The sequence below is a fragment of the Aeromonas sp. 75A genome (assembly GCF_051919425.1).
Classification (GTDB): Bacteria; Pseudomonadota; Gammaproteobacteria; order Enterobacterales; family Aeromonadaceae; genus Aeromonas; species Aeromonas veronii.
In genome coordinates, this window is the sequence record NZ_JBQBES010000002.1 from 2,917,501 (window position 1) to 3,032,843 (window position 115,343).

Consider the following 115,343-nt stretch of genomic DNA (forward strand, 5'->3'; position numbering starts at 1 on the left):
ACCGCCGGCTAAGGTCCCAAAGTTCTGGTTAAGTGGGAAACGATGTGGGAAGGCTCAGACAGCTAGGATGTTGGCTTAGAAGCAGCCATCATTTAAAGAAAGCGTAATAGCTCACTAGTCGAGTCGGCCTGCGCGGAAGATGTAACGGGGCTCAAACCAGGCACCGAAGCCGCGGATTCACACTTATGTGTGAGTGGTAGGGGAGCGTTCTGTAAGTCTGCGAAGGTGTATCGAGAGGTATGCTGGAGATATCAGAAGTGCGAATGCTGACGTAAGTAACGATAAAGGGGGTGAAAAGCCTCCTCGCCGGAAGACCAAGGGTTCCTGTCCAACGTTAATCGGGGCAGGGTGAGTCGACCCCTAAGGCGAGGCCGAAAGGCGTAGTCGATGGGAAGCAGGTTAATATTCCTGCACGACTTGTAATTGCGATGGGGGGACGGAGAAGGCTAGGTGGGCCAGGCGACGGTTGTCCTGGTGAAAGTGCGTAGGTGGTGTTTCCAGGCAAATCCGGAGACACAACACTGAGACACGAGACGAACGCACTACGGTGCGGAAGCCATTGATGCCCTGCTTCCAGGAAAAGCCTCTAAGCTTCAGATTACAAGTCATCGTACCCCAAACCGACACAGGTGGTCGGGTAGAGAATACCAAGGCGCTTGAGAGAACTCGGGTGAAGGAACTAGGCAAAATAGAACCGTAACTTCGGGAGAAGGTTCGCTCTTGACAGTGAAGTCCCTTGCGGATGGAGCAGTTGGGAGTCGCAGTGACCAGATGGCTGGGACTGTTTATCAAAAACACAGCACTCTGCAAACACGAAAGTGGACGTATAGGGTGTGACACCTGCCCGGTGCCGGAAGGTTAATTGATGGGGTTAGCGCAAGCGAAGCTCTTGATCGAAGCCCCGGTAAACGGCGGCCGTAACTATAACGGTCCTAAGGTAGCGAAATTCCTTGTCGGGTAAGTTCCGACCTGCACGAATGGTGTAACCATGGCCATGCTGTCTCCACCCGAGACTCAGTGAAATCGAATTCGCCGTGAAGATGCGGTGTACCCGCGGCTAGACGGAAAGACCCCGTGAACCTTTACTACAGCTTGGCACTGAACATTGAACCTACATGTGTAGGATAGGTGGGAGGCTTTGAAGGCGTGACGCCAGTTGCGCTGGAGCCGTCCTTGAAATACCACCCTTGTATGTTTGATGTTCTAACGCAGGGCCCTGAATCGGGCTCGCGGACAGTGCCTGGTGGGTAGTTTGACTGGGGCGGTCTCCTCCCAAAGAGTAACGGAGGAGCACGAAGGTTGGCTAATCCTGGTCGGACATCAGGAGGTTAGTGCAATGGCATAAGCCAGCTTAACTGCGAGACGGACAGGTCGAGCAGGTACGAAAGTAGGTCATAGTGATCCGGTGGTTCTGAATGGAAGGGCCATCGCTCAACGGATAAAAGGTACTCCGGGGATAACAGGCTGATACCGCCCAAGAGTTCATATCGACGGCGGTGTTTGGCACCTCGATGTCGGCTCATCACATCCTGGGGCTGAAGTCGGTCCCAAGGGTATGGCTGTTCGCCATTTAAAGTGGTACGCGAGCTGGGTTCAGAACGTCGTGAGACAGTTCGGTCCCTATCTGCCGTGGGCGTTGGATGATTGAAGGGAGTTGCTCCTAGTACGAGAGGACCGGAGTGAACGAACCTCTGGTGTTCGGGTTGTCACGCCAGTGGCACTGCCCGGTAGCTAAGTTCGGAATCGATAACCGCTGAAAGCATCTAAGCGGGAAGCGAGCCCTGAGATGAGTCATCCCTGACCCCTTGAGGGTCCTAAAGGGCCGTTGGAGACCACAACGTTGATAGGTGGGGTGTGTAAGCGCGGTGACGTGTTGAGCTAACCCATACTAATTACCCGTGAGGCTTAACCATACAACACCCAAGAAGTGTTCTAAGGCTTGTAGCAAATACCAAGTGAACTACTCAAATTCAGTGATAGCGACCAGTCGTTATTCACGTCAGCTTTCTCAGATTGAAGAATTTGCCTGGCGGCAATAGCGCCGTGGAACCACCTGATCCCATGCCGAACTCAGAAGTGAAACGCGGTAGCGCCGATGGTAGTGTGGCATTCGCCATGCGAGAGTAGGACACTGCCAGGCACCCAATACAAGAAACCCCGCTCATCGAGCGGGGTTTTTTATTGCCTGAAAATCAGAAAATAGTCTGATAATTGCTCCGTTTTATTCCTCTCCCTTTGAATTCCTAGTCTTCCCCGTCGGTTTTACTCATAAAAAATGGTCGCAACAGCGTAAAATGGCGCTTTATTTGGTCGGAGATAGCCCATGTTTTGTCCAAAATGCGGCGGGCAAACCCTGCAGAGCGTCAGCCCCAAAGAGTTTCGCTGTGGCTGCGGTTTTCATTTTTTCCAGAATGTAGCGACGGCTGTGATGGTGGCGCTTTGCTGGCAGGACGAGGTGCTGGTTGCGGTGCGTGCCCGCAATCCGGGCAAGGGGTTGCTGGATCTGCCAGGAGGATTTGTTGATCCCGGCGAGTCGCTGGAGGCGGCGCTGGTGCGCGAGTTGCAGGAGGAGCTGGGGCTCGATGTTAGCGCTCATCCTTGCACCTATCTTGGCTCATTCCCCAATATCTATCCCTACGATGGCATCACCTATCACACCTGTGACACCTTCTTTGCCATCGTGCTGAGCGAAAAACCTGTCATCCAGCCGGCTGACGATGTGGCCGCCTGTCAGTGGCTGAAGATCAGCGATATCCCCTTGCCCCGTTTTGCTTTCGAGTCGACGCGCTCCGCGATGGCGCGGTTGCAGCAATCCCCTTTGCAAGCCTGATCCCTGCTGATGACGATGGGGATTGGCAGCGACCATCCCTGTCTCATCCTTGTCCGCTTTTGTCCCGCAGACGCCATTCGTCAGACGGTGAGTGGTATAGTCAGCAGTGGATCCGGATTCAAGGAGCATATCGTGAAGAAGATAGTTCTCATCTTGCTCGGCATCGCCGTGGCGGCCTTGCTGGCCATAGTGACGCTGATAAGCCTTATCGACCCCAATCAATTCAAGCCTCAACTGGCTGAACAGGTGCGCAAGAGCACGGGCCGGGAGCTGGTGATGGCGGGGGAGATTGACTGGCGTTTCTGGCCGAGTCTCGGCCTCTCGCTGGAGAAGGTGGCTCTGCGCAATCCGGCCGGTTTTGCCGAGCCGGATTTGGTTCGTTTCGAGCAGGGCGAGGCCTCGGTGGCCCTGTTGCCGCTGCTCTCCCATCGTCTGGAGATCGGCAAGGTGACCCTGAGTGGCGCCCATCTCTTTATCCAGACCAAGGCGGATGGCAGCTCCAATCTGAGCGGACTGATCAAAGATGCCACTGCTGATGCAAGCGAACCGGTCGTCCCCGCAACCCCTGCGCCAACCACTGATAACAAGCCCTGGCAGATCAGCTTGCAGGGTGTCGCGCTCTCCCAGGCCAGTGCGCTGGTACAGGATGATCGCAGCGGCACGTCGCTGCGACTGGATCGCCTCGATCTCGATATGGGGCAGCTGGCCACCGGTCAGTGGGTACCCGTGATGCTGGCTGCCAAGGGGAGTGCCGACAAGCTCGCTTTCGATGTTAAAGGGCAGACCCAGATCAAGCTGGCGCAGGAGGTGATGGCGAGTGAACTGAAAGACTTGAGCCTCAGTGGCAGCCTGAGTGATCCGTCCCTGCGACTCGACAGTTTCTCCATCAAGGGAGACCGACTGGCCTTGGGTGAGTGGAGCAACCTCACGTTGGCGCTGAAGGGTGCCAAGGTAGAGGGGCAGCAAGCTTTACTGGCTGGTTCGCTGGAAGGAACATTCAAGGGACGGCTCGATAAAGAGATGAAGCTGGCCGAGCTCTCCGATGTGCTGCTGACCGCAGCGCTGGAAGGTGATGCGCTGCCACACCCGCAGATGAAGCTGAAACTGGCCGGGTTTGCCCGTGCCGAGCTCGACAAGCAGTTGATTACCCTGAGCAAGCTGGTGATGAGTGCCGATGAGGCGCTGCTGAGTGGTGATGGAACCGTGCAGCTTGGCGCTGTTCCCGCAATCAGCTTCGATCTCAAGGGGGAGAAGCTGGATCTCGACAAATGGCTCGCCAAATCGGTACCGACCACACCTGCGCAGGCGAAAGAGGACAAACCGGCGGCCGGTGTTGCCAGCACAGCTGCAAGTGGCAATAAAGCGGTCACCGGCAAGAGCGAAGCCCTCTCCGCGGTCGAACCGGATCTGGGCGCGCTCAAGGGGATGGATCTGGATGGTCGGCTGCAACTCGGCAGCCTGCGCCTGAAAGGGCTGGATCTCGGTGCTGTCAATCTGCAGGTGGCTCTGGCCAAGGGGTTGCTGACGCTCAAGCAGTTCAGCGCGACCGTGGCTGGCGGTCAGGTAAGCGCGAACGGGGTACTCGACGCGCGCCAGCAACCCGCCACCTACAAGGTGCACAAGCAGGTGGCCGGAGTGAACATTCGTCCTTTGTTGCAGACTCTGGCTAAGAGTGATCTGCTGGAGGGCAAGGGCGATCTCGATGTGCAGGTGCAGGGGCGTGGTCTCTCTGAGTTGGCACTGCGCAACGGGATGCAGGGCAAGGTTACCTTGAAACTGAGCGACGGTGCCCTGCATGGCATCAACCTGCCGGAGATGATCCGCGAGGCGCGGGCTACCCTCACCGGCAAGGGGGCCGAGCAGGTGAAGGAGGCGCGCAAGACTGACTTCAGCGCCCTGACCGCCAGTTTCCAGATTGCCGATGGCATCGCCCGCAGCAACGACATCCAGCTCTTTGCCCCGGCCCTGAGGGTCAAGGGCGAGGGGCAGACGGCGCTGGTGCCGGAGAGCCTCGACTTCCTGTTCCTCACCTCTATCGTCGAGAGCAGCAAGGGACAGGGGGGCAAGGATGTGGATGAGCTCAAAGAGATCACCATTCCGGTGCGGATCGGCGGCCACTGGCAGGCGCCCAGCTACCAGCTCGACGTGAAGGCGCTGCTCAGCAACAACAAGTTGCTGGAGGATAAGGCGCGCAAGGAGGCCGAACGCGGCCTCAAGAAGCTGCTGGGGGACAAGGCCGACAACGAGGCCGTCAAAGGGGTGGCCGATCAGTTGCTCAAGGGGCTGTTCAAATAGATGACGGTTCACATGGGCTGGCGGGAGCTGCGCCAATGCCGTTAGCGGTTGACCGGATGTCAGCGCCATTGAAAAATGGCGCTGACATTTTTTATGGCGCAGTGACCTGCTGCGCCTTGACCCGGAGTCATCTCGAGTTGAACCCATGCGCCTGATCCTGCTGCTCTGCTCCCTGATCTGCTACGGCATGGCGTATCCCGTGCTGGCCGGGCCGCTGGCAGATCGTCTGGCGGGCGCGCTGGCCGAGCAGGCTCCCGAACAGGCGCTGCCTCTTGACGAGGTGCAGCGGCTCGATCGTCGCCTGATCGCTCCTGACTCCCTCTATCCCGCCTGGCAGCGCTATCCGCTGCGTCAGCTGCAGGCCATCTATCGCTATCAGCAGGAGTGCGGGACAGAGAATGAGTTGCCCGTCGAGTGGCTGCCACTGCTGCAGGCGCTTTGTGGCCAAGAGGCTGCGCCCTCGACCCGCTGGTTTGCCGCTCACCCCGTCTATCCGCTGGGCGGCTCCAGCGCTGCCCGCTGGCTGGCAGGTCATCCGGCGGCCGGGCTCGACGCTCTGCTCCATGTGCGGGAGCGGCGAGATCGGTTGGGGCAGCTCGGTGAGCTCGGCGATGACAACCTCGACGCCCTGCTGCGGGGGGAGCGCTGGCTGCTGCAAGCGGGTCAGCTCTGGCTGCTTGCCGATGGGCAGTGGCGCCGTTATGGCGCGGGGCAGTGGCAGCCGCTGGCCGATCGGCTTGGCGTGACGCTGGATAGCCGAGTCGATGGCCCCTGTCAGGAGCGGGTCGGCGCACTCTGCATCAACGAGCGCCCAACGTTGCATTGGCAGTGGCTGGCGCTGGCCAGCTCTCTCGGTTTCATCCTGCTGCTGGGGTGGGCCAGCTGGCAGCGCTGGCGCCTGCTGCGGGAGCGGCGTGTCGCATTGCAGATGCTGACCCACGAGCTGCGCACCCCCATCATGGCGCTCTCCGGCATCAGCGAGGAGCTGCGCCACGATTTCGACCGGCTGCCCGCTTCCGCCCAACAGAGCGTGGGGCAACTGCTGGGCAGTGTCGCCCGCCTGCATCAACTGGCGCAGGCCAGTCGCCACTATCTGGCGGCAGAGACCCTCGAGGATGAGCGGGTGGCGGTTAGTCTGGCCGAGTGGCTCACGCTGGCTTGCGAGCGCCATGGCGCCATCTTCTGCCTTGAGCGGGAGATGACTCTGGCGCTCCCCTTCTACTGGCTCGATCTCGCCCTCGACAACCTGCTGCGCAATGCCAGCCAGCATGGCCGCGCGCCGGTTCGGATCTGTGCCCGCTGGCAGGCGGGGCGCTTGATTCTCGCCATTAGCGATGGCGGCGAGCTGCCGAGTTACCGGCTCGTCACCCTGCTGCGCCGCGGTGCCCGAGCCGATGGCTTGGGGCTGGGGCTTGCCATCGTGCGCCATCTGCTGCGCCGTCTTGGCGGGCGCCTCGCCCTATCCGGCCCACCGACTACCTTCACCCTGACGCTGCCCTGCCAACTCTGGAGCGACACCGAATCATGAAGACCATCTTGCTTGTCGAAGACGAGGCGCTATTGGCGGAGAACCTGCAACGCTATCTGACCCGCGAAGGATATCGCTGCCTCTGGTGCGACACTCTGGCTGCGGCAGAGCAGCAGTGGCTGGCGGCGGATCTGGTGCTGCTGGATCGCACCATGCCTGAGGGGGATGCCCTCGACTGGCTGCCTCAGTGGCTGGCGCGCAAGGCGCTGCCGGTGATCGTACTCACCGCAAGGGTGGAGGTGAGCGATCGGGTGGCCGGGCTCGATGCGGGGGCGCGCGACTACCTGACCAAGCCCTTCTCCCACGATGAGCTGCTGGCGCGGATCCGGGCCCAGCTGCGTCAGCTGGGGGATGGCACTCAGGCGGTGGGCGGCTTGCAGCTCTATCCCGCCCGAATGCAGGCGAGTTGGCAGGATGCGGAGGTGAGTTTTACCCCCACCGAGTTTGCCCTGCTCACCCTGCTGGTGCGAATGGCGGGGCGGGTGCTGAGCCGGGAGGAGATCCTCAACCGGGTGTGGGGCTATCAGGCGTTTCCCTCCACCCGCACCGTTGATACCCATATTCTGCAACTGCGCCAGAAGCTGCCCGGGCTGGCCATCGAGACGGTGCGCGGCATCGGCTACCGGCTGGAGGTGACAGCGTGAAGCGCGCAACGCTGGCTGGGCTGCTGTTGGCTCTAAGCGTCGGTCTTCTGAAGGTAAGCAGCGTGATGGCAACCGATCGCCCAGACCCGCTGCAACCGGCCACCCTGGCGCTGTTGCAGGGGGATAACCGGCACGCCTGGCAATCTTTGCAGCAGGCGTGGCCTGCCCTTAACAGCGAAGCCGAGCGCCGTAGCTGGCAGGGGATGCTGGCTGCGCTGAGTGTCCAGCACTGCGGCAAGGATTTCCCGCTCACTCTGCCTGATGGGGTGAGCGAGCTGCGCCTTGAGCTGATCCAGCGCGATGCGCCGCTGCTGCGGGACTATCGGGTGCAACTGACCGGGGAGGGGCCCATCACCGCCGCTGAACTCATCGATCCCGCTGGTCGCAACCGGTTGGAAGGTGCCCAGTGGGAGGCGGAAGAGAACTCCGGAGTCAGGGTTGTCGGGGCCGATCTGCCGACCCCCTTGCCAGCCGGACTCTATCAGCTGCGGCTGGCGGTGGCGGGCAAGGAGTGGCTGGTGGAGCTGCCGCTGCCTGCGGTGCAGGATCTGGACTGGCTCTCCCGCTCGCCGCAGGCGGTAGCCAATCTCCCCGTCAATCCCGCTGCCTGTACGCCGCTCTGGCTCGATCAGGCGGTGCTGGCTCGCCCGCAATACTCCCTGCTCTGGTGGCACAGGATTGCGCCCGATGAGCCGGTGAACTGGCCAACCGCTACGCCCGACAGCTGGCGTACCCTTTCGCTGGTGCAGACCAGCCAGCGCGGCCAGCTGGTGTTGCAGCTAAGCCACAGTCAGGCTGGGCCGGTTGAGTAATGGTCGTCGTGATGGTCAGTTGCACGCAATCCTGACATTGGCCTGACAATCGCAGGCGGCCAATCTGCTGAAATGGCGATTCCCGTGTGTTATCAGGAATCACCGACCATGACTCTTCTTCCCGTGCTAACGAGCCGGATCCGCCCGCTGCTGCTGTTGGCGCCGCTGTTCTCCCTGCCTGCCGAGGCGCTGACCCTTGCCAACGATCAGTGGCGCATCGAGCTGGATCCCGCCACCCTGGCGGCCGAGGCTGTGCTGCCATCGGGCAAGCACCTTCTCATCTCTTCTCCCGGCCCGCGTCAGCCGGTCACCGCTCTGCAGCAGGAGGGGGAGCGCGCCAGCTGGCTGACCCGTGCCGATGGCGAGGTGCGGGCCTCGGCCCGCCTTGAAGGCAACCGTCTGATCCTCAGCTTGAGTCGTGCGAGTGCTGGCGAGCTAGTGTGGCCACGGGTGCCGGCAGGGGCGCAGGCGCTGATGCTGCCGATCCACGAGGGCTTTCGCATCCCGGTTGATCATCCCGAGTGGCGCAAGGCATTGGCGCAGGAGTATCAGGGGATCAACACCACCGAGGATCTCACCCTGCCGCTGGTCGGGCTGGATCTCGGTGATCAGCAGCTGGCGATCTTCTTTGCCAACCCCTTCAACAACCGGCTCACCTTTGCGCCCAGGAAAGATGGTATTGCCCTGACGGCGACCCATCGCGTCAATCGCCTCAATCTTGCTGTCCCCTATGAGGTGGCGGTGTCGCTGCAACCGGGCAACGACTGGCTGGCGGCGGGCAAGGCCTATCGCAACTGGCTGCAGGAGCGGGGCGAGCTGGTCTCGCTCGAGAGCAAGCTGGCGGCAGTACCGGATGGCAAGCGGCTGATCGGCGCCTCTCACCTCTATCTCTGGGGCGAGCGACTGCTGGTGCCACAGGATGTGAAGAGTTGGCCTGCGTTGCGCCGCCTGATCCCTGTTGACTGGCTCAAGGGGGAGAGTAAAACGGCGCTGCAAGCACCCGATCTTGAGCGCAACCGCTACCTGCAAAATCTTGTGCTGACCGGAGTTGAGCAGGCGCTTGCGCTGCGCCATCCGGGTCAGCAACCTGCTGATTTCGCTGCCCGGCGCACGCTGGCTGCCACGCAACTGGGGGCTGCGCTCAACGAGCCGCATAGTTGGGGTGATGGCAGCTCCGCCAAGATGATCGCTGCTCTCAAGCAGGCTGGACTACCCAAACTCTGGCTGGGTCTGCCCCAGTGGACCGCCGCTTTTGCTGCGCCAGAGGGGATTGAACTTGCCAAAGCGGCGGGCTATCTCATCGCTCCTTACGACTCTTACGATACCGCGCTGCCGGAGGGGAATCGCCAGCAGAGCTGGCTCACCGCCCAGATGGGGCAGGATATCTACCTGCGCTGCGGCATCATGCTGGAGAACGGACGGCGCAAGAGCGGCTTTCAAAACAGCGGCGTCTACACCAATCAGGCCTGCGTGCGCTCGGTGATGGAACAGCGAGTGCCCAAATTGCAGCAGGCAAGCCACTACAACAGCTGGTTCCTCGATGTGGCGGCAACCGGCATGGTGTTTGACGACTTCGACCCGGCCAAGCCGACCAGTCAGGCGCAGGATGCGCAAAACCGGATGGTCGGGATGGCGTGGATTGCCAGGAGTCAGGGGGTGCTGGTGGGCTCCGAGGAGGGCGGCGCGGTAGCCAACCGCACCGCGGCCTTTGCCCACGGCCCCCAGACCAGCGGCTTTGGTTGGCAGGATCCCGATATGCGCCGCAACAAGCGCTCTCCCTACTATCTGGGAGCCTGGTATCCCGACTATCAGCCCGCGTTCTTCTTTCGCCAGAGCCACCTCAAGCCCGAGTATCAGGGGCTCTACTTCGATCCGGCGCTCCGGTTGCCGCTGTTCCAGAGCGTCTTTCACGACAGCATAGTGACCACCCATCACTGGACGATGGATAGCCTCAAATTCAGGGAGAGCCGTCAGGTGACCGAACTGTTGCAGCAGCTCTACAACGTGCCGCCGCTGCTCAACCTCAGTCTGGATAGTGCCAGCGTGCGCATTCCCTATCTCAAGGGACTCGATGCCTTCTTCCGCCCGCTGCATGAGCGGCTCTACAACCAGCCGCTCACCGGTTTTCGCTGGCTCGATAAACGAGGTGTGGTGCAGCAGAGCGAGTTTGCTGATGGCACTCGACTGATTGCCAACTTCGGCCCGGCCACCGAGCAGGCGGGGATAAAACTGGCAGCTCAAAGCGTGTTGGCGCTGTTGCCCGATGGCAGTCAGCAGCAGTTTGTCTCGCAACCGGATGGCGCCCGCTAATCTGGCGTTCTGGCTTTTATTTCATCAGAGGATGCTGTGGCAGAACTTTTCATGTATAGATGAACGTTCTGCAAAATAAACGAGAGGCAGTTCTGATGATTGAGAGTGAAGTGATTAGAGAGGTAAACCATCCGGCGTGGCCGCTGGTCTGGCAGATCTATGGCGAGAGTTTTCCCCGCTACGAGCAGCGCCAGTCACAGCATCAGCCCCAGAAGATGCGGGATCCTCGCTATCACTGCCAAATCTTTTATCAGGACGGCCTGCTGCTCGGTTTTATCTTCTGGTGGGCGTGTGGCGAGCAGATCTATATCGAACATCTGGCCATCAATCCTGCGCTGCGCGGCCGAAACTATGGCAGCCGCCTGCTGGCCGAATTTTGCGAGCGGGCAGGCAAAACCGTCATTCTCGAGATCGATCCGCCAGAAGATGAGATTGCCATTCGCCGTCTGCGCTTCTATCAGGGGCTGGGTTTTTGTCTCAACGACTATGCGCATGTCCACCCGCCCTATCATCCTGATTATCAAGGACATGCGCTGAGGGTGTTGAGCTATCCGGGGCTTCTTGAGGAAGAGGCCTATCAGCGTTTCAACCAGATGCTGGTGGAGACGGTGATGGATCACGGCTGAGCAACCGTAAGGAGATAAGAGAGGGGCCCGCCTGAAGCAATTCAGGCGGGCCCTTTTTCATTGCCGCTGGCGGGAATTACTCCCCCAGCAGCTTGTGCCAGACGGCGAGCACATGGCTGCGTTCGTGTTGCAGCTGATCGTCGCTCACCTTGCGGGAGATCTCCGAGAGGTTGAGGCGATGGCCGAGGTTGCGGATCTCCAGATAGGCCTGCTTCAGCCCCTCCGCCTGCTCCAGGGTCAGCACCCCCGCCATCACGCACTCATCGAAGATGCGCACGTTATCGGACCAGCGGGTGAGGGCATCGGGCTCGCCGCAGGCGTGGGCCAGCACCAGATACTGGGCGATAAACTCGATATCCACCATGCCGCCGGGGGACTGCTTGAGGTCGAACTCGCCAGCCCCCGCTTTCAGCAGGTGATCCCGCATCTTGTGGCGCATCTCGCGCACCTCGCGGGCCAGGGTCGGCAGCTCCCGCTCCTTGGCCAGCACATCGCGGCGGATACGGGCAAACTCGGCAACGATGGCATCATCGCCATAGATGGGGCGGGCCCGCACCAGCGCCTGATGCTCCCAGGTCCACGCCTCGTTTTGCTGGTACTGCTCGTAGGCCGAGAGGGACGAGACCAGCAGGCCGGAGTCGCCGGAGGGGCGTAGCCGCATGTCGATCTCGTAGAGAATGCCGGAGGGGGTGCGGGTGCTGAACAGGTGCAGGATCCGCTGGGCGAGACGCAGGTAGAACTGGCGGCTGTCGATGGGCTTGCGCCCGTCGGTGTAGCTATTGGGGTCGCCGCCGTGCAGGAACACCAGATCGAGATCCGAGCCGTAGCCGAGCTCGATGCCGCCCAGCTTGCCATAGGCCACCACCGCAAAGCCGCGCTGGCCGCTCACCGCCACCTCGGGCGGTACCCCGTAGCGCTCGCTCATCTGGGCCCAGGCCTGATTGACCACCTCTTCGGTGATCGCCTCCGCCAGCCAGGTGAGGTGGTCGCTCACCTTCATCAGCGGCAGGGCGCCGGCGATGTCGGCCGCCACGATGCGCAGCAGCTGCACCTGCTTGAACTGACGCAGCGCATCCATCTGCTGCTCCACGTCCTCTTCGGGGATGCGCAGCAGGAACTGGCGCAGCTGGGGCTTGTACTGATCGAGCGGGGTGGGGTGGTAGAGGTGCTGGGGATCGAGCAGCTCGTCAAGAAGGATGGGGTAGCGGGCCAGCTGCTCGCTCACCAGATGGCTGGCGTCGCACAGCCGCACCAGCTGGCGCAGGGCGCCCGGGTTTTCCGCCAGCAGCTGCAGATAGGCGCTGCGGGTGAAGATGCGGGTCAGCAGCTCACAGACCCGCTCGAACAGGCGGGCGGGCTGCTCACTGGCCACCACCAGCCGCAGCAGCTCCGGCATCAGCCAGTCCAGCGCGATGCGCCCCTGCGGGCCGACCTGACGGCGCTTGTACTCCTCCTTGAAACGCAGCAGGGCGGCGCAGAGCGGGGCAGGCTCGGCCACCCCCTGCGCGGTCAGCAGTTTTTCCAGCTCGGCGGCGTCGAGCTCAGTGCGCCACAGATCGAGCCAGAGCTGCTCCAGATGGGCGGGTGCCTCTTTCTCTTCCCCCACCACGGCGGCGAACTCCTGATGGACGGCGGCCATCTCCTCATCCAGATAAGCCATAAAGGCGCCCCAGTCGGCAAAACCCAGAGCCGCGATCAGCCGCTGGCGATCCCGCTCCTCGGTGGGCAGGGTCTGGGTCTGCTGATCGCCGATCTCCTGCAAGATGTTTTCGACCCGGCGCAGGAAGCGATAGGCCGTCAGCAAGCGGTCGCAATGGGCGGACTCGAGGGCGCCACATTGGGCGATGGCGGCCAGCGCTTCGGGTAGGTGGCGCACCCGCAGCGCCGGTTCACGCCCACCGCGAATAAGTTGCAGCGCCTGGGCGATAAACTCCACTTCGCGAATGCCGCCAGCCCCCAGCTTGATGTTGCCCTCCAGCCCCTTGCGGCGCACCTCGGCGGCGATCATCGCCTTCATCTGGCGCAGACCGTCGATAACGCCAAAGTCGATATAGCGGCGAAACACGAAGGGGCGCAGCATCTCGGCCAGCTCCACTGCGTGTTCGCACTGGGGCCCCAGTACCCGCGCCTTGACCATGGCGTAGCGCTCCCAGTTGCGGCCGTGGTGCTGGTAGTAATCCTCCATGGCGGCGAAGGAGATGGCGAGCGGCCCCGCATCGCCAAAGGGGCGCAGTCGCATATCGACCCGGAACACCTGACCATCCTGGGTGGGCTGGTGGAGGGCGTTGATGATGCGCTGGCCCAGCTTGATAAAGAACTGCTGGTTGGCGAGCTCGCGCCGTCCGCCGACCGTGTAGCCGTTCTCGGGGAAGGTGAAGATAAGGTCGATATCCGAGGAGAAGTTGAGCTCGCCGCCCCCGAGCTTGCCCATGCCAAGGATAAGCAGCGGCTGCGGGTTGCCATTGCCGTCCATCGGGGTGCCCAGCTCGCCGCACTGTTTGGCGTAGAGCCAGTCGCGGGCAGAGCAGATCAGGGCATCCGCCAGCTTGGTGAGATGGATAAAGCTCTCTTCCACTTCGGCGTGCCCCAGCAGCTCGCGCCAGGCGATCACCAGCATACGGCTGCGGCGGAACTGGCGCAGGATGCGCTTGAGCGCCTCTTCATCACTCACCGCGGCGAGCAGGGCGGTCAGATCGCTCTGGTAGGCGGGCCAGCGCTCGGCCTGATCCAGATCCCCGGAGGTGAGCAGTTCGGTCAGCAACTCCGGCTGTTTGAAGAGGGAGTCGGCGACAAAATCGGAGAGGCCAAGCAGGGTCAGCAGGGGCTGGCGAACGGGCTCGGGCTGGTTGCCATAGTCGGGGGCCAGTTCGATCAGCCGTTGCCATTGGCGCTCGGCCTGTTCTTGCAGCAGGGGGGAGAGGGCGGAGAAAGAGGGAGAATGCTGGGCCACGGTTGCCGTCCTTGTGGTTCACGACAGCTGGTTAACGACACGAGGTTAACAACGCTGTCGGTTCAAAATGGTGGTTGCCAATCTAGCACTGTCAGGCTCCCGCGTCACAGCGCTGGGACGAGAAGCATGATCCGGTGGGAATTATTGGCCGCCAGTCAATCAGGTGCGCTGGTAGATGGCAGGGTTGTAGATCTCCATCAGGCTGTCTGGACTTGCTGGGGGCGCAAAGCCAAAACCGGCATAGAGGCCGTGAGCATCAGAGGTGGCGAGAGCGAGACGCCGTAATCCCTGCAACTCGGGATGGTCGACAATGGTTGCCACCAGTGCCTTGCTGTAACCCCGGCCGCGGTACTCAGGCAGCACGAAGACATCGGCCAGATAGCCAAAGGTGGCCTTGTCGGTGATGACCCGGGCGAAGGCAACCTGCTGACCATCGACATAGCCGCCAACGCAGAGGGAGTGGTTGATGGCCCGCACCACAGTGCTGTGGGGAATACCACGGCACCAGTAAGCCTCTTGGGAGAGAAAACGGTGGATCAGCGGCACATCGAGCCGCCCCTTGTCGTCACTGAGCTCGAGTGGTGGGTGCGTTGCATTCTGCTGCATATTGGCTCCTTGCCGTGCGCTGGAAATGAGAAAGGCCCCCTCAAGGGGCCTTCCAGTCTAACCGGATTGGGGCATGAAAACAGTCAGACGAGTTTGAAGGACTGGATCTGGCTGTCGAGCTCCTTGCTGTGCTGCTCGACCAGCTCGGAGGCCTCTTGCAGCTCGCGCAGCACCACGACGGAGCCTTCGGCGATCTGCTTGACCTGCTCCAGATTGCCGCGCATCTCTTCGGCGACCGAGCTCTGCTGCTCGGATGCCGCGGCGATGTGGCGGTTCATGTCGGCGACACCCTGTACCCGCAGCACTATGGTGGCGAGCTGGGTACCGGCCTGGGTCACCTGTTCCACCCCCTTGTCGGCCTGCTGTACGCTTTGGGCCATCAGCTCGCCAGCCTGATGGGCATTGCCCTGCAGCTGTTCGATCATCTTCTGGATCTCGACGGTGGCGGCCTGAGCCCGGTTGGCCAGCTCACGCACTTCGGAGGCCACCACGGCAAAGCCACGACCCGCTTCACCGGCGCGAGCCGCTTCGATTGCCGCGTTAAGTGCCAGCAGGTTGGTCTGTTCCGAGATGCCGCGAATGGTGTCGACCACAGAGCCAATGCGCTCGACTCCCTGCTCCACCTCGTTGACCACGGTGGCGGAGCGCTGGATGTTGCCGGAGAGGGTATCGATGGTGCTGACGGTGTCGGCGACGCAGCGGCTCCCCTCTTCCGCCAGCTGGCTGGTTTCGGCGGTGGCGTGAGAGGCCTGATCCGCATGGGCGGCCACTTCGCGAATGGCACCGACCATCTGGCTCATGGCGCTGGCCAGCTGTTCGATCTGGGTGAACTCTTCGTTGATCGCTTCGTTGGCCTCTTCCATGCAAAGGGTCACCTGGGAGGCGATGTCGTTGAGCTCCTTGCAGGCGGCGCGCTGGTTGCCAAACACCTCTTTGAGGTTCTCCTGCGAGTGTGAGACCGCCTTGGCGATGTCACCGAATTCGTCACGAGACTTGAGCAGTACCTTGTGGCTGAGGTCCCGCTTGGCGAAGCGCTCCAGCAGGCCCACCAGATAGTGCACCTGCTTGACCATCAGGCGGGAGCCGGTGAGCAGCAGGATCACGAACAGCAGCCCCATGATGGCGGTCTCCATCAGACCGGTCCAGAGCAGGCGATTGGAGATCGCATCCGCCTTGGCGGGATCGAGCCCTTCGCTGAGCAGGGTCGCTTCCAGATTGTTGGCGTCAAACCAGAGTTTTGTCAGTAGCAGGAGGGTACTGAACACCATCAGCAGCACCACTTTGGGTACCAACCGGATGTTGCTCATTCTTTTCTCCAGCAGGTTCAGCTGCATTGTCATTCTCCTTTTAAAAGCCGTTTTTTCCTTTGCCCTCAGGACTATCGGCATTATCTTCTCTTTTATTAATTTGCACTGTGCTTAAAGTTGGAAAATGTATGCGACATCACTTAACTCATCTGCGGGCGATGGATCTGCTGATGGCATTTCTGTCGATTATCTCGGTTGTGCTGGTGACGGCCCGCTGGTGGGGCCATGAGAGCCTGACACCACAGACCCTGCAGCTCTTCTATGACCTCGACAGTCTGATCTGCTACTTCTTCCTCGCGCACTTTGCTTATGGCTGGATCCGGGCCTCCGATCGCAAGGCCTATTTCAAGGCCAACTGGATCTATCTGCCGGGTAGCCTGCCGATGGCGGAGCAGTTGCGCTGGGCGCGGTTGATCCAGCTTTGGCGGGTCTATCAGCTGTTCAAGGAGCACCCGGATCTCTGGGCCATGTTCCGTCGCGAGCGCAACGAGACCACTCTTTCCGGCATCCTGTTCCTCTTCTTCCTGCTGCTGGGGGTGGGTTCCGGCGTCATGTACTGGATTGAGTCAGGCCAGCCCGGCAGCCAGATTGAGACACCCTATGACGCATTCTGGTGGACGCTGGTGACCCTCTCGACAGTGGGTTACGGGGATCTGGTGCCCAAGACAGAGGAGGGACGGTTTGTCGCCAGCCTGCTGATCCTGTTCGGAGTGGGTCTGTTCGGTGCCATCAGCGGTTTTATGGCCAGCCTGTTTTTGCAGCCCAACAAGGGGGATGGCGAGACCGACAAGTGGCGTCATCACTACAACAACCAACAAGAGGAGCTGCTGCGGGAGATCCGCGCCCTGCGCAGCGAGGTGCAGGAGCTGAAAAACAAGTGAGACCGCAGACGGGCAAGTTGCGAGGTGACTCGCAACTCTGCGCTCTTTATCTGGGGGGAGGTGCTTTTTCTTTGCTTGTCCTTTAACCTGCTGGCGGCTTAACATTCAACCTCTTGTCCAAACCTGAAAAAGAGAACCGATCGACCATGCGCGCCCTTCTCGGGATTTTGATCTGCTTGTGTGCCCAACAGGCACTGGCCGATACCCGTTATGTTTCAGACAACATCTTTACCTATATCCACAATGGCCCGGGTACCCAGTACCGGATCCTTGGCAGCGTCAAGGCTGGTGAACCGCTGGAGGTAAAGGCGGTGAACAGCGAGGCCGGTTTCACCCAGGTGGTGGACGGTCGTGGCCGCGAGGGGTGGATCAAGAACAGCGAACTGCAGAGCCAGATCAGCCTGCGCGAGCGTCTGCCCCAGGTGGAAAAAGAGCGCGATGAGCTTAAAGATCGCCTGCAGAACCTCAACGGTGACAACGAGAAACGCTTCACCGAGAAGGATGGTCAAATCGCTGCCCAGAGCAAGGAGATCGCCGCCCTCAAGGCTCAGCTGGTCAGTCAGGGTGAGGAGATGAGCAATCTCAAAGAGCAGAATGATGCCCTGACCCAGAGCTACGACAACCAGGAGCACGACATGCAGATGGACTGGTTTATTCGTGGTGGTGCCATGGTGGGTGCCGGTATCCTGCTTGGTATCCTGCTGCCCATGCTGCCCCGTCGTCGCAGCCGTGGCGATCGCTGGATGAACTGACAGCATCTGGCTGAATGAATTGCTGAGAAGGGTCGCCGTGGCGGCCCTTCTTTTTTTGGGGCGCATTGACGACATCCGCTATTGGGCGGAATGCGTGGCTGCTTTGCGACAGGGCGGGCGGTGGCAGATCGTATACAAAATGAAGTCAGATGACCCTCACGCTTGCTGACGTATTGGCTTCAAAAGGGAATTCATGGGGGGAATGAGCGATCTTTGTTAAAGAGTGGCAACAAATTCATTTCATATAGGGTGCAACATTGTATACATTATCGGCGTTTCGGCGGCACGTCCGCCTTTGTCGATATCAGCCCTAGGGCGTACAGGAAGACCCCATATGTTCAAAGCTACTCAAGTGCTTGCCGCTGACTATATCCCCTCTGATCTGGCCGCCCTGCGCGAAGCCATTACCCAGAACTACGTGGTGGATGAAAATGCCTATCTGGCCGAACTGTCGGCCATGTTGCCGGGGGATGGCGCCTCGCTGGAGCAGGTGACCCAGCGTGCCCGTACCCTGGTGACCAAGGTGCGCAAGGAGAGCGGCTCCGGTGACGGTATCGACGCCTTCTTGCAGGAGTACAGTCTGGATACCCAGGAGGGGATCATCCTGATGTGTCTGGCCGAGGCGCTGCTGCGCATTCCCGATGCCGAGACCGCCGATGCCCTGATCAAGGACAAGCTCTCCGGCGCCAACTGGTCTTCCCATTTCCGCAAGAGCGACTCTACTCTGGTCAACGCCTCCACCTGGGGGCTGATGCTGACCGGCAAGATCATCAAGCTGGATAAAAAGCTCGACGGCAACCCGGCCAACCTGCTGGGGCGGATGGTCAACAAGCTGGGGGAGCCGGTGGTGCGTTCCGCCATGTACGCCGCCATGAAGATCATGGGCAAGCAGTTCGTGCTGGGTCGCGACATGAAAGAGGCGCTCAAGGCGAGCCGCAAATCCCGCGAGCTGGGTTACACCCACACCTACGACATGCTGGGCGAATCGGCACTGACCATGCAGGATGCCGACAAGTATCTGGCCGATTACCGCAACGCCATCGAGGCGGTGGGCAACGAGCGGATCAGCGACGGCGGCCCGGCCCCCTCCATCTCCATCAAACTCTCGGCGCTCCATCCGCGCTATGACGTGGCGAACCGCGAACGGGTGCTTGGCGAGATGTGCGAGCGGCTGGTGGGGCTGGTGCGGCTGGCTCGCGACAAGGATGTGGCCATCAGCATCGACGCCGAGGAGATGGACCGCCTCGAGCTGTCGCTGGATCTGTTTGAGCAGCTCTACCGCTCCGACGCCAACCGTGGCTGGGGCAAGCTCGGCATGGTGGTGCAGGCTTACTCCAAACGCGCCCTGCCGGTACTCTGCTGGCTCACCGCACTGGCCCGCGAACAGGGTGACCTCATTCCGGTTCGCTTGGTAAAAGGCGCTTACTGGGACAGCGAACTGAAATATGCCCAGCAGGCGGGCCTGCCCGGCTACCCGCTGTTTACCCGCAAGGCGGGCACCGATATCTCCTACCTCGCCTGCGCCCGCTACCTGCTGAGCGAGCCGACTCGCGGCTTTATCGCTCCCCAGTTCGCCACCCACAACGCCAATACCGTGGTCAGCATTCTGGAGATGGCTGGCGATCGCCAGTTCGAGTTCCAGCGTCTGCACGGCATGGGGGAGGAGCTGCACAATGCGGTGCTGAACGACAATCCCGGCCTGCACTGCCGCATCTATGCGCCGGTCGGCGCCCACAAGGATCTGCTGCCCTATCTGGTGCGCCGCCTGCTGGAGAACGGGGCTAATACCTCCTTCGTTCACAAGCTGGTGGACCCCAACACCCCGGTGGACTCGCTGGCCGAGCACCCGCTGCGCACCCTCAAGCGCTACTCCGGCTTTGCCAACGACCGTATTCCCCAGCCGGTGAACCTCTTCAGCGACCGCAAAAACTCCAGCGGCGTCAACATGAACATCCTCTCCATCCAGCGCCCCTTCTTCGCCCGCTTGAAAGAGCTGGAGAGCAAGCAGTGGCTGGCGGGCCCCATCGTCGATGGCGAGACCCTCAAGCGTAGCGAGGCACGCACCGTGCTGAGCCCGCAGGATGTGAGCCTTACCGTCGGCAAGATCCACTGGGCCGACGAGCAGGCGGTGGAGCAGGCCTTGGCATCTGCCCACGCTGCCTTCCCGCGCTGGCGTGAAACCCCGGTGAGCGAGCGTGCTGCCGCGCTGGATAAGCTGGCGGATCTGCTGGAAGCGAACCGCGAGCAGTTTGTCTCCCTCTGTACCCGCGAAGCGGGCAAGCTGCTGCAAGATGGCATCGACGAGGTGCGTGAAGCGGTGGATTTCTGCCGCTACTACGCGGTACAGGCCCGCGGCCTGATGGGGCAGGCGACCCTGCTGCCCGGTTACACCGGCGAGCAGAACGAGCTGTTCCTGCAGGGGCGCGGCGTCTTTGTCTGCATCAGCCCGTGGAACTTCCCGCTGGCGATCTTCCTCGGCCAAATCGCTGCGGCGCTGGCCACTGGCAACACCGTCATCGCCAAACCGGCGGAGCAGACCGGTCTTATCGCCCATCTGGCGGTGACTCTGGCCCATCAGGCCGGTATTCCGGGCGACGTGCTGCAGCTGCTGCCCGGTGATGGTGCCACCGTCGGTGCCAAGTTGACGGCGGATCTGCGCATCGGCGGCGTCTGCTTCACCGGCTCCACCGAGACCGCCAAGCTCATCAACATGACTCTGGCCCAGCGCGATGGCGCCATCCTGCCGCTCATCGCCGAGACCGGCGGCCAGAACGCCATGATTGTCGACTCCACCGCGCTGCCGGAGCAGGTGGTGCGCGACGTGGTGAGCGCCGCCTTCCAGAGCGCCGGTCAGCGCTGCTCGGCCCTGCGGGTGCTCTACCTGCAGGAGGAGATCGCCGAGCGGGTGCTGGAGATCCTCACCGGCGCCATGCAGGAGCTGAAAGTGGGCAACCCGGCCGAGCACAACACCGACGTCGGCCCGGTGATCGATGCCGATGCCAAGGCGGGGCTGGATGCCCATTTGGCCCGGATGATCCCGCGAGCTCGCCTGATTGCCCAGGCGCCGATGCCCGCCGCGACCATGGAGGGACACTTCGTTCAGCCGACCGCACTGGAGATCGGCTCCATCCGCGAGCTGGTCAAGGAGCAGTTCGGCCCCATCCTGCACGTGGTGCGCTACGCCACCCGGGATCTGGACAAGGTGATCAGCGACATCAACGGCACCGGCTACGGTCTGACGCTGGGGATCCACAGCCGCAACGAATCCCACGCCGAAGAGCTGGCGAGCCGCATCAATGTGGGCAACGTCTACATCAACCGCAACCAGATCGGCGCCATGGTCGGGGTGCAGCCGTTCGGCGGCCAGGGGCTCTCCGGCACCGGTCCCAAGGCGGGCGGTCCACACTACTTAAGCCGCTTCGTCACCGAGAAGACCCGCACCATCAACACCACGGCGGTGGGCGGCAACGCCTCCCTGCTGGCGATGGGCGATGCCTGATCCGCGTCGATAGAGGCCGGATACGGGATGCCGGATAACAACGGGCCGCCTTCGGGCGGCCTCTTTATTTGCACCATCCGTTTTTTACGAATGGGACAATCGGCCATGGTGGGGTCGTCAGCGACCCGTGCTGGTCGTAAGATGGGAGCCATTCGCGCGGCGTTTGCCCCTTGCTCGGCCAGCCGTGGTCAGGGTTCTGTTTTAACGAGAGTGTTTATCTGATGTCATTAACCGAACAAGCCCGCTGGTTCGTGCTGGGGGGCGATCATCTGGTACTGCTCGATCAGCAGGGAGAGGTGCCACAAGGAAGTAAAGCGTGCCTGCCCGCAGCGCTGGCCGGTGCCCGTTTCGAGCGTTTTGATGAGTGGCAGGGGCTGCCCTGCTATCTGCTCGATCTGGGTGATGAGGCCGACACGAGCGCTATGAGCCCGCTGCGCCAGCTGATGGTGGCGGGAGACGAAGAGGGCTTTCGCCTCGCAGGTCGTGCCTGGCAGCTCGTTACCTTCCGCCGCACCCACCGTTTCTGCGGCGAGTGCGGCGCCCCCATGACCCCGAAGGCGGGGGAGTGGGCGCAGGTGTGCCACCTCGGCCACACGGCCTATCCGCGTATATCCCCCTGCATTATCGTGGCGGTGCGCAAGGGGCCGGAGATCCTCTTGGCGGCCCATCGCCGTCACTATCAGGCGGACGATCCCATGTATACCGTGCTGGCCGGCTTTGTGGAGGCGGGGGAGAACCTTGAGCAGTGCGTGGCGCGGGAGGTGTTCGAGGAGAGCGGCATCCGGGTGCGCAATGTGCGCTATGTGGCGAGCCAGCCCTGGCCCTTCCCCCACAGCCTGATGATGGGCTTTACCGCCGACTACGAGAGCGGTGAAATCCGAGTGCAGGATGACGAACTGGTCGCTGCCGATTTCTTTACCGCCGACCGCTTGCCGCGCTTGCCGCCCCACGGCACCATCGCTCGACGCTTGATTGAGCGTTCGCTGGCGGGCGAGGGGTAACGAGGCGCTTATCTTTTCGCCGATCTTTTCGCACCTTTTTTTGTAAACAGGGCGCTCTGGTTTGCGCCCCTTCACATCTTTGCAACCGCGCGTCCATTTGCCACGTTTTGGGCAGTCCGCTCCGGTGGGCAAAGTGGTATTATGGCCGCCATTTTATGCGTGATACGAACTCAGGAACTGGGATGAAAGAGCTGAAGAACGATCGATACCTGCGCGCCCTGCTGCGCCAGGACGTGGATATGACCCCGGTATGGATGATGCGCCAGGCTGGCCGCTATCTGCCGGAATACAAGGCGACTCGCGCCCAGGCGGGGGATTTCATGTCCCTGTGCCGCAACGCCGAACTGGCCTGTGAAGTCACCCTGCAGCCGCTGCGCCGCTACCCGCTCGATGCCGCCATCCTCTTCTCCGACATCCTCACTGTGCCCGATGCCATGGGGCTCGGTCTCTACTTCGAGCAGGGGGAAGGCCCGCGCTTCGAGCGTCCGATCACCTCCATGGCCGACGTGCAGGCGCTGCCTATTCCGGATCCGGAAGATGAGCTGGGCTACGTGATGAACGCGGTGCGCACCATCCGCCGTGAGCTGAAGGGCGAAGTGCCGCTCATCGGCTTCTCCGGCAGTCCATGGACCCTGGCCACCTACATGGTGGAGGGGGGCAGCTCCAAGGCGTTCACCAAGATCAAGCAGATGATGTACGCAGAGCCGCAAACCCTGCACCTGCTGCTCGACAAGCTGGCCGACAGCGTGATTGCTTACCTCAACGCCCAGATCAAGGCGGGTGCGCAGGCTGTCATGGTGTTCGACACCTGGGGCGGCGTGCTCACCCCGCGCGATTACCGCGACTTCTCCCTGCAGTACATGCACAAGATTGTCGATGGCCTGATCCGTGAGCACGACGGTCGCCGTGTGCCGGTCACCCTGTTCACCAAGAACGGCGGTCAGTGGCTGGAGCAGATCGCCGCCACCGGTTGCGATGCGCTGGGTCTGGACTGGACCACCGACATTGCCGACGCCAAGCGTCGGGTCGGCGACAAGGTGGCGCTGCAGGGCAACATGGACCCCTCCATGCTCTACGCCACTCCGGCCCGTATCCGTGAAGAGGTCGCCTCCATTCTGGCCGGTTTCGGCCACGGCAACGGCCACGTCTTCAACCTCGGCCACGGCATCCATCAGGATGTGAACCCGGAGCACGCCGGCGTGTTCGTCAACGCGGTACACGAGCTCTCCGCCCAGTACCACGGCCGCTAAGGCCGGGGCGAGCGAAGAGAAACTGATTGAAATCCGGGGCCGTCAGGCCCCGTTTTACATTGAAATAGGCGCTGCAACGACGAGAGCGTGGCGCCAGTGCAGGAGGCAAGATGAGCAGCAAGTCACTGGATTGGGGTATCGATCTTGGCGGTACCAAGTGTGAATGCGTGGTGCTGGATGGCGACGAGGTGCTGCTGCGCCACCGCATCCCCACCGAGCGTGCCGGCGGTTATGACCACATGATCGGCCAGATCGCCAAGCTGGTGGCAGAGTGCGCCGAGAAGATTGGCCAGCGCCCGGCCGTCATCGGCATGGGCACGCCGGGGGCGCGGGATCCGCAGACCGGCCTGATGAAGAACTGCAATACCACCGAGCTCAACGGCAAGCCGTTCAAGGAGGATCTGGAGCGCAAGCTGGGCGTGCCGGTGCTGATCGCCAACGACGCCAACTGCTTCGCGCTGGCAGAAACCCATCTCGGTGCAGTGCGCCAGCACCATCCCGATGCGAAAGTGGTGTTCGGCATCATCATGGGCACCGGGGTCGGCTCCGGCATCGTCATCAACGGCCAGATCCTCAACGGCCATCACGGCATCGCCGGTGAGTGGGGCCATAACGTGCTTTCCCCTGATGGCCCCGAGTGCTACTGCGGCAAGCGTGGCTGCGTCGAGACCCTGATCAGCGGTCCGGCGCTGGAGGCTTGGTACGAAGCCAAGGCCAAGCGCCACCTCTCGCTTGCCCAAATCGCGGCCGCCACGGCTCACGATCATGTGGCCAAGCTCACCATCGACCGGCTGCACCTGCTGTTTGGTCAGGCGCTGGCCAACGTGGTCAACATTCTCGACCCGGATGTGATCGTCATCGGCGGTGGGGTGGGCAATGTGCAGAGCCTCTACAGCGTGGGACGGCAGACAATTTTGCCCTTCCTCTTTAATCCCCGCTTCAGAGCCCCCATTATTGCTCCTGCCCTTGGCGACAGTGCCGGGGTATTCGGGGCCGCACTGCTGGCCCGCGGTGAATTCAAGGAGGCCCTGCTGTCGTAGCCGGGGCTCCCGGGCGGCCGGTGCGCCGTCCTGTTGCTGGTTCAAGGAAACGGATTCTCGATGATCAAGATTGCCATCAATGGTTACGGGCGGATCGGTCGCAACGTGTTGCGAGCCCTTTATGAAAGCGGGCGCGACAAGACCATCAAGATCGTCGCCATCAACGAGCTGGCGGCTCCCGAGGCCATGGTGCACCTGACCCGTTACGATACCAGTCACGGTCGCTTCCACCATCCGGTGCAACTGGCGGGCAACAGCATGCTGGTGGGGGAGGATCTCATCTCCCTGTTTGCCGAGCGGGATCCGTCAAAGCTGCCGTGGCGGGCGCTGGGGGTGGACGTGGTGCTCGATTGCACCGGGGTATTCGGCTCGCGGGCCGATGCCGAGCTACATCTGGCGGCGGGGGCGGGCAAGGTGCTCTTCTCCCACCCGGCGGATGCCGATGTGGATGCCACCGTGGTCTACGGGGTCAACCATCATACCCTCACCGGAGCGGAGCGGATCGTCTCCAACGCCTCCTGTACCACCAACTGCGTGGTGCCGGTGATTGAAACATTGCATCGAGAATTCGAGATAAATTGTGGTACTATTACGACAATTCATTCGGCCATGCATGATCAGCAAGTCATCGATGCCTACCACAGTGACTTGCGCCGAACCCGCGCTGCCAGTCAGTCCATCATTCCGGTGGACACCAAGCTGGCAAAGGGGCTGGAGCGTATCCTGCCCCACTTCGCCGGCAAGTTCGAGGCGATTGCGGTGCGGGTGCCGACCATCAATGTAACAGCGATGGATCTCAGTATTACTGTTCGTAAAAAAGTGACAGTTACTGACGTAAATCAAGCCCTGCAACGGGCATCCAGAGGTACATTACACGGTATTCTGGATTACACGGAAGAACCGCTGGTCTCCGTAGACTTCAATCATGATGCACACTCCTGCATCATTGATGGTACCCAGACCCGGGTGAGCGATGCCAACCTCGTCAAGATGTTGATGTGGTGCGATAACGAATGGGGCTTCGCAAACCGGATGCTGGATACCACCCGGGCCATGATGGCCGCAGGCTGAGCCTGCCCCGGGCGAAAGGTTACTGTTTTTAACATTACCTGGAAAATATAGAGGACTGAATATGTCTGTTATCAAGATGACTGACCTGGATCTGGCGGGTAAACGCGTTCTGATCCGTGCTGACCTGAACGTACCGGTAAAAGACGGCAAGGTCACCTCCGATGCACGTATCGTTGCGACTCTGCCGACCATCAAGCTGGCTCTGGAAAAGGGCGCCAAGCTGATGATCACCTCCCACCTGGGTCGTCCGACCGAGGGTGAATACAACGAAGAATTCTCCCTGGCTCCGGTTGTCAACTATCTGAAAGACGCTCTGTCCTGCCCGGTTCGCCTGGCCAAGGATTACCTGGATGGCGTAGAAGTCGCTGCCGGTGAGCTGGTTGTGCTGGAAAACTGCCGCTTCAACAAAGGCGAGAAGAAGAACACCGAAGAGCTGGCCAAAAAATACGCCGCCCTGTGTGACGTCTTTGTAATGGATGCGTTCGGTACTGCTCACCGCGCCGAAGGTTCCACCTATGGTGTTGCACAGTTCGCTCCGGTCGCTTGTGCCGGTCCGCTGCTGGCGGGTGAACTGGAAGCCCTGGGCAAAGCCATGCTGAAGCCCGAGCGCCCGATGGTTGCCATCGTTGGCGGCTCCAAGGTCTCCACCAAGCTGACCGTTCTGGAATCCCTCTCCAAAATCGCTGACCAGCTGGTTGTCGGTGGTGGCATCGCCAACACCTTCATCGCTGCTGCCGGTCACAACGTCGGCAAGTCCCTGTGCGAGCACGACCTGATCGACACCGCCAAGAAACTGGCTGCTGAGACCAACATTCCTGTGACCACCGACGTGGTTGTAGGTGCCGAGTTCTCCGAGTCCACTCCGGCCACCATCAAGTCCGTCTCTGACGTGACCGACGGCGACATGATCTTCGACATCGGCCCGGATTCTGCCAAGGCCCTGGCTGACATCATCATGAACGCCAAGACCATCCTGTGGAACGGTCCGGTTGGTGTGTTCGAGTTCGACCAGTTCGCTGAAGGCACCAAGGTTATCGCTGAAGCCATCGCTGCTTCTCCGGCCTTCTCCATCGCTGGCGGTGGTGACACCCTGGCTGCCATCGACAAGTTCGGCATCGCTGACAAAGTCTCCTACATCTCCACTGGCGGCGGCGCCTTCCTGGAGTTCGTAGAAGGCAAGGTACTGCCGGCTGTTGCGATTCTGGAACAGCGCGCCAAAGCCTAATTGACCCGGAACGGGGGGCAAAAGCCTCCCGTTTCGTTTATCATGTGCCCGCTGTGCCGGTTCATGATGAACCCCCCATTTTTTATTAACGGCATACGAGACAGGACGATTAAACATGTCTAAGAAAATTTTCGACTTCGTAAAACCCGGCGTGATCACTGGTGATGACGTTCAGAAAGTGTTCGCCATCGCTAAAGAGAACGGCTTTGCTCTGCCGGCCGTAAACTGCGTTGGTACCGACTCCGTGAACGCCGTACTGGAAGCTGCCGCCAAGGTTAAAGCGCCGGTTATCGTTCAGTTCTCCAACGGTGGTGCCGTGTTCACCGCCGGTAAGGGTCTGAAGCTGGAAGGTCAGAAAGCTGCCATCCTGGGTGCCATCTCTGGTGCCAAGCACGTTCACGCTGTTGCCGAAGCTTACGGCGTGCCGGTAATCCTGCACACCGACCACGCTGCCAAGAAGCTGCTGCCGTGGATCGACGGTCTGCTGGAAGCGGGCGAGAAGCACTTTGCTGAAACCGGCAAGCCGCTGTTCTCCTCCCACATGCTGGATCTGTCCGAAGAGTCTCTGGAAGAGAACATCGACATCTGCTGCGAGTACCTGACCCGCATGGCCAAGATGAACATGACTCTGGAGCTGGAACTGGGTTGCACCGGTGGCGAAGAAGACGGCGTCGACAACAGCCACATGGATCAGTCCGCTCTGTACACCCAGCCGGAAGATGTTGCCTACGCTTACGAGCGTCTGTCCAAGATCAGCCCGCGTTTCACCATCGCTGCCTCCTTCGGCAATGTACACGGTGTATACAAGCCGGGTAACGTCAAACTGACCCCGTCCATCCTGGACGCTTCCCAGAAGTACGTTTCCGAGAAGTTCGGCATCCCTGCCAAGTCTCTGGACTTCGTATTCCACGGTGGTTCAGGTTCCACTCTGGAAGAGATCCGCGAGTCCATCTCTTACGGCGTAGTGAAGATGAACATCGACACCGACACCCAGTGGGCAACCTGGGAAGGTCTGCTGAACTTCTACAAGAAGAACGAAGCTTACCTGCAAGGCCAGCTGGGCAACCCGGAAGGCGCCGACAAGCCGAACAAGAAGTACTACGATCCGCGCGTATGGCTGCGTGAAGGTCAGACTTCCATGATCGCTCGTCTGGAGAAAGCATTCTCCGACCTGAACGCCATCGACGTACTGTAATTCGTTACAGCACCTTGATTGCATGAAAAGGCGCCCTTCGGGGCGCCTTTTGCATTTCTGTGATCCGCACCGGTTGGTGAGTGGAGGAGGAACTGGGTATTATCGAAACAACTTTGCTTATTTTATTAAACAATTTGCAACCAAGGCAGGATGCTGAGTATGCAGGCAGGAAAGCACAACGGATATCAGGAGCACGTCGCCTCCTACTACGCGGCCACCCGCAACGACTCGCAACAGTGGCCCGAGCTGGAGGGGGAGCACAAGGCTGACGTCTGCATCATCGGCGGCGGTTTTACCGGTCTCAATACCGCCATCAATCTGGCGGATGCCGGGTACAAGGTGGCCTTGCTGGAGGCCAACCGCATCGGCTGGGGCGCCTCTGGGCGCAACGGCGGTCAGCTTATTCGCGGTATCGGCCACGATACCAGCCAGTTCGCCCGCTGGATTGGTGAGGATGGGGTCCGCGAGCTGGATCTGATGGGGCTGGAGGCGGTGCAGCTGGTGCGCGAGCGGGTCGAGCGTTTCAATATCGAGTGCGACCTCACCTGGGGTTACTGCGATCTGGCTACCCGTCAGCGCCATCTGGCAGGTTTCGAGGAAGATCTCGACCATCTGGCGAGCCTCGGCTATGAGCACGAACTCAAACTGGTGCCGCGGGAAGATATCCATAGCGTGGTGGGGTCGGATCGCTATATCGGCGGCCTCATCGACATGGGCTCCGGCCATCTCCATCCTCTCAATCTGGCGCTGGGCGAGGCGCGCGCCGCCGCCAGCCTCGGGGTTTCCCTGTTTGAACACTCCAGAGTGACCCATATCGATTACGGCAAGCAGGTCGAGGTGACCACTGCCCACGGCCGGGTCACTGCCGACTATCTGGTGATCGGCTGCAACGCCTATCTCAACGACCTCAATCCGGAGCTGGGAGGACGGGTGCTGCCGGCCGGCTCCTACATTCTCGCCACCGAGGTGCTGGATCGCCGCTTGCGCCAGCGCCTGCTGCCGCAAAACATGGCGGTGTGCGATCAGAACGTGGCGCTCGACTACTACCGTCTCTCCGCCGATGGTCGTCTGCTGTTCGGCGGGGCCTGCAACTACTCGGGAAGGGATCCCCGCGATATCAAGGCCTTCATGTTGCCCAAGCTGCTGCGAGTCTTCCCCGAGCTGGCTGGCACCGCCATCGAGTTTCAGTGGGGCGGGATGATCGGGATCGGCGCCAACCGGCTGCCGCAGATTGGCCGCTTGAAGGAACACCCCAACGTGCTCTATGCCCAGGCCTACTCGGGTCACGGTCTCAACGCCACCCATATGGCGGGCAAGCTGGTAGCCGAGGCGATCCGCGGCGAGAGCCGGGGTTTCGATCTCTTTGTCAGCGTGCCCCATATCACCTTCCCCGGCGGCCCGGCGTTGCGCTCCCCGCTGCTGGCACTGGGAATGTTGTGGCACCGGATGAAGGATATCTTCTGACTCCGATTGTCAGCCTGTGTAGTGCTGGCTGAACGAGGCACTCTTGCCAGCCCCTTGTTTATAGCGGGTTGGCACAATTATCCCGCCTGATAGACCAAAAGATGCATTCGCGCCAATCCCTGCCGGTTGGCGCTATCTTTTAGGTGTGAGAGCGGTTATCTGCCAAGGGGCAAGGGTTGTCAGATTGCCGGAATATTTGTCGAGAAAGAGCTGAGGACGGGGGGAGGAGGGCCAAGATGGAGATAAATGTGGTCGCGTCAGGCGGGCCCAGCCCGCTGGTGCAACGGCAGGGTTCTCCCGCTGTGCAGGCACAGGAGCGGGCTGCAACTTCACCATCAACGGGCAGTGACAGCCTGGTGCGCGACCTTGGCGCAGTGCTGGATGAGCTGGGGCTGTCACCGCAAGGGGAGAGCAGTGGCGGTGGCACTGTTTCAATCAGGGACTCGCTGGAAGCGTTCATCAACACCATGATGGGCTCCCTGCAACAGCAGCAGGAGCAACAGTTGGCATTGCAGCAACAACAGCGGCAAGAGCAGGAACAGCGCAAACTCGCCATCGCCGACAGCAGCGAAAACCCGCTCAAGCGGGATCTGGAGCGCCTGCTGGAGACGCTGGATCAGCAGGGCAGACAGGAAAAAGAGAGCGAGCAAGGAGCCGAGCGTGAAGCGGTCAACCCCTTGCAGAGCCAGCTGACCAAGCTGCTGGAGAGCAGCGGTGCGGCAGAGAGCGGGGTCACCCTCAAGGAGATGCTGTCAGGATTGGCCAGCAAGCTGCCGAACGAACCTGCCGAGCGAAAAGGGTATCGGGTCGATACCCAGGTTTGAGCTGGTTGGCAACGGCAGGAGAGTCGTTGCAGAGCATAAGGGGCGGAAAGCCCTTTATTGGGCCGGTTCAGCCAGCCGCCACCCCTGTTCGTCCTTCATCATCCACACCTCTGCCTCTTGCGGCAGCACCTGGCCCGCCTCGAACTCGCCATATTTGCGCTCGAGATCCATCAGACCCATCTCCTGCTGGAAGGGGCCAACCCGGTCGTAGACCAGGTCCTCGTCGTGCAACACCTGCAACTGATCGAGCCCCTGCTTGAAGTGGAGCTGGTAACTCACCTTGACCAGATAGACCCCCTCCATCCGCTCCTCCTTGCCGAGGATGGTGAAGTCGCTGATATCGAACAGGTTGGCGTCTGTCTCGGCCAGCAGCTTGGCGGTGACCTGCTGGCGGATATCCTCTTCACCGGGCCCTGCACTGCAGCCATAAAGCCAGAGGGCTAGCAGGGGGATGAACCACTTTTTCATCAAAACTCCGGACAAGTGCAAAACGAGAGGGGCGATTGTGCCACGCGAATGCGCGGCGGCAAACCTCGGCTCACGGTTCCAGTGAACGTTCCAGCACGATGGCCTCGGCCCGATAACCAGCCAGCTCGCGGCGATAGCACTCGGTGAAGCCTCTGCGCAGCCAGAAGGATAGAGCACTCTCATTGCTGGCAATCACTGACAGGCGAAGCCGGGTAGCCCCCCATGAGCTTGCCAGCGTGCAGGCGTGAAGATAGAGCGACTGACCACGGCCACTCCCTTGCCAGGGTTCCCCCACCAGTAACAGACCCAGATAGGCGGTGTCTGGATTGGGGTAGCCGCGCAGCAGATCAATGACAGCGGTGAGTTCTCCCTGCTCCCAGCGGCCGATGAGATGTTTGTCGGAGAGAGGCAGGCCGGATGGGCAGGCGACAAGTTCCTCTTCTCCTGCCTGTGCAGAGAGAGGATCATTGCTAACCGCCGCCTGATAGGAGGGGGCCTGCTCGAACAGCCGCTGCAAGGCAGGTGCATCGCTTGTCTGCAGCCGACGCAACTCAGTGTGCATCACTTACCATCTCGAGATGTTTGGCAAAGGGGATAGGCCCCATAAAGCCGGTGACCCGCTGGCCTGTCAGCTCCTTGCCCTCGCGGTCGAAGAAGATGAGGGTCGGCAGCCCCAGCACATTGAGGCCGTTGAGCAGCTCGATATCGGCATCGTCGTTGGCGGTAACATCCGCCTGCAGCAGCACCATCTGGCCGAAGCGCTCCCGCACAGCTGGATCGCTGAAGGTCTTGTGCTCGAACTCCTTGCAGGCGACGCACCAGTCGGCGTAGAGGTCGAGCAGCACCGGCTTGCCGCGGGCGGCGGCCAGCTGCACCTTGAGATCATCCAGCGTCTTGACGCGGATAAACTGCGGCGCCGTTTGACTGGCATCCGTCGTGATGGCAGCAGGGGGGGCCGGTTGCAGCAGATCCTTGCCCACTACCACGGCGCTGATCATCGCCAGCAACAGCACGAAGCCGCGCACGCTTTTGGCCACCGAGTGGGGTTGGTGCTGGTTGTGGTGATAGAGGTAGCCGCACAACAGCAGCCCCCAGCCGAGCCAGGCGAGAGTGGCAATCTGATCGCTCCAGAGCCGTGACAGCAGCAGGATCGGCACTGCCAGCAGGGCAAAACCAAACAGCTGCTTGATCACATCCATCCAGGCGCCCGCTTTGGGCAGTAGCTTGCCACCCGAGGTGCCTAGCAGCAGCAGCGGTAGCCCCATCCCCAGTGACAGCGCATAGAGTGCCGCCCCGCCGAGCCAGAGATCGCCGCTCTGGGCCACGTAGATTAGCGCCCCCGAGAGCGGCGCCGTAGTGCAGGGGGAGCAGACCAGCCCGGAGATTATCCCCATGATGGCGACCCCGACCACAGAACCACCCTGCTGGCGGTTGGAGAGGCCGGAGAGCCGGGTCTGCAAACTGCTCGGCAGTTGCAGGGTGTAGAGGCCGAACATGGAGAGGGCCAGCAGCACGAACATCACCGAGAGGCCGATCAGCACATAGGGGTGTTGCAGCGCCGCCTGGAATTTCAGCCCTGCCAAGGCCACTACCAGCCCCAGCAGGGTGTAGGTGACCGCCATCCCCTGCACATAGACCAGAGAGAGCAGGAAGGCGCGACCGGTAGAGAGGCGATGGCCGGCACCGGCGATGATGCCGGTCAGAATGGGATACATGGGGAAGACGCAGGGGGTGAAGGCGAGCCCCAGCCCCAGCGCGAAGAAGGCGACGATGCTGAGCCAGAACCCCTGATGTCCGAGGGCGGCGGCCAGCTGGTCCTGCTGGCTAACCGGTGCGACGCTTTGTGCCGTTTCAGCAGTGGACGCTGTGGTTGCCGTGACCAGCGGGGCCACATCGATCAGCTTGTCGGTCGGTGGATAGCAGAGGCCGTCGGTACAGCCCTGATAGCGCACCCGCAGGGCGGCATTTTCCCCCACCTCCTTTAGCGGCACCGCGATGCTCACCTGCTGATAGTAGACCCGGGTCTTGTCGAAGAAGTCATCCTCGTGCTCTGTGCCTTCCGGCAGGGTCGGCTCGCTGAAGGTGAGGTTGTTCCCCTTGAAGCGCAGGCTGTGGCGATAGAGGTAGTAATCGTCGGCGATATGGAGGGTTAGCAGCAGCTGATCGCCACGCTGTTCGCTCTCGATCTGAAAGGCCTCATCGACCTGCAAAAATTTGGGTTTGGCATTGGCCTCAATGCCCAGCGAGCTGAGCAGATCGGCGCCGCTGGCGTGGGCAGGGGAGCTGCCCACTGTTGTCATCAACAGGGCACAGAGCAGCAACAAAGGAGAGAGCAAGCGGTTGAATGTCATGGGGTCTCCCCATTGAGCCAGTCCAGATAGGCAGGTAGTCCGGCACTTACCGGCAGGGCCAGCAGCTCGGGCACCTCATAGGGGTGATTGGCTTGAATGCATGCCTGCAGCTCGGCAAAGCGCGACTGGCGGGATTTGATGATGAGCTGGATCTCGGTGGCGCGCTCCACCTTGCCTTGCCAACGATAGACGGAGGTGACGCCCGGCAGTTGATTGATGCAGGCGGCCAACCGCTGGTTCAGCAGCTGTTCGCAGAGAAGGTCGGCACTGGTTTGATCTGGGCAGGTGCAGAGCACCACAATGGCGTCGGTCATAAAGCGGATCTTCACCTCGTTGGGGTAAACCGGGCAGGCGCCCTTGCCATCTCATCCCTTTATGCGGATGAAGGTGAAAAAAGCGCCTGAAAATCAGCGGCTACTATACCCCAGAGCCGCTTCAAATAGCATCTGTAGCCATTTGTGAGCCAGCGCCAAAAATTTGTGGGGGGCATGAGATAGACGCTGTCATGGGGACAGGGCAGAATGAGCGGGCTTGTTCCCAATTGACGTAAGGAAATGTATGACCCAACAGAATGAGCAGCAGAGAAACCGCATGTTGAGCCTGCTGCGCGAAGGTGAGCGCCGCATGTTGGTTCAATTGGCCGGGCTGCTGCGCACGACCGCCGATGAAATCAATGCCGAGCTGGAGAAAGAGGAGCTGATGGCCACCCTGGAGCAGCCCATCACGGTGGAGTATCTCAACGGCGTGGTGCAGCACCATCTGTTCGAGCGCAAACACAAGGGAGATATGGCGGTTGCCCAGCAGATCCTGAGCGATTATCAGAGCGAGCTGGAAGCGCTGCAGGCCGCTCAGGCCCAGCCTGAAGAGGCTGTCGCTGCCGACGAGAGCGGCGAAGAGCTCAAGGCCCAGGCTTGAGCGACGGGCAGGCCTGAATCCTTACCTCTGAATCAGCCGGCCTGCCAGCGCTGATCCCTCTTGCGGCCCCATCATGTCTGCCATGATGGGGCCGTGTCGTTTCTTCTGTAGTCTTTCCTTGTTGCCCTTCACTTCTCGGTTTCAATCCAACTGATTCGTGCCTTAGCGCGCCTCTTGTGGCATGCCGTGCGGCACTTCGCGGGGGATGGGGAACACCTTGTCATAGCCCCAGTTGTAGACGAAGGCATAGATCAGGTAGAAGACGACGAAGCCCAGATCCAGCACCAGCGCCTCCAGCATGCTGACGCTCAGCCACCAGGACATGACCGGTAGCGCGACGATCAGCAGACCGCCCTCAAAGCCGAAGGTATGCAGCACCCGTTGCCACAGGGTCTTGTGGGTATGGCCCTGATATTTGAGCAGCAGCTTGTCGACCCCGATGTTGTAGATGTAGTTCCAGACCGTGGCCAGTACCGAGAAGAACAGTGCCAGCGGGCCCATATGGTTGAGCCCGACCCCGGTAACCCAGCTGGCCAGCGGGGCGGCAATCAGCAGGCCAATGAATTCAAAGCCAATGGCATGGCGCAGGCGATCGTTACGGGTACGCATAAGTCACTCTCTCAATCAGGTTCATTCACGGATTGCTGGTTAATCTATAGATCTTTGGCGATAGATTCATGTTGGTATCCATCGCTAAAATAGATGGATGAGAGAGCTTGCCGGAGGGCAATAAGATGACTCCATCACTGGAACAACTGAGGATCTTGCTGGCGGCCGCCGAAACCGGCTCGTTTTCCGCTGCCGCCCGCAAGCTGGGCAAGGCGCAGTCGGTGGTGAGCAGCGCCATCGCCAATCTGGAGATCGATCTGGCGCTCACCCTGTTTGACCGCAGCGGCCGCTATCCGCAGCTGACGGAGGCGGGGGCCCGCATGGTGCAGGAGGCGGGGATCCTGCTGGCGCAGAGTGAACGATTGCAATCCATTGCCGGGGAGCTGGCGGCCGGGGTGGAGACGCGGCTCACTCTGGCCATCGATGATGACTCCCACCTCCCCTGGCTCGGCACCCTGCTGGAGGAATTCGCCACTCGTTACCCGACCGTGGAGCTGGAGCTGCTCTTCCCGCTGATGGAAGATGTGACCGAGATGCTGGTGACCGGCCGGGCCCAGCTCGGCATCAGCTATCAGAAGGTGCATCCCCAGCGAGAGATTGTCGCCCATTCGCTGGGGGAGGTGACCATGCCGCTGGTGGTGTCACCGGATCATCCGCTGGCCCGCAAGCAGCCGCTGCGGGAGGTCGATCTGCAGGGGGCACGCCAGCTGATGGTCACCGGCCGACGGGAAGGGAGCGAGCGCCAGCGTTTTCGCATCTCGGCTCAGGTGTGGTGGGTCGAGGGGGATCTCGGGGTGCTGGAGCTGGTCAAGCGGGGCCTTGGCTGGTCCGCCATCCCGGAATTTCTGCTGCATCAACCGCTGAAGCGGGGCGAGGTGGTGGTGCTGGAGCCGGACTTTATCGCCAGCCACGCGCTGGCGCTGGAGCTGCAGTGGCATCGCGCCCGCCCGCTGGGGCAGGCGGGGCGCTGGTTGAAGGAGGCACTGCTGGCGCGGGTGCCTCGCTAGCCGACCTTACTCGGTCAGATCGTAAGGCAGGGGTTGCAGGGTGAGGCAGGAGCCTTCGTCCTGCTTGAGGCGGAATTGGGCGTCAGCCTCGGTATCTTTCGGCAGTACGGCGGTGAGCCACACCTGTCCGGCCTGTTGCCAGGCGTTGAGCACCATGCCGCTGCGGCGCCAGTTGTCACCCAGTTGCAGCTCCAGGGTATCGCCCGCATTGACCGGCTCACTGGCACTGCCTGCCAGCAGAAACAGGGCGCGGTTGTTGGCGCCGCGATATTTGGCGCGAGCCACCGTCTCCTGCCCCATGTAGCAGCCCTTGTTGAAGCTGATGCCGTCCAGTGCCTGCAGGTTGAGCATCTGCGGGATGAACTCCCCCTGATGCACCGCTTCCATGTGTGGCAGGCCCGCCTTGATCTCGAGCCCCCACCAGAGTGACTCGTCACCTTGTGGCAGGGCGTCGGCTTGCTGATTGCTTACCAGCAGCCAGCGATCCTGCTCAATCTTCACCGCCATGCCGCCGTCGATAAGACCGCTCTGCTCCAGACCAAACTGCGCGGCGATCCAGCCATCGCTGCCCGTACCGGCGATCCCGGTAGCGTGACGCTCATCGGCGGCGATCTCGACCTTGGAGAAGACGGCAAATTTCTTCAGCTCCGGCAACTGACGTTCCAACACTGAAGGGCTGGTCAGCAGCAGCAGACTGTCGTCGAGGCAGAGCAGGCGGAAATTGCTCCACAGCTTGCCCTTGGGATCACAGTGGCCACCCGGGGTCTGTTGCCCCGGTTGCAGGGCGTTGACATCACAGGTGACCTGACCTTGCAGATATTTGACGCGATCCTGGCCGCTGATACGGGTGATGGCCAGCTTGGTCAGGGAGAAGCGGGTCGGCTCGGCAGGAAAAACAGGTGGTTGCAGGCTCACGATGGTATTCCAGAGAGAAAGTATGTGAGCTGCATGGTAAAGACGTAACTAATGTTTGTCAGCCGGAAAATCCAGCTGGTACCATCCCCCGGTCTTTGTAAGGAGAGTGCCATGTTGAGCCCAGTTGAAAAATCCCGCCTGAAGTGGGCCTGCCGTCGCGGTATGCTCGAGCTGGATGTGATCTTTATGCCCTTTTTCGAACACGAGTTCGACTCCCTGAGCGAAGCCGATCAGCAGACCTTTATCCGCCTGCTGGCGAGCGACGATCCGGATCTGTTCAAATGGTGCATGGGTCATGGTGTCCCTGCCGATCCCGCATTTGCCGCCATGATCCCGATGATCCTGGAGCGCAATCAGGCGCGCCACGACCGCCAGGGGTAATACCGTGGAGCGGGTGATCATGACGGTTCACCCCTCCCGCCATCAGCAATGTTTGCTGGTGGCCCTCTTTTTATTGCTGCTCTGGCCGGTGGCTGGCCTGATTGCCGGTTGGCAGTGGGCACTGTTGCTGCCCGTCTGGCTGGTGGCGCTCTGGCTGAGCTGGCGTGCGCTTGCCGAGCCCCCGTTCGAGCTTGTCTGGGATGGTCAGTGGTTGCAGTGGCAAGGTCGTCGCTATCAGCTTGACAAGAAAAGCCGCATTCTGCCCGGCGTGCTCAGGCTGGTGCTTTGTCCCGAGCAGCAAGAGAGTGGAGCTGTGTCGCCACGGCAACTCTGGATCTTCTCCGACGCCCTTCCCCCCGAACATTACCGCCTGCTGGCGCGAGCCATCCACTTTCTGCCGTCTCGGCGCTGACGCCTGCTTTCCGTGATGACCATGCGCTGATTTACCGCGATAAGCTGCTGCCATGTGGCTGATTACGGTACTCTTTTTGTGGCTGAAAAGCGGTTGAAAACAAGTGACCCCGCCATGGCGGGGTCACTGATTGCTGCAACGCTTTACGGGAAGGGGGATTAATCCCGCTCCGGGGTCAGCACAGTCGGTTTGGAGTCCGGCAGCATATCCGGATAATCCAGGTTGTAGTGCAAGCCGCGAGACTCCTTGCGCTGCAGGGCGCAGTTGACGATAAGCTCGGCCACCTGCAGCAGGTTGCGCAGCTCCAGCAGGTTGTTGGAGACACGGAAGTTGGCGTAGTACTCCTGCACCTCCTGCTTGAGCAGGTCGATACGGCGCTTGGCGCGGGCCAGGCGCTTGTTGGTACGCACTATCCCCACGTAGTCCCACATCATCAACCGCAGCTCGTGCCAGTTGTGCTGGATCACCACCAGTTCGTCGGAATCTTCCACCTTGCTCTCGTCCCACACCGGCAGGCGCGGCGGCTCCACGCTCATCGGCAGCTTGGCCAGAATGTCGGCCCCCGCCTGATGGGCATAAACTACGCATTCCAGCAGGGAGTTGGAGGCCATGCGGTTGGCGCCGTGCAGACCGGTGTAGGTCACTTCACCGATGGCGTAGAGACCGGGGATATCGGTCTGGCCGTTGTTGTCGATCATCACGCCACCACAGGTGTAGTGGGCAGCCGGCACGATGGGCATCGGCTCCTTGGTGATGTCGATTCCGACTGCAAGGCAGCGCTCATAAATGGTCGGGAAGTGCTTGATGATGAAATCGGCCGGTTTGTGGCTGATATCCAGATACATGCAATCCGCCCCGAGCCGCTTCATCTCGTGGTCGATGGCGCGGGCGACGATGTCGCGCGGCGCCAGCTCGGCCCGCTCGTCAAACTCCGGCATAAAGCGGCTGCCGTCCGGGCGGCGCAGATAGGCCCCCTCGCCACGCAGCGCTTCGGTCAGCAGGAAGTTGGGGTCATCGGGGTGGAACAGACTGGTGGGGTGGAACTGGTTGAACTCCAGGTTCGCCACCCGGCAGCCGGCCCGCCATGCCATCGCGATGCCATCGCCAGAGCTCACATCCGGGTTGGAAGTGTACTGGTAGACCTTGGAGGCGCCACCGGTGGCCAGTGCCACGAAACGGGCGCGGATCACCTCGACCTGCTCGGCGTTGCGGTTCCAGACGTAGGCCCCCAGCACCTTGTTGCCTGGCAGGTTGAGTTTGCGGGTGGTGATGAGGTCGACCGCGTTGAAGCGCTCCATCAGCTGGATATTGGGGTGGGCGCGCACCTGATCGATCAGGGTCAGTTGCACTGCCTTGCCGGTGGCATCCGCCGCGTGGAAGATGCGGCGATGGCTGTGGCCCCCTTCCCGGGTGAGGTGGTACTGGGATTCACCGTCGGCGTTCTCCTCCTGATCGAAGGGGACCCCTTGCTGAATGAGCCACTGGATGGACTCGCGGGCGTGGCGGGCGGTGAACTCGACCACTGCCGGGTCACACAACCCGGCGCCCGCGTTGAGCGTGTCGCTCACGTGGGATTCGATGCTGTCGGTTTCGTCGAAAACGGCAGCGATGCCTCCTTGCGCATAGAAAGTGGCCCCTTCACTGATGGGCCCCTTGCTCAGAACCAGGACTTTGGCGTGGTCTGCCAATCGCAACGCGAGGGACAAACCAGCGGCACCGCTGCCAATGATCAGTACATCGCAAAGGTATTCAACACTTGCTTTCATAAGTATCATTGGCCTGGATTAAGAACTGGCACCATGGTAGCCCAAGCGAGGGCGAGGATGCAGCCTGCATCACATTTTTTTCAATTGAAGCGAACTTTCTCTGATTCTCCCTGTCTGAACTTGTGCGCTTAGGAAGGGCCGGAAAAGAAAAACGATAACCTGATGGGGGTTTTACGGCTCTGATGAGCGACCAGAATCTACTGGACGAACAGCTGGTTGAACGGGTCCAGCGCGGCGATAAAGCAGCTTTCAACCTGTTGGTAAAAAAATACCAGCATAAGGTGGTCAACCTGGTTGCCAGGTATGTCAACAATCCCGGTGATGTGCCCGATGTGGCGCAAGAGGCCTTTATAAAAGCCTACCGTGCATTGCCGACATTCCGTGGCGAAAGTGCTTTTTACACCTGGTTGTACCGAATTGCCGTGAACACGGCGAAGAATTATCTCACCTCCCAGGGGCGCAGGCCGCCCAGCAGTGATGTGGAGGCTGACGAAGCGGAGTCTTATGGTGGTGGTGAAGCCTTGCAAGAGGTCTCAACCCCCGAAAACCTGGCGCTGACTGACGAGATCAAACGCACCGTGTTTTTAGCCATAGAGGCATTGCCGGAAGACCTGAGGACAGCTATCACCCTTCGCGAACTGGAAGGGCTGAGCTACGAAGAGATTGCCGAAATCATGGATTGCCCTGTGGGTACGGTCAGATCCCGTATCTTCCGGGCGAGGGAAGCAATCGATAAAAAGCTGCAACCTCTGATCGAGAATTAACTGGGGAAAGACGGGTTAACTTATGGCAAATAAAGAGCAAATCTCTGCCCTGATGGATGGTGACCTGAGTGACGCAGAGGTACTGAACGAGCTGGAGATGGACTCCGACTTGCAAGATACCTGGGGTCGTTACCACCTGATCGGCGATGCCATGCGGGGTGACCTGCCGGTCAATCTGCAACTGGATCTCAGTGACAGCATCATGGCTGCGCTGGAGGATGAGCCCACCATACTGGCACCCAAGCCGGTCGAGGCGGCTCCCGTGCTGCAACCTGCCGTTGCGCCGGTCAAGACTGATGCCAATGTGGTTCCGTTGTTCCGCCGTGTCGGTCAGCAGCTGGGTCAATATGCCATCGCAGCGTCTGTGGCCGCTGCAGTTATCTTCGGGGTGCAGCAGTATCAGGGACAAGATGGCGTTCCGGCCAATCCGGTGCTCAATACCATTCCAATCGGTGGCAGTGCGGCACCTGTGAGTGTTCACTATCCGCAACAGGATGGCGCCCGTGCCCGTCAGCAAGGGCTGACCGAACAGCAGATGCAGGAGCAGCGGGAGCGGATCAACGCCTTCCTGCGTGACCACCAGTTGCAGCAGCGCCTGTTGCAAGACAGACAGATCCAACAATAACGAATTGTCAGGGATACAAACGTGCGCCAGTCCAGCCGTATTTTGCTGGCCTCTCTCCTGCTGATCAGTGCCAAGGCCTCGGCCGACGATAAGTCGGCCGAGGCCTTGTTGCAGCAGATGCAGAGTGCCGTGCAGCAACAGAATTTCGAGTTGTCCATGGTCAAGGCTCGTCAGGGGCGTCTTGAACCGATCCGGATCAGCCATGCCGTCATCAACGGCAAGGAAGTGGCCCACCTCAGTTACCTCGACGGCAAGGCGATCGAGTATCTCCAGCGCCAGAACGAATACACCTTCTTTGAAAACAGCCACGATCCCTACACCCTGAAGGATGCCCGCTTCCCCGGCATCTGGTCGACCCTGGTGAAGATGCCGCTGGCACAGGTGCTGGAGAGCTATGATCCTGTGCTGGCCGGCCGCAGCCGGGTTGCCGGTGTGGTGGCGCAGGTGGTAAGGCTGGTGCCTAAAGAGGCCGACAAATATGGTTTCGTGCTCTGGATTGATGAGCAGAGCCACTTGCTGCTGCGGATCGACATGGTCGAGCGGGAAGGCAATCTGGTGGAGCAGGTGCTCGGTGTCGAGCTGGATCTGCAGAGCAAACCGGCCCCCTGGCTGGTGAAGCTGGCCAACAGCAAGCAGCCTCCGGCGCTGGCGCTGGAGGATGCCTATCCAGCGCCGCAACAGCAGTTGAACTGGCAGATCACCTGGTTGCCCGATGGCTTCAAGGTGCTGTCGCAAGACCGGCACCAGCTGGTGACCACCAGTATGCCGGTGGATTACATGATGCTCTCCGACGGGCTGGTGGATCTCTCGGTCTATGTCTCCCGGGTGGATCCCAAGCAGGCGGTGCGCCAGCAGCTGATCCGCCAGGGGGCGACCTCGCTGGTGAGCTATGTCAACGAGGTGGGGGTCGAGATCACCGTGGTCGGCGAGGTGCCTGCCGAAACCGCCAAGCGCATCGCCGAGTCGGTCCAGCCGCTGGCCCGCAACGAAGCGGTGCAGTAACGGGGGATGCGGGGTTGTCCCCCGCTTGCCGAGCGTGGCGAGTCGTGGTCAGATCCCCTGATTGTGTGAACCCGAGGTGTTGCCGTGAATGAGATGAGTGAAGAGCTGGCGACCGTGGTGGCCATTGAGGGTGACCATGCCTGGGTGGAGTGCGAACGGCGCTCTGCCTGTAGTGGTTGTCAGCAGCAATCCAACTGCGGTACCGGCACCGTGGCCAAGGCATTTCCCCTGAAAGCTCCCCGCTTGCGGGTCAGGCTGACCGCCGAGGTGCGGGTTGGCCAGCAAGTGAGGCTCGGTATCCCGCAAGAGAGTCTGCTGCGCGGGGCGGCGCTGGTCTATGTGCTGCCGCTGTTTTGTCTGTTGGCCGGCGCCTTGCTGGGGCAGCTCTGGCTGGCACCGCTGCTCTCGGGCGGGGAGGGGATTACCATTCTCTGCTGCCTGCTGGGGGGCGTGCTGGGCTTTTTACTGGTTCGTTACTTTTCCAACCGCCTGGATCAGGGGCGCTACGGCCCGCAGATGCTCGGCGTGGTCGTCCCTGTCCGCATCCTCCCCTGACTGAACAGGCGCTATTTCACTGGCGCTGGCGACTAAAGAATGGCCGTCAGCCGGGTTATCCAGTAAAATCGCGCCTCCATAACTGACCTTAACCAATTTTGAGTGACTCTTGCTCGATGAAACACATTCGTAACTTTTCGATTATTGCGCACATCGACCACGGTAAATCGACCCTGTCGGACCGTCTGATCCAGACTTGCGGTGGCTTGTCCGACCGCGAGATGCAGGCTCAGGTGCTTGACTCCATGGATCTGGAGCGCGAGCGCGGCATTACCATCAAAGCACAGAGTGTGACCCTGAACTACCAGGCACAAGACGGTAACACCTACCAGCTGAACTTTATCGACACCCCGGGCCACGTGGATTTCTCCTACGAGGTCTCCCGCTCTTTGGCGGCCTGTGAAGGGGCGCTGCTGGTGGTGGATGCCGGCCAGGGGGTTGAGGCACAGACTCTGGCCAACTGCTATACCGCCATGGAAATGGATCTGGAAGTGGTTCCGGTGCTGAACAAGATTGACCTGCCGGCCGCAGAACCCGAGCGGGTTGCCGAGGAGATCGAAGACATCGTCGGTATCGACGCAGTCGATGCGGTGCGCTGCTCCGCCAAGACCGGTCTGGGTGTTGATCTGGTGCTGGAAGAGATCGTTGCCAAGATCCCGGCACCGGAAGGTGACCCGGATGCCCCACTGCAGGCGCTGATCATCGACTCCTGGTTCGACTCCTATCTGGGGGTTGTCTCTTTGGTGCGGATCAAGAACGGTTCCCTGAAGAAGAACGACAAGATCAAGGTGATGAGCACCGGTCAGGTGTGGGGTGTCGATCGTATCGGTATCTTCACGCCCAAGCAGGTGGATACCCAGGGGCTGGGTTGCGGCGAGGTAGGTTGGGTTGTCTGCGGTATCAAGGACATCCACGGTGCGCCGGTGGGCGATACCCTGACTCAGGCCAAGAACGGTGCCGACAAGGCGCTGGCTGGCTTCAAGAAGGTGAAGCCGCAGGTTTATGCAGGTCTGTTCCCCATCTCCAGCGATGACTACGAGTCGTTCCGTGACGCTCTCGACAAGCTCTCCCTGAACGATGCTTCCCTGTTCTTCGAACCGGAGAGCTCCACTGCGCTGGGTTTCGGCTTCCGTTGCGGCTTCCTCGGCATGCTGCACATGGAGATCATTCAGGAGCGTCTGGAGCGTGAATACGATCTGGATCTGATCACCACGGCGCCGACCGTAGTGTACGAGATCGAGCTGACCGACGGCTCCACCATCCATATCGACAGCCCGGCCCAGATGCCCGCCATCACCAGCATCAAGGAGATGCGCGAGCCGATCGCCGAGTGTCATATCCTGCTGCCGCAGGAGTACATGGGCAACGTGATCACCCTCTGTATCGAGAAGCGTGGCGTGCAGACCAACATGGTCTACCACGGCAAGCAGGTGGCGCTGACCTATGAAATCCCGATGGCGGAAGTGGTGCTCGACTTCTTCGACCGTCTGAAATCCACCAGTCGTGGTTACGCCTCGCTGGACTATGGCTTCAAGCGTTTCGAAACCTCCGACATGGTCCGTCTGGACATCATGATCAACGGTGAGCGCGTCGATGCCCTTGCCATCATCACCCACAAGGACAACGCCCAGTATCGCGGTCGTCAGGTGGTGGAGAAGATGCGCGAGCTGATCCCGCGCCAGATGTTCGATATCGCGATTCAGGCGGCCATCGGCAACCAGATCATCGCTCGCAGCACCGTCAAGGCTCTGCGTAAAGACGTAACCGCCAAGTGCTACGGTGGTGACGTGAGTCGTAAGAAGAAACTGCTGAACAAGCAGAAAGAAGGTAAGAAGCGGATGAAGTCCCTCGGCCGTGTCGACGTGCCGCAGGAAGCCTTCCTCGCGATTCTCCACGTCGGAAAGGATTAATAGATGGCAAGCACGTTTTCCCTGATCCTGGTGGTGGTCTGCGCGATCACCGGTGTTATCTGGTGTCTGGACAAGATGATTTGGTCCAAGCAGCGCGCCGCCAAGATTGCCGTGGCTCGTGCCCATGGCGGTGCCCACCTGGATGAGAAGACCCTGGCCAAGGTCGCCCCCGTACCGGTCTGGATTGAACAGACCGCCGGGGTCTTCCCGGTCATCACCTTTGTGCTGATCCTGCGTTCGTTCATTTTTGAACCGTTCCAGATCCCGTCAGGTTCCATGATGCCCACCCTGCTGGTGGGCGACTTCATCCTGGTGGAAAAGTTTGCCTATGGTCTGCGGGACCCGGTGACCAACACCAAGTTCCTCGAGACTGGCGAGCCCAAGCGTGGCGACGTGGTGGTATTCAAGTATCCCCTTGAACCGCGCGTTGACTACATCAAGCGGGTGGTCGGCATGCCGGGTGATCGGGTCATCTATCGCAACAAGGAGCTGATGATCCGGCCCAAGTGCGAAGAGCAGGAAGGGAAAACGTGCCCGGGCTTCAAGAAGCTCGACGTCAAGTTTGAACAAAGAGGCGAATTTACCCAGATGGGGATCCCCCTTGACCGCTATACCGAGCAGTTGGGTGATGTCTCCCACGAGACCCTGCGCAATCCGCTGATGCCCGACATGGTTGGCCGTTACTATCGCCAGCCCGGCACCTACCCCGACGAGTGGGTGGTACCGGAAGGCCAGTATTTCGTAATGGGCGACAACCGCGACAACAGCACCGACAGCCGCTTCTGGGGCTTTGTGCCCGAGCAGAATCTGGTCGGCAAGGCGGTCGCTATCTGGATAAGTTTTGAATTCGAGCGCGAAGAAGGCTCCCTGCTGCCAAGTTGGGTACCGACAGGTGTGCGCTTCAACCGCATTGGCGGAATCAAGTAAATGAATATCAAGATGAACAGACTGCAGTCCCGTCTCGGGCATGTCTTTGCGGATCTGGAACTGCTGACCCGCGCGCTGACTCACCGCAGCGCCGGTTCCCGTCACAATGAGCGACTGGAATTTCTGGGTGACTCGATTTTGAGTCTGGTGATTGCCGATGATCTGTTCCACCGCTTCCCGCAAGCGGCGGAAGGGGATCTCAGCCGGATGCGCGCCACCCTGGTGCGCGAGAAGACCCTGGCCGAACTGGGCCGGGAGTTTGACCTCGGGGATCACCTGATCCTCGGCCCCGGCGAACTCAAGAGCGGCGGTTTTCGCCGCGAATCCATTCTGGCCGACACGGTCGAGGCGGTGATCGGTGCCGTCTATCTGGATACCAATCTTGAGACGGTGCGGACACTGCTGCTGAGCTGGTATGCCAGCCGCCTGGAAGAGATCAAGCCGGGCATCGAGCAGAAAGATCCCAAGACCCGTCTGCAAGAAATTTTGCAGGGAAGCCGCAAATCCCTGCCGACCTACACCGTGACCAACGTCAAGGGCGAGGCCCACAACCAGGAGTTCACCGTCCAGTGTGACGTGGAAGGTCTGGATGGTCCCCTCGTCGGGGTCGGCACCAGCCGTCGCAAGGCCGAGCAGGCCGCGGCGCAGCAAGCATTGGAAAAACTGTCATGACAGATACCACCTACTGCGGCTTTGTCGCCATCGTGGGCCGACCGAATGTGGGCAAGTCCACCCTGCTCAACAAGCTGCTTGGCCAGAAGGTCAGCATCACCTCGAAGAAGCCCCAAACCACCCGTCACCGGATTTTGGGGATCGACACCGAGGATAACTACCAGACCATCTATGTCGACACCCCGGGTCTGCACATTGAAGAGAAACGGGCCATCAACCGCCTGATGAACCGTGCCGCCACCAGTTCGCTGGGTGATGTGGCCATGGTGGTGTTCATGGTCGACGGTACCCACTGGACCAAAGATGACGAGATGGTGCTGGGCAAGCTGCGCAATCTCAAGTGCCCGGTGGTGCTGGCGGTCAACAAGATTGACAACGTCAAAGAGAAAGAAGATCTGCTGCCCCACCTCGAGTGGCTGGGCCAACAGATGAACTTCGCCCATATTCTGCCCATCAGTGCCGAAAAGGGCACCAACGTGGAGAAGATCCGCGAGTGGGCCAAGGATCTGCTGCCGGAAAACGTCCACTTCTTCCCGGAAGATTACGTGACCGACCGCTCCTCCCGCTTTATGGCCTCCGAAATCATCCGCGAGAAGCTGATGCGCTTCACCGGCGAGGAGCTGCCCTACTCGGTGACGGTGGAGATCGAGCGCTTCAAGGTGGAAGAGAACGGCCTCTATCACATCCACGGCCTGATCCTGGTCGAGCGCGATGGCCAGAAGAAGATGGTCATCGGCAACAAGGGCGAGAAGATCAAAACCATCGGCACCGAAGCGCGCCTCGACATGGAGCGTCTGTTCCAGAACAAGGTGCACCTCGAGCTGTGGGTCAAGGTCAAGTCGGGCTGGGCTGATGATGAGCGCGCCCTGCGCAGCCTCGGGTATGGCGACGACTGATTGCTGACACCGGCTTTCGTCATCCACAGTCGGCCCTATCGGGAGACCAGCCAGCTGGTCGAGGTCTTCACCCAGGATAATGGCCGATTTACTCTGGTGGCTCGCGGTTCTCGCGGGCCACGCTCCCCTCTCAAGGGGCTGCTGCAACCCTTTACCCTGCTCACCATCGCCTGGCGCGGCAAGGGCGATCTCAAGAACCTCACCCAGGTCGAATGCCCGGATCACTCCCTGCGTCTCGGCGGCGATCGCCTCTTCTACGGCCTCTATCTCAACGAGTTGGTCTACTACCTGCTGGAAGCTCACACCCCGTTCCCCGAAGTATTCGACGCCTATGCTCGTGCCATCATGGCGCTGGCCGATGGCGAGACGCCGGAGCTGCCGCTGCGCCGCTTCGAGTTCCTGCTGTTGCAGGCGCTCGGCTATGCGGTGGATTTCGAATACACGGCGGACGACGAGTCGCCCATCGAGCCGACCCTGCTCTATGGCTTCGAGCGTGAATTGGGCTTTGTTGCTTGCGAGCGGGCGCCGGATCCCCGTACCCTGTTTCTCGGTGCCCACCTGCTCGCCTTTGCCGAGGGACGTTTCGATACCCCTCCCTTGCTGCAGGCGGCCAAACGTTTCAGCCGATTGGCACTGCAACCCTATCTGGGCAAGCGCCAGCTAAAGAGCCGGGAGCTGTTTTTAAAACGCAAAGCCAGTATGCAAGGCTGACACAGATTACAGACATACGGATATTGGCGCGGTGTGATTCACTGACCGCGCAGTCAACAGATGAAGCCTTTCAAGGAGTTCTCAATGAGTGAAATCTATCTGGGTGTGAACATCGACCATATCGCGACTCTGCGCAACGCCCGTGGCACCCAGTATCCGGATCCGGTACAGGCCGCGTTCGTGGCCGAACAGGCCGGTGCCGATGGCATTACCGTGCATCTGCGTGAAGATCGCCGCCACATCACCGACCGCGATGTGGCGATCCTGCGCCAAACTATCCAGACCAGAATGAACCTGGAGATGGCAGTGACCGAAGAGATGATCGGCATCGCCTGCCGCATCAAGCCCCACTTCGTCTGTCTGGTACCGGAGAAGCGCACCGAAGTGACCACCGAGGGTGGTCTGGACGTGGCCGGCCAGTTGGACAAGGTGACTGACGCCGTTGCCCGTCTCTCTGCTGTGGGTGCCCAGGTATCCCTCTTTATCGACGCCGATCCCATCCAGATCGATGCGGCTGCCGAGAGTGGCGCCCCCTTTATCGAGATCCATACCGGCCGTTACGCCGATGCCACCACCGATGCTGAGCGCAACGCCGAGTTCAAGCGTATCGCCGCCGGCGCCTCCTATGCCGCTGGCAAGGGCTTGAAGGTCAATGCCGGTCACGGCCTGCACTACCACAACGTCAAGGCCATCGCCGCCATCCCCGAGCTCTATGAGCTCAACATCGGCCACGCCATCATCGGCCGCGCCGCCTTCGATGGTCTGGCCAAGGCCGTGAGCGATATGCGCCTGCTGATGCAGGAAGCCCGTCAGGGGATCTGAGTTGCAAAATAGGCCCGCGGCCTGAGACCGGCCGCTAGAAATAACAAGGGACGCCACGGCGTCCTTTGTTATTTCAGGTGTTGTTCAAGTGAGGGCAATGGGTTGGCGGCCACCGAGCTGTAATAACCCAGCACAATCGGCTATAAGCAGTTGATGTCAAAAGGGTTACACTGGTTGACCCTGTGAGTTGGACGAGATTGTTATGGATCATCCCCTGTACCACCCCGATATCACCGAACTTGAACCTGTCGCCCGTGCGGCGGGAGCGGCCATCATGGCCATCTACAGCCAGCCCTTCGCGGTGGAGTACAAGAGTGACGAGAGTCCGCTGACCGCAGCCGACAAGGGGGCTCATGCGGTGATCGTTCAGGCGTTGGCACGGCTGACTCCGGATATTTCCGTATTGTCGGAGGAGTCGGGGCCCGAGGTGATGGCGGCGCGCCACGGCTGGTCCCGCTACTGGCTGGTGGATCCCCTCGATGGCACCAAGGAGTTTGTCTCCCGCAACGGCGAGTTCACCGTCAATATCGCGCTGATTGAAGAGGGGGCGCCGCGCTGGGGATTAGTCTATGCGCCGGTGCTGGACAAGCTCTGGTATGGCGGCAAGGGCGTAGGCGCCTGGCGCATCGCCGATGGCAAGCACGAGTCCATCCAGACCCGGCCTCATCCTGAAGGAACGGCGTGGCGGGTGGTGGGCAGTCGCAACCACCTGTCGCAGGAGACCCTCGATTTCTTGGCTCCTTTTGGTGAAATCGAGCTGGTTTCCATGGGCAGTTCGCTCAAGTTCTGCATCATCGCCGAGGGGGGCGCCGAGCTCTATCCGCGCCTCGCACCCACCTGCGAGTGGGATACCGGCGCTGCGCAGGCGGTGCTGGAGGGAGCGGGGGGCAGCGTCACCCGACTCGATGGTTCACCGCTGCGCTATAACAAGCCCGACATCCTCAACCCCTGGTTTGTCGCCAGGGCGTGACCTTGCAAGTACGCTGAGCATCGCCCAATAAAAAGAGGCCGGAGCGGGTTGCATACCCACTCCGGCCTCTTTGTATTTGACGCAGTTTTAAAAGACTTTCTTGAACGGCTTGATGGTCACTTTGGCATAGACGCCAGCTGCCACATAGGGATCGGCATCGGCCCAGGCCTGGGCGTCCGCCTGCGAGGCAAACTCGGCGATGACGGTGCTGCCGGTAAAGCCGGCATCGGCCGGATCCTCGGCATCGATGGCCGGGTTGGGGCCGGCTGTCAGCAGCCGACCCTCATCCTGCAGGGCTTGCAGGCGAGCCAGATGGGCGGGGCGAACCTGCTTGCGCAGCGGCAGGCTGCCCTGAACATCTTCGGAGTAGATGAGATACCACATGAGACAATCCTTTTCTGATGAGGGTTATTTTTTGGGTTCGTCTTTTTGCTGGGACAACTGATCGGCAGGGATATGGCGATAGAGATAGACGCCGCTCAGCAGGGTAAAGACCAGCGTCATCCCCAGCAGACCGAACACCTTGAAGTTGACCCACATCTCTTGCGGCAGGTTGAACGCCACGTAGAGGTTGAGCAGGCCACAGACGGTAAAGAAGCCGACCCAGCCGAGATTGACTGTGTCCCAGACCTTATCGGGTGCTTGCAGCTCCTTGGCCAGCATCTGTTTGATCAGATTCTTGCCAAAGCCGTAGCGGCTGATGAGCAGACCCAGTGCGAACAGCACGTTGATGACAGTCACTTTCCACTTGATGAAGGTGTCATCGTGGAAGAAAACTGTGAGGCCGCCGAAGAAGCCGACCAGCAGGAAGGTAAAGAGCTGCATCTTCTCGACTTTGCGATAGCGGATCCAGCTATAGGCGAGCTGCAGACCGGTGACCACTACCAGTGCGCCGGTAGCCATGTAGATGTCGTAGAACTTGTAGACCGCGAAGAAAACGATAAGTGGAATAAATTCAATAAATTGCTTCATGTCTGGCGCCTAGTCCTCAAAGATGGCCTGCAAATTTCGCCCAGTCTACCTGCATGGCGGACAACGGCAAATGAATAAGACCGCTCATTTTTACGCCGGTTCCGCGCTGTCGCCAAACAGTTGGCGTGCAATGGAGATCCCGAGTCGCTGCTGATCGGCCAGCAGGTCGCGGATATGGCGCTCTTCAATCAGAGGGTTGAGCAGCACGGCGCGCAGCAGGGTGAGCGGTTGGGCACCGTAGCGTACCACCGCTCGTTGGGTGCGGGAGACAAAGCTGTGCCCCTCGGCCCGCTGGGCTTTTTGCAGGGACACGTTGAAGTCGTTGATCTGCGCATTGGCCGTCTCATCCAGCACCTTGCCCTGCAGATGGGGTGGGATGCAGCGATAGGAGAGCAGGTTCATCACCGGAGCAGACATCAGCTCGAAGGCGGGATTGCTGGTGATGAGCTCGGCCATCAGCCGGGCCCGGTCGTAGTTGGCTTCGATAAGCTCGGCATAGCCTTGCTGGCCGAAGAGCTGGAAGGCGGCGTCCAGATAGAGGGCATTGGCCGGGCGGGTGCCCTCCAGGGTAAAGCGACCCTGATCGAACGAGGTGGCACGGATGGCGTAGGGCGCCTCTCGCTTGACCGCCATCATCAGGTCGGGCTGACGGCAGAGCAGCATGCCGGTACCGAGCGGCACCAGCAGTTGCTTGTGACCATCCAGCGTGACGGTATCTGCGCGCTCGATCCCGGCCAGCAGGTTTTGATAGCGGGGGGAGAAGAGGGTCGGGCCTCCCCAGGCGGCATCCACGTGGAAGTGGATCTGCTCGCGCTCGGCGATGGTCGCCAGCTCCGGCAGGGGGTCGATGGAGCCAAAGTCGGTACTGCCCGCCACGCCGACCAATGCCAGCACTTTCAATTTCTGTTCCTTGCACTGGAGCAGCGCCTGCTCCAGCGCAGCCAGACTGAGCCGGTTCTGTTCGTCAGTCTCAAGGCGCCAGACACTGCGGGCGCCCAGTCCCAGCAGATCCATCCCCTTGTCGAAGGAGTAGTGCATCAGCCGGGAACCCAGAATGACGGCGCCGCGATAGCCCTGCTCATAGAGGGCGAACAGGTTGTCGCCGCAGGCGCGGTTGCGGGCCAGCCAGAGGGCGGTGACGTTGGCGATGGTACCGCCGCTGGTCATGACGCCGAGAGCGGCATCCTTGGCATGCATCTGCTCGCCGTAGAAGGCATCGTCCCTGCCATAGATGAGGCGGTGCAGCTTGGCCAGCACCTCCCGCTCCAGAAAGCTGAGCAGGCGGGAGGACTCCATCTTCATCGGATTCTGGTTGAGCATCACCAGCAGGCGCGACAGCTCGGCGGTATAGGCCGGCAGTGGCGCCGTCATGTGGCCCATGTAGCGTGGCGAGGTGAGGTGCGAGGCGCCAGGCACCAGAGTAGCCAGCCGCGCCAGATACTCCTCGATAGGTTGGCCGACTGCAGGCATGCGGGATTGATCGAGCTGGTGGGTGAACAGGTCGCGCTGGTAGGGGGCCTGACTGTCGTCGGAGTGGTGGAAGGTCTCCAGCAAGGTGCTCATCGCCTCGCCAAAGGCGGGATCCGCTTGTGCAAACAGCTCAGTCAACTTCATCAGGTTCTCCAGACCAGGTCACCGGGGTAGGTGTTTATGCCGCTTCTGTCGGGCATCGGCGGCAGAGCATACACCAAAGGTTGGCAGGTGACAGCCACTCCATTTTTTAAGCGAACACTTGTACTCCGAAATGGCGCTGGGTAGAGTGAGCCACAGTTATTGTGGAGTCGATGTTATGAGTGGTGTGATGGATTACTCCCCCCGGGAGGAGCTGGCAAACCGGCTGAGTCACGGTGCGGGATTGTTGCTGGGGATTGTCGGGCTGGTGCTGTTGCTCATCAAGGGATGGGGTCAGGGTACACAGGCGCTGGTGAGCTACAGCCTTTATGGCGGCAGTCTGGTGCTGCTCTATCTCGCCTCGACCCTCTATCACAGCATGGGGTCAGGGCGGGCCAGACGCTGGTGCAAGGTGTTTGATCACTGCGCCATCTATCTGCTGATTGCCGGCACCTATACCCCCTTCCTGCTAGTCGCGTTAGACACGCCGCTGGCGAAGGGGTTGATGGTGGTGATCTGGGCCCTGGCGCTGGCTGGCGTGGTGTTCAAGCTGGTGTTTATCAACCGCTTCAAGAAGTTGTCGCTTTTTACCTACCTGATGCTGGGTTGGCTGTCGCTGGTGGTCATCTACCAGCTCTATATCCATCTGGCCGGTGAGGGGCTGCTGCTGCTCTGGCTTGGCGGCCTTATCTACAGCCTCGGGGTCATCTTCTATGTGGCCAAGCAGATCCCCTATAACCACGCCATCTGGCATCTCTTTGTGCTGGGTGGCAGCGTTTGTCACTTTATGGCCATTTACGGCTACGTCGCCTAACGTCTTGCAACTAGCCCTTAATTGGTATTTTTAGCGCGTAAAAGGATAAATTCGTGCGGTATCACACAGTTGGCATCAGCGTTTGCTGACAAGCTAGGGCCAGTTCAATTCGCAAAGGATGCACGAAATGAGTGAAATCGCGCTTTCCATCAGCATGTTGTCGCTGGTGGCAGTGCTAGGACTCTGGCTGGGAAACTGGCGAGTCTATGGCGTTGGCTTGGGGATAGGGGGGGTGCTGTTCGGCGGCATCATAGTGGGTCACTTTGCAGGCGCCTCCGATCTCGCGCTGGATGCACAAACGCTTCACTTTATTCAAGAATTTGGCCTGATCCTGTTTGTCTATACCATCGGCATCCAGGTCGGGCCGGGTTTCTTCTCGTCATTGCGCAGTTCGGGTCTCAAACTCAACGCCTTTGCCGCTTTGCTGGTCATCCTTGGCTGCGTGGTGGCCGCTGGCTTGCATCAATTTTTCGATGTGCCGTTGCCGGTCATTCTGGGGGTCTTCTCCGGTGCCGTCACCAATACGCCATCCCTCGGTGCGGGCCAGCAGATCCTGGCCGAGCTGGGCGCCGCGCCCGGTTCTACCGGCCTGATGGGGATGGGCTATGCGGTTGCCTATCCGTTTGGTATCTGTGGCATTTTGCTCACCATGTGGCTGGTCAGGGTCTTCTTTCGCATCAAGATCGACGATGAAGCCGCCCAGTTCGAGCTACAAACCGGTAAAACCAAGGAGAGCTTGCAGACCATCAACATCGCGGTACGCAACCCCAACATGCATGGCTTGATGCTGAGCGAGATCCCGAGTCTCGACGAGTCCGATGTCATCTGTTCACGGCTCAAGCGTGGCGACGAGCTGATGGTGCCACGGCCGGAATCCCGTATCGAACTGGGTGACTTGCTGCACTTGGTCGGTGAGCGCCATGCGCTGCACAAGGTGTTGCTGGTGTTGGGGGAGGAGGTGGAGACCTCGCTCTCGACTCGTGGTACCGACCTGCGCGTCGAGCGGGTGGTGGTGACCAACGAGCAGGTTCTTGGCAAGAAGATCCGCGATCTGGATATCAAACAACGCTATGACGTGGTGATCTCGCGCCTCAACCGAGCTGGTATCGAACTGGTGCCGACCAGTCAGACCAGCCTGCAGTTTGGCGATATTCTCAACCTGGTGGGGCGCCTCGATGCCATCGAAGCTGTCACCAATGTGGTCGGCAACGTGCAGCAAAAACTGCAGCAGGTGCAGATGTTGCCGGTATTTATCGGGATTGGCCTTGGCGTATTGCTCGGTTCCATCCCCTTCTACCTGCCCGGTTTCCCGGCCGCTCTCAAATTGGGTCTGGCGGGTGGGCCGCTGGTGGTGGCGCTGATCCTGTCGCGGATTGGCAGCATCGGCAAGCTCTACTGGTTTATGCCCCCCAGCGCCAACCTGGCGCTGCGGGAGATCGGCATCGTGCTGTTTCTGGCGGTGGTCGGATTCAAGTCCGGTGCCGGTTTCGTTGATACCCTGATCAACGGTGATGGCCCAGCCTGGATGCTCTACGGCATGGCGATCACCCTGATCCCGCTGCTGGTGGTCGGTGTGCTGGCGCGCCTCTACGGCAAGATGAACTACCTCACCCTGTGTGGTTTGCTGGCCGGCTCTATGACTGATCCTCCCGCGCTGGCCTTTGCCAACGCCATGCACCCGACCAGTGGCGCCAGTGCGCTCTCATACGCCACTGTCTACCCGCTGGTGATGTTCCTGCGGATCATCTCGCCACAGCTGCTGGCTATCATCCTCTGGGCGGGAGCCTAGGGTTAATCCTGACGGGAGCATGCCTTGTCATGCTCCCGTCATCATTCTGTAATTTATTGATAATTTTGGTTTTTGCCATTCTCGTAACCTCGTTTTACACACTTCTGTCTGGCTGAACAGTTCAGCCTCAAATCGGTCTATCCTTTCGAATTTTCGAGCTGGTTATTTTCCCCCTCAGTCTGCAAAGTAGGCTGTGGCTTATTGCATTCAAATCAGGATTCAGGAGAGAACATGATCACCAATGCCGTTACCTTGGAACAGGGCGTAACCGTAACCCAACTTAAAGGACAAATTTATCTGGTTGCCGCAGATGGCAGCCGGAAGCTGTTGGCTGAAGGTGATGTGCTGCCGAAAGGGGCGGTGATCATGTCGCCGGATGGCGCTAGTTTCATGGGCGGCGGACAGTCGTTCACTGTGCAACCAGCCAGCGAACAGAGTGAGCCTGCCGAAGAGGGAGATGCTCCCCAGCTGGCGCAAAACGGCGCTGCAGGTACTCCTGATGATATCAGTGCCCTACAACAGGCCATTTTGGGCGGCGCGGACCCGACCCAGGCCTTTGAAGCCTCCGCCGCAGGCGGTGCACCTGCCGCCGGTGGTGGCGGTATTGGGGGCGTCGCCGGTGCCAGTGGCAACGGCGGTTTTGTCACCATCGACCGTACCGGTTCCGCAACCATTGCTGAAGCCACTTTCGATACCACCTACAACACCAATGGCGAGCCACCGCTGGGTGCTGCTGGCGAAGATGAAGTATTTGACCTGACTCCGCCCACCATTTCCGTCGTTGCGCCAGATAACACCAATGACACCACTCCGACCCTGACCGGAACCACGGATGCTCCCGTTGGCAGCATCGTCACCCTGCTGGTTACCGATGCAAACGGTAATCAACAAACCCTGACCGCGATCGTCACACCCACTGGCACCTTCACCGTGGAAGTGGTGACCCCTTTGGCTGAAGGCTCTTATACCGTAACAGCCACAGTGACCGATCCTGCGGGGAATACAGGTAGTGCGACTGATTCAGGGAGTGTGGATGTAACGGCTCCAGCGATCACCGTCGATGCGCCTGACAATACCAATGACACCACACCGACTATCACTGGTACTAGCAATGCGGTTCCAGGCAGCACGGTCACTCTTGTGGTGACCGATGCCAATGGCACTCAGCAAACCCTGACTACCACCGTGCAACCGGGTGGTGGTTACAGCGTGGATGTCACCACTCCGTTGGCGGAAGGCAGCTATCAAGTAACGGCCAGCGTCACCGATCCGGCCGGCAACACCGGCACCGCGACCGACGATGGCAGCGTGAATATTGATGAGTCGGTCGATGCAGTCAATGACGAGTACGAGGTCAACGAAGATGGCTCGGTGAGCCTGAACCTGCTGGCCAACGACAAGGCGCCGGATGGCGGGCTAGCAATTCAGTCCATCAACGGCGTCGAGCTGACCGGACTGGCGCAGACCATAGCGGTACAGGGTGGCAATGTCGTGATTGCGGCGGATGGCAGCATCAGCTTTGTGCCGGGCAAGGACTTCAACGGTGAGATCAGCTTTAACTATGTGGCCGAAGACGTTGACGGCGATACCGACAGTGCCAAAGTCAACATCACCGTCAAGCCGGTGGACGACGCGACGGTTGTGGCGCCGGACAGCAACACGGTGACCGAAGACACCCCGCTGGTGGTGGGCAAGGCCGGTGGTCTGCTGGCGAACGACAGTGACGTGGACAACACGCTGACGGTGAGCAAGATCACCGTGAACGGTACCGACTACACCGTGGGTGCCAACGGTGCGACCGTGGAGCTGGCGGGCAAGGGCACCCTGGTGGTGAACAGTGATGGCAGCTACAGCTTCACGCCGGTGAAAGACTTCGCCGGAGCCCTGCCGGTGGTGGGTTACACCACCAACACCGGCGCGAGCTCGACACTGACGCTGACCATGACGCCGGTGGACGACGCGACGGTTGTGGCGCCGGACAGCAACACGGTGACCGAAGACACCCCGCTGGTGGTGGGCAAGGCTGGTGGTCTGCTGGCGAACGACAGTGACGTGGACAACACGCTGACGGTGAGCAAGATCACCGTGAACGGTACCGACTACACCGTGGGTGCCAACGGTGCGACCGTGGAGCTGGCGGGCAAGGGCACCCTGGTGGTGAACAGTGATGGCAGCTACAGCTTCACGCCGGTGAAAGACTTCGCCGGAGCCCTGCCGGTGGTGGGTTACACCACCAACACCGGCGCGAGCTCGACACTGACGCTGACCATGACGCCGGTGGACGACGCGACGGTTGTGGCGCCGGACAGCAACACGGTGACCGAAGACACCCCGCTGGTGGTGGGCAAGGCCGGTGGTCTGCTGGCGAACGACAGTGACGTGGACAACACGCTGACGGTGAGCAAGATCACCGTGAACGGTACCGACTACACCGTGGGTGCCAACGGTGCGACCGTGGAGCTGGCGGGCAAGGGCACCCTGGTGGTGAACAGTGATGGCAGCTACAGCTTCACGCCGGTGAAAGACTTCGCCGGAGCCCTGCCGGTGGTGGGTTACACCACCAACACCGGCGCGAGCTCGACACTGACGCTGACCATGACGCCGGTGGACGACGCGACGGTTGTGGCGCCGGACAGCAACACGGTGACCGAAGACACCCCGCTGGTGGTGGGCAAGGCCGGTGGTCTGCTGGCGAACGACAGTGACGTGGACAACACGCTGACGGTGAGCAAGATCACCGTGAACGGTACCGACTACACCGTGGGTGCCAACGGTGCGACCGTGGAGCTGGCGGGCAAGGGCACCCTGGTGGTGAACAGTGATGGCAGCTACAGCTTCACGCCGGTGAAAGACTTCGCCGGAGCCCTGCCGGTGGTGGGTTACACCACCAACACCGGCGCGAGCTCGACACTGACGCTGACCATGACGCCGGTGGACGACGCGACGGTTGTGGCGCCGGACAGCAACACGGTGACCGAAGACACCCCGCTGGTGGTGGGCAAGGCCGGTGGTCTGCTGGCGAACGACAGTGACGTGGACAACACGCTGACGGTGAGCAAGATCACCGTGAACGGTACCGACTACACCGTGGGTGCCAACGGTGCGACCGTGGAGCTGGCGGGCAAGGGCACCCTGGTGGTGAACAGTGATGGCAGCTACAGCTTCACGCCGGTGAAAGACTTCGCCGGAGCCCTGCCGGTGGTGGGTTACACCACCAACACCGGCGCGAGCTCGACACTGACGCTGACCATGACGCCGGTGGACGACGCGACGGTTGTGGCGCCGGACAGCAACACGGTGACCGAAGACACCCCGCTGGTGGTGGGCAAGGCTGGTGGTCTGCTGGCGAACGACAGTGACGTGGACAACACGCTGACGGTGAGCAAGATCACCGTGAACGGTACCGACTACACCGTGGGTGCCAACGGTGCGACCGTGGAGCTGGCGGGCAAGGGCACCCTGGTGGTGAACAGTGATGGCAGCTACAGCTTCACGCCGGTGAAAGACTTCGCCGGAGCCCTGCCGGTGGTGGGTTACACCACCAACACCGGCGCGAGCTCGACACTGACGCTGACCATGACGCCGGTGGACGACGCGACGGTTGTGGCGCCGGACAGCAACACGGTGACCGAAGACACCCCGCTGGTGGTGGGCAAGGCCGGTGGTCTGCTGGCGAACGACAGTGACGTGGACAACACGCTGACGGTGAGCAAGATCACCGTGAACGGTACCGACTACACCGTGGGTGCCAACGGTGCGACCGTGGAGCTGGTGGGCAAGGGCACCCTGGTGGTGAACAGTGATGGCAGCTACAGCTTCACGCCGGTGAAAGACTTCGCCGGAGCCCTGCCGGTGGTGGGTTACACCACCAACACCGGCGCGAGCTCGACACTGACGCTGACCATGACGCCGGTGGACGACGCGACGGTTGTGGCGCCGGACAGCAACACGGTGACCGAAGACACCCCGCTGGTGGTGGGCAAGGCCGGTGGTCTGCTGGCGAACGACAGTGACGTGGACAACACGCTGACGGTGAGCAAGATCACCGTGAACGGTACCGACTACACCGTGGGTGCCAACGGTGCGACCGTGGAGCTGGCGGGCAAGGGCACCCTGGTGGTGAACAGTGATGGCAGCTACAGCTTCACGCCGGTGAAAGACTTCGCCGGAGCCCTGCCGGTGGTGGGTTACACCACCAACACCGGCGCGAGCTCGACACTGACGCTGACCATGACGCCGGTGGACGACGCGACGGTTGTGGCGCCGGACAGCAACACGGTGACCGAAGACACCCCGCTGGTGGTGGGCAAGGCTGGTGGTCTGCTGGCGAACGACAGTGACGTGGACAACACGCTGACGGTGAGCAAGATCACCGTGAACGGTACCGACTACACCGTGGGTGCCAACGGTGCGACCGTGGAGCTGGCGGGCAAGGGCACCCTGGTGGTGAACAGTGATGGCAGCTACAGCTTCACGCCGGTGAAAGACTTCGCCGGAGCCCTGCCGGTGGTGGGTTACACCACCAACACCGGCGCGAGCTCGACACTGACGCTGACCATGACGCCGGTGGACGACGCGACGGTTGTGGCGCCGGACAGCAACACGGTGACCGAAGACACCCCGCTGGTGGTGGGCAAGGCCGGTGGTCTGCTGGCGAACGACAGTGACGTGGACAACACGCTGACGGTGAGCAAGATCACCGTGAACGGTACCGACTACACCGTGGGTGCCAACGGTGCGACCGTGGAGCTGGCGGGCAAGGGCACCCTGGTGGTGAACAGTGATGGCAGCTACAGCTTCACGCCGGTGAAAGACTTCGCCGGAGCCCTGCCGGTGGTGGGTTACACCACCAACACCGGCGCGAGCTCGACACTGACGCTGACCATGACGCCGGTGGACGACGCGACGGTTGTGGCGCCGGACAGCAACACGGTGACCGAAGACACCCCGCTGGTGGTGGGCAAGGCCGGTGGTCTGCTGGCGAACGACAGTGACGTGGACAACACGCTGACGGTGAGCAAGATCACCGTGAACGGTACCGACTACACCGTGGGTGCCAACGGTGCGACCGTGGAGCTGGTGGGCAAGGGCACCCTGGTGGTGAACAGTGATGGCAGCTACAGCTTCACGCCGGTGAAAGACTTCGCCGGAGCCCTGCCGGTGGTGGGTTACACCACCAACACCGGCGCGAGCTCGACACTGACGCTGACCATGACGCCGGTGGACGACGCGACGGTTGTGGCGCCGGACAGCAACACGGTGACCGAAGACACCCCGCTGGTGGTGGGCAAGGCTGGTGGTCTGCTGGCGAACGACAGTGACGTGGACAACACGCTGACGGTGAGCAAGATCACCGTGAACGGTACCGACTACACCGTGGGTGCCAACGGTGCGACCGTGGAGCTGGCGGGCAAGGGCACCCTGGTGGTGAACAGTGATGGCAGCTACAGCTTCACGCCGGTGAAAGACTTCGCCGGAGCCCTGCCGGTGGTGGGTTACACCACCAACACCGGCGCGAGCTCGACACTGACGCTGACCATGACGCCGGTGGACGACGCGACGGTTGTGGCGCCGGACAGCAACACGGTGACCGAAGACACCCCGCTGGTGGTGGGCAAGGCCGGTGGTCTGCTGGCGAACGACAGTGACGTGGACAACACGCTGACGGTGAGCAAGATCACCGTGAACGGTACCGACTACACCGTGGGTGCCAACGGTGCGACCGTGGAGCTGGCGGGCAAGGGCACCCTGGTGGTGAACAGTGATGGCAGCTACAGCTTCACGCCGGTGAAAGACTTCGCCGGAGCCCTGCCGGTGGTGGGTTACACCACCAACACCGGCGCGAGCTCGACACTGACGCTGACCATGACGCCGGTGGACGACGCGACGGTTGTGGCGCCGGACAGCAACACGGTGACCGAAGACACCCCGCTGGTGGTGGGCAAGGCTGGTGGTCTGCTGGCGAACGACAGTGACGTGGACAACACGCTGACGGTGAGCAAGATCACCGTGAACGGTACCGACTACACCGTGGGTGCCAACGGTGCGACCGTGGAGCTGGCGGGCAAGGGCACCCTGGTGGTGAACAGTGATGGCAGCTACAGCTTCACGCCGGTGAAAGACTTCGCCGGAGCCCTGCCGGTGGTGGGTTACACCACCAACACCGGCGCGAGCTCGACACTGACGCTGACCATGACGCCGGTGGACGACGCGACGGTTGTGGCGCCGGACAGCAACACGGTGACCGAAGACACCCCGCTGGTGGTGGGCAAGGCTGGTGGTCTGCTGGCGAACGACAGTGACGTGGACAACACGCTGACGGTGAGCAAGATCACCGTGAACGGTACCGACTACACCGTGGGTGCCAACGGTGCGACCGTGGAGCTGGCGGGCAAGGGCACCCTGGTGGTGAACAGTGATGGCAGCTACAGCTTCACGCCGGTGAAAGACTTCGCCGGAGCCCTGCCGGTGGTGGGTTACACCACCAACACCGGCGCGAGCTCGACACTGACGCTGACCATGACGCCGGTGGACGACGCGACGGTTGTGGCGCCGGACAGCAACACGGTGACCGAAGACACCCCGCTGGTGGTGGGCAAGGCCGGTGGTCTGCTGGCGAACGACAGTGACGTGGACAACACGCTGACGGTGAGCAAGATCACCGTGAACGGTACCGACTACACCGTGGGTGCCAACGGTGCGACCGTGGAGCTGGCGGGCAAGGGCACCCTGGTGGTGAACAGTGATGGCAGCTACAGCTTCACGCCGGTGAAAGACTTCGCCGGAGCCCTGCCGGTGGTGGGTTACACCACCAACACCGGCGCGAGCTCGACACTGACGCTGACCATGACGCCGGTGGACGACGCGACGGTTGTGGCGCCGGACAGCAACACGGTGACCGAAGACACCCCGCTGGTGGTGGGCAAGGCTGGTGGTCTGCTGGCGAACGACAGTGACGTGGACAACACGCTGACGGTGAGCAAGATCACCGTGAACGGTACCGACTACACCGTGGGTGCCAACGGTGCGACCGTGGAGCTGGCGGGCAAGGGCACCCTGGTGGTGAACAGTGATGGCAGCTACAGCTTCACGCCGGTGAAAGACTTCGCCGGAGCCCTGCCGGTGGTGGGTTACACCACCAACACCGGCGCGAGCTCGACACTGACGCTGACCATGACGCCGGTGGACGACGCGACGGTTGTGGCGCCGGACAGCAACACGGTGACCGAAGACACCCCGCTGGTGGTGGGCAAGGCCGGTGGTCTGCTGGCGAACGACAGTGACGTGGACAACACGCTGACGGTGAGCAAGATCACCGTGAACGGTACCGACTACACCGTGGGTGCCAACGGTGCGACCGTGGAGCTGGTGGGCAAGGGCACCCTGGTGGTGAACAGTGATGGCAGCTACAGCTTCACGCCGGTGAAAGACTTCGCCGGAGCCCTGCCGGTGGTGGGTTACACCACCAACACCGGCGCGAGCTCGACACTGACGCTGACCATGACGCCGGTGGACGACGCGACGGTTGTGGCGCCGGACAGCAACACGGTGACCGAAGACACCCCGCTGGTGGTGGGCAAGGCCGGTGGTCTGCTGGCGAACGACAGTGACGTGGACAACACGCTGACGGTGAGCAAGATCACCGTGAACGGTACCGACTACACCGTGGGTGCCAACGGTGCGACCGTGGAGCTGGCGGGCAAGGGCACCCTGGTGGTGAACAGTGATGGCAGCTACAGCTTCACGCCGGTGAAAGACTTCGCCGGAGCCCTGCCGGTGGTGGGTTACACCACCAACACCGGCGCGAGCTCGACACTGACGCTGACCATGACGCCGGTGGACGACGCGACGGTTGTGGCGCCGGACAGCAACACGGTGACCGAAGACACCCCGCTGGTGGTGGGCAAGGCCGGTGGTCTGCTGGCGAACGACAGTGACGTGGACAACACGCTGACGGTGAGCAAGATCACCGTGAACGGTACCGACTACACCGTGGGTGCCAACGGTGCGACCGTGGAGCTGGCGGGCAAGGGCACCCTGGTGGTGAACAGTGATGGCAGCTACAGCTTCACGCCGGTGAAAGACTTCGCCGGAGCCCTGCCGGTGGTGGGTTACACCACCAACACCGGCGCGAGCTCGACACTGACGCTGACCATGACGCCGGTGGACGACGCGACGGTTGTGGCGCCGGACAGCAACACGGTGACCGAAGACACCCCGCTGGTGGTGGGCAAGGCCGGTGGTCTGCTGGCGAACGACAGTGACGTGGACAACACGCTGACGGTGAGCAAGATCACCGTGAACGGTACCGACTACACCGTGGGTGCCAACGGTGCGACCGTGGAGCTGGCGGGCAAGGGCACCCTGGTGGTGAACAGTGATGGCAGCTACAGCTTCACGCCGGTGAAAGACTTCGCCGGAGCCCTGCCGGTGGTGGGTTACACCACCAACACCGGCGCGAGCTCGACACTGACGCTGACCATGACGCCGGTGGACGACGCGACGGTTGTGGCGCCGGACAGCAACACGGTGACCGAAGACACCCCGCTGGTGGTGGGCAAGGCTGGTGGTCTGCTGGCGAACGACAGTGACGTGGACAACACGCTGACGGTGAGCAAGATCACCGTGAACGGTACCGACTACACCGTGGGTGCCAACGGTGCGACCGTGGAGCTGGCGGGCAAGGGCACCCTGGTGGTGAACAGTGATGGCAGCTACAGCTTCACGCCGGTGAAAGACTTCGCCGGAGCCCTGCCGGTGGTGGGTTACACCACCAACACCGGCGCGAGCTCGACACTGACGCTGACCATGACGCCGGTGGACGACGCGACGGTTGTGGCGCCGGACAGCAACACGGTGACCGAAGACACCCCGCTGGTGGTGGGCAAGGCTGGTGGTCTGCTGGCGAACGACAGTGACGTGGACAACACGCTGACGGTGAGCAAGATCACCGTGAACGGTACCGACTACACCGTGGGTGCCAACGGTGCGACCGTGGAGCTGGCGGGCAAGGGCACCCTGGTGGTGAACAGTGATGGCAGCTACAGCTTCACGCCGGTGAAAGACTTCGCCGGAGCCCTGCCGGTGGTGGGTTACACCACCAACACCGGCGCGAGCTCGACACTGACGCTGACCATGACGCCGGTGGACGACGCGACGGTTGTGGCGCCGGACAGCAACACGGTGACCGAAGACACCCCGCTGGTGGTGGGCAAGGCCGGTGGTCTGCTGGCGAACGACAGTGACGTGGACAACACGCTGACGGTGAGCAAGATCACCGTGAACGGTACCGACTACACCGTGGGTGCCAACGGTGCGACCGTGGAGCTGGCGGGCAAGGGCACCCTGGTGGTGAACAGTGATGGCAGCTACAGCTTCACGCCGGTGAAAGACTTCGCCGGAGCCCTGCCGGTGGTGGGTTACACCACCAACACCGGCGCGAGCTCGACACTGACGCTGACCATGACGCCGGTGGACGACGCGACGGTTGTGGCGCCGGACAGCAACACGGTGACCGAAGACACCCCGCTGGTGGTGGGCAAGGCTGGTGGTCTGCTGGCGAACGACAGTGACGTGGACAACACGCTGACGGTGAGCAAGATCACCGTGAACGGTACCGACTACACCGTGGGTGCCAACGGTGCGACCGTGGAGCTGGCGGGCAAGGGCACCCTGGTGGTGAACAGTGATGGCAGCTACAGCTTCACGCCGGTGAAAGACTTCGCCGGAGCCCTGCCGGTGGTGGGTTACACCACCAACACCGGCGCGAGCTCGACACTGACGCTGACCATGACGCCGGTGGACGACGCGACGGTTGTGGCGCCGGACAGCAACACGGTGACCGAAGACACCCCGCTGGTGGTGGGCAAGGCTGGTGGTCTGCTGGCGAACGACAGTGACGTGGACAACACGCTGACGGTGAGCAAGATCACCGTGAACGGTACCGACTACACCGTGGGTGCCAACGGTGCGACCGTGGAGCTGGCGGGCAAGGGCACCCTGGTGGTGAACAGTGATGGCAGCTACAGCTTCACGCCGGTGAAAGACTTCGCCGGAGCCCTGCCGGTGGTGGGTTACACCACCAACACCGGCGCGAGCTCGACACTGACGCTGACCATGACGCCGGTGGACGACGCGACGGTTGTGGCGCCGGACAGCAACACGGTGACCGAAGACACCCCGCTGGTGGTGGGCAAGGCCGGTGGTCTGCTGGCGAACGACAGTGACGTGGACAACACGCTGACGGTGAGCAAGATCACCGTGAACGGTACCGACTACACCGTGGGTGCCAACGGTGCGACCGTGGAGCTGGTGGGCAAGGGCACCCTGGTGGTGAACAGTGATGGCAGCTACAGCTTCACGCCGGTGAAAGACTTCGCCGGAGCCCTGCCGGTGGTGGGTTACACCACCAACACCGGCGCGAGCTCGACACTGACGCTGACCATGACGCCGGTGGACGACGCGACGGTTGTGGCGCCGGACAGCAACACGGTGACCGAAGACACCCCGCTGGTGGTGGGCAAGGCTGGTGGTCTGCTGGCGAACGACAGTGACGTGGACAACACGCTGACGGTGAGCAAGATCACCGTGAACGGTACCGACTACACCGTGGGTGCCAACGGTGCGACCGTGGAGCTGGCGGGCAAGGGCACCCTGGTGGTGAACAGTGATGGCAGCTACAGCTTCACGCCGGTGAAAGACTTCGCCGGAGCCCTGCCGGTGGTGGGTTACACCACCAACACCGGCGCGAGCTCGACACTGACGCTGACCATGACGCCGGTGGACGACGCGACGGTTGTGGCGCCGGACAGCAACACGGTGACCGAAGACACCCCGCTGGTGGTGGGCAAGGCCGGTGGTCTGCTGGCGAACGACAGTGACGTGGACAACACGCTGACGGTGAGCAAGATCACCGTGAACGGTACCGACTACACCGTGGGTGCCAACGGTGCGACCGTGGAGCTGGTGGGCAAGGGCACCCTGGTGGTGAACAGTGATGGCAGCTACAGCTTCACGCCGGTGAAAGACTTCGCCGGAGCCCTGCCGGTGGTGGGTTACACCACCAACACCGGCGCGAGCTCGACACTGACGCTGACCATGACGCCGGTGGACGACGCGACGGTTGTGGCGCCGGACAGCAACACGGTGACCGAAGACACCCCGCTGGTGGTGGGCAAGGCCGGTGGTCTGCTGGCGAACGACAGTGACGTGGACAACACGCTGACGGTGAGCAAGATCACCGTGAACGGTACCGACTACACCGTGGGTGCCAACGGTGCGACCGTGGAGCTGGCGGGCAAGGGCACCCTGGTGGTGAACAGTGATGGCAGCTACAGCTTCACGCCGGTGAAAGACTTCGCCGGAGCCCTGCCGGTGGTGGGTTACACCACCAACACCGGCGCGAGCTCGACACTGACGCTGACCATGACGCCGGTGGACGACGCGACGGTTGTGGCGCCGGACAGCAACACGGTGACCGAAGACACCCCGCTGGTGGTGGGCAAGGCCGGTGGTCTGCTGGCGAACGACAGTGACGTGGACAACACGCTGACGGTGAGCAAGATCACCGTGAACGGTACCGACTACACCGTGGGTGCCAACGGTGCGACCGTGGAGCTGGCGGGCAAGGGCACCCTGGTGGTGAACAGTGATGGCAGCTACAGCTTCACGCCGGTGAAAGACTTCGCCGGAGCCCTGCCGGTGGTGGGTTACACCACCAACACCGGCGCGAGCTCGACACTGACGCTGACCATGACGCCGGTGGACGACGCGACGGTTGTGGCGCCGGACAGCAACACGGTGACCGAAGACACCCCGCTGGTGGTGGGCAAGGCCGGTGGTCTGCTGGCGAACGACAGTGACGTGGACAACACGCTGACGGTGAGCAAGATCACCGTGAACGGTACCGACTACACCGTGGGTGCCAACGGTGCGACCGTGGAGCTGGCGGGCAAGGGCACCCTGGTGGTGAACAGTGATGGCAGCTACAGCTTCACGCCGGTGAAAGACTTCGCCGGAGCCCTGCCGGTGGTGGGTTACACCACCAACACCGGCGCGAGCTCGACACTGACGCTGACCATGACGCCGGTGGACGACGCGACGGTTGTGGCGCCGGACAGCAACATGGTGACCGAAGACACCCCGCTGGTGGTGGGCAAGGCTGGTGGTCTGCTGGCGAACGACAGTGACGTGGACAACACGCTGACGGTGAGCAAGATCACCGTGAACGGTACCGACTACACCGTGGGTGCCAACGGTGCGACCGTGGAGCTGGCGGGCAAGGGCACCCTGGTGGTGAACAGTGATGGCAGCTACAGCTTCACGCCGGTGAAAGACTTCGCCGGAGCCCTGCCGGTGGTGGGTTACACCACCAACACCGGCGCGAGCTCGACACTGACGCTGACCATGACGCCGGTGGACGACGCGACGGTTGTGGCGCCGGACAGCAACACGGTGACCGAAGACACCCCGCTGGTGGTGGGCAAGGCTGGTGGTCTGCTGGCGAACGACAGTGACGTGGACAACACGCTGACGGTGAGCAAGATCACCGTGAACGGTACCGACTACACCGTGGGTGCCAACGGTGCGACCGTGGAGCTGGCGGGCAAGGGCACCCTGGTGGTGAACAGTGATGGCAGCTACAGCTTCACGCCGGTGAAAGACTTCGCCGGAGCCCTGCCGGTGGTGGGTTACACCACCAACACCGGCGCGAGCTCGACACTGACGCTGACCATGACGCCGGTGGTTGACGGCGTGACGCTGAAGGTTGAGCTGGTGAGTGGCGGGTTTGTGCCGGGAGCGGTGAAGGTGGAACAGATTGTGTCCGGCCTGAATGGCAAGACGCCTTCTACGTCGCCAACTAACAAAGATGATTATCTGGTTTCCAGTAATGGCGGCTGGGTTCAAGGCGGTGTTGGCCATGACACCATCAAATACGGCAGTGGCGATAGCTTCCTGGCCGATGGCGGGGTGGGGGATGATATTCTGATCGGTGGTGCGAGTGATGTTGATTATCTGATCGGTGGCGATGGGGATGACATATTGATTGGCGGTAAAAATGCTGTTGCGTCGGTCACTCTACATGGCGATGCCGGCAACGATACGCTGATTGCCCAGAGCTTGAAGGCCTCTACCTCATATTATGGTGGCGATGGTCTGGATGTGGCCTATATGCCGGGCTCGATGAAGGATCTCAAGCTGATTAAGCCTAGTGGCTCACAGAGCTTTGATTACAGTCTCGTGTATAAAGACCCGATTAGCGGTGCTTTGACTTACCATGATTTTTACAGCGTTGAGACCCTTTATCTGCAAGATGGCAAGTATGAGTTCAAGGATGGCAACCTGACTAAGGTGGCAGATCTGGCGACCTTGAAGGTTGATGTCGATTTGATCGATACCGATGGCAGCGAACATTTTACCGAGTTGACTATCAAGGGGTTGCCACAGGGTACTGTGCTTTCGGGTGGCACACTGCAAGCCGATGGTAGTTGGAAAGTACCGGCCAGCATGCTGGATAGAGACGGGAAATTGTCGCTGCAGGTGGAGTTGCCTGTCGGTAGCCAGAATATCAAGGTGACCGTGGTGGCAGGCTCGCAAGAGTATGACATGAATGGTCAGCCGATAGTCGGTGAAGTGAAATATACCGAAGCGGATACCGGCTTTATGGTCAAGCCCACTAACCCGAATGGGGACAATGGTACGTCAGACAAACCTGTCGAGGGTGGGCGTGGTGATGATGTATTGCTGGGAGATATAGGTGGTATCAAGACCTCTGTTGAACCGGGTAAAAACTACAATATCGCGCTGATCGTTGATACGTCGGGTAGCATGCAATGGGGATTGGATGGCAGCCAATACCCTGCTACGGGTAAAGACAGAATGACGTTGACGATTAACGCCCTGAAAGCGTTGGCCAATCAGCTGGCGGACCATGATGGTGTCGTTAACGTGACGCTCATAGGCTTTCATGAGTGGGCAAGTTCACTCTTGACGATTAGCGATCTGTCCAAGAGTAATGTGCAGTCATTTATCGACAAGGTCAGCTCGTTGTCTGCTGGCGGTGCGACCAACTATGAGGATGCCTTTATCAAGGCTACCCAGTGGTTTAACAGCAAGCCTGGCAGCAGTTCCGGATTGACCTTTGAGAATGTCACTTACTTCCTGACCGATGGTGATCCAACAGCTTATAATGGGAACAGTAATGCATCTGAATCTGATGCGATGCAAAAGGCTATCGATGCATTTGGACATTTGTCCGGGCAAAGCGAGGTCAAGGCGATCGGCATCGGTAATGGCGTGAAGAAGGAAAATCTGGAGTATTTTGACAATACGCAGGTGACTGGCTCAGGCACTAAATATGAGAATGCTCTGTTACTGAATGATTTTTCCAGCAATACGGGGCCATGGAGCGCGAGTAGTTGGAGCCTAGCCGGCGATATCTTTGGGAGTGTCACAAGGGTCGGTAGTCGGTTGGAATTGACGGACAATGCGAAAAACGATGCGTCGGTATTTGCTAGCGAAAAAATGACGTTGGCGGCTGGTAGCGGTCTGCGCTTCGACCTGAGCAAAGGTAGTGATGTCGGCTCCGCAGACAGTTTCTCGGTGCAGCTGCAACGCTGGAACGGTACTGCCTGGGTAAACATCGGTGCTGCGGTGACCTCAGTGGGGACAATCAACAGCGGTGCGCTGGCTGCGGGCGATTACCGTTATGTCTTTACCATAAACGAGTGGGGAAGCTCAGGAACGGCTACCCTGAAGATCGATAACTTGAATAAGGTGATAGGTGGGCGTCCGCCAGTTGGTCAGCCCGACATCATCAATACGGCAGATCAGCTCAAGGCCGTTCTGGTCGGCAGTTCGACCACCAACACTCCTGCCGAAGTGGGGGCCGATGTCCTGCACGGTGGCGCGGGTAACGATATCCTGTTCGGGGATGCCATCAATACTGATCACCTGCCGTGGGGCACGGCTGGCAACCCAGCCAAGCCGGCAGATTGGGTTGATGGCAAGGGACTGGATGGTCTGACCCAGTTCCTGACCTTGAAAAACGGTTATGCACCCAGCTCCCTTGAGCTTTACGAGTACATCAAGGGGAATGCCAACTCATTTGATGTGGCGGGCGATACCCGGGGGGGCAACGACAAGCTGCACGGGGGGCTGGGGGACGATATCCTGTTTGGCCAGGGTGGTGACGATGAGCTCTACGGTGACGATGGCAAGGATATCCTTTATGGCGGCACCGGCAGCGACAAGCTGGATGGTGGTGCCGGGAACGATATTCTGAGCGGCGGCATGGGCAACGATACTCTGAGCGGTGGTCTGGGCAACGACATACTGACCGGTGGCGATGGAGCGGATATCTTCGTGTGGAACAAGGGGGATACCGAATCAGGTAAGTTGACGGTTGATACTGTCACGGACTTCAAACCGAGCCTGAGTGATCCGACGCTGCGCGACAAGCTGGATCTGAGTGACCTGCTGGATCATGATGGGTCTAAAACAGAGTCATTGCTTAAAAATCTGTTGTCTGTGTCTGCAGATAGCCAAGGTGTGCATCTCAAGGTTAGTGATTCGGTGGGTGGTTCTGTGACCCAGGAGATTGTGTTGTCTGGTCACACTTTTGGCTCTCTGACCGGTAATAGTGGTGCAACGGCTAGCCAGGTGATCGATTACATGTTGGCCAACAACATGCTCGATATTGATAAACAGTAAGCACTAACAACTACGCAATAAAAAAGCGGCAGAGCAATCTGCCGCTTTTTTTATCTTTGCAGGGAAGAGAAATCAGTTGCCGAGGGTGGCAAACAGGCTCTGCTCCAGGGTGCCGCGGGAGACACAGACCGGCTTGATGGACGGGGCCGGTACGCGCTCGCCTGAGGATTCAACGAAGAACAGCTCTGTGTTGCCCTTGACGTTGACCGTGGCCACGCTGCTGTTGCCGCTCTGGGTGATGATCAGGTTGATCTGCAGGTTCGGGTTGCCCAGTGCAACTTTGGAACCCATAGTTCCGCAGTCCAGCCACTCCAGCCCGTCGGCTGACTGGTTGACGTTGGCGGTCATCAGGCCGGAGCCACGCTGGCTGTTTTCGATGGTGAGGCCGTGATCGGTGAACCACTTCTCGGCGCGAGCCCACACCAGATCCACCGGGATCGCCATTTCCTGAGTGTTGTTGGTTGCCTTGGCAATTGGCGGGTTGTAGCGATACTCCTCACCGCCGTTATTGTCACCAGCACAACCAACCAGCAGCAGCGCCAATGCGCTCCCCATAATCTTTTTCATCTTGTTTCTCTCGTCCATATCACCAGGCCATTGGCCAACCGGCGCCTATTATCGCCGGAGCGACAATCTCTGTCAGCAACCATCCAGCGTTCGATGTTATGGGGAGGTGATCGGGGTGCTTTACAAAATTGGTTTGCTATCATAGATTTGCTCGAAATTCCTCCATAAGCACCCCTGTGACCAACATGCTCACCCCGGATCTGCTGCAGCAGATCATCGACCAATTGCCAATGAGTATCTTCTGTCGAGATAGTCATGGGTGTTACCTGTTCGCCAATCGTGAGTTCGCCCGTGAAGCCAAGCTGGAGTCGCCTGCCGAGGTAGTCGGCAAGACAGATGCAGAGATGCCATGGGGCGATCTCTTTCGCAGTGAGGATGAGCAGCTGCTTGCCGGAGGCGTGCCGATGCTGTATCAGCAGCTTCATTGCAACCGGGGCGGGAATACCTGCTGGATGGAGGTGCACAAGGTGCCTCTTTACACTCCGCAGGGGGAAGCTTGCGCAGTGTTCGGGGTGGTTAATGAGATTGCCCAGCGCAAGAGCCTGGAACAAACGGTCAAACAGCAGCAGTTGCTGCAGCGTTTTCTGCTCGATGCCATTCCTGACCTGATCCGTTTTGATGATCACAACGGGGTGTTGCTGGAGTGCAATCAGGCGTTTCTCGACTTTATCGGCCAAGGGGCGGATGAGGTGCTGGGTCAGCAGCTGCCGTTCCGGTTGGCGGCGCCGCAGGGGATGGGGCATGGCGAGTGCTGTCTGCTGGATGCCAGCGGGCAGGGGCGACACATGGAGATCACCCGGGTCGATGTCCCCGATGGTGACGGCCACTCCCTCGGGATCCTGACGCTGGGGCGTGACATTACCGGCCTGCGCACCACTCAGGCGCAGTTGCAGCAGGAGCAGCACTACGACAGTCTGACTGGACTGCTCAAACTCTCCCGGTTCTTGCAGACCAGCCGCCATCTTGGGGGACGCAGTGCCACATTGGTGCTGGTCGATCTGCACCATTTTCGTGAGATCAACGATCGCTTCGGGATCCGGATTGCCGACCGCTTGCTGAGCCAGGTGGCCAAGCGGTTGCAGCAGCTGGTGCCGCCGCGTTCCCTGCTCTGCCGGGTCGCTGCCGATGACTTCAGCCTGCTGCTGCCGGACTTCAACGAGCCATTGCAGGGGTGGAGCCAGCATCTGCAGCAGCAGTTGATGGAGCACTATCAGGTGGAAGATCATCGCATCCAGATCCCGGTGTTTCTGGGGCTGGCCCAGGGGCGGGCAAGCGATGCCGAGCGGTTGCTCAGTCATGCCGAGGCTGCGCTGGCGCAGGGCAAACGGCAGCAGCAGTACTGCACCCTGTTTGATCCCGAGCTGCATGCCCGGCTCAAGCGGCGTCAGTTGATCGCCGCCCAGTTGCCGCTCGCTATCAAGTCCGCCCAGCTGGTTGCTGTCTATCAGCCCATCATCTGTACCCGCACTCACCGGCTGCATGGCGCCGAACTGCTCTGTCGCTGGCCCCACCCAGAGCTTGGGATGATCTCCCCCGACGAATTCATTCCGTTGGCGGAAGAGATGGGGATCATCGGTCAGCTTGGCCAGCTGATGCTGGAGCAGGGCTGTGCCCAGCTGGCGCAGTGGCAAACTGCGCAGCCGGATATGGTGCTCTCCATCAACCTCTCGCCGCTGCAGTTCCGTGATCCGGCGCTCTGTGAGCGGGTCTCTGCCTGCATCGCTCGCCATGGTCTCAAGGCCAGTCAGCTGGAGCTGGAGATCACCGAAGGGGTACTGATGGAAAATGCCGACGAGATTGAGACCAATCTCGACAACCTGATCGCCGCCGGTTTTCAGCTGGCCATCGACGACTTTGGTACCGGTTACTGCTCGCTGGCCTATCTGCCGCGGTTGCAGGTGGCGACCCTCAAGCTGGATCGCAGCTTCACTCAGGGGCTCGCCAGCAATAGCGCGACCACCGCTATCGTGCGTTCGGTCATCGGATTGGGCCATGAGCTCGGGATCCGCATCACTGCCGAAGGGGTAGAGACACCCGAGCAGCAGCTGTGGCTGACCGAGGCGGGTTGTGATCGGCTACAGGGCTATCTGTTCAGTCGCCCCCTGCCGCCGGCGGAGTTTGCTGCCAGCTATCTGGCGTGAAAGCTCGTCAGAAACAGCAAGGCCACCGCAAGGTGGCCTTGTTGTTTTACGATGGAGGCAGGATCAATCCTGGAAGTAGGTGCCCCAACCATCGTAATCCACCCCATATTTTTCCAGGATGGGCAGCATCTTGGCGATATCGGCGACGATCGCTTCGACATTCAGCTTGCACTCGATGGTGGCATCGAAGCAGAAGATGGTGGCGCCGTCATCCAGTTCCATCTCTTCGGCATCGGTCACTTCAAAACCGGCCTTGAACAGGTCAACCGCTGCTTTTTCCAGACGGTCGAAATCCTGGCAGGCGAAGTGGTGCTCGATGTCGTAATCCGCATCGGGATTACTGCCATCGGCCAGCAGTTCGTTGACGATCTCGGTGGTCTCATCACGCCACTCTTGCATATTCAGACTCATGTTGCCTCCAGGCGGTATCATTGCGGCAAAGCATACTCGCAGAGTGGATTCGGCTCAATGCGGCGGACCCACTGAACCTCGAATTTCCATCATATTGGCGCAGCCTGCAGGGTGTTCAGAGGCCAGCAAGTATGGCAAACAGGACTGAAATGGATAATAAATGGTCGCTTCGTTCGGTTGTTGAGCGAACGCGCTTTTTATCGTGCCATCATGGTTGACACTCTGCGCTGGAAAGGGTTTAATGCGCGCCGTTGCCCAGATAGCTCAGTCGGTAGAGCAGGGGATTGAAAATCCCCGTGTCGGCGGTTCGATTCCGTCTCTGGGCACCATAATTCCTCCTTAGTTCAGTCGGTAGAACGGCGGACTGTTAATCCGTATGTCACTGGTTCAAGTCCAGTAGGAGGAGCCAAATTCGAAAAGCCCGCTCAATCGAGCGGGCTTTTTCATTTCTAGTTGCTGTTGCATGCTGCCAAAAAGAGCGTCGCGCCACAGGTGGCACTGAACAGCAGCATTCCGGTCTGCAACATGCTGCCAGGGCATGGCTTCTTCTCTTTTTTCTGGCCCTGATCCACTTCGGTTTCATCACATTCCCTTATCCATTTTGTCGGCCTGAATGGCTGCACTCCTGTGCAGGCGAGCCATCTTTGTTGAATGGCGCCATGGCGTCAATCTCCCCCGCAAAACAATTAATTCAGCAGCGTTGAAGAGCGGCTTGTCGGGTGATGATTCGACCTTTAAGCCATTGTTAACATTTTGGAAAACCGGAGTGACCCTGTGGCTGGGCGAGGATATGATGGGGTCAATGATGTTCCCATCCTGATGGAGAGATCCCAGATGAGCAGCCCCTTGAGCTATGTATTGGACGGCATTCATTGCGAGCCGCACTTTTTTACCGTTCCCCTCGATCATGATGAGCCGGATGGCGACAGCATTACTCTGTTTGCCCGTACCCTCTGCCGTAAAGACAAGCTCGATGAGAAGTTGCCCTGGCTGCTTTTTCTGCAAGGGGGGCCGGGATTCGGGGCGCCGCGCCCGACGGCTAACAGTGGCTGGCTCAAGCGGGCGTTGCAGGAGTTCCGAGTGCTGCTGCTGGATCAGCGTGGCACCGGGATGTCGAGCCCCATCCACGGGCAGATTCTGGCCAAAATGACCCCGGCCGAGCAGGCGGAGTATCTCGGCCATTTTCGCGCCGACAGCATAGTGCAAGATGCCGAGTTCATCCGGCAGGAGCTCAGCCCCAAGCATCGCTGGAGCCTGCTGGGGCAAAGCTTTGGTGGTTTTTGCTGCCTGACCTATCTCTCGCTCTTCCCCGATAGTCTGCGGGAGGTCTATATCACCGGTGGTATCGCACCGATCGGCCGCAGTGCCGAGGAGGTCTACCGCGCCACCTATCTGCGGGTGGCTGACAAGAACCGTGCTTTCTTCGCCCGCTTCCCCCACGCTCAGGGGATTGCCAACCGGCTGGCCAATCATCTGCATCAGCACGATGTGCGACTGCCCAACGGCCAGCGCCTGACGGTGGAGCAGTTCCAGCAGCAGGGGCTGGATCTCGGTGCTACGGGTGCCTTTGAGGAGCTTTATTACCTGCTGGAGGAGGCCTTTATCGGTGACAAGCTGAGCCCGGCCTTTCTCTATCAGGTGCAGAGCATGCAGCCATTCAATACCAACCCGCTGTTTGCCATTCTGCACGAGGCTATCTACGCCGAAGGGGAGGCGACTTGCTGGGCGGCTGATCGGGTCAGAGTGGAATTCCCGGCGGTGAACTGGGCGCCCGGCAAGGATTTCACCTTCACCGGCGAGATGGTTTACCCCTGGATGTTCGAGCAGTTCCGCGAGTTGCTGCCCCTGAAAGAGGCGGCTCATCTGCTGGCCAACAAGGCGGACTGGGGGGCGCTCTATGAGCCGGCCCAGCTTGCCCGCAACCAGGTGCCGGTAGCCTGTGCCGTCTATGCCGAGGATATGTATGTGGAGTTTGACTACAGTCGTGAAACCCTGCGTGGCCTTGGCAACAGTCGCGCCTGGATCACCAATGAGTATGAGCACAACGGTTTGCGTGCCGATGGTGAAGCGATTCTTGATCGTCTGATCACCCTGAATCGGGATCGCTGAATCGTCCGGTAAGGTAGCAGACAACAGGGGCCACGGCCCCTGTTGTTTTTTATCAGCTTTTTACCTCTGGTTTGGGGGTATCAGGTTGTGACGGTGGGAGTTGTGGCAACACGATCTGCGGCTGCTCACCGGTCAGGCTCTTGAGGTAGGCAGTCATATCTTCGGCTTCCTGATCTGTGAGGCGCTGCCCCAGCTGGATATCAGCCATGATCTGGACTGCCTCCTTCAGATCCCATACTGCGCCATCGTGGAAGTAGGGATAAGTCAGCTCGATATTACGCAGTGTGGGTACCTTGAACCAGCCGATGAACTGCTTCTCTCCGGTGACTGCCCCGCGACCCTGAGCCGGGTTGTCCGTTTTGTAACTCTTGACCAGTCCCATCTTCTGATAAGAGTTGCCGCCGATAGCGACCCCGTTGTGGCATGCCGTGCATCCTTTGGCTTTGAACAGTTCATACCCTTTCAGCTGTTGTGCGGTCAGTGCCTTGCTATCCCCTTTCAACCAGCGGTCAAACGGGGCATTGGGGGTAACCAGGGTCTCTTCAAAAGCAGCGATGGCATCGGTGACTTCGTCAATGCCGAAATTGTCCTTGCCATAAACAGCGCTGAAGCGGGTGCGATAACCAGGCAGGGTATGCAGAGTTTCTACCGCCAGATTGTGGGTAAATGCCATCTCCAGCGGGTTGGCGATGGGGCCCGCCGCCTGCTCTTTCAGATCCTTGGCGCGACCATCCCAGAACTGCACGAAGTTGAGGCTGGAGTTGAGTACGGTCGGTGAATTAATAGGGCCCACTTTCCATTTATGGCCGAGTGAGCTGACTTGATTATCCACCCCACCGGTCGCCAGGTTATGGCAAGAGTTACAAGAGATTGCGCCGGATTTGGAGAGTCTTGGCTCGAAAAACAGCATCTTGCCCAATTCGACTTTTTCCGGGTTTGTCACCTTGGCTGGTTCCACGGGCTGTATGGGTTCATTCGCCCAACCGGCACTGGGTAATATCAGTGCCACTAGCAAACAATATTTTCTCATTGCGTCATCTCCCTTGATGCTGTTTATGCCAGCAAGACAAGGATGACGTCAAAGCGCTGTTCATTAATTGATCAAAATCAGACTTGCTTGACTATTTACAATAAAAACAATCACATATGATTTTTGGCAAAATGAGGGCAGGATAATTAAGAGGAGAGTATGGAATTAGCATCATGTCTGGATTATGTGCGAAGCAAAGAAAATGAACAGGCGATTAATTAGATTGCTGTCATTGAATAAAGCGATTATTCAATATGCTTTGCCATTCTGCCGTTAAATAAATACCTATCAAATGCATCATTAATAATAAACCGACAGGATGAGCAAATTGTACCCTGCGTTTCAACACCCTCTGTCGTCTTGTTCTTTGGAGCGGCGCCGGATGGTCGTGCTTTTCAATCAAGATAAGGATGTATGATGAGAAAGTCTCTGTTGGCCTGCTCCCTGTTGCTGTGCCCTGTCGTGTTTGCTGCCGCCCCCCATTGGGAATATAGCGGTGAGGCGGGACCTGCCCACTGGGCCAAGCTGACCCCGGAGTTTGGCCAGTGTGCGGGCAGCAATCAGTCGCCGGTTGACCTGAGCGGATTGGTCGAGGCCAAACTGGCCCCGCTGGTACTCCACTATAAGGCGGGTGGCAACACAGTGGTCAACAACGGTCACACCGTGCAGGTCGGTTATGCCCCGGGCAGCACCTTGCAACTCGATGGCACCAGGTTTGAACTAAAGCAGTTTCACTTCCACGCCCCGAGTGAGAACCTCATCGAGGGCAAATCCTATCCGCTGGAAGGGCATCTGGTGCATGTCAGTGACAAGGGAGAGATTGCCGTGGTGGCGGTGATGTTCGAGGCTGGCAAGGCCAATCCGGCGCTGGCGGCAGCCTGGGGTGGACTACCTGCCAAGGTGGGGGAGATACAGGCCCTCAAGGCGCCACTCTCGGCTGAGCAACTGCTGCCCGAGAGTCGTGACTACTATCGCTTCAGCGGTTCCCTTACTACCCCCCCCTGCTCGGAAGGAGTGCGCTGGCTGGTGATGAAGCAGCCGGTTGAGGTAAGTCAGGCCCAGATCGACGCCTTCAAGGCGGTGATGCACCACCCCAACAACCGGCCAGTGCAACCGCTCAATGGACGCGTGGTACTGCAATAACACGGTGTTGCAATAGCGCAGTAGATAGCAAACACAACAAGAGGGCCGTCAGGCCCTCTTTTACATGGCGAGGTATCGGCGTGCGATCAGAGGCTGGCGGCGATCCGGGCGCCGAGCGCCGCGTTGTTCAGTACCAGCTGGATGTTGGCCGCCAGCGAGTTGCCGCCAGTCAGCTCGCAGACGCGGGCCAGCAGGAAGGGGGTTGACGCCTTGCCCTTGATCCCCTGCTCATCCGCTTCACGCAGCGCTTGGGCAATAGCTGCGTCGATATCGGCTTTTGGCATGGCGTGTGCGGTCGGGATGGGGTTGGCCACTACGGCGCCGCCCGCCAGTCCCAGCTCCCACTTGAGGCGAAGCGCCTCGGCGATGGCTGCCGGGGTATCGAGGCGATAATCGACCTTGAAGCCGCTCTCGCGGGTGTAGAAGGCGGGCAACTCTTCGGTCTGATAGCCGATCACCGGCACCCCTTGCGTCTCCAGATACTCCAGCGTCAGGCCGATATCGAGGATCGACTTGGCACCGGCACAGACTACGGCTACCGGCGTTTGCGCCAGCTCCTGCAGATCGGCCGAGATATCGAAGGTCTCCTGCGCGCCGCGATGTACCCCGCCAATGCCACCGGTGGCAAAGACCCGGATCCCCGCCATAGCAGCGATGATCATGGTCGAGGCGACCGTGGTGGCCCCCATCCCCTTGCGCGCCAGTACGAACGGAATGTCGCGGCGGCTGCACTTGGTTACGTCGTGGCCTGCCCGGCCCAGCGCTTCCAGAGCCCCCGCATCGAGACCCACCTTGAGGCGGCCGTCGAGGATGGCGATAGTGGCTGGAATAGCGCCGTTATCGCGTACCACTTGCTCTACCTGACGGGCCGTCTCCACGTTCTGCGGATAGGGCATGCCGTGGGAGATAATGGTGGATTCGAGGGCAACCACCGGTTTGCCAGCGGCCAGCGCGGCAGCAACTTCCGGTTGGATATCGAGGTAAGTATTCAGCATGGGTACTCCTCCAGTATGCGGTCAACGGCGGTTTTGCAGAGACCGGAAAAAACGGTATCGGAACAATTGACGGTGAGGGCGGCACAGCCCAGGGCAAAACGGGTGGTCTGTGTGATATCGAGATCTTGCAGCCAGGCGTGGGCGAGGCCGGCCATAAAGGCATCCCCGCCACCGGTGACGTTGAGCACCGGGCTGCCCAGTATCGGCAGGTGGCCCTGCTGCTCGCCGTCGCTATAGAAGATCCCCTGCTCACCCAGACTGAGGAACAATCGCTTGACTCCGGCGCGGTGGAACCAGGCGGCTACCATGGGCCAAGAGTCTGGCCCGGCGATGGTCATGCCACACAGCTGCTCAGCCTCGCTGCGATTGGGTTTGAGGGTGTGGATCTTGCCGAGCCAGGGGCGGATCTTCTCCACCTTGGCCACCGAGACGGTATCGACAAAGATGGCGTGATCCCCCTGTCGTTCGAACAGCCAGTCGAGGGTGTGGATGGCCAGATTGGTGTCGAGCACCCAGAGCTTGGCACCCCCGAGAAAGCCGCCAAGGGGGGTCAGGCGGGCAGGGGTGAGCTGCTCTATGATAGCCATGTCGTTAATGGCGCAGCTCATTTCACCGCTCCCATCGTGAATGCTGAGGTAGCAGGAGGTCGCGTGACCATCGAGCACCAGGGTCTGGCGTACATCGACGCCGGCTCGTTGACTCACCTCTAGCAGATGGTGACCATACTGGTCGTTGCCGACGGCAGTCAGCAACCGGGTATCGCTCCCTAATCGCGCCAGATTCTCGGCGATATTGCGGCCGACACCACCGGCTGAAGTGCGCACTTTGCCCGGGTTGGAGTCACCGAGCAGCAGGTTGTCGTGGCTGGTGCCACAAATATCCATATTGGCACCGCCGATCACCACTACGTAGGGGCCTTCTCGCAGTACATAACCTCTGCCTTGCACATATCCCTGCCGGATCAGGCTGGAGATGTGGCTGGCCAGCGCGGAGCGGCTGATGCCGAGGCGATCGGCCAGATCCTGCTGGGCAATCATGGGATCCTGACGCAGCAGGGCGAGGATCTCTTGTTCACGCTCAGTCATAGACAAACATCCATTTACAAACGTTTGTCTATTATTGCTGGGAAACGTTTGCTGGCTATCGAGTTGTACAAGATTTGTCGGTTTGCGCACAAAAAATCGACATTCGTGATGGGGTGACGAGTCGTTGAGCCTGGCGAGGTACTTTTAACGGGTCGATGACCCCGCAGCGGCTTATAATGGTCGCCGCAAGATGAGGAGAGATGATGGAAAAGAGAGCATTCTGCTGCGTAGGGCTGGTCAATCCCAAATCCCCGGAAAATGTCGGTGCCGTGATGCGAGCTGCGGGTTGCTACGGGGTGGATGAGGTCTACTACACCGGCAACCGCTTCGAGCTGGCGCGCCGCTTTGCCACCGATACCAAGCAGATGGTGGAGAAGATCCCGTTGCTCGGGGTTGATGATCTGCTGCAATTCATGCCGGAAGGGTGTGTTCCCGTGGTGGTCGATCTGATCGACGGCGCTACGCCGCTCCCCGACTATGTCCATCCGGAACGCGCTTTTTATATCTTCGGGCCGGAGGATGGTACGCTCGATCCCGCCCTCTATGGCGCGGTGAAAGATGTGGTCTATGTGCCGACTCAGGGCTGCATGAATCTGGCCGCCTCGGTCAATGTGATCCTCTATGACCGCTTGGCGAAGGGGTTCCGGCAATCCTGAGTTGTGGCGTGGCTACGGTGACTCAAACCACAATGAAAAGGTGTTGCTTATGGGCAGGTTGCTGGCGGTGGCCGCTGTTGACAGGGCTGCGGCATCCTTCTCTTTCCCCTATGGTGGGATCAGTTTTCGCCGACCTTGACCGCCTGCTCCTCGAGAAAGTCGCGGTAGTAGTCATAGAGGTGATAACGGCGATATATCTCGGCCAGCGTGCCGCGACGGATCAGATTCACCATCTCCTGATCCCACAACTGCAGTAGCCGGTCGCCCTGCTCGGTATCGGCAAAAATGGGATAAGTCGGTATCCAGCGCAAAATGGTGCGGTACATATTGGCCGGGGTCTCATCGGCGGAATGGAGCACGCCAGCGGTCAGGTAATAGCGATAGCGCCCCTTGCCAATCAGCTGCAGGGCCATCTCATGGTTGTCGATCTCGTGCCACCGCATGGTGACCGGAAGATATTTATCCAGCACCCATCCTCGCCGCCAGAGGACGGTCTCTCCCTCGAGGCTGCGCTCTCCCCGCCATTGCGGCTGCCACTGCTTGAGCATGAAGACGGTCACATCATCGGCGGAGGCTGGCTGATGGGGCTGCCTAACCCCCTTGATCTCGTCCCGATAGACACTCATGGCCATATCCCCCTCTTGCCTGGCTACCATGGCGACGGCGCGTTTGTAGGGCACGATATGGGGCACGATCTGGTAGCCATGGGGTTGGTAGATGGTTCGCACCAGATCGAGATAGATACCGCGGCCATCCGGTTGGCAGAAACCGGGCCAGCCATCGCAATAGACGTGAATATCGGCTGTGCGAGCGTGGGCGATCGCACACAGAGAGCAAAGCAGCAAACAACCGATGCGCAGCATGGTCAGCATTATCCTCGCAGGGGTGAGGAGAGCATTTATCACCTGATTTATACCATGCCATTGATAGTGGCGGGCGGAGAAAACATTCCGCATCTCCATTTTGCGACAGGGTCGAGGGTTATTTGCGGTCGGATCGTTATGATCGAGTAAAGATTCAATAGCACCCCAATCAGTAGAGGAGACTGCATTATGCCATCGATCAAGACTCTGCTCTGTCCAGTCGATTTTTCCCAAATGTCTCGCGCGGTACTCGACTATGCCGTTTTCATGGCACAGAGCCATCAGGCCCAGCTCAAGCTGATCCACGTGGTTGATCAACTGCACGGTTTTGACAGTTACAAGATCCTTCATATGACGGCCATCGAGATTACTCACGAGATGGAGCGTCAGGCCAGAACCCAGCTCAAAGAGCTGGTTGCCACCCTGCAGATCCCGGCCACCTTTGATATTCGCTTTGGCCGTGCCGCCGATGAGATTGTCATTCAGGCCAAGGAGGATGAGGTTGAGCTGATCGTGATGGGCAGCCACGGTCGCTCCGGTATCAGCCATCTGCTGGTAGGCAGTGTCGCCGAGTCTGTGGTGCGTCATGCACCCTGTCCGGTACTGGTGGTGCGCCAATAACGCGCCACGTTTAGTGTGAAAAGCGTAACAAACAAGGCCAGCGATTGCTGGCCTTGCGTTTTCTGGTGTTGTGCCCGCTAGCCGTGGGCGTAGATGACACTCCCCCCCTTGATGGTATCTATGATGGCCCTGGCCTGCTCTTTGGGCAGGGCGGGGCAACCCCAGCTGCGGCCCAGCTTGTCATATTTGCGCAGATGGGTCGGGCTGGCATAGGCGGCGCCATGTACCACGATGGCACGCTTGCGGGCATTGCTGTTCTTGCCGGGGCTGAGTCCGTCCAGCCGCAGGGAGTAGCCATGCTTGCCCAGATAGGTTTCTGCGGTGCGATAGACGCCAAGGGAACTTTGGCGGGAGTTGAGCTGGTTGGAAAAGTGTTTTGCTGCCAGTTCACCTGAGTTGCGGCCATGACTGACCCAGGTGTGATAGAGCAGCTTGTGGCGTTTCATATCGATGACAAACAGCCTGCGCTGGGTGGATGGCTTGCTGTAATCGATGATGGTGAGAATGGGTTTGCGTTTGTGGCGCACAGTTTGATAACTGTTGAGTGCCTGACGAAAGGTCTGTTTATCCAGCTTGCCGGCCAGACCCAGTTGACGATAGAGGCTCTGATCCCAGCTGGCATCTGCCGTGCTGCTCCAGATGAGCGATATCAACAGCAGTGGCAACAACAGCCACCCGCGTTGCCAGTCTATGTTCCCGCGCGCTTGTCTCATCCGTGAATATCTCCTTGTCACTCCCTGTCAACGGCGCGGATATTGCCATCAATCCGCTCGATAGTTATATGCAAGGTGCTGAAAAGGCGCAATAAAAAAACCGGCCGCAGAGCGGCCGGAAGTAATTCAAACAGTAGACATTGGTATCACAGGGTATAACTGACTTCCAATTACTTAGAAGTTGTACTGCAGGGCAACCGCGACTACGTCGTCGGTGTTCTTGCCCAGAGAGTTGGTGGACTTGCCATCTACGGAGTCCAGCAGGTTCAGCTTGTAATCAACATAGGCGTTGAAGTTCTCGGTGAAGTTGTACCAGGCACCGATAGATACGTACTCGGTGTAGGTATCATCGATACCGCGAGCGGAGTCTTTCACGTCAGTGCGCAGGTAGGCCAGAGAAGGCTTGAACTTGCCGATGGTGTACTGAGCAACGGCTTCGTAGCCATCCATCTTCTCGGCGTAACCGTTCTTGACGAACAGGTGGTCTTCACCGTGGGAGTAGGTTGCAGCCAGGTAGAGGTCGCCAGTTGCATATTTGGCACCGAAGCCCATCAGCTTGGCATCCTTGTCGCCACCGAAGGCGGCATAGCGAGCTTGCTCGTCAGTCTTGCCAGCCTGGTTATAGGCAGCACCCAGGCTCAGGCCCATATCGAAATCGTAGTTGGCAGATACTGCGAAGCCTTCAGCAGAACCTTTGCTATTCCAGCTTTCGCCGTTGTAGGTGTTGCCGTTGAAGGATTCAGTGATTGCACTGCGACCGGCGTTTTGCGGATCGTTGTTACCGGTGAACTGGGCACCCAGAGTCAGACCCTGATAGGTGTAGATGTACTGGGCCAAACCGTTGGTACGGCCGGTGCCGAATACTTCGGTATCTTTGCCCAGGCCGTCACCGCCCCACTCAGGCAGGACGTCGGTGTAGTTGTTGACGGCCTTGGTGAACAGACCATCCTGACGACCATAGCTGAATGCGCCGAAACGGTCGTGCTTGATGCCGGCATAGGCATAACGCAGCTCGTCGTTGTCAGAACCGGAAGTCGGCAGGTTGTACTCGGCAAAGCCGAACGCCTTCATCTCGGGAGCAATCTTGGTCTCGCCAGCAACGTGCAGACGGAAGTAGCTCTGGTCACCTTCGGAACCGTTGTCGTCAGTACCGTAGTAAGCACCTTGTGCACGGCCGCCGATATCCAGTTTGGTATCGTTCTGGTTGTAAACGGTAGCGGCATGGGCGCCGCTCGCCAGCAGCAGGCTGGAGATGGCAATAGTCAGTGCAGACTTCTTCATATGCGTTATTCCTCTGATGTAAACACTTCCGAACTTGTTGTCGGTTCTGTGAAATCGGAAATGGTCCGATAGCCACACGGTAGGCGTCCCAACCTTGACTGGGCCTGAATCCATCGTTGTTTAATTGAGGTGACGCGGTCGTTATCAAGACTGGGTGTGACGGTTTTTGACAAGATAAAAAGAGATTAAATTCAATGAATTATTTTCTAGTGACTTTTTTGACATCAAGGCTGTTCTGAGCAACAAGGTCGATGGCTCAAGTTGTGAGCTAGATCACGCAGGGGAGAATGGGGCGGGGCGGGAAAAACGGGGGGGGAGCCTTGCAAGGCTCCCCCCAGTGATCAGAGGGGCTTTTGCCACAGGGTCAGCAGCAGATCCTGTTCCAGTTCACTCGGGCCCTGTTGCGCGAAAGCGTGACGCTGCTCACCGGTTGCCCGCCAGCCGAGACGGCTGGTCTCCAGAATAAAGCTGCGCATGCCCTGATCCATGGTGAGGCTGAACTGGCAGCGCTGTTGAGCCACCGGATTGAGGCCGCCGAGGGTTGGCCAGCTGAGGGGGTGTTCCATGCTCACCGGGTTGAGGCTGACCCGCAGTTGCCACTGATGGCGCGGGCCGGGCTGCAGATAGAGCAGATAGCCACCGGGCGCCAGCCAGCTGACCAGCTGCTCTGTCTTGACCTTGAGATCGTTGACCAGCAGCACCTGAGCAGAGCCCGGTTGCAGCGGTGCACGGGCGGGATCGGCAATGACAAACTGGCCGTCCGGCTGCGCTTTTTTGGCGGCAAAGATGGTGTTCTTGGCGATATCAACCCCAGCAAACTGCCAGCCGGGCAGGCGCTCTGCCAGCGCGCGGCAGTAGTAGCCTTCACCGCACCCAAGATGGATCAGCTCTTGTGGGGCCAGCGGAGCGAGCAGGCCGGCCATGGCCTCAACCAGCGGCAGTTGGTGGCCGGCTTCCAGGAAATGGTGCTTGGCGCGCATCAGGGCACGGCTGTCGCTGTCTTTGGGGTTTTTCTTGCCGGGGATGAGATCCAGATAACCTTCCGGTGCCGGATCGAAGTGATGCTTGTTGTCGCAATAGCGCCCCTGGGAGGCTTCATGAAGATGGAGCGGACTGCGGCAGCGGGGACATTGAAGGTGCATAGTAACTCTCTGGGCGAATGCCGGAACAGTGAAGGGCGTTCGGGATTATAGGGGAGAGGATCAAAAAAGGCTGCCGTAGCAGCCTTTTTTATCCCAAGGCCTCAGTCAGGCCTGCGGACGGGTCATCAGCGAGTGCCAAATACCACAATGGTCTTGCCGTGAGCAGAGATGAGCTCCTGCTCTTCCAGCATCTTCAGGATGCGGCCCACGGTTTCACGAGAGCAGCCGACGATCTGGCCGATCTCCTGACGGGTGATCTTGATCTGCATGCCATCCGGGTGGGTCATGGCATCCGGCTGTTTGGCCAGGTTGAGCAGGGTCTGGGCGATCCGGCCGGTCACATCCAGGAAGGCGAGGTTACCCACTTTCTGGCTGGTGTGTTGCAGGCGCTTGGCCATCTGGCCAGAGAGACGCATCAGAATGTCCGGGTTGACCTGGATCAGCTGGCGGAACTTCTTGTAGGAGATCTCTGCCACTTCGCAAGAGCCTTTGGCGCGAACCCAGGCGGAGCGCTCGGGGTTCTCGTTCTCCTCGAACATCCCCATCTCGCCCAGGAAATCGCCCTGGTTCAGATAGGAGAGGATCATCTCTTTGCCCTCATCGTCCTTGATCAAGACGGCCACAGTGCCCTTGACGATGTAGTAGAGGGTCTCCGCTTTTTCACCCGCATGGATCAGGGTGCTCTTGGCGGGATACTTATGAATGTGGCAGTGCGACAAGAACCATTCCAGGGTGGGATCGCTTTGCGGTTTGCCAATGACCATGAGAATTCCTCTGTAGTGTCTTTTTATGGACTTGTGCGTCCGGGCAAGCTGCCAATCTTGCCATTCCTTGTATTGGTCGCAGTAGGATAAGAGCCTTTGCCTGTGCTGACAAGGCTTTGCGGGCTTTTGACAGAGCCCTTTGAGTAATGCCTGCTGCGCCGCTCCGGCCATTCTAGGGAAGATAGAGGTCGGAGATGTTGATTTTGATCTATTTCCATCCCAACTCCCCCTGTTCGGCAGAGATAAGCGACTGGGTTATGCTAGGGATCCATCATCATGATTAACAGGAGAGAGTGCGAGATGAAAGCCAAGGTCAGCTGGGTGGAAGGGATGAAGTTTGTGGGTGAGAGTGAATCCGGTCACAAGGTGATCCTGGATGGTGCCAACCCCGGTGAGGGGGCCAGCCCGATGGAGGTGATCCTGCTGGCGGTCGGTGGCTGCAGCTCCATTGATGTGGTCTCCATCCTCGAAAAAGCGCGCCAGTCTGTGACCGCATGCCATGTCGATGTCAGTGGCGAACGGGTCGATAGCGTGCCCCGGGTTTTCGAGAAGATTAATCTGCACTTCGTGGTGACGGGCAAGGGATTGGCAGAGAAACAGGTGGCCAGAGCGGTCGATCTGTCGATGGAAAAATACTGTTCTGTTTCCCTGATGTTGGAAAAAGCGGTACAAATTACCCATAGTTATCAAATTGTTGAAGCTTGATAACGATAGTTTCGTTGGTACCCTGGCATAAGGCCGTTACGTAAGGCCACTGCACAAGGCCATGACATAAAGCCATTACATAAGGAAAGTGCAATGAAAAAATTGATCGCTCTGCTTCCCCTTTTGGGTCTGGTGGCGTGCAGCAGCCCGCAACCTACCCAGTATCAATACAGCCAATACCAGTGTGGCGAAGAGATGCTGGCCGTTACCTATGATGCCCAGGCCGACATGGTGCAGTTCCCCTATGCCGGGGTTTATCACAAGCTGGCGCGTGTGGAGTCAGAGTCTGGCGCCAAATATTCTGACGGCCTGACCACCTTCTGGAATCAGGAGAAACAAGCCCTCCTCACTCAGAAAGGAGTCACGCTGCTGACCTGTACGCTTAAATAAGTGACCACAGATATCTGAAGGTGTGCAGCTTTATGTCGGGGTCTGGCCAAGGCCGGATTGGGTCAAGAGGTTGAGACCACAAAAAACGGCTTGCCGGGAGGCAAGCCGTTTTTCTATCCATCCATTATCACTAAACAAGCGTTAGTTGGTGGGGACGCGATTGAGCAGCTCGGTCGCGAGCTGCTGGCTGAGTGCCTGACGCTGGCTGTCTGCAATGCTCACGTCGCTGGTCAGCTGGATGATGCTGCTCCAGACCGCTTTCTGGGTTTTGCGATCGAGCAGCACGATGGCCAGCGACCCTTTGCGCTGGTTGGCCGAGGCATATACCCCGGGTGTCATGCCAAGGCGCGCGAAAATCTCGCCGTCACTCATATCCTTGCCGCCCGCGACGCCGATGGCGACCCACAGATCCGCCTCGTCGAGCGGTGCACTCTGCCACCCCTTGCCATTAAGCTCCCGGCTTACCGCCTGCTGCATTGGCTCCAGCCACCCTTCCGCCAACTCACCGGCAAATTGATACTGCTCGGCTAGGGCGTAGCGCGGGGTTGCACCATAGGTCCAGTTGCCCATCGGACGAACCAGCATGGTGCCGGACTCCAGCGTGGGGGCCGCCGGCCCGCTGCTGCAACCGCCAAGCAGGGCGAGCAGTGCCACAGAGAGATAAGCAAGCCGCATCGTGAACTCCTTTGAATCAGGTTATTTTGCCGGTTTCGATCAATTGCTGGATGAGCGGGCGCAGGATCAGCTCCATCGCAAAGCCCATCTTGCCGCCCGGCACTACGATAGTGTTCATCCGCGACATGAATGATCCATCGATCATCGACAGCAGGTAGGGGAAATCCACCTGCTTGATACCGCGAAACCGGATCACCAGCATACTCTCGTCCAGACTCGGGATCACCTTGGCGCTGAAGGGGTTGGAGGTATCCACCGTCGGTACTCGCTGGAAGTTGATATGGGTGCGCGAGAACTGCGGGGTGATGAAGTTGATGTAGTCATCCATGGAGCGAACGATGGAGTCGGTCACCGCCTCGCGGGAATGCCCTCGCTCCGAGGTATCGCGGATCAGTTTCTGGATCCACTCCAGGTTGACGATGGGCACTACGCCTATCAGAAAATCCACGTGGCGCGCCACATTGTGATCCTCGGTAACCACACCGCCGTGCAGCCCTTCATAAAACAGCAGATCGGTATTGCTGGGCAGATGCTGCCAGGGGGTGAAGGTGCCGGGCATCTGGTTGAAGGGCACTGCCTCGTCAAAGCTGTGCAGGTAGCGGCGATACTGGCCATTGCCATCCTGCCCATAGCCCTGGAAAAAGCTCTCCAGCAGCCCGAAGTCATTGGCCTCAGGGCCAAAATAGCTGATGTGGCGCCCCTGTTCGCGCGCCTTGCGGATCGCTACATCCATTTCCGGTCGGGTGTAGCGGTGAAAACTGTCACCTTCCACCACAGCCGCGGTATATCCCAGTTGATGGAACATGGAGCGAAAGGCGTTGGTGGAGGTGGAGGTGCCGGCACCGGACGAACCGGTAACGGCAATAATGGGGTGCTTGGCCGACATGGGATTCTCTCTTCCTTGGGAATTCCGTTATAAGGTCCGGATTGCGGTTGGGTCAAGACTGCTCGATGAAGCGGTCTTTCATCACGATATTCACCGATTCGTGCAGCTCGCTATAGACGATGACAGCTTTGCCTTGCTGTAATTGTTCTCTCACTGCATCGACTTTGACGCCAAGCGGTACATCCTGCTCTCCATATTCGGTTCCTTCCTGCAACACAAAGTGTTCGATCAGGTTGGTCAGGGTGTCGCCGTCCAGTTCTTGCCAGGGAATGATCATTTAAAGGTCTCACAGCAAAAGAGGTGATCGTCAGGCTATTGTTGTGTTGAATCCCGCGAATGCAATCACTTTTTACCTTTTCACCGGAGTCTGAGAGATGTTGTCTGAAGCGCAGCGCAGCGCGCCGTTAACCCTGACGGAGCATCTGGACAGCGCACGTCGAGAGGCGATTGCCCGAGGCATGGTGTGGTTCTGGTTGTTGAACTGGCTGGTGGTATTGTTTCTTTCGATACGCTACGAGGTTTACAGCCAGGTCGGGCTCGCCAGTGATGACAGCTTGCCCTGGCGCTTTCAGAGTGAGCTGGCCCTGGTCATGGTGGTGCTATTGCTGCTACCTGTTGTCAGCCTGTTTTGTGACCATCTGCAGGACCGTCTCTGGTTACGGATGGCTGCGCTGGTGCTGGTGTTATGGGGCGGACTCTGGACGCTGCACATCTACACGATTGGTCAGGTGGAGCTGCGGGGAGGAGTCAGCTATGCAAACGGGATCATGCGGCTCAACCTGCTGGCTGCGCTCATCGCGTTTTATCCCGATCGCAAGGTTTTTTATGGCTATCTCTTGGGCCCGATGACGGTGGGTGTGGGGTTGGAACTCTTTTTACGCGTCGATTTTCCCCAGATCTACCTGCTTGGCGTGTTGTTTGGCGTGATTGCGCTGGAGGTCGGCCGCCGCATGCTGCACCGCTGGTTTGAGTTGGCGATCATGCGGGAGCATGAAAATCTGACGCTGCTGCGCAAACTTGATCAGCTCGCCAAGCAAGATCCTCTGACCGGTGTCGCCAACCGGCGGCATTTCAATATCGAGTTGGATCGCGCTTTGGCCCATAGCCAGGAGAGCGGCGCTCCGCTATCGCTCATCCTGATCGATGTGGACTATTTCAAGCGATTCAACGACCACTACGGCCATCAGGTGGGGGATATGTGTCTCAAAGATGTGGCACAAGCGCTCAACCGTGCGGTTCGCACACCATCTGATCTGGTTGCCCGCTATGGCGGGGAGGAGTTTGTGCTGCTGTTGCCCAATACCGCCCGTCAGGCGGCGGCCAGCGTGGCGCAGCGGCTGCAAGATGGCTTGGCCAGCCTGCAGCTGGAGCATCTGGCGTCCGATGTTGCCTCCTGGGTGACGGTGAGTCAGGGGATTGCCACATTACTGCCCGGTGAAAGTGCAAGCCAGTTGCTGGAGCGGGCCGATCAGGCGCTCTATCGGGCCAAGGAGTCGGGACGCAATCAGTTCTGTGTTGCAGAGTGACTCTGTTCGGCAATCCAGCGACTGATCCGCTCATCCAGCCAAAACCGTGGCCGCCAGGGCGTGCCGTGCAGAAAGCCGACATGGCCGCCGCGCTGGCTCAGCTCATAGCGCACCGTGGGCGAGAGTTGCTCCGGGCGGGGAATGACCGCGTGTGACATAAAGGGATCGTCGGCGGCGTGCAGGATAAGGGTAGGGATGGGGATCTGAGCCAGCAGCGTTAGCCCCGAGCAGCTCTGGTAGTAGTGGGTGGCGCTGTGAAAGCCGTGCAGCGGCGCGGTCACCAGCTCGTCAAAATCGCGCAGGGTGGCAATCTGCTCCACTTGTCGAGGTTGCCAGCATTCACTCGCTTTCTGCTGCTGGCGGATCTTGCTGAGCAAATTGCGGCGCATGGTGCGCAGCAGATAGTTCTGATAGACCTTCGAGAAGCCCTGATTGACCCGCTCGGCACAGCTTGCCAGTTGCAGCGGGGCCGAGACCACCACCGCTGCTTTCAATGCCGCAGGACAGGCCCGAGCCAGCAGATTGACCAGCATATTGCCACCCAGTGAAAAGCCGATGGCGATCAGCGGTTTGCCCGGAAAGCGCTGGCTCAGCTCGGCAATCAGCTCCTGCGCATCACCGATGGCGCCGGAGTGATAGGCCTGCAGGTGGCGATTGGGCTCGCCACTGCAACCGCGAAAGTGCATCAGTACAGCCTCTCTGCCCTCTTGCTGCAGGTGGGCGAACAATCCCTTGGCATAGTGGGAGTGAATGCTTCCCTCCAGCCCGTGAAACACCACTATCAGCGGCCGTTCATCAAGGCTGACTTCCCCGCTCCAGGCGAGGTCGACAAAGTCCCCATCCTGCAGTTCAAACCGCTCCGCCACAAAGCGGGCAGGCATGCGGCGCAACCATTTGGGCAATATGGTCTGCAGATGAGGATTGCGTGCCCACCAGGGGGCGTGGAAGTGGCTCTCGGTCAGCATGGGGTCAGTCGGTCTGGGTCGAAGATAAGGAGGACGGGAGGAGTGTTCCTCCCGCCAGTCATTGGCTTATTTCAGCAGGCGATCGTGATGTTCGGCACCGCGCAGCATGGCCTGGATCAGCTCATTGGCTTCGAACTTGGTCAGCGCCTCATGAGCACCCACCTGATGGGCTCGCTCCACACTGATCTCGCTGGAGAGCGAAGTGTGCAGGATGATGTAGGCCCCCGCCAGTTTGCTGTCGCTCTGTACCTCGAAGGCCAGCTCGTAGCCATCAAGCCCCGGCATCTCGATATCGCTCACCAGAATGTCGATTGGGGTCTTCTGGCTCGCCCGCGTCTGCATCAGGGTCAGTGCATCCTTGCCATTGGTGCAGACTTCATAGGGGATATTGATGTAGTCGAGGGCGGCCATCAGCTGACGGCGGGCGACCGAAGAGTCATCAACCAGCAGGATCCGCATCGGCTTGATCCGCTCCCGCTGCACATCGGTCAGCACCGGATAGAGGTGGCTCGGATCGTCCGGATAGACCCGGGAGAGGATCAGCTCCACATCCAGCAGCTGGATCAGCTGGTCATTGACTCGGGTCACACCGGTTACGAACACATTGTGACCGAGGGAGGCGGGTGGCGATTCAATATCGCGCCAGTTGCACTCGGTGATCTTGTCGATACCGCGTACCAGAAAACCCACCAGAGTGCGGCGGCAATCGGTAATGATGATGAAGCAGTGGGGCATCTCTTCCTTGCTGATGGGGCGATAGCCCACCGCCATCGCCATGTCGATTACCGGAATGGTGGAGCCGCGCATATTGGCGGCCCCCAACACGGTCGGGTGCGAGTGGGGCATTGCCGTCAGCTGGGTGTAGGGCACTATCTCCTTCACCTTGAGGGTACCGATGGCAAAGGATTGTTTGGCTGAAAGGTGAAACAGCAACATGCCCTGGGATTGATTGGCTTTGCTCGTCATGGCAGATGTCCTGTTGGTCGAAACGTTGGCAGTCACTTCAGGCCTCTAGCATAAAGGATTACGGGGGGAATGGCCCTTCCTTGTTAACGACCATCTGGCAAAAAACTGGACTCATTCAGCCAATTTCGTTGGCGTATTCCATCGGCGTCCGGTTATTGATCGCCATCCTCGCCAACGCCCCATTGCTGGCAGGCCGCTTGCAATGCGGTCTCATCGGCATAACCCAGCTTGCTGGCCACCTGCGCGGGTTTGCTGCCGCCCTTGAGCAATCTGAGCGCCTGCAGCAGTTGCCACTGTTGTTGCAATTCACTCCCTTCCACCGGCGCATCGGCTTGTTGTGCCCACAGTTGCAGAGACTCCGGTTGGCCATTGGCCAGCGCTTGCCAGCAGGCTTGCAGCTCACCGTGACCTTGCTGGCTGATGGCACACTGTTGCAGCTCATCCAGGATCACCTGCAGTCGCTGACCGTAGGCCCCTTGCCACTCTTTTGGACGTTGCCACAGAGCCAGCGAGTCGAGCAGGGCATCGAGCAGGGGCGTGGCCTGCAGCCAGCCAGCCTGCTGCGGCTGAGCCACGCGCAAAGAGACGCTCAGCTGATCGAAATCGCAACCGCTGAGGGGGCTGAAGGCCGCAAGGGCATCGGCGCAGAGCCAGAAGCTGCTTCCTGCCGGCAGCAACAGCTCATGTTGGCCCAGTCTCAGCAGCGCGGCGCCCCGGGTGATCCGCAACAGCTGCCCGACCGGAGTTCGTTTGCGGTTGCCAGCGTGCAGGCCCTGGCAGGAAAAATGGTGATACTCGATGGCGTGATGCATGTAAAAACCCTGATATGATGCTGCCTGGAGGTAACAAATATGGAAACCAGACGTAAAAAACGCTTCATTGCCGGTGCTGTCTGCCCGGCGTGCGGCAAATTGGACAACATGATGCTGTATCTGGAGCATGGAGTCGAGAAGGTGACCTGCGTCGCCTGTGGCGATACCCAGGTACAAACACCCGCCGAGGTCGACAAGCAGACTCGCGAGGCGGAAGAGGTGATCGGGGTGTTTCGCCCCTGATAAGGGAACGGCGGGTGGAATGCGGGTCTCCTTGCTGACGCTGTTGCCGTTTTTTTCGTCACTCAGTGGCGCGGCACGGCATATGCGCGGCCCGCTTTTTAGGGTATTCTGAGCCCGTTTTTTTCTATCCGCAGGATCCTGACATGAAAGTAGCTCCTCTGAGCGTGGTTACGCTGGAATACACAGTCACCGACGAGCACGGTGAAGTCATCGACAGCACTGTCGGCAAAGAGCCGCTGGTCTATCTGCACGGCACCCGTTACCTGGTCTCAGGCCTGGAAGCCGAGCTGGAAGGTCGCGCGGTAGGTGAAGCCTTCGAAGTGACTCTGGCACCGAGCCAGGCCTACGGCGAATATGATGAGACACTGGTACAAGAAGTACCGGGCGAGCTGTTCGACGGCATGGAAGTCTCCGAAGGGGATACTTTTGTGGCTGAAACCGATGATGGTCACCGTCCTGTGACCGTGGTTGAAGTGTCCGAAGAGTTTGGATGGCAACCATCCGCTGGCTGGCGTAACTCTGGGCTTCAACCAGGACGTGCGTGCCGCTACTGCCGAAGAGCTGGCTCACGGCCACGTTCACGGTGCAGGTGGTTGCGGTCACGATCACGGTCATGACCACGATCACGGCGGCTGCTGTGGCGGTCATGGTCACGACCACGATGAGGATCACGGCCAGGGCGGTTGCTGCGGCGGTGCTGGCCACGGTCACGATCATGGCCACGACCACGGTGATGACCATGGTCACGGCGGCTGCTGCGGTGGCGGCGGTTGTGGTGGCAAGGGCCATCACCACTGATCACGGCTATGCCGATGATAAGAAATCTGCCGTAGGAGTCATACCGAGCAATTAATGCTCATTAATTGCTCCTCCTTGGATGATGAAATCCGAAGCCGGTTGTTCTGGCTTCGGATTTTTTATGTCTGTCAAATAGGCTCGCGGCTTTTCCCAAGCTAACAGGGCAGCTTATTTTTGGTTAATGCTCAACATTATTCCCTCTCGGTTCCGCGATGGGGCTTTTGTGCGGAGCGCAAACGTCATCTGCAAACGAGTCATCAAATCGGTGTCATCATCAGCACAATATGACCAAGTTACTTCATGCCCCAACAGCTATAACGAGCCAGCGTCAGTCTCTATTTGGTCTCGTTGTGCCCCATAAAAAAATAGCCAGTCAGGCTTAACTGACTGGCTATTGCCTAGTGACTAACTGATAGGCGCGAAGCCTTACAGCTGCTCGATCCCGACGATATGCCAGGGGGCATTGTTCTTGGCCAGATCGCGCTCGAGGTGCCACACCTCTTTGATGTCTTCTTCGACCTGCTCCTGACGGTCCATGTAGCGGCCGCTGAAGCGCACGCTCACCTGGGCCCAGTCGCTGCCATAGTCAGCACGTACCAGCTGGGTGTCGACATACATTACTTCTGTGTGCTGGTCGCCAGTCAGTTCGGCGCGCTCGGCTTTGAGCTGTTCAAACAGCTCGGGGCTGACGTATTCGCGCACTTTTTCCAGATCGTTCTTGTTCCACGCCTCTTGCAGGGTGCGATAGTGATCGCGGGCACCGGCCAGGAAGCCGTTCATGTCAAAGCCCGGCGGCAGGCGGAACGGCACGTCGCTGTCGGCAAAGCCGGTGGCTTGCGGGGCGCTGTTGCTCTGCTCAAATTGCTGCGGGGCCGCGGATTGCGGTGGCTGATAGCCCGCATAGGCCGCCTGTTGTGGCTGTGGCGTCGCGACCTTGCCCTTGCGCAGGGTACGGATCAGGAAGACGGCACCCAGCGCCAGCAGGGCGATCAGCAGGAAGTCCATTCCTTGCAGACCTTCAAAGGCACCGCTGCCCAGCAGGTAGGCAAACAGGCCGCCAGCCAGCAGGCCGCCCAGCAGGCCACCCATCATGCCGCTCTTTTTCGGCGGAGTCTGGGCATTCAGTGTCGGATTCTTGTTGTCGACCGGTTTGGCCGCAGGCTGTGCCGGCGCAGTTTTGTAACTTTTACCAAAGGATTTGCCGCCGCCAAACTTCTTGGCTTCGGCGTGAGGTGCCCCCAGGCCAATGGCCAGGATCACGGCAAACAGGGTCAGCATCTTTTTCATTTTGACTCTTTTCACTCTCGTCTGTGGGTGGGGCATGCTCCGCTTTGGCAAGCTCAGCAAGGCGCATGGCAGGCTGCCTGTCCCTAATTGTGTCGCAGCTTGTATTCATCAATATCACCTCTGGCATGAATTATTCATGAACGAGGTTGCCGCGATGCGGCGTCAAACAAGAGGAGTAAACCGGATGAAAAGCAGAAGATTGAGTCGCAAGGAGCGCAAAATGCGAAGCAAAATCAAAATGGTCAAGGTAGAGCAGACTCTGGTTTGGCCCTTTATGATGGTATGAGCCGCCAGATAGGGCTCGCCGTAGTTGGCTTTCTTTTGTAAAATTCCCGTCCCCTTCCCGCTGCGGTTTTTATGTGTATGGCAGAGCAAGTGACGGCGAAAAAAGACGCCAAGACACAACAGCTGAAAGTTCCTCCCCACTCTTTTGAGGCCGAACAGTCCGTACTGGGCGGCCTGATGCTGGATAACGATGCCTGGGATCGGGTTGCCGAACGGGTGATCGATCAGGATTTCTACAGCCGTCCGCACCGGTTGATCTTCCAGGCCATGACCCGCCTCTCCAACGCGGGCAACCCCATCGACCTCATCACCCTGCAGGAGGAGCTGGAACGCTCCGAACAGCTGGAAGAGGCGGGTGGCTTCGCCTATCTGGTGGAGATCGCCAAGAACACCCCGAGTGCCGCCAACATCAACGCCTACGCCGAAATCGTGCGCGAGCGGGCGGTGGTGCGGGAGATGATCTCGGTCGCCAACGAGATAGTCGAAGCAGGCTACGAGCCACAGGGCCGTACCTCCGGCGATCTGCTGGATCTTGCCGAGAGCAAGGTATTCAAGATTGCCGAGCAGCGCACTAGCGCCAACGAGGGGCCCCAGCCCCTGAAGCTGATCCTCGAGCAGACTGTCGACAAGATTGAAGAGCTGTTCAAGACCCCCCACAACGGGGTGACCGGGGTATCGAGCGGTTACAACGATCTCGACAAGATGACCGCCGGTTTGCAGCGTTCGGACTTGATCATCGTGGCGGCCCGTCCCTCCATGGGCAAGACCACCTTTGCCATGAACCTGTGCGAGCATGCGGCCCTCACCGCCGACAAGCCGGTGCTTATCTTCTCGCTGGAGATGCCCTCCGAGCAGATCATCATGCGTATGCTCGCCTCGGTCGGTCGCATCGATCAGACCAAGGTGCGTACCGGTCAGCTCGACGACGAGGATTGGGCACGCCTCTCCTCCACCATGGGATTGCTGCTGGAAAAGGGCAAGATGTATATCGATGACGCCTCCGGCCTCACCCCGACCGATGTGCGCTCCCGTGCCCGTCGGGTGGCACGCGAGCACGGTGGCCTATCCATGATCATGGTGGACTACCTGCAGCTGATGCGGGTGCCGGCGCTCTCCGATAACCGTACCCTGGAGATCGGCGAGATCTCCCGCTCTCTCAAGGCCTTGGCGAAAGAGCTGCAGTGCCCGGTGGTGGCGCTCTCCCAGTTGAACCGAAGCCTGGAACAGCGGGCCGACAAGCGCCCGGTCAACTCGGACCTTCGTGAATCGGGCTCCATCGAGCAGGATGCGGATTTGATCATGTTTATCTATCGTGATGAGGTTTATCACGATGACAGCCCGGACAAGGGGATTGCCGAGATCATTATCGGCAAGCAGCGTAACGGCCCTATCGGTCGGGTGCGCCTCACCTTCCAGGGTCAGTTCTCCCGGTTCGACAACTACGCCGGTCCGGCGTTTGATGACGATTATTGATAAGTAACAATCATGGCAATCCTGTGGTCAGGATTGCCACCACCGCTCTGACCCGCTTGCCATTCACTGCAAAGCAGCCCGTCAGAGCCTGTTTTCCCGGTTCGACAATTATGCCGGTCCGGCCTTCGACGACGATAAGTGAGTGGCGGTCTTCGGCCCGATGAGGGGGAGACCATTTGTGCCCTCGTAAGGGAAAACCATGAAAGCGGCTACTGCCCAAATCAACACTGCGGCCTTGCGCCACAACCTCGCCGTGGTCAAGCGCCACGCCCCTGCTTGCAAGATCATCGCTGTGGTCAAGGCCAACGCCTATGGCCATGGACTGCTGCCGGTCGCCCGCACCCTGGTGGATGCGGATGCCTATGCGGTGGCCCGCATCGAAGAGGCGCTGATGCTGCGCTCTTGCGCCGTGGTCAAGCCCATCGTGCTGCTGGAGGGCTTCTTCTCCGCCGACGATCTGCCGGTGCTGGCGGCCAACAATCTGCAGACGGCGGTTCATACCTGGGAGCAGCTCGAAGCGCTGGAGCAGGTCGAGCTGCCAGCCCCCGTGGTGGCCTGGCTCAAGCTCGACACCGGCATGCACCGCCTCGGGGTGCGTGCCGACGAGATGCCCGCCTTTATCGAGCGCCTCGGCAAGTGCAAGAACGTGGTGCAGCCGTTCAACATCATGACCCACTTCAGCCGCTCCGATGAGCTGGAGCAGCCCACTACCCGCGAGCAGATCGATTTGTTCAGCAAGTTGACCGCACCGCTGGCGGGCGAACGGGCCATGGCCAACTCGGCGGGCATTCTGGCCTGGCCAGACTCCCACTGCGACTGGGTTCGCCCCGGTGTCATCCTCTATGGCGTCTCCCCGTTCCCCAACACGGTGGCGGCCGATTACGACCTGCAGCCGGTGATGACCTTGAAAACCCAGCTGATTGCGGTGCGGGATCACAAGGCGGGCGAGCCGGTGGGCTACGGCGCCAACTGGGTGTCAGATCGCGATACCCGGCTCGGGGTGATCGCCATCGGCTACGGTGACGGTTATCCGCGCATGGCGCCCAATGGCACTTCCGTGCTGATCAACGGCCGCATCGTGCCGCTGGTGGGGCGTGTCTCCATGGATATGAGCACCGTCGATCTTGGGCCCGGCGCAACCGACAAGGCCGGTGACGAGGCGGTACTGTGGGGCGAGGGGTTGCCGGTGGAGCGGGTGGCCGACGAGATTGGCACTATCCCCTACGAGCTCATCACCAAACTCACCTCCCGCGTCTTTATGGAGTATGTCTGATGTGGCAGCACTGCCTGCTGACTCTGAAGCCCCGTTCACGGGGCTTTCATCTGGTGACTGACGAGCTGGTGGCCAAGCTGCCGATGCTGGCGGATTACCGGATTGGCATGGCCCACCTGCTGCTGCAACACACCTCCGCCTCGCTCACCCTCAACGAGAATTACGACCCCAGCGTGCGCAGCGATATGGAGGCCCATCTGCACCGGCTGGCGCCGGAAGATGCCCCCTACTATCGCCACACTTATGAGGGGGCGGATGATATGCCCGCCCACATCAAATCTTCCCTGCTCGGGGTGAGCCTGCAACTGCCGATCTGCGATGGTCAGCTGGCGCTCGGCACCTGGCAGGGGATCTGGCTTGGCGAACATCGCGTCGATGGCGGTGCCCGCAAGGTGCTGGTGACCCTGCAGGGTGAGTAAGCAGGCTGCAACCAGCTGAAAGATGACGATAAAAAAGAGGGATGGCATTGAGCCATCCCTCTTTTGTTTTTACGGTTTCGCGAGCTATCCGCTTGCAAGTGGCACGGCGCTCTGCGTGGCTCAGCCGACCTTGAAGGGGGTCAGTTCGGCCAGCGGGGCTGCGTCCATAAAGGCTTGCGGCTCCTGACCGTGTTTGAAGATCTTAAAGTCCTGCTCGCGTGCGCTCCAGTACTCCAGACGCTCGCTGCCGTTTTCTCCGGTGATTTGCAGCAGGCTCGCTTCACGCAGGGCCACCACGTGCTCGCTCGGGTTGATGGCGCAGAACTCCGCCAGACGCTCGTCGCGGGTCTCGCCCATGTGGCCGCTGATGCTGGCGTCCAGATAGTGCGGGTTGATCTGCAGCGGGAACAGGCCCAGCGCCGGCAGCACGGCGGCGCTGCAAACCGGCATGTCGTTGGTGGTGCGGATGCTCGGGGTCGCCACGTTGCAACCGGCGCTCCAGCCCACATAGGGGACGCCCCGCTCACGCACGGCACGCTGGATCGGCACGATAAGGCTATTTTCGTGCAGCATCTGGTTGAGGCGCCAGGTGTTGCCGCCGCTGATAAAGATGGCGTCGGCCTGATTGACGGCCTCGACCGGATCATCGAAGTGATGAATGCTGATGGTCTCGATCCCGAGGCTCTCGGTAAGTTCGTTGGCACGGGCATCCCAGTCGCTGCGGATCACCGCGTAGGGGATGAGCAGGATGCGTTTGACCTGTTTGCGAGCCAGCAGGCTTTGAACCCGATCACGGGCCCAGCCGAGCAGACCCGGAAATTCGTTGGCTTTACCATTGCTAAGCAGAAGCAGTTCCATCAAATCGTTCCTCAAAAATTGAAAGCGGAGGAGGGAGGGCCACCGGATCCGCCGTGCGGCCGGATGGCAAGAGGAGGCATGCTACCATCATTGGCGCGGCGGTTCTGTGATCGCGAGGCCCAATCAACGGCTATGGAGGAGTTATGGATGGATAACTCAATGCCAGCTGGTGGATTAATAAGCAGAGCTCCGCTCGCTGCCCATCGCCAATAAAAGACCCCGCCGCAGCGGGGTCATGGCAGAGTTAGTCGAGTTTGAGATCGACCCAGACCATGCGGTGGTCCGAACTGACTCCCTTGGCGATGCCGAGTTTCGCATCATAGACCAGGTGATAACCGGCCTCGAAGCTGGCAGGCCAGAAGACGCCGCTCTTGACCGCGTTGAGGTTGGCGGAGGGGATGACGTGATCAAGCTGCAGCACGCTGGAGTTGGTGATGCGTTCCGGGTTGGGGCGAGTGAGGTTGCGTTTGCAGTCGACCCCCTTGCTGACACACTCCGGGCCCCCTTCGCTGACCGGGATCAGGGTGCCATTGGTGATGGCCTGATTCATCAGCGGGTTGTTTAGCAAATCCTGAATGGCAGTCAGGTCGCCGTCACCGGTGAGCGGATCGGCGTTGAGATCACCCGCGATAACGAACTTGGCGTTTTTGGCCAGCCCACCCTTGGTGCCCTTGTCATCGGTCATGTAGTCGAGACCCTTGACGTAGTCATTCCAGAAGGCGATCTCGGCGCGGTTGTGCTTGACGGTGTGACGCGCCGCGTTGGCAAAGATCGGCGGGGTCGGGTGGGAGATCAGGAAGTGGATCACCTCTTCCCCCTTCTCGGTCTTGATCCGTACCGGCACATCGGCGTGGTTCTTGGAGGAGAGCGGGTACTGCTGCCAGGCTGCATCTGAATACCAGGCGTCGCCACACTGGCGGCTGGCCGGGATCTTGACCTTGGGATTGTTGCAGTCATCGATGATGGGGTTCTTCTCGCCCGGCATATCCTTCCACTTGAAGTTCTGGAAGGTACGGATCTGCTTGGTGTCAATGGGATATTTGGACATCACCGCAAAGGCGTACTGGCCGTGATAGTTGCCAAAGCCCCAGGCATCGTCGGGGCCGTTGTTGATATTGCCATCCAGATTGAGGTCATAACCGCTCATCAGGCCGGTGTTGGTAGCGAAGTTCTGCATCACCGGATAGCTGATGGCGGTCACTTCGGTATGCTGAGCGTGGGCCAGATAGTTGTCATTGAAGGCTTTCAGATCGGCGGTGCTCTCGCCTTTGCCGTCGTTGTCGAACTCATTGAGCAGGAACACATCCGGGCGGGTGCGCTGGATGATCTCCGCCACGTTGCGGATCTGCTGCACGTTCTTGGCTTTGGTTTCAGTGGCGCCGCTCAGGCTCCCTTCGGCGAGGCGGGCCAGCAGGGCATCCTGCTCGGTGCGGGTCAGCGCCAGCTCGCCAGTCAGCATACCGGCGGCAGTGCGGTCAAAAGAGAGGTTGAAGGTGGCAAAACGAACCATGGGATCAGCTGCCTTTGAGTCGTTGTCGCTGTTGCAGCCTGCCAGCATCCCGAGAGAGATGGCGGCAGCCAGTAGTGTCTTGTTGATATTTTTCATTGTAATTGTTCCGTAGCATCAATGAGTTATGCCTTCTGTGAGGCAGCGCCATTATAAGTAGACGGCGATGCTGCGGGGATTTTGCCTGAGTAAAGTGTGAGGATATTCACACCACATATCTGGCGATGATGAATGTTAGCAGGGCGATATGGGGTGTGAAAAACCGGTTTATACGCTGCAGTTTCCGGGATGAATGGCGCGCTTCCAGCCGTTACCGCATTCTGAATTTGTCACACCACCATCGGCAGGCCGCTCTCGGGGTGGTGGATCACCTGTGCCGGATAGTCATAGAGACGGGCAATCAGCTCGGGGGTCAGCACCTCGGCAGGTGTGCCATCGGCCATCAGCTTGCCCCGTTCCAGCATCACCAGCCGATCGGCATAGCGCGCCGCCAGATTGAGGTCGTGCAGCACCACCAGCACAGCTGTATTGCGGCTGGCCAGGGCGCGCGCCATGGTGAGCAGCTGATGCTGGTATTTCAGATCCAGCGCCGAGGTGGGTTCGTCGAGCAGCAGCAGGCGGGGTTGCTCGGCTTGCCCGGTCGGAGAGGGGGCTTGCCAAATCTGCGCCAGCACCCGGGCAAACTGCACCCGCTGCCGCTCGCCGCCGGAGAGCCCGGGATAGAGCCGTTTGGCCAGATGCTCGACCCCGGCATGGGTCATGGCCGCCGCCACTATCTCGTCACGCCGCGCCGCCGGTTCACTGTGGGGCAAGCGTCCCATGGCGACCACTTCTTCGCAGAGAAAGGGGAAGTTGAGTGAGGAGCTTTGCGGCAATACCCCGAGCCGGTGGGCCAGCTGGCTGCTGTCCCACTGCTGGCGATCTGCGCCAAACAGGGTGATGGAACCCTCATATTCCAGCTCGCCGGTCAGGCACTTGAGCAGCGAGCTCTTGCCCGCCCCGTTGGGGCCGAGCAGGGCGGTGAGGGTGCCGCTCTCGAGACTAAGATCGAGCCCATCCAGGATCTGACGCTGGCCACGGCGCAGGCTGAGTCGTGTGCAGCTCAACAGGGGGGAGGAGTGTGAGGATGAGAGTGATTGCATAACAGTCCGTATCACAGGGCGCGGCGGCCTTTTACCAGCAGCCAGATGAAGAATGGAGCGCCGAGCAGGGCGGTGATGATGCCCACCGGCAGCTCGGCCGGGGCCAGCAGGGTGCGAGCCAGCATGTCGGCCGCCAGCAGCAGGGCGGCGCCAAGCAGGGCCGAGAGCGGCAGCAACCTGACATGGTTGGGGCCTGCCAGCAGGCGCACCAGATGGGGCACTACCAGCCCGACGAAGCCGATCATCCCGGCTACCGCCACCGCCACCCCGACGCCCGCTGCGGTGAGCAGGATCAGGCGACGTTTGAGGGATTGCACATTGACCCCAAGATGACGGGCCTCTCCTTCACCCAGCAGCAGGGCGTTGAGGGGATTGGCATCGCGCATAAAGAGCCACAGCAGGGCCGCCAGGGTGAGCAGGGCCAGCGCCACATCGGCCGGTTTGCCTGCCGCCAGCGTTCCCATCTGCCACAGGCTCAGGTTGCGCAGCATCTGATCGTCCGCCAGATAGGTGAGCAGGCCGATCACCGCGCCGGAGAGCGCCGTGATGGCGACCCCGGCCAGCAGCATGACGGTGACCGAGGTGCCGCCCTCCCGGGTGCCGAGCAGATAGACCAAGGTGGTGGTGAGCGCGCCGCCGAGAAAGGCGAGCAGCGGCAGCAGGCCAACCCCTATGGTGGCTTGCAGCTGCTGGCCGAGGGGGGCCAGCAGCACGATGGCGAGCGCGGCACCGAGCGCCGCACCGCCGGAGACACCTATGATGCCGGGGTCAGCCAGGGGGTTGCGAAACAGCCCCTGCATCACGGCGCCACAGAGCCCGAGGATCCCCCCACTGCGATGCAGAGCAGGGTTCTCGGCAGGCGAATTTCCTGCACGATCAGCAGTTTGTGCGACTCAATCCCGCTCTCCTGCCCGGCAAACAGCGCCCGCAGACTCTCGCCCAGGGTGAGGGTCATGGGGCCGGTTGCCAGCGAACCGAGCAGCAACAGCGCCAGTGCGGCCGTGGTGAAGGCCAGCAGCCAGGAGAGGGGTAACCGCATCATGACCCCTGCTTGATCCACTGGGCGATCTGGTTCGCCTGTTGCAGGGAGTTGAGGCTCAGGCCCCCTTGCAGGGCGTGACCGTCGATGGCGTGAATGGCGTTGCGCTTGCCTGCCGGGGTAGCCGCCAAGGCGGGCACTTCGGCCAGCACCTTGGCCGGATCGGCATATTGCTGCCAGTCACGACCGCTGACCAGCACCAGATCGGGCTGCATCTCGATGAGGGATTCGGCGGATACCGGCTTGTAGTTGCGCAACTCGGCGACCGGATTGATGCTGCCTGCCAGCGAGATCAGCGCGCTGGCGGTGGTGTCCCCCCCGGCGATGCTGGTGGGTTGCCCCTTGTGCAGCAGCAGGAAGGCTACCTTGAGCGGTTTGTTCTGTTTGGCTTGCGCCGCCAGCTGATCGGTCTGAGCCTGGATCTCTGCCTTCAGGCGATCGCCAGCAGCTTTATCGCCCAGCAGGCTGGCGAGGGTGTCGATACGCTGGTTGAGGTTGGCGAGAGTCGGCGCGGTATCCAGCACCTCCACCTTGACCCCGGCACGGCGCAGCTGATCCAGGGTCGGGGCCGGCCCCATCTCGTCACTGCCCACCAGTCGGGTGGGGGAGAGGCTCAGGATCCCTTCGGCGGCCAGTGCCCGGTGATAACCCACCTTGGGCAGCCCTTTTGGCAAGGGACTGCTGACATCGGTGGCGATCAGGCTCGATTCACCGCCAAGGGCCAGAATGAGTTCTGTGGTGGCCGGGCCGATACTGACGATACGATCTTTCTGGCCGTCGGCGGCAACGGCAGAGAAGGGAGAGAATGAACTGCAGAGCAGGGTGATGGCGAGGGCAAGACGACGGCCCATGCTAACCTCCGAAGGGGTGAATGAAACGGGTGTGCCGCCGAGAATATCAAGGCTTTGGAAAAAATGCACTGATAATGATAGCAATTATCAATTGCATTGATTCCAGTGCTTTATTAGAGTAGCCGCCATGATAAACAGCGGGACGACCTGGTCCCGCAGAGGGAGAAAACATGAGCATTGCACAACGCATTCACGCGCTGCTGGAGCAGGATCCCGGCGCTCATCCGTCCACCCTGGCGGCCCAGCTTGCCATCAGTGAATGGGAGGTGGTTCGCCATTTGCCCGCCGAGCTGGTGACCCTGTTGCCCGCCGATCGCGCACAAGGTCTGCTGGAAGATTTGGCCGACTGGGGCCCGGTGACCACCATCGTTGAATCAGAAGGATCCATCTTCGAGGTAAAAGCCCCCTTCCCGAAAGGCAAGGACGCACGCGGTTACTACAACCTGATGGGCCGCGACGGTGAGCTGCATGGTCACCTCAAGCTCGACAACGTGGCGGGGATTGCGCTGGTCAGCAAGCTGTTCATGGGCAAGGAGGGGCACTCCTTCCAGTTCTTCGGTCACTCCGGCCGCTGCATTTTCAAGGTCTATCTGGGTCGCGATGAGAAACGCCAGCTGCTGGCCGATCAGGTCACCCGTTTCATGGCGCTGCGCCACAACTCTCAAGAGGAAGTCAAAGCATGAGTGAACGTCAGGAGCGTCTGCAGAACCGCCTGCAACCGGAGATCCGCGAGTTTCGCGACAGCTGCCGCACCCTGCAGCTCGCCACAGTCGATGGCGAAGGCAACCCCAACGCTAGCTATGCCCCGTTCGTGCTGCAGGAAGATGGCTACTATGTGCTGATCTCCGAGATCGCTCGCCACGCCCGTAACCTGCAACAGGTGCCGCGGGTATCCCTGATGCTGATCGAGGATGAGAGCGGTGCCCGCGAGCTGTTTGCCCGCAAGCGCCTGACCTTCGATGCGGTGGCTGAAGTGGTGGCCCGTGACGACGCCCGCTGGAGCAAGGCGGTGGCGGCGCTGGAGGGGCGTTTTGGCGAGATCATCAAGGGTCTCTCCAACCTCAAGGATTTCAAACTGTTCCGCCTCAAACCGGAACAGGGGCTGTTCGTCAAGGGCTTCGGACAGGCGTTCGCGGTTTCCGGTGACGAGCTGGTGGATTTCGTCCATCTGGTGGAAGGGCACAAGCGCATCGACAACGGTGCCGAGCTAACCAGCCCGGCCGATGCGCCGGTCTGATAATCTCTGTCGACCACTACAGCCGTCATAACAAAACGGGCAGCCAATTGGCTGCCCGTTTTTATTGCGTTATCTCATCCGCCAGTTCAATCCTGCCAGGAGGCCTTGTTGGGAAAAGCGCGACGATCGGCGTCGGTGGCAGTTTCGTTGCACTCTCCCCGCACCTTCCAGGAGGTCTGGCTCAGCACTATGTAGCCCTGGCGGCAATACTGCTTGGTCGCCAGGGTCTCGGTCAGCAGGTTCTCCTGTAACGCCTCCCGCTGTTCCAGCAGCCGCTGGCTCTGGGCCGCCGAGAGGCCGCGCGGCAAGGTGTCGTTGGGCGCGGCTTCAAAGGTGAACCGCTTGCTCCCCTCCTCGTTGATGTGGGTCAGAAACAGGGGGGTCGGCCCGTCATACTTCTGGCCGGGCAAGCTGGAGCAGGCCGACAGCAGGGGAACAATCAACAACAGGGTGGCAGACAACAGGCGCACGACAGACTCCAGTGAGAAACGAGGCGAGGCTCGCAGATTAGCACGGCTGCAGGGCGGGTGTTACTGCCAGCAGCTCGTCGGTGGTGAGCAGGGTCACACTGCGCCCCTCCGGCAGGCTGAGGTGGCGCCACATCCAGTGATGGTGCTCGGTGATCTGGGCCGCGCTCAGGTGGGGGCGATCGGCGGTGGTGTGACCATCGCTCAACACCAGCACCTCGTACCCATGGGAGGCCGCACTGCGCACTGTGGTATCGACGCAAAAATCGGTGGCGCAGCCACAGAGGATCAGTCGATCGACCGGCTGCTCGGCCAGCAGGAAGGCAAGCTCGGTATCGAGAAAGCTGTCACAGGCCGTTTTGCGCACCCGGCTCTCCCCCTTGGCCGGTTGCAGCGCACTGTGCAACTGCCAACCCGGGGTGCCCGGTTCCAGTTCGGTACCAGGGGGCGAGTCATGCTGGATATAGATGACCCGTCCCTGTTGCTGTCTGACATGGGCCGCAGCCCGATTGATATTGGCCAGCACCTGCTCCTGGCGGTAACGGGGCTCGTTGAACAAGCCTTGCTGCACATCGATGATCAGTAACACATCCATATTTTACCCGCCGTTTCCTGGAAGATTAGGGTTGCAGCCACTGGCTGCAGTCACGACTGCGGGATTGATGCAGCGCGCCCATATCTTGCTTCATCTCGTCACTGTTTTGCCAGCGCTTAGGCAGCGGCATGATGGTTACCTGCACATCGGCTGCGCGATCTGCAACAGAGGTCTCATCTGTGCGGGGCACGACCAGCGCTACCTTGAGGGCAGGATTGCGGCTGGCGATGCGACTGGCGAGCCCAAGCCCCCCCTCGACGTGGAAATTGCCGGCGATATGCATGATCTGCTGGCCCGGGTGCTTGGCGAGATAATCCACCATGCTCTCGGCCATGGTGTCATCCCAACTGGTCTGGGCGGCGAAGCGGCGGGCGTTGCTGTCGGCATCGCCGTGGTGCATGGAGGCCATAAATTTCTGGCGATAGGGATCATCCCCCTGCGTCAGTTGGCGGGCCAGCTGGCTGCGGCGCGACGCGGGCAGTTTGTCTAGCCACTCAGCCCCCTCCTGACCGACACAGCTCACCAGCGGCTTGGGGGCGTTGGCGGCGATCACCGGCATCTGGTGCGCTTTGGCAAACTCTACCAGCGGGCGGTAGTCGCTCGGATAGTTGGGCCAGGCGTTGCCTTCGCGGATCAAGGCCGCTTCACCAATCTGGTTCGCCAGATAGGCATCCAGCGTCTTCTGATCGGCGCGGCTGAACTGCTCCATAGAGAGGGCCAATGGCCGACCGTGCTGCTGACCTGTGGTGTAGAGCCCGCTCAGCAGGCGCGATTGCAACAGATGCACGGCGGGATGGCTGTGCAGCTCACCCACCAGAATGATGTCGGCGTCGGCAATGCGCGCGATCGCCTGCTCCAGCGTCAGGTCTGCGTCTCCCTCGCTGCTTAGCCGGTAGTCATAGAGCGTCTGCAACTGTGATGACTGGGTCGGTTGGGTGGGGGTGGCACAGGCTGCCAGCAGCAGCGGCAGGGCGAGCAGGGGAAGTCGTCTAATCATGGGATCTCACGGCTGATATGCCCGGATGCCGGTGCATCTCGGGGGGCTAATAGAGAATAAGGGCAACACAGGGCGACAGTGTAAAACCAATTTGGTTCAAAACAAATGAGAATGATTTCGTTTCTTGTTGATCTTTGCCGAGAGCCGGGTAATATGCGGCCTGTTTGATAACAGTTCTCAATAAGGATTCGCTGTGACCCATCATAACGCACTCTCTCTGGTTGCCCTCGCCGTGGCGGCCGGTCTCTCTTCCCAGGTCTTTGCTGCCACCCAGAAGGCGGATGAAGTCGTGGTCGTCAGCGGCTCACGGATGGAGCAAAAACTGGAAGATGTCTCCGGCCCCATCTCGGTGATCACCGCCAAGCAGATTGAAGAGCAGGTCGTCACCAACGTCGCCGACCTGTTCCGCTACGAACCCGGTGTGACCGTGCTCGGCGGTCAGGGGGATGCGCAGACCTTTATCATCCGCGGCATGGGTGAAAACCGGGTCAAGGTGGTGCGCGACGGTGTGCGCCAGAACGATGCTTACAGCAAGGGCGGTGTTGGCCAGAGCTACTTCGATACCGACATGATCAAGCAGGTAGAAGTGGCAAAGGGGCCGGCGTCTGCCGCCTACGGCTCCGATGCGCTGGGTGGCGTGATTGCCATCACCACCAAGGATGCCAGCGATTTCCTCAAGGGCAAGGATAGTTATCTGGATGTGACCAGCGGTTACGCCTCCAGCAGCCACCAGAAGATGGCGGGCTTTACCGGCGCCCTGCGCACTGGTGAAGTGGAGAACCTGCTGCGCTACACCTGGCGCGATGGCGGTGTGACCCAGAATTTCGACTCCACCAAGAACGACTTCGATATCGGTACCCACGCCCTGCTGCTCAAGAGCAAGTGGAACCTCTCCGATGAGCAGTTCCTCAAGCTGACCGTTGACTACCTGACCGATGGCGAGGATCCGGATGCGGTCAAGCTCAACAAGGTCGGTACCGGTACTGCCCGTGTCTTTGATCAGCCCATCACCGACAAGCAGACCGACAACCTATCTGTGGTGCTGGATCACGGCATCGCGCTGAATCAAGGCTGGGCCGATCGGATGGATAGCAAGGTTTACTTCGCCCGCACCAAGCAGACGCTGGATCAGTACGCCTCATCCAAGTATCCGGTCAGCCCCGGCAACCCCTATGTGACCAAAAACTCGCTTGATCACAACGTGTTCGATCAGAAGAACATCGGCGCCCAGCTGCAGTTCCACAAGGCGGTCGCCAACCACCGCCTGGCCTGGGGGGCTGAATACGAGCACACCGACAACGAACGTACCCGTTACAAGGGGCCGACGACTCCCGGTGATTTTGTCGGCTACAACGAGCTGAGTTTCCCGGCTACCACCAGCGAGCGCAGCGCCCTGTGGGCCTTTGACGAGATCAAGTTTGGCGAACGCTGGGTACTGACCCCGGGTGCCCGTTATGACTACTACCGGATGACCCCGGACAACGATCCGGCCTACACCGGCGACAAGCTGCACAAGTTCTCCGAAGGGGAGTTGTCACCCAAGCTGGGTCTGGTGTTCAAGGCCCACGAGGCGGCCAACCTGTTCGCCCAGTACAGCCACGGTTTCAAGGCCCCCATGTATGACAGCGCCTTCTCCACCCTGAACCATCAGGCGTACGGCTATCGCATCGAGCCCAACCCGAACCTCAATCCGGAGAGCAGCGACGGCATCGATCTTGGCGTACGTGGCAGCAGCAACGGCTTCAGCTATGAAGTGGCCAGCTTCTACAACAAGTTTGAAGACTTCATCGAGATGGTGGAAGTGGGCAAAGAGGGGCGCACAGCCGTCTACCAGTACCAGAACCTGAGCAAGGCGACCACCAAAGGGGTCGAAGCCAAGGCGGATTACTGGCTCAACGATATCGTTAATGTCTGGGGCAACCTCGCCTACATCGAAGGCAAGGATGGGGATGGTAACTACATCAACAGCCTGAGCCCGCTCAATGGCTCGATCGGTGTGCGTCTGGAACAGTCCCAATGGAACTTCAACACCGCGCTGCGCTTTGCTGACGACATGGACAAAGTCCGTAAAGACAGCAAAGGCAACGATTACGTGAAGAGCGCCGGTTGGGGTGTTGTGGATATGTACGCCCAGTTCAACCCGATGACCGATCTGCAGCTCAACGTCGGGGTCTTCAACCTGTTTGACAAGGAGTACACCAGCTACGAGCGCATCGCCGGTCGTGCCGAGGGCTCCGATAACAGCATGATGACCGAACCGGGCCGCAACCTGAGTGCACGGGTCAAATACGTATTCTAAAGAGCAAACAACAGACGCAGATGATCAAAGGGGCTTCGGCCCCTTTTTTGTCGCCGCCATGTTGTGACGATGGAGCAGAGCAAATGTTTGCCTAAAAAAGAAACCCGCCATGGGCGGGTGGAAGGATTGCAACACTAACCAGGAGGAGGTGTTACCAGGTAGACCCCACTTCTTCGGTAATAGTTCAATTTTATTGAAGTTTTTTCGTTTTCTTAGCGGGGTTTCCATCGGGATCTGCGGGGGCGGATGAGTTATCATTCTGCTCCCGTCATCCGGTTGCAGAGGATCTATGCCCGCGTTTTCCTGGTTAGCGCTCTTTTTCGGCGCCTTCTATTTTGTCTACGGTGCTTACTTGCCGTTCTGGTCGCTCTGGCTGGAGGGGGTGGGCGTCAGCGCCGAGATGATTGGTCTCCTGCTGGGGGCGGGGATGGCGATCCGCTTTGCCGGCAACCTGATGGTGATGGGGCAGATCAAGGGGGCGGGCCATCTGCTGCCGGTTACCCGGTTGCTCTCCCTGCTCAGTCTGCTAGCGTTTCTCGGCTTCTATCTCAGTCATAACCTCTGGTGGTTGGTGGGCTTGACCCTGCTGGCGAACTTTATCTATCCGACCCTGATGCCGATGGGGGAGGCGCTGGCGACCCGCATGGTGGTGCAGGCGCACCTCGATTACGGCAAGGTGCGGCTGTGCGGTTCGTTTGCCTTTATTGTCGCCTCGACGCTGGTGGGGGCGCTGGTAGGCAACTTCGGTAGTGACTGGATTTTGCACACCATGGTGGCGGGGCTGGTGCTGATGCTGCTGCTCAGCTGGCTGCCGCTCTATCCGGCGCCACAGGATAGTCAGGGCGAGCGGGCGAAGGCCTCTTTGCTGGCGACCCTGCGCAGTGCACCGGTACGTCGCTTCTTGCTGCTGACGGCGTTGCTGCAGGGGAGCCACGCCGCCTATTACGGTTTCAGCGCCATCTACTGGAAGGCGCAAGGGTATAGCGGCACCATCATCGGCTATCTCTGGGCGCTCGGGGTGGTCGCGGAGATCTGCATGTTCGCCGCCGACAAGCGTTTCCTGCAGCGCTTTGGCGCCCAGAGTCTCTTTATCGCCGGCGCCATCGGTTGTGTGGTGCGCTGGGTATTGCTGGGGGCCTCGACCGAGTTGTGGGTACTGGTGCTGGGGCAACTGCTCCACTCGGTCACCTTTGGCATGAGCCATCTGGGGGCGGTGCGTTTCATGACTCGCCAGCTGCCCGCCGAACAGTTGATCCCGACCCAGGCGCTCTATGCGGCCCTTGGCCTCGGCATGACGGTGGCGGCCCTGATGGCACTTTGCGGCGTGCTGTTCGAGCCTCTCGGCGGCGGCATCTTCTTCCTGATGGTGCTGGTGGTCTTGCCGGTCTTCTTCCTGCGGCTGCGCCCCTTTGCGCCGTCTGCGCAGGAGAGGGCTCCGGCCTGAGAAATGCACATCTGAACAGGGAGAGCCACGGCTCTCCCTTTTTTGTTGCTGCGGTTTGCGGCGTTACTGTTGCTCGCCAAGATAGAGGCGGCTGAGGCGGCGCCAGGTGTCCGAGCCGATGGTGCCGGCAAGCAGCTCATTGGAGGCGGCATCAAAGCGGCCATCCGGCAGCCAGCCCAATTGGGGCAGCAGTTGCGCCAGCGTCACGTCATTGTGCTGCAGCTCCCGCTCCAGCGCTTCCCAGAAGGCGCTCCCCTTGACGTAAAAGAGCGGGTAGTAGGAGCGATCGCCCGCCAGCACCTCGCGAGCCGCCCGATAGAGGCCACTCTCGCTATGGGGCATCTGTTTGCCCCGCTCGGCCAGCTCGTTGACTGCCGTGACCTGATGCAGCCGAAAGCGGCGCAACGCCTTGATGGCGAGGTACTCGGCGAGGCTCTCGTTGACCCAGGTGGGTGGTGGAGCAGAGTGGCGAGCGCTGAGGATATGCACCGCCTCGTGGCCGAGGTGCGCAGCAGGCGCAAGGGGGCCTGTGGCGTCGGCTTGCCAGCCTCGGTGGGGTAGTTGGCGACAAACACCTGATTTCCGGCGGCGCCGCCGAGGGAGCGGGTCGCCACATCCCGCCCCAGCCACACCAGTTGCCATGGATGAGCGGGCGGATCCACATCGAGCTGGAAGGCCAGATAGTCGATGATCTCATTCAGTTGCTGCTGCAAGGCCGGCAGATCGAGCTGGTTGGCGGTCTCGTCATGGCTCAGCACCAGCCGCGGATCCGGCTTGGTGACGGGCACTGTGTCCAGACCAAACGGCAGGATCAGCGGCGGCTGGTTGACATCCGGCAGTGGTTGGCAGCTGCCATCCGGCAGACAAACCTTTCCTTGGCGACTCCCCATCTGGCGCACAAAGTTACCCCACTCGGTCAATAGCCACTGATTGGGTGCGAACAAAAGCGACTGTTGGGCCGAGGCATCAGCACCCTCTGCCGGAGCCGGTGTGAGCGTGATCTGCCAGCCAACCTCTTTGCAAGAGAAGGGCTGGTTGAAGGCAACCGGCTGGTTGTCTGCAAGGCAGATCAGCGCGGGGGAAACCGCCGCGGCACTGCCCGGCAACTGGCGGGCGGGGAGCAGGGTAAAAGGGGGCTTGCCCTGCATGGTGAGGCGCACTTGCAGTACATTGGCGCTGGCGCCCTGCTCGATAAGGTAGCGGGGGCCGTTCGCGTCATTGCCAGCGCAGGCCCACAGCGGCAGCAGCCACAGGGCAAACAGGGTGATATGACGACTCATAAGAGGGTTAGCGCTCCTGCTCGTAGCCCAGCAGATCGCCGGGCTGGCATTTGAGTTCACGGCAGATGGCCTCCAGAGTGGAGAAGCGCACCGCCTTGGCGTGGCCATTTTTGAGGATCGAGAGGTTGGCCTCGGTGATGTCGATGCGCTGGGCCAGCTCGCGGGCGGTCATTTTACGCTCGGCCAGCAGGGCATCGAGTCGGATGATAATGGGCATAGGATCCTCACACCGTCAGTTGCTGTTCATCGGCCAGCAGTTTTGCCTCGCGCATGACCAGTGCCAGCGCCAGTACGATCAGTCCCGCCAGCAGTACCCGGAAATCTGAGGTACTCAGCGCTATGGTACCGAGTACTTCCGGGCCTCTCATGGTGAGCACCGTATCCAGCAAGGGGGTCAGGATCAACTCGACCTGGAAGGTTGCACAGAGCAGCAGTCCGATCTGGCGGTAGCGGCGGATCTGCTCGAAGGTGAAGAGCAGACCGGCGCGGTAGCCGCGAAACAGCTGACGCAGTTGCCAGAGCATCATCATAAAGACCAGATCCGGCAACAGCTGTACCAGGGTCCCTAGCAGCCGGGTGGAGAAGTGAAGGGGATAGTCGGCAGGATTGATGCCGGGGCGGCTCAAGATGGTGTTGAGCTTCTCCTGCAGAAAATCGGCGCCACCGAAGGGGGTCCACACCTCCAGCAAGGTGATCAAAGGGGTCGCCAGCAGTGCCAGCAGCAGCAGCCATTCGATCAGCATGCTCGAGCGTTCGAGTTTGTTGGAGATCATCTCATTCCTCACTGTGATGGTTTTATCTGAAAGGTAAAGTTTATCGTTTATCAATATCCACATCGGCAATGTTTATTGTTTTGCGATATACAGTCAAGATAAAACTTATTGAAAAACGATAATTTCAATCTGTCCGAAGGGGATGACTTTTGGCTGCTGCCTCTCTAGACTGGCGAGGTTGTATACAAAAACTCAACATGGACAAGGAGTTATCGATGCACCAGGGATGGCTGCTGATCGGATTGTCGCTCACCTATCTGGGGCTGCTGTTTCTGATCGCCTTCGTGGCAGACAAGCACAAACGGCACCGTCTCAAGGGGCAACCGCTGCTCTACAGCCTGTCGCTGGCGGTCTACTGCACCTCCTGGACCTTCTTCGGCACCGTGGGGCAGGCGAGTGAATCCCCCTGGTCGCCGGTGCCCATCTACCTTGGCCCCATGCTGGTCTTTCTGTTTGGCTGGCGGCTGCTGGCGCGCCTTATTCTGGTGGCCAAGCGCGAGCACATCACCTCCATCGCCGACTTTATTGCCGCCCGTTACGGCAAATCCCAGCGGCTTGCCATGGTGATCGCCCTCATCGCCATCATGGGGATCCTCCCCTATCTGGTGTTGCAGCTTAAAGCCATCGTCACCGGGCTGGATCTGCTGATGGTCAACAGCGGCGGCATCAGCCCGACCAGCAATACCAGCGAGCTGGCGCTCGGGGTCACTCTGCTGCTGGCGCTGTTCAGCATCCTGTTCGGTACTCGCCATCTTGATGCCACCGAGCACCACAGGGGGATGGTGGTGGCCATCGCTTTCGAGTCGGTGGTCAAATTGCTGGCCTTTATCGCGGTGGGGGGCTTCGCCCTCTGGCTGATCCTGAGCAAACCGGGCGAGGCTCACGAACAGGTGACCCGCGACTTTTTTGCGCAGGTGGTGGCGGTGAGCCCCGGCAACCTGCTGGAGCTTGCCATCTATACGGTGCTGGCGATGTGCGCCGTTATCTGCCTGCCGCGCCAGTTTCATGTGACTGTGGTGGAGAACAATCAGGGGCAGGATTTGCACTGGGCGCGCTGGATCTTCCCGCTCTACCTGTTCGTGATGGGGCTCTTTATCTGGCCGTTGGCGCTGGCGGGCAAGCAGTGGGTGGGGGCTGACATGGCCTCCGACACCTATGTGATCAGTCTGCCGATGGCCCTCGGTTTCGATGGCATGGCGATGTTGGCGTTTCTCGGCGGTACTTCGGCGGCCACCGGCATGGTGATCGTCTGCACCATCGCGCTGGCGATCATGGTGAGCAACGATCTGGTGCTGCCAGTGTTGCTGCGCCGCTTCTGGCGGCAGGGGCGTGACGAGCGGCTGGTACGGCTGCTGTTGCAGGTGCGGCGTGGCGCCATCCTGCTGATCTTGCTGGCGGCCTGGGGGCTCTACCTCTGGCTCGGTGATCTCACCAGCTTGTCGCGCATAGGCTATCTCTCCTTTGGCGCGGTGGCCCAGTTTGCGCCGGCTCTGCTGCTCGGTCTCTACTGGCGTCATGGCAATCGCAAGGGGGTTTATCTTGGGTTGAGCCTCGGAGTGAGCCTCTGGTTCGTCACCCTGCTTGTGGAGAGCGGGCTGCTGGCCGGTTCACCGCTGGCTGAACTGCTGGCGCCGCCGGACTGGCCCGCGTTTCGCGAGCTGAGTCTCGGGGCCTGGTGCATCTTCCTGAGCCTGCTCTTCAACCTGCTCGGCTATGTGGCCGGTTCCTTATTGTCGCGCCCTGCGGTGAGCGAGCGGCTGCAGGCGGCCAACTTTGTCGGCAAGCCGAGCCGCGATACCGCCGCCCTCTATCAGGCGCGGGTCTCGGTCAAGGAGCTGGAGATGCTGGCGGCCCGCTTCGTCGGTTCAAGCCGGGTCAAACGCGCCTTTGGTCGTTTCGCCGGTGAGCGGGGCGGCACCCTGGCGCCCCAGATGCAGGCCTCGGCCGAACTGATTGCCCATACCGAGCGGCTGCTGGCGGGGGTGTTTGGTACCTCGTCGGCGCGGTTGGTGCTCGCCTCGGCCCTGCAGGGGCGCAACATGCAGCTCGAGGAGATCGCCACCATAGTCGATGAGGCCTCCGACGTGTTTCGCTTCAACCGAGGCTTGTTGCAGGGGGCGATCGAGCATATCGGGCAGGGGATCTCGGTGGTGGACAGGGAGCTTCGGCTGGTGGCCTGGAACCGCCGCTACATCGAGCTGTTCCACTATCCGCCGGGGCTTATTCAGGCAGGGCGCCCCATCGAAGAGATCATCCGCTACAACGCCCAGCAGGGGCTCTGTGGCCCCGGCGATATCGAGGATCACGTGGCGCGGCGGGTCGCCTTTATGAAGCGGGGTAGCGCCCATATCTCGGCGCGGGAGCGCCCGGACGGGCGGGTGATCGAGATGCAGGGCAACCCCATGCCCGCCGGTGGTTTCGTCATGACCTTTACCGACATCACGCCGTTTCGCGATGCGGAGCGGGTGCTGCGCGAAGCGAACGAACATCTGGAGGCGCGGGTGGCCGAGCGCACCCGTGAGCTCTCCGAACTCAACCGCCAACTATTGCTGGTGAACCAGCAGGTGGAGCGGGCCAATCAATCCAAGAGCCGTTTTCTGGCGGCGGTCAGCCACGATCTGACCCAGCCCCTCAATGCCGCCAAGCTGTTTACCTCCTCCCTGCTGGAGATGTTGCCCGATGCTGGCGAGCAGGCCCGCATCGCCCGCCATATCGATGATGCGCTGGGGGCGACCGAGGATCTCATCACCGATCTGCTCGATATCTCGCGGCTCGAAGCGGGCAAGTTCAAGGCCAAGAAGCTCGACTTTGCCCTGCGCGATCTGCTCGACAACCTCAAGGCGGAGTTTGGCGTGCTGGCCCAGGCGGGGGGGATCCACTTCTCGGTGGTGGAGAGCAAGCACGCGGTGCACAGCGATGTGCGCCTGCTGCGTCGGGTGCTGCAA

General features: G+C 60.2%; 92 protein-coding genes, 2 tRNA genes, 2 rRNA genes and 3 pseudogenes (2 of these 99 only partly in view). 58 read left to right on the forward strand and 41 right to left on the reverse strand.

Features of this window, described 5'->3' with window-relative positions; genetic code table 11:
- From ACTG2T_RS13745 to ACTG2T_RS13785, 9 genes are all read left to right on the forward strand, one after another.
- Positions 1–1,913 (forward strand): 23S ribosomal RNA (locus ACTG2T_RS13745) (it extends 977 nt beyond the left edge of the window).
- A 112-nt stretch (positions 1,914–2,025) separates the two neighbouring features.
- Positions 2,026–2,140 (forward strand): 5S ribosomal RNA (gene rrf / locus ACTG2T_RS13750).
- Between the two features lie 183 nt (positions 2,141–2,323).
- The gene (locus tag ACTG2T_RS13755; protein ID WP_330125691.1) at positions 2,324–2,830 is read left to right on the forward strand and encodes an NUDIX domain-containing protein; all 507 of its coding nucleotides are present in this window, start codon (positions 2,324–2,326) and stop codon (positions 2,828–2,830) included.
- A 132-nt stretch (positions 2,831–2,962) separates the two neighbouring features.
- Positions 2,963–5,125, forward strand: coding sequence for an AsmA family protein (locus ACTG2T_RS13760; protein ID WP_330125690.1), 2,163 nt, complete (start codon positions 2,963–2,965; stop codon positions 5,123–5,125).
- A gap of 145 nt (positions 5,126–5,270) precedes the next feature.
- Positions 5,271–6,653 (forward strand): ATP-binding protein, encoded by a 1,383-nt coding sequence (locus ACTG2T_RS13765; protein WP_330125689.1) that lies wholly within the window; start codon positions 5,271–5,273, stop codon positions 6,651–6,653.
- Complete coding sequence (locus tag ACTG2T_RS13770; RefSeq protein WP_330125688.1) at positions 6,650–7,297, forward strand: response regulator transcription factor; 648 nt, start codon at positions 6,650–6,652, stop codon at positions 7,295–7,297. The genes ACTG2T_RS13765 and ACTG2T_RS13770 overlap by 4 nt, the downstream gene beginning before the upstream one ends.
- A complete protein-coding gene (locus tag ACTG2T_RS13775; RefSeq protein ID WP_330125687.1) occupies positions 7,294–8,109 on the forward strand; it encodes a DUF2861 family protein in 816 nt (271 codons plus the stop codon). Before ACTG2T_RS13770 ends, ACTG2T_RS13775 begins: the two co-directional genes overlap by 4 nt.
- Positions 8,110–8,217: 108 nt before the next feature.
- On the forward strand, positions 8,218–10,419 hold the full coding sequence (locus ACTG2T_RS13780) for a glycoside hydrolase (RefSeq protein ID WP_330125686.1): 2,202 nt from the start codon (positions 8,218–8,220) through the stop codon (positions 10,417–10,419).
- Between the two features lie 95 nt (positions 10,420–10,514).
- Positions 10,515–11,045: a GNAT family N-acetyltransferase gene (locus tag ACTG2T_RS13785; protein ID WP_279505774.1), complete on the forward strand. Its 531-nt coding sequence runs from the start codon at positions 10,515–10,517 to the stop codon at positions 11,043–11,045.
- A gap of 76 nt (positions 11,046–11,121) precedes the next feature.
- Here the strand turns inward: ACTG2T_RS13785 and glnE are convergent, their stop codons facing one another.
- The 3 genes from glnE to ACTG2T_RS13800 form a co-directional block, all read right to left on the reverse strand.
- Positions 11,122–13,995 (reverse strand): bifunctional [glutamate--ammonia ligase]-adenylyl-L-tyrosine phosphorylase/[glutamate--ammonia-ligase] adenylyltransferase, encoded by a 2,874-nt coding sequence (gene glnE / locus ACTG2T_RS13790; protein ID WP_330125685.1) that lies wholly within the window; start codon positions 13,993–13,995, stop codon positions 11,122–11,124.
- Positions 13,996–14,154: 159 nt separating this feature from the next.
- Positions 14,155–14,601, reverse strand: coding sequence for a GNAT family N-acetyltransferase (locus tag ACTG2T_RS13795; protein ID WP_040068004.1), 447 nt, complete (start codon positions 14,599–14,601; stop codon positions 14,155–14,157).
- A gap of 83 nt (positions 14,602–14,684) precedes the next feature.
- Positions 14,685–15,935, reverse strand: coding sequence for a methyl-accepting chemotaxis protein (locus ACTG2T_RS13800; protein ID WP_081250426.1), 1,251 nt, complete (start codon positions 15,933–15,935; stop codon positions 14,685–14,687).
- A 101-nt stretch (positions 15,936–16,036) separates the two neighbouring features.
- Between ACTG2T_RS13800 and ACTG2T_RS13805 the strand changes: the two genes are divergently transcribed.
- The 11 genes from ACTG2T_RS13805 to ACTG2T_RS13855 all read left to right on the forward strand — a co-directional run bounded on the left by ACTG2T_RS13805 (position 16,037) and on the right by ACTG2T_RS13855 (position 30,110).
- The gene (locus ACTG2T_RS13805; protein ID WP_005354446.1) at positions 16,037–16,789 is read left to right on the forward strand and encodes a potassium channel family protein; all 753 of its coding nucleotides are present in this window, start codon (positions 16,037–16,039) and stop codon (positions 16,787–16,789) included.
- Positions 16,790–16,935: 146 nt separating this feature from the next.
- Complete coding sequence (locus ACTG2T_RS13810) at positions 16,936–17,541, forward strand: TIGR04211 family SH3 domain-containing protein (protein ID WP_005335443.1); 606 nt, start codon at positions 16,936–16,938, stop codon at positions 17,539–17,541.
- A gap of 334 nt (positions 17,542–17,875) precedes the next feature.
- Positions 17,876–21,040, forward strand: a complete 3,165-nt coding sequence (putA, locus tag ACTG2T_RS13815; RefSeq protein ID WP_139731090.1) for a bifunctional proline dehydrogenase/L-glutamate gamma-semialdehyde dehydrogenase PutA — start codon at positions 17,876–17,878, stop codon at positions 21,038–21,040.
- Between the two features lie 221 nt (positions 21,041–21,261).
- On the forward strand, positions 21,262–22,041 hold the full coding sequence (gene nudC / locus ACTG2T_RS13820; RefSeq protein WP_236272783.1) for an NAD(+) diphosphatase: 780 nt from the start codon (positions 21,262–21,264) through the stop codon (positions 22,039–22,041).
- Positions 22,042–22,223: 182 nt separating this feature from the next.
- Positions 22,224–23,291, forward strand: a complete 1,068-nt coding sequence (gene hemE, locus ACTG2T_RS13825; protein WP_005335440.1) for a uroporphyrinogen decarboxylase — start codon at positions 22,224–22,226, stop codon at positions 23,289–23,291.
- A gap of 110 nt (positions 23,292–23,401) precedes the next feature.
- Positions 23,402–24,331, forward strand: a complete 930-nt coding sequence (locus ACTG2T_RS13830) for an ROK family protein (protein WP_107683468.1) — start codon at positions 23,402–23,404, stop codon at positions 24,329–24,331.
- A 60-nt stretch (positions 24,332–24,391) separates the two neighbouring features.
- A complete protein-coding gene (epd, locus tag ACTG2T_RS13835) occupies positions 24,392–25,402 on the forward strand; it encodes an erythrose-4-phosphate dehydrogenase (RefSeq protein ID WP_005335438.1) in 1,011 nt (336 codons plus the stop codon).
- Between the two features lie 61 nt (positions 25,403–25,463).
- Positions 25,464–26,627: a phosphoglycerate kinase gene (locus tag ACTG2T_RS13840; protein ID WP_005335436.1), complete on the forward strand. Its 1,164-nt coding sequence runs from the start codon at positions 25,464–25,466 to the stop codon at positions 26,625–26,627.
- A 115-nt stretch (positions 26,628–26,742) separates the two neighbouring features.
- Positions 26,743–27,822 (forward strand): class II fructose-bisphosphate aldolase, encoded by a 1,080-nt coding sequence (gene fbaA / locus ACTG2T_RS13845; protein ID WP_005335434.1) that lies wholly within the window; start codon positions 26,743–26,745, stop codon positions 27,820–27,822.
- Between the two features lie 159 nt (positions 27,823–27,981).
- A complete protein-coding gene (locus ACTG2T_RS13850; protein ID WP_330125684.1) occupies positions 27,982–29,286 on the forward strand; it encodes an NAD(P)/FAD-dependent oxidoreductase in 1,305 nt (434 codons plus the stop codon).
- 236 nt (positions 29,287–29,522) lie between these two features.
- Entirely contained in the window at positions 29,523–30,110 is a 588-nt protein-coding gene (locus ACTG2T_RS13855; RefSeq protein ID WP_330125683.1) for a hypothetical protein, read from the forward strand.
- Between the two features lie 54 nt (positions 30,111–30,164).
- Here the strand turns inward: ACTG2T_RS13855 and ACTG2T_RS13860 are convergent, their stop codons facing one another.
- The 4 genes from ACTG2T_RS13860 to cutA all read right to left on the reverse strand — a co-directional run bounded on the left by ACTG2T_RS13860 (position 30,165) and on the right by cutA (position 33,243).
- Entirely contained in the window at positions 30,165–30,578 is a 414-nt protein-coding gene (locus tag ACTG2T_RS13860; protein ID WP_159144292.1) for a hypothetical protein, read from the reverse strand.
- 70 nt (positions 30,579–30,648) lie between these two features.
- A complete protein-coding gene (locus tag ACTG2T_RS13865; RefSeq protein WP_064335563.1) occupies positions 30,649–31,140 on the reverse strand; it encodes a GNAT family N-acetyltransferase in 492 nt (163 codons plus the stop codon).
- On the reverse strand, positions 31,130–32,929 hold the full coding sequence (locus ACTG2T_RS13870) for a protein-disulfide reductase DsbD (RefSeq protein ID WP_330125682.1): 1,800 nt from the start codon (positions 32,927–32,929) through the stop codon (positions 31,130–31,132). Before ACTG2T_RS13870 ends, ACTG2T_RS13865 begins: the two co-directional genes overlap by 11 nt.
- Complete coding sequence (cutA, locus tag ACTG2T_RS13875; RefSeq protein WP_330125681.1) at positions 32,926–33,243, reverse strand: divalent-cation tolerance protein CutA; 318 nt, start codon at positions 33,241–33,243, stop codon at positions 32,926–32,928. Before cutA ends, ACTG2T_RS13870 begins: the two co-directional genes overlap by 4 nt.
- Before the next feature lie 244 nt (positions 33,244–33,487).
- Between cutA and ACTG2T_RS13880 the strand changes: the two genes are divergently transcribed.
- Positions 33,488–33,844: a hypothetical protein gene (locus ACTG2T_RS13880; protein WP_047436071.1), complete on the forward strand. Its 357-nt coding sequence runs from the start codon at positions 33,488–33,490 to the stop codon at positions 33,842–33,844.
- 162 nt (positions 33,845–34,006) lie between these two features.
- Here the strand turns inward: ACTG2T_RS13880 and ACTG2T_RS13885 are convergent, their stop codons facing one another.
- On the reverse strand, positions 34,007–34,453 hold the full coding sequence (locus ACTG2T_RS13885; protein ID WP_005335423.1) for a PACE efflux transporter: 447 nt from the start codon (positions 34,451–34,453) through the stop codon (positions 34,007–34,009).
- A gap of 125 nt (positions 34,454–34,578) precedes the next feature.
- On the opposite strand from ACTG2T_RS13885, the gene ACTG2T_RS13890 reads away from it, so the two are divergent.
- Positions 34,579–35,460, forward strand: a complete 882-nt coding sequence (locus ACTG2T_RS13890) for a LysR family transcriptional regulator (protein ID WP_005335421.1) — start codon at positions 34,579–34,581, stop codon at positions 35,458–35,460.
- A 6-nt stretch (positions 35,461–35,466) separates the two neighbouring features.
- On the opposite strand, the gene ygfZ is transcribed toward ACTG2T_RS13890, so the two are convergent.
- Positions 35,467–36,375, reverse strand: a complete 909-nt coding sequence (gene ygfZ, locus ACTG2T_RS13895; RefSeq protein WP_330125680.1) for a tRNA-modifying protein YgfZ — start codon at positions 36,373–36,375, stop codon at positions 35,467–35,469.
- A gap of 111 nt (positions 36,376–36,486) precedes the next feature.
- Here ygfZ and ACTG2T_RS13900 point away from each other — a divergent pair, with 111 nt between their 5' ends.
- A complete protein-coding gene (locus ACTG2T_RS13900) occupies positions 36,487–36,756 on the forward strand; it encodes an FAD assembly factor SdhE (RefSeq protein WP_005335417.1) in 270 nt (89 codons plus the stop codon).
- Between the two features lie 19 nt (positions 36,757–36,775).
- Positions 36,776–37,168, forward strand: a complete 393-nt coding sequence (locus ACTG2T_RS13905; protein ID WP_330125679.1) for a protein YgfX — start codon at positions 36,776–36,778, stop codon at positions 37,166–37,168.
- A gap of 158 nt (positions 37,169–37,326) precedes the next feature.
- Here the strand turns inward: ACTG2T_RS13905 and nadB are convergent, their stop codons facing one another.
- On the reverse strand, positions 37,327–38,934 hold the full coding sequence (gene nadB, locus ACTG2T_RS13910) for an L-aspartate oxidase (RefSeq protein ID WP_005354382.1): 1,608 nt from the start codon (positions 38,932–38,934) through the stop codon (positions 37,327–37,329).
- A gap of 182 nt (positions 38,935–39,116) precedes the next feature.
- On the opposite strand from nadB, the gene rpoE reads away from it, so the two are divergent.
- From rpoE to cysQ, 11 genes are all read left to right on the forward strand, one after another.
- Positions 39,117–39,698 carry an RNA polymerase sigma factor RpoE gene (rpoE, locus tag ACTG2T_RS13915; RefSeq protein ID WP_330125678.1) on the forward strand — a complete coding sequence of 194 codons (582 nt, stop codon included), beginning with the start codon at positions 39,117–39,119 and terminating at the stop codon, positions 39,696–39,698.
- A gap of 22 nt (positions 39,699–39,720) precedes the next feature.
- Complete coding sequence (locus tag ACTG2T_RS13920) at positions 39,721–40,323, forward strand: RseA family anti-sigma factor (RefSeq protein WP_128835004.1); 603 nt, start codon at positions 39,721–39,723, stop codon at positions 40,321–40,323.
- Between the two features lie 21 nt (positions 40,324–40,344).
- Positions 40,345–41,325, forward strand: a complete 981-nt coding sequence (locus ACTG2T_RS13925; protein WP_005335407.1) for a MucB/RseB C-terminal domain-containing protein — start codon at positions 40,345–40,347, stop codon at positions 41,323–41,325.
- 93 nt (positions 41,326–41,418) lie between these two features.
- The gene (locus ACTG2T_RS13930; RefSeq protein ID WP_040068038.1) at positions 41,419–41,880 is read left to right on the forward strand and encodes a SoxR reducing system RseC family protein; all 462 of its coding nucleotides are present in this window, start codon (positions 41,419–41,421) and stop codon (positions 41,878–41,880) included.
- A 116-nt stretch (positions 41,881–41,996) separates the two neighbouring features.
- Positions 41,997–43,790, forward strand: a complete 1,794-nt coding sequence (gene lepA / locus ACTG2T_RS13935) for a translation elongation factor 4 (RefSeq protein WP_005335396.1) — start codon at positions 41,997–41,999, stop codon at positions 43,788–43,790.
- A 3-nt stretch (positions 43,791–43,793) separates the two neighbouring features.
- Positions 43,794–44,717, forward strand: a complete 924-nt coding sequence (gene lepB / locus ACTG2T_RS13940) for a signal peptidase I (protein WP_005335395.1) — start codon at positions 43,794–43,796, stop codon at positions 44,715–44,717.
- Positions 44,718–45,389 (forward strand): ribonuclease III, encoded by a 672-nt coding sequence (gene rnc / locus ACTG2T_RS13945; RefSeq protein WP_005335394.1) that lies wholly within the window; start codon positions 44,718–44,720, stop codon positions 45,387–45,389.
- Positions 45,386–46,285: a GTPase Era gene (gene era / locus ACTG2T_RS13950; RefSeq protein WP_005335393.1), complete on the forward strand. Its 900-nt coding sequence runs from the start codon at positions 45,386–45,388 to the stop codon at positions 46,283–46,285. Before rnc ends, era begins: the two co-directional genes overlap by 4 nt.
- Positions 46,286–46,996 (forward strand): DNA repair protein RecO, encoded by a 711-nt coding sequence (gene recO / locus ACTG2T_RS13955; protein WP_330125677.1) that lies wholly within the window; start codon positions 46,286–46,288, stop codon positions 46,994–46,996.
- Positions 46,997–47,080: 84 nt separating this feature from the next.
- Positions 47,081–47,818: a pyridoxine 5'-phosphate synthase gene (gene pdxJ / locus ACTG2T_RS13960; RefSeq protein ID WP_330125676.1), complete on the forward strand. Its 738-nt coding sequence runs from the start codon at positions 47,081–47,083 to the stop codon at positions 47,816–47,818.
- A 202-nt stretch (positions 47,819–48,020) separates the two neighbouring features.
- The gene (gene cysQ / locus ACTG2T_RS13965) at positions 48,021–48,788 is read left to right on the forward strand and encodes a 3'(2'),5'-bisphosphate nucleotidase CysQ (protein ID WP_409012765.1); all 768 of its coding nucleotides are present in this window, start codon (positions 48,021–48,023) and stop codon (positions 48,786–48,788) included.
- Between the two features lie 87 nt (positions 48,789–48,875).
- Here cysQ and ACTG2T_RS13970 read toward each other — a convergent pair whose 3' ends face one another.
- The 3 genes from ACTG2T_RS13970 to ACTG2T_RS13980 all read right to left on the reverse strand — a co-directional run bounded on the left by ACTG2T_RS13970 (position 48,876) and on the right by ACTG2T_RS13980 (position 51,374).
- A complete protein-coding gene (locus ACTG2T_RS13970; protein ID WP_033112808.1) occupies positions 48,876–49,172 on the reverse strand; it encodes a YciI family protein in 297 nt (98 codons plus the stop codon).
- A gap of 24 nt (positions 49,173–49,196) precedes the next feature.
- Positions 49,197–49,760: a septation protein A gene (locus ACTG2T_RS13975; protein WP_042080054.1), complete on the reverse strand. Its 564-nt coding sequence runs from the start codon at positions 49,758–49,760 to the stop codon at positions 49,197–49,199.
- Positions 49,761–49,850: 90 nt separating this feature from the next.
- Positions 49,851–51,374 (reverse strand): aminotransferase class V-fold PLP-dependent enzyme, encoded by a 1,524-nt coding sequence (locus ACTG2T_RS13980; protein ID WP_216950234.1) that lies wholly within the window; start codon positions 51,372–51,374, stop codon positions 49,851–49,853.
- Positions 51,375–51,549: 175 nt separating this feature from the next.
- On the opposite strand from ACTG2T_RS13980, the gene trhA reads away from it, so the two are divergent.
- From trhA to ACTG2T_RS13995, 3 genes are all read left to right on the forward strand, one after another.
- Complete coding sequence (trhA, locus tag ACTG2T_RS13985; protein ID WP_323894187.1) at positions 51,550–52,185, forward strand: PAQR family membrane homeostasis protein TrhA; 636 nt, start codon at positions 51,550–51,552, stop codon at positions 52,183–52,185.
- Positions 52,186–52,312: 127 nt separating this feature from the next.
- Positions 52,313–53,974 carry a putative transporter gene (locus ACTG2T_RS13990; protein ID WP_005335335.1) on the forward strand — a complete coding sequence of 554 codons (1,662 nt, stop codon included), beginning with the start codon at positions 52,313–52,315 and terminating at the stop codon, positions 53,972–53,974.
- 231 nt (positions 53,975–54,205) lie between these two features.
- The gene (locus ACTG2T_RS13995; protein WP_439973794.1) at positions 54,206–69,685 is read left to right on the forward strand and encodes a retention module-containing protein; all 15,480 of its coding nucleotides are present in this window, start codon (positions 54,206–54,208) and stop codon (positions 69,683–69,685) included.
- A 72-nt stretch (positions 69,686–69,757) separates the two neighbouring features.
- Here the strand turns inward: ACTG2T_RS13995 and ACTG2T_RS14000 are convergent, their stop codons facing one another.
- On the reverse strand, positions 69,758–70,252 hold the full coding sequence (locus ACTG2T_RS14000) for a hypothetical protein (RefSeq protein WP_005335330.1): 495 nt from the start codon (positions 70,250–70,252) through the stop codon (positions 69,758–69,760).
- Between the two features lie 185 nt (positions 70,253–70,437).
- Between ACTG2T_RS14000 and ACTG2T_RS14005 the strand changes: the two genes are divergently transcribed.
- Complete coding sequence (locus ACTG2T_RS14005) at positions 70,438–72,393, forward strand: sensor domain-containing protein (RefSeq protein ID WP_330125674.1); 1,956 nt, start codon at positions 70,438–70,440, stop codon at positions 72,391–72,393.
- 63 nt (positions 72,394–72,456) lie between these two features.
- Here the strand turns inward: ACTG2T_RS14005 and rraB are convergent, their stop codons facing one another.
- Positions 72,457–72,792 (reverse strand): ribonuclease E inhibitor RraB, encoded by a 336-nt coding sequence (rraB, locus tag ACTG2T_RS14010; RefSeq protein ID WP_026034893.1) that lies wholly within the window; start codon positions 72,790–72,792, stop codon positions 72,457–72,459.
- A 265-nt stretch (positions 72,793–73,057) separates the two neighbouring features.
- Here rraB and ACTG2T_RS14015 point away from each other — a divergent pair.
- The 3 genes from ACTG2T_RS14015 (at position 73,058) to ACTG2T_RS14025 (ending at position 74,913) form a co-directional block, all read left to right on the forward strand.
- Positions 73,058–73,133: transfer RNA gene (locus ACTG2T_RS14015), tRNA-Phe, on the forward strand.
- Positions 73,134–73,137: 4 nt separating this feature from the next.
- Positions 73,138–73,213 (forward strand) — tRNA-Asn (locus tag ACTG2T_RS14020).
- A gap of 425 nt (positions 73,214–73,638) precedes the next feature.
- The gene (locus ACTG2T_RS14025) at positions 73,639–74,913 is read left to right on the forward strand and encodes an alpha/beta fold hydrolase (RefSeq protein WP_330125669.1); all 1,275 of its coding nucleotides are present in this window, start codon (positions 73,639–73,641) and stop codon (positions 74,911–74,913) included.
- Between the two features lie 52 nt (positions 74,914–74,965).
- On the opposite strand, the gene ACTG2T_RS14030 is transcribed toward ACTG2T_RS14025, so the two are convergent.
- Entirely contained in the window at positions 74,966–75,943 is a 978-nt protein-coding gene (locus ACTG2T_RS14030) for a cytochrome-c peroxidase (RefSeq protein WP_100645216.1), read from the reverse strand.
- Between the two features lie 417 nt (positions 75,944–76,360).
- Here ACTG2T_RS14030 and ACTG2T_RS14035 point away from each other — a divergent pair, with 417 nt between their 5' ends.
- Positions 76,361–77,086 carry a carbonic anhydrase gene (locus ACTG2T_RS14035; protein ID WP_330125673.1) on the forward strand — a complete coding sequence of 242 codons (726 nt, stop codon included), beginning with the start codon at positions 76,361–76,363 and terminating at the stop codon, positions 77,084–77,086.
- 86 nt (positions 77,087–77,172) lie between these two features.
- Here the strand turns inward: ACTG2T_RS14035 and ACTG2T_RS14040 are convergent, their stop codons facing one another.
- Entirely contained in the window at positions 77,173–78,081 is a 909-nt protein-coding gene (locus ACTG2T_RS14040) for a pseudouridine-5'-phosphate glycosidase (protein WP_330125668.1), read from the reverse strand.
- The gene (locus ACTG2T_RS14045) at positions 78,075–79,166 is read right to left on the reverse strand and encodes a PfkB family carbohydrate kinase (RefSeq protein WP_227342030.1); all 1,092 of its coding nucleotides are present in this window, start codon (positions 79,164–79,166) and stop codon (positions 78,075–78,077) included. Before ACTG2T_RS14045 ends, ACTG2T_RS14040 begins: the two co-directional genes overlap by 7 nt.
- Positions 79,167–79,369: 203 nt before the next feature.
- On the opposite strand from ACTG2T_RS14045, the gene ACTG2T_RS14050 reads away from it, so the two are divergent.
- Positions 79,370–79,822 (forward strand): RNA methyltransferase, encoded by a 453-nt coding sequence (locus ACTG2T_RS14050; protein ID WP_330125672.1) that lies wholly within the window; start codon positions 79,370–79,372, stop codon positions 79,820–79,822.
- A 119-nt stretch (positions 79,823–79,941) separates the two neighbouring features.
- On the opposite strand, the gene ACTG2T_RS14055 is transcribed toward ACTG2T_RS14050, so the two are convergent.
- Positions 79,942–80,685, reverse strand: a complete 744-nt coding sequence (locus tag ACTG2T_RS14055; RefSeq protein WP_330125671.1) for a substrate-binding periplasmic protein — start codon at positions 80,683–80,685, stop codon at positions 79,942–79,944.
- 189 nt (positions 80,686–80,874) lie between these two features.
- On the opposite strand from ACTG2T_RS14055, the gene ACTG2T_RS14060 reads away from it, so the two are divergent.
- The gene (locus tag ACTG2T_RS14060) at positions 80,875–81,306 is read left to right on the forward strand and encodes a universal stress protein (protein WP_151286059.1); all 432 of its coding nucleotides are present in this window, start codon (positions 80,875–80,877) and stop codon (positions 81,304–81,306) included.
- Between the two features lie 77 nt (positions 81,307–81,383).
- Here the strand turns inward: ACTG2T_RS14060 and ACTG2T_RS14065 are convergent, their stop codons facing one another.
- From ACTG2T_RS14065 to crp, 4 genes are all read right to left on the reverse strand, one after another.
- On the reverse strand, positions 81,384–82,019 hold the full coding sequence (locus ACTG2T_RS14065) for a murein L,D-transpeptidase catalytic domain family protein (RefSeq protein WP_005354246.1): 636 nt from the start codon (positions 82,017–82,019) through the stop codon (positions 81,384–81,386).
- A gap of 174 nt (positions 82,020–82,193) precedes the next feature.
- Positions 82,194–83,300 carry a porin gene (locus tag ACTG2T_RS14070; RefSeq protein WP_181269979.1) on the reverse strand — a complete coding sequence of 369 codons (1,107 nt, stop codon included), beginning with the start codon at positions 83,298–83,300 and terminating at the stop codon, positions 82,194–82,196.
- 341 nt (positions 83,301–83,641) lie between these two features.
- The gene (locus ACTG2T_RS14075; protein ID WP_330125667.1) at positions 83,642–84,442 is read right to left on the reverse strand and encodes a putative RNA methyltransferase; all 801 of its coding nucleotides are present in this window, start codon (positions 84,440–84,442) and stop codon (positions 83,642–83,644) included.
- A gap of 125 nt (positions 84,443–84,567) precedes the next feature.
- The gene (gene crp / locus ACTG2T_RS14080; protein ID WP_005335304.1) at positions 84,568–85,206 is read right to left on the reverse strand and encodes a cAMP-activated global transcriptional regulator CRP; all 639 of its coding nucleotides are present in this window, start codon (positions 85,204–85,206) and stop codon (positions 84,568–84,570) included.
- A 300-nt stretch (positions 85,207–85,506) separates the two neighbouring features.
- Between crp and ACTG2T_RS14085 the strand changes: the two genes are divergently transcribed.
- Both ACTG2T_RS14085 and ACTG2T_RS14090 read left to right on the forward strand, forming a co-directional pair.
- The gene (locus tag ACTG2T_RS14085; RefSeq protein WP_144714553.1) at positions 85,507–85,911 is read left to right on the forward strand and encodes an OsmC family protein; all 405 of its coding nucleotides are present in this window, start codon (positions 85,507–85,509) and stop codon (positions 85,909–85,911) included.
- Positions 85,912–86,004: 93 nt separating this feature from the next.
- Complete coding sequence (locus ACTG2T_RS14090; RefSeq protein ID WP_330125666.1) at positions 86,005–86,301, forward strand: MliC family protein; 297 nt, start codon at positions 86,005–86,007, stop codon at positions 86,299–86,301.
- A gap of 141 nt (positions 86,302–86,442) precedes the next feature.
- Here the strand turns inward: ACTG2T_RS14090 and ACTG2T_RS14095 are convergent, their stop codons facing one another.
- The 3 genes from ACTG2T_RS14095 to ACTG2T_RS14105 are packed head-to-tail and all read right to left on the reverse strand — an operon-like array spanning position 86,443 to position 88,139.
- Positions 86,443–86,976, reverse strand: coding sequence for a DUF4136 domain-containing protein (locus tag ACTG2T_RS14095; RefSeq protein WP_107684273.1), 534 nt, complete (start codon positions 86,974–86,976; stop codon positions 86,443–86,445).
- A 16-nt stretch (positions 86,977–86,992) separates the two neighbouring features.
- A complete protein-coding gene (locus ACTG2T_RS14100; protein ID WP_005335299.1) occupies positions 86,993–87,862 on the reverse strand; it encodes a phosphoribulokinase in 870 nt (289 codons plus the stop codon).
- Positions 87,863–87,914: 52 nt separating this feature from the next.
- On the reverse strand, positions 87,915–88,139 hold the full coding sequence (locus tag ACTG2T_RS14105) for a YheU family protein (protein WP_005335298.1): 225 nt from the start codon (positions 88,137–88,139) through the stop codon (positions 87,915–87,917).
- A gap of 97 nt (positions 88,140–88,236) precedes the next feature.
- Between ACTG2T_RS14105 and ACTG2T_RS14110 the strand changes: the two genes are divergently transcribed.
- A complete protein-coding gene (locus tag ACTG2T_RS14110; RefSeq protein ID WP_330125665.1) occupies positions 88,237–89,388 on the forward strand; it encodes a GGDEF domain-containing protein in 1,152 nt (383 codons plus the stop codon).
- Here the strand turns inward: ACTG2T_RS14110 and ACTG2T_RS14115 are convergent.
- From ACTG2T_RS14115 to ACTG2T_RS14125, 3 genes are all read right to left on the reverse strand, one after another.
- On the reverse strand, positions 89,367–90,353 hold the full coding sequence (locus tag ACTG2T_RS14115) for a hydrolase (RefSeq protein ID WP_330125664.1): 987 nt from the start codon (positions 90,351–90,353) through the stop codon (positions 89,367–89,369). The two genes, ACTG2T_RS14110 and ACTG2T_RS14115, sit on opposite strands and share 22 nt — an antisense overlap.
- Positions 90,354–90,419: 66 nt before the next feature.
- A complete protein-coding gene (locus ACTG2T_RS14120; RefSeq protein ID WP_005335289.1) occupies positions 90,420–91,319 on the reverse strand; it encodes a chemotaxis protein in 900 nt (299 codons plus the stop codon).
- A gap of 152 nt (positions 91,320–91,471) precedes the next feature.
- On the reverse strand, positions 91,472–92,131 hold the full coding sequence (locus ACTG2T_RS14125) for a hypothetical protein (RefSeq protein ID WP_323911477.1): 660 nt from the start codon (positions 92,129–92,131) through the stop codon (positions 91,472–91,474).
- Positions 92,132–92,170: 39 nt separating this feature from the next.
- Here ACTG2T_RS14125 and ACTG2T_RS14130 point away from each other — a divergent pair, with 39 nt between their 5' ends.
- Together ACTG2T_RS14130 and slyD are read left to right on the forward strand one after the other, a co-directional pair.
- On the forward strand, positions 92,171–92,374 hold the full coding sequence (locus ACTG2T_RS14130) for a YheV family putative zinc ribbon protein (RefSeq protein ID WP_005335287.1): 204 nt from the start codon (positions 92,171–92,173) through the stop codon (positions 92,372–92,374).
- Between the two features lie 143 nt (positions 92,375–92,517).
- A pseudogene (gene slyD / locus ACTG2T_RS14135) lies at positions 92,518–93,172 on the forward strand (peptidylprolyl isomerase).
- 426 nt (positions 93,173–93,598) lie between these two features.
- Here slyD and ACTG2T_RS14140 read toward each other — a convergent pair.
- Positions 93,599–94,459 (reverse strand): Tim44 domain-containing protein, encoded by an 861-nt coding sequence (locus ACTG2T_RS14140; protein WP_088868600.1) that lies wholly within the window; start codon positions 94,457–94,459, stop codon positions 93,599–93,601.
- Positions 94,460–94,822: 363 nt separating this feature from the next.
- Between ACTG2T_RS14140 and dnaB the strand changes: the two genes are divergently transcribed.
- The 3 genes from dnaB to ACTG2T_RS14155 all read left to right on the forward strand — a co-directional run bounded on the left by dnaB (position 94,823) and on the right by ACTG2T_RS14155 (position 97,909).
- Positions 94,823–96,217, forward strand: a complete 1,395-nt coding sequence (dnaB, locus tag ACTG2T_RS14145; protein WP_026035132.1) for a replicative DNA helicase — start codon at positions 94,823–94,825, stop codon at positions 96,215–96,217.
- A gap of 199 nt (positions 96,218–96,416) precedes the next feature.
- Entirely contained in the window at positions 96,417–97,490 is a 1,074-nt protein-coding gene (alr, locus tag ACTG2T_RS14150; RefSeq protein ID WP_021230808.1) for an alanine racemase, read from the forward strand.
- On the forward strand, positions 97,490–97,909 hold the full coding sequence (locus ACTG2T_RS14155) for a secondary thiamine-phosphate synthase enzyme YjbQ (protein WP_330125663.1): 420 nt from the start codon (positions 97,490–97,492) through the stop codon (positions 97,907–97,909). The genes alr and ACTG2T_RS14155 overlap by 1 nt, the downstream gene beginning before the upstream one ends.
- A 120-nt stretch (positions 97,910–98,029) precedes the next feature.
- Here the strand turns inward: ACTG2T_RS14155 and pepE are convergent, their stop codons facing one another.
- From pepE to ACTG2T_RS14180, 5 genes and pseudogenes are all read right to left on the reverse strand, one after another.
- Positions 98,030–98,767: a dipeptidase PepE gene (gene pepE, locus ACTG2T_RS14160; protein ID WP_330125662.1), complete on the reverse strand. Its 738-nt coding sequence runs from the start codon at positions 98,765–98,767 to the stop codon at positions 98,030–98,032.
- A gap of 244 nt (positions 98,768–99,011) precedes the next feature.
- Positions 99,012–100,373, reverse strand: coding sequence for an endonuclease/exonuclease/phosphatase family protein (locus ACTG2T_RS14165; protein WP_330125661.1), 1,362 nt, complete (start codon positions 100,371–100,373; stop codon positions 99,012–99,014).
- Positions 100,374–100,603: 230 nt separating this feature from the next.
- Positions 100,604–101,416: a heme ABC transporter ATP-binding protein gene (locus tag ACTG2T_RS14170; RefSeq protein WP_266134374.1), complete on the reverse strand. Its 813-nt coding sequence runs from the start codon at positions 101,414–101,416 to the stop codon at positions 100,604–100,606.
- A gap of 11 nt (positions 101,417–101,427) precedes the next feature.
- A pseudogene (locus ACTG2T_RS14175) lies at positions 101,428–102,458 on the reverse strand (FecCD family ABC transporter permease).
- Positions 102,455–103,306, reverse strand: a complete 852-nt coding sequence (locus ACTG2T_RS14180) for a heme/hemin ABC transporter substrate-binding protein (protein ID WP_330125660.1) — start codon at positions 103,304–103,306, stop codon at positions 102,455–102,457. Before ACTG2T_RS14180 ends, ACTG2T_RS14175 begins: the two are co-directional and overlap by 4 nt.
- A 170-nt stretch (positions 103,307–103,476) precedes the next feature.
- Here ACTG2T_RS14180 and hutX point away from each other — a divergent pair, with 170 nt between their 5' ends.
- Together hutX and hutZ are read left to right on the forward strand one after the other, a co-directional pair.
- Entirely contained in the window at positions 103,477–103,989 is a 513-nt protein-coding gene (hutX, locus tag ACTG2T_RS14185; RefSeq protein ID WP_005362516.1) for a heme utilization cystosolic carrier protein HutX, read from the forward strand.
- On the forward strand, positions 103,986–104,543 hold the full coding sequence (gene hutZ, locus ACTG2T_RS14190) for a heme utilization protein HutZ (protein ID WP_005335257.1): 558 nt from the start codon (positions 103,986–103,988) through the stop codon (positions 104,541–104,543). Before hutX ends, hutZ begins: the two co-directional genes overlap by 4 nt.
- 86 nt (positions 104,544–104,629) lie before the next feature.
- On the opposite strand, the gene ACTG2T_RS14195 is transcribed toward hutZ, so the two are convergent.
- From ACTG2T_RS14195 to ACTG2T_RS14205, 3 genes are read right to left on the reverse strand one after another with little or no spacing between them, the layout of a single operon-like run.
- Positions 104,630–105,013, reverse strand: coding sequence for a hypothetical protein (locus tag ACTG2T_RS14195; RefSeq protein WP_330125659.1), 384 nt, complete (start codon positions 105,011–105,013; stop codon positions 104,630–104,632).
- 37 nt (positions 105,014–105,050) lie between these two features.
- Positions 105,051–105,605 (reverse strand): cysteine hydrolase family protein, encoded by a 555-nt coding sequence (locus tag ACTG2T_RS14200; protein WP_005348211.1) that lies wholly within the window; start codon positions 105,603–105,605, stop codon positions 105,051–105,053.
- Between the two features lie 25 nt (positions 105,606–105,630).
- Positions 105,631–106,602 (reverse strand): ChaN family lipoprotein, encoded by a 972-nt coding sequence (locus ACTG2T_RS14205; protein WP_330125658.1) that lies wholly within the window; start codon positions 106,600–106,602, stop codon positions 105,631–105,633.
- A gap of 193 nt (positions 106,603–106,795) precedes the next feature.
- Here ACTG2T_RS14205 and ACTG2T_RS14210 point away from each other — a divergent pair, with 193 nt between their 5' ends.
- Together ACTG2T_RS14210 and ACTG2T_RS14215 are read left to right on the forward strand one after the other, a co-directional pair.
- A complete protein-coding gene (locus ACTG2T_RS14210; RefSeq protein ID WP_330125657.1) occupies positions 106,796–108,901 on the forward strand; it encodes a TonB-dependent hemoglobin/transferrin/lactoferrin family receptor in 2,106 nt (701 codons plus the stop codon).
- 289 nt (positions 108,902–109,190) lie between these two features.
- Positions 109,191–110,345: a 3-phenylpropionate MFS transporter gene (locus tag ACTG2T_RS14215; RefSeq protein ID WP_330125656.1), complete on the forward strand. Its 1,155-nt coding sequence runs from the start codon at positions 109,191–109,193 to the stop codon at positions 110,343–110,345.
- A gap of 63 nt (positions 110,346–110,408) precedes the next feature.
- Here the strand turns inward: ACTG2T_RS14215 and ACTG2T_RS14220 are convergent.
- From ACTG2T_RS14220 to ACTG2T_RS14230, 3 genes and pseudogenes are all read right to left on the reverse strand, one after another.
- Positions 110,409–111,625 (reverse strand): annotated as a pseudogene (locus ACTG2T_RS14220) (hypothetical protein).
- 7 nt (positions 111,626–111,632) lie between these two features.
- On the reverse strand, positions 111,633–111,842 hold the full coding sequence (locus tag ACTG2T_RS14225) for a helix-turn-helix domain-containing protein (RefSeq protein WP_005335250.1): 210 nt from the start codon (positions 111,840–111,842) through the stop codon (positions 111,633–111,635).
- Between the two features lie 7 nt (positions 111,843–111,849).
- The gene (locus ACTG2T_RS14230; protein WP_330125654.1) at positions 111,850–112,398 is read right to left on the reverse strand and encodes a DUF2975 domain-containing protein; all 549 of its coding nucleotides are present in this window, start codon (positions 112,396–112,398) and stop codon (positions 111,850–111,852) included.
- A gap of 215 nt (positions 112,399–112,613) precedes the next feature.
- Here ACTG2T_RS14230 and ACTG2T_RS14235 point away from each other — a divergent pair, with 215 nt between their 5' ends.
- Positions 112,614–115,343, forward strand: the 5' portion of a protein-coding gene (locus tag ACTG2T_RS14235) for a hybrid sensor histidine kinase/response regulator (protein ID WP_330125653.1). 726 nt of this gene lie beyond the right edge of the window; only the first 2,730 of its 3,456 coding nucleotides appear in the window; the start codon lies at positions 112,614–112,616; its stop codon lies off the right edge, out of view.

Coding starts and splice junctions, on each gene's coding strand:
- ACTG2T_RS13890 (WP_005335421.1), top strand. CDS start 34,579: ATGACTCCATCACTGGAACAACTGAGGATCTTGCTGGCGGCCGCCGAA.
- rraB (WP_026034893.1), bottom strand. CDS start 72,792: ATGCAAGAGTGGCGTGATGAGACCACCGAGATCGTCAACGAACTGCTG.
- ACTG2T_RS13755 (WP_330125691.1), top strand. CDS start 2,324: ATGTTTTGTCCAAAATGCGGCGGGCAAACCCTGCAGAGCGTCAGCCCC.
- ACTG2T_RS14140 (WP_088868600.1), bottom strand. CDS start 94,459: ATGAAAAAGATGCTGACCCTGTTTGCCGTGATCCTGGCCATTGGCCTG.
- fbaA (WP_005335434.1), top strand. CDS start 26,743: ATGTCTAAGAAAATTTTCGACTTCGTAAAACCCGGCGTGATCACTGGT.
- ACTG2T_RS14095 (WP_107684273.1), bottom strand. CDS start 86,976: ATGCGGCTTGCTTATCTCTCTGTGGCACTGCTCGCCCTGCTTGGCGGT.
- alr (WP_021230808.1), top strand. CDS start 96,417: ATGAAAGCGGCTACTGCCCAAATCAACACTGCGGCCTTGCGCCACAAC.
- ACTG2T_RS13780 (WP_330125686.1), top strand. CDS start 8,218: ATGACTCTTCTTCCCGTGCTAACGAGCCGGATCCGCCCGCTGCTGCTG.
- ACTG2T_RS13810 (WP_005335443.1), top strand. CDS start 16,936: ATGCGCGCCCTTCTCGGGATTTTGATCTGCTTGTGTGCCCAACAGGCA.
- ACTG2T_RS13865 (WP_064335563.1), bottom strand. CDS start 31,140: ATGCACACTGAGTTGCGTCGGCTGCAGACAAGCGATGCACCTGCCTTG.
- ACTG2T_RS14065 (WP_005354246.1), bottom strand. CDS start 82,019: ATGAGACAAGCGCGCGGGAACATAGACTGGCAACGCGGGTGGCTGTTG.
- ACTG2T_RS14110 (WP_330125665.1), top strand. CDS start 88,237: ATGTTGTCTGAAGCGCAGCGCAGCGCGCCGTTAACCCTGACGGAGCAT.
- ACTG2T_RS14115 (WP_330125664.1), bottom strand. CDS start 90,353: ATGCTGACCGAGAGCCACTTCCACGCCCCCTGGTGGGCACGCAATCCT.
- ACTG2T_RS14130 (WP_005335287.1), top strand. CDS start 92,171: ATGGAAACCAGACGTAAAAAACGCTTCATTGCCGGTGCTGTCTGCCCG.
- ACTG2T_RS14045 (WP_227342030.1), bottom strand. CDS start 79,166: ATGACTGAGCGTGAACAAGAGATCCTCGCCCTGCTGCGTCAGGATCCC.
- dnaB (WP_026035132.1), top strand. CDS start 94,823: ATGGCAGAGCAAGTGACGGCGAAAAAAGACGCCAAGACACAACAGCTG.
- ACTG2T_RS14070 (WP_181269979.1), bottom strand. CDS start 83,300: ATGAAGAAGTCTGCACTGACTATTGCCATCTCCAGCCTGCTGCTGGCG.
- ACTG2T_RS14085 (WP_144714553.1), top strand. CDS start 85,507: ATGAAAGCCAAGGTCAGCTGGGTGGAAGGGATGAAGTTTGTGGGTGAG.
- ACTG2T_RS14050 (WP_330125672.1), top strand. CDS start 79,370: ATGGAAAAGAGAGCATTCTGCTGCGTAGGGCTGGTCAATCCCAAATCC.
- ACTG2T_RS13785 (WP_279505774.1), top strand. CDS start 10,515: ATGATTGAGAGTGAAGTGATTAGAGAGGTAAACCATCCGGCGTGGCCG.
- hemE (WP_005335440.1), top strand. CDS start 22,224: ATGAAAGAGCTGAAGAACGATCGATACCTGCGCGCCCTGCTGCGCCAG.
- ACTG2T_RS14040 (WP_330125668.1), bottom strand. CDS start 78,081: ATGCTGAATACTTACCTCGATATCCAACCGGAAGTTGCTGCCGCGCTG.
- ACTG2T_RS14200 (WP_005348211.1), bottom strand. CDS start 105,605: ATGGATGTGTTACTGATCATCGATGTGCAGCAAGGCTTGTTCAACGAG.
- ACTG2T_RS14090 (WP_330125666.1), top strand. CDS start 86,005: ATGAAAAAATTGATCGCTCTGCTTCCCCTTTTGGGTCTGGTGGCGTGC.
- ACTG2T_RS13860 (WP_159144292.1), bottom strand. CDS start 30,578: ATGAAAAAGTGGTTCATCCCCCTGCTAGCCCTCTGGCTTTATGGCTGC.
- ACTG2T_RS14030 (WP_100645216.1), bottom strand. CDS start 75,943: ATGAGAAAATATTGTTTGCTAGTGGCACTGATATTACCCAGTGCCGGT.
- ACTG2T_RS13980 (WP_216950234.1), bottom strand. CDS start 51,374: ATGAAGTTGACTGAGCTGTTTGCACAAGCGGATCCCGCCTTTGGCGAG.
- hutX (WP_005362516.1), top strand. CDS start 103,477: ATGAGCATTGCACAACGCATTCACGCGCTGCTGGAGCAGGATCCCGGC.
- epd (WP_005335438.1), top strand. CDS start 24,392: ATGATCAAGATTGCCATCAATGGTTACGGGCGGATCGGTCGCAACGTG.
- ACTG2T_RS14000 (WP_005335330.1), bottom strand. CDS start 70,252: ATGAAAAAGATTATGGGGAGCGCATTGGCGCTGCTGCTGGTTGGTTGT.
- ACTG2T_RS13840 (WP_005335436.1), top strand. CDS start 25,464: ATGTCTGTTATCAAGATGACTGACCTGGATCTGGCGGGTAAACGCGTT.
- ACTG2T_RS13880 (WP_047436071.1), top strand. CDS start 33,488: ATGACCCAACAGAATGAGCAGCAGAGAAACCGCATGTTGAGCCTGCTG.
- ACTG2T_RS14225 (WP_005335250.1), bottom strand. CDS start 111,842: ATGCCCATTATCATCCGACTCGATGCCCTGCTGGCCGAGCGTAAAATG.
- ACTG2T_RS13830 (WP_107683468.1), top strand. CDS start 23,402: ATGAGCAGCAAGTCACTGGATTGGGGTATCGATCTTGGCGGTACCAAG.
- era (WP_005335393.1), top strand. CDS start 45,386: ATGACAGATACCACCTACTGCGGCTTTGTCGCCATCGTGGGCCGACCG.
- ACTG2T_RS13795 (WP_040068004.1), bottom strand. CDS start 14,601: ATGCAGCAGAATGCAACGCACCCACCACTCGAGCTCAGTGACGACAAG.
- ACTG2T_RS13920 (WP_128835004.1), top strand. CDS start 39,721: ATGGCAAATAAAGAGCAAATCTCTGCCCTGATGGATGGTGACCTGAGT.
- lepA (WP_005335396.1), top strand. CDS start 41,997: ATGAAACACATTCGTAACTTTTCGATTATTGCGCACATCGACCACGGT.
- pepE (WP_330125662.1), bottom strand. CDS start 98,767: ATGGAACTGCTTCTGCTTAGCAATGGTAAAGCCAACGAATTTCCGGGT.
- ACTG2T_RS14170 (WP_266134374.1), bottom strand. CDS start 101,416: ATGCAATCACTCTCATCCTCACACTCCTCCCCCCTGTTGAGCTGCACA.
- ACTG2T_RS14165 (WP_330125661.1), bottom strand. CDS start 100,373: ATGAAAAATATCAACAAGACACTACTGGCTGCCGCCATCTCTCTCGGG.
- ACTG2T_RS14060 (WP_151286059.1), top strand. CDS start 80,875: ATGCCATCGATCAAGACTCTGCTCTGTCCAGTCGATTTTTCCCAAATG.
- ACTG2T_RS14230 (WP_330125654.1), bottom strand. CDS start 112,398: ATGATCTCCAACAAACTCGAACGCTCGAGCATGCTGATCGAATGGCTG.
- ACTG2T_RS14125 (WP_323911477.1), bottom strand. CDS start 92,131: ATGCATCACGCCATCGAGTATCACCATTTTTCCTGCCAGGGCCTGCAC.
- ACTG2T_RS14180 (WP_330125660.1), bottom strand. CDS start 103,306: ATGGGCCGTCGTCTTGCCCTCGCCATCACCCTGCTCTGCAGTTCATTC.
- ACTG2T_RS14025 (WP_330125669.1), top strand. CDS start 73,639: ATGAGCAGCCCCTTGAGCTATGTATTGGACGGCATTCATTGCGAGCCG.
- cysQ (WP_409012765.1), top strand. CDS start 48,021: ATGGATCATCCCCTGTACCACCCCGATATCACCGAACTTGAACCTGTC.
- ACTG2T_RS14215 (WP_330125656.1), top strand. CDS start 109,191: ATGCCCGCGTTTTCCTGGTTAGCGCTCTTTTTCGGCGCCTTCTATTTT.
- ACTG2T_RS14075 (WP_330125667.1), bottom strand. CDS start 84,442: ATGCACCTTCAATGTCCCCGCTGCCGCAGTCCGCTCCATCTTCATGAA.
- ACTG2T_RS14205 (WP_330125658.1), bottom strand. CDS start 106,602: ATGATTAGACGACTTCCCCTGCTCGCCCTGCCGCTGCTGCTGGCAGCC.
- ACTG2T_RS13970 (WP_033112808.1), bottom strand. CDS start 49,172: ATGTGGTATCTCATCTACTCCGAAGATGTTCAGGGCAGCCTGCCGCTG.
- ACTG2T_RS13765 (WP_330125689.1), top strand. CDS start 5,271: ATGCGCCTGATCCTGCTGCTCTGCTCCCTGATCTGCTACGGCATGGCG.
- lepB (WP_005335395.1), top strand. CDS start 43,794: ATGGCAAGCACGTTTTCCCTGATCCTGGTGGTGGTCTGCGCGATCACC.
- ACTG2T_RS13930 (WP_040068038.1), top strand. CDS start 41,419: ATGAGTGAAGAGCTGGCGACCGTGGTGGCCATTGAGGGTGACCATGCC.
- ACTG2T_RS13990 (WP_005335335.1), top strand. CDS start 52,313: ATGAGTGAAATCGCGCTTTCCATCAGCATGTTGTCGCTGGTGGCAGTG.
- ACTG2T_RS14055 (WP_330125671.1), bottom strand. CDS start 80,685: ATGCTGCGCATCGGTTGTTTGCTGCTTTGCTCTCTGTGTGCGATCGCC.
- ACTG2T_RS14120 (WP_005335289.1), bottom strand. CDS start 91,319: ATGACGAGCAAAGCCAATCAATCCCAGGGCATGTTGCTGTTTCACCTT.
- hutZ (WP_005335257.1), top strand. CDS start 103,986: ATGAGTGAACGTCAGGAGCGTCTGCAGAACCGCCTGCAACCGGAGATC.
- rnc (WP_005335394.1), top strand. CDS start 44,718: ATGAATATCAAGATGAACAGACTGCAGTCCCGTCTCGGGCATGTCTTT.
- ACTG2T_RS13885 (WP_005335423.1), bottom strand. CDS start 34,453: ATGCGTACCCGTAACGATCGCCTGCGCCATGCCATTGGCTTTGAATTC.
- ACTG2T_RS14100 (WP_005335299.1), bottom strand. CDS start 87,862: ATGTCGGCCAAGCACCCCATTATTGCCGTTACCGGTTCGTCCGGTGCC.
- putA (WP_139731090.1), top strand. CDS start 17,876: ATGTTCAAAGCTACTCAAGTGCTTGCCGCTGACTATATCCCCTCTGAT.
- ACTG2T_RS13975 (WP_042080054.1), bottom strand. CDS start 49,760: ATGAAGCAATTTATTGAATTTATTCCACTTATCGTTTTCTTCGCGGTC.
- pdxJ (WP_330125676.1), top strand. CDS start 47,081: ATGAGTGAAATCTATCTGGGTGTGAACATCGACCATATCGCGACTCTG.
- cutA (WP_330125681.1), bottom strand. CDS start 33,243: ATGACCGACGCCATTGTGGTGCTCTGCACCTGCCCAGATCAAACCAGT.
- trhA (WP_323894187.1), top strand. CDS start 51,550: ATGAGTGGTGTGATGGATTACTCCCCCCGGGAGGAGCTGGCAAACCGG.
- ACTG2T_RS13800 (WP_081250426.1), bottom strand. CDS start 15,935: ATGCAGCTGAACCTGCTGGAGAAAAGAATGAGCAACATCCGGTTGGTA.
- ACTG2T_RS13805 (WP_005354446.1), top strand. CDS start 16,037: ATGCGACATCACTTAACTCATCTGCGGGCGATGGATCTGCTGATGGCA.
- ACTG2T_RS13870 (WP_330125682.1), bottom strand. CDS start 32,929: ATGACATTCAACCGCTTGCTCTCTCCTTTGTTGCTGCTCTGTGCCCTG.
- ACTG2T_RS13900 (WP_005335417.1), top strand. CDS start 36,487: ATGTTGAGCCCAGTTGAAAAATCCCGCCTGAAGTGGGCCTGCCGTCGC.
- ACTG2T_RS13850 (WP_330125684.1), top strand. CDS start 27,982: ATGCAGGCAGGAAAGCACAACGGATATCAGGAGCACGTCGCCTCCTAC.
- ACTG2T_RS14155 (WP_330125663.1), top strand. CDS start 97,490: ATGTGGCAGCACTGCCTGCTGACTCTGAAGCCCCGTTCACGGGGCTTT.
- rpoE (WP_330125678.1), top strand. CDS start 39,117: ATGAGCGACCAGAATCTACTGGACGAACAGCTGGTTGAACGGGTCCAG.
- ACTG2T_RS14005 (WP_330125674.1), top strand. CDS start 70,438: ATGCTCACCCCGGATCTGCTGCAGCAGATCATCGACCAATTGCCAATG.
- ACTG2T_RS13855 (WP_330125683.1), top strand. CDS start 29,523: ATGGAGATAAATGTGGTCGCGTCAGGCGGGCCCAGCCCGCTGGTGCAA.
- ACTG2T_RS13770 (WP_330125688.1), top strand. CDS start 6,650: ATGAAGACCATCTTGCTTGTCGAAGACGAGGCGCTATTGGCGGAGAAC.
- ACTG2T_RS13905 (WP_330125679.1), top strand. CDS start 36,776: ATGACGGTTCACCCCTCCCGCCATCAGCAATGTTTGCTGGTGGCCCTC.
- ACTG2T_RS14035 (WP_330125673.1), top strand. CDS start 76,361: ATGAGAAAGTCTCTGTTGGCCTGCTCCCTGTTGCTGTGCCCTGTCGTG.
- ACTG2T_RS13995 (WP_439973794.1), top strand. CDS start 54,206: ATGATCACCAATGCCGTTACCTTGGAACAGGGCGTAACCGTAACCCAA.
- nadB (WP_005354382.1), bottom strand. CDS start 38,934: ATGAAAGCAAGTGTTGAATACCTTTGCGATGTACTGATCATTGGCAGC.
- ACTG2T_RS14105 (WP_005335298.1), bottom strand. CDS start 88,139: ATGATCATTCCCTGGCAAGAACTGGACGGCGACACCCTGACCAACCTG.
- nudC (WP_236272783.1), top strand. CDS start 21,262: ATGTCATTAACCGAACAAGCCCGCTGGTTCGTGCTGGGGGGCGATCAT.
- crp (WP_005335304.1), bottom strand. CDS start 85,206: ATGGTCATTGGCAAACCGCAAAGCGATCCCACCCTGGAATGGTTCTTG.